Source organism: Spiribacter roseus, assembly GCF_002813635.1.
In the GTDB taxonomy this organism is placed as follows: domain Bacteria; phylum Pseudomonadota; class Gammaproteobacteria; order Nitrococcales; family Nitrococcaceae; genus Spiribacter; species Spiribacter roseus.
The window spans coordinates 336431-449104 of the sequence record NZ_CP016382.1 but is presented as its reverse complement, the minus strand read 5'-3'; the positions used below and the strand labels follow the sequence as shown (position 1 = coordinate 449104).

Here is a 112674-nt window from a genome sequence, read left to right as displayed (position 1 = left end):
TCTCGTTGCGCAGCTCATCCAGCGAGTAGCCCACCGCAAGCTTGGCCGCCACCTTGGCGATGGGGAAGCCCGTCGCCTTGGAGGCGAGCGCCGAGGAGCGCGATACCCGGGGGTTCATTTCGATGACCACGAGACGCCCGTCGTCGGGGTTGACCGCGAACTGCACGTTGGAGCCGCCGGTCTCGACACCGATCTCGCGCAGCACCGCCAGCGAGGCGTCGCGCATGATCTGGTATTCCTTGTCGGTCAGCGTCTGCGCCGGCGCCACGGTGATCGAGTCACCGGTGTGCACGCCCATCGGGTCGAGGTTTTCGATGGCACAGATGATGATGGCGTTGTCGCTGTGATCGCGCACCACCTCCATTTCAAATTCTTTCCAGCCCAGCACCGACTCCTCGATGAGCAGTTCATTGGTGGGCGACAGATCCAGCCCGCGCTCGCAGATCTCGGCGAATTCCTCGGCGTTGTAGGCGATGCCGCCGCCACTGCCGCCGAGGGTGAAGGACGGCCGGATGATGGTGGGAAACCCGATGGCACGCTGCGCCTCGTGGGCTTCGTCCATGGACTGGGCGATGCGCGCGGTCGGTGTCTCGAGATTGATCCGCGCCATGGCCTGACGGAACGCCTCGCGGTCTTCGGCCTTGTCGATCGCGGACTTGGTGGCGCCGATCATCTCGACCCCGTATTCCTCAAGCACACCGCGACGGTCCAGCTCGAGCGCGCAGTTCAATGCCGTCTGCCCGCCCATGGTGGGCAGCACCGCATCCGGGCGTTCACGCCGGATGATGCTCGCCACCACCTGGGGCTGAATGGGCTCGATGTACACGGCATCGGCCATTTCCGGATCGGTCATGATGGTCGCCGGATTCGAGTTGACCAGAATGACGCGATAGCCCTCCTCGCGCAGGGCCTTGCAGGCTTGGGCGCCGGAGTAATCGAATTCGCAGGCCTGGCCGATGACGATCGGCCCGGCCCCGATGATCAGAATGCTTTGGAGGTCGGTACGCTTGGGCATAGGGGGATGTCTACCTGGTGGTACGGGCCGCCTGCCGGGCGGCCATCAAATCGACGAAGCGGGCAAAGAGCGGGGACACGTCATGGGGGCCGGGGCTGGCTTCGGGATGGCCCTGGAAGCTGAAGGCGGGCGTATCGGTCAGCTCGATGCCCTGCAGCGTGCCGTCAAACAGCGAGCGGTTGATCACCCGCACGTTGTCCGGCAGCGAGTCAGCGTCCACGGCAAACCCGTGGTTCTGGCTGGAGATCATGACGCGCTGCGTGTCGGCATCCACCACCGGATGGTTGGCGCCGTGATGGCCGAACTTCATCTTCACGCTGCCGGCGCCGGCGGCCAGGCCCAGCAGCTGATGACCCAGACAGATACCGAACACCGGCATGCCGGCGGCAAGGAACTGGCGGGTTGCCTCGATGGCGTAATCGAGCGGCTCGGGATCCCCCGGCCCGTTGGACAGGAAAACGCCGTCCGGGGCATCGGCCAGTACCGTCTCGGCCGGCGTATCGGCGGGCACCACCGTGACCCGGCAGCCGCTGTCCACCAGCCGCCGCAGGATGTTGCGCTTGATGCCGAAATCATAGGCCACGACGTGCCAGGGCAGATCGGCGTCGGCCACCGCATCGCCCTCGCGCTCGCCCCGCGCCAGCGACCAGCTGCCCAGCCGCCACGAATAGGCTTCGGTCGTGGTCACCGAGCGCACCAGATCGCGGCCGGTCAGTGGCGGGTGGGCCCGGGCCGCGGCGACGGCGGCGGCTGGATCAGCGGCGTCACCGGCAATGATGCAGCCGTTCTGGGCGCCCTTTTCGCGCAGCAGCCGGGTCAGCCGCCGGGTGTCGATGTCACAGATCCCGACAACGCCGTGTTCGGCGAGGTAGTCCGGCAGTGGCATGCGCGAGCGCCAGTTGCTCAGGCGCACCGGCGCGTCACGGATGATCAGCCCCGAGAGCTGCGGGCCCACGGACTCTTCATCCAGCGGCGTGGCGCCGGTGTTGCCGATGTGGGGATAGGTCAGCGTCACCATCTGCCCGTAGTAGGACGGATCGGTGCAGATTTCCTGGTAACCGGTCATTGCCGTGTTGAAGCAGACCTCGCCGGCCGTCTGGCCGCTGGCACCCAGTGCCGTCCCCCTGAAAATCGAGCCGTCTTCCAGCCCCAGAATCGCCAATTGAGTCACGCCTGTACCCCGTCTGCTCGCAAAAACGGGAGGGTTCCGCGGAAGCCCTCCCGTCCACTGTTTCAGCGCTTGAGTTTACGCCGTCGGCGGCTTGACTGTCCAATCACGGCACCGTCCCAATTGCTTGCACCGGCGGCGCGAAAGGGGCTAGCCTTGGCGTCTTTCCACCGCGATTCCGCGGTCCACCAATCCGGTCCAATTCAGCATGAACGCGCTCTCTCTTCGTCAGTTGAACAAGACGTATCCTGGCGGCGTCACGGCCCTTCGCGACATCAGCCTCGAGGTCCGTCCCGGCGACTTCTATGGCCTGCTCGGGCCGAATGGCGCCGGCAAGACCACGATCATCGGTACCGTGGCCTCACTGGTGCGCCCCACCTCGGGCAGCGTCGAGGTGTTCGGACACGACATCCTCAAGGATCCATGGGAGGCCAAATCCAACATCGGCCTGGTGCCCCAGGAATTCAACTTCAATCAGTTCGAGACCGTCGCCCAGATCGTCACCAACCAGGCGGGCTTCTACGGCATCGACCGGACGACCGCCCGGGAGCGGGCGGAGAAGTATCTGCGCGAGCTCGACCTGTGGGGCAAGCGTGACGCCCCGTCGCGGCAGCTGTCCGGGGGCATGAAACGCCGCCTGATGATTGCCCGCGCCCTGGTGCATGAACCGCGGCTGCTGATTCTCGACGAACCCACGGCCGGCGTGGACATCGAGCTGCGACGCTCGATGTGGGACTTCCTGCGGCGTATGAACGAGCGCGGCACCACCATCATCCTGACCACGCATTACCTCGAGGAAGCGGAATCCCTCTGCCGGGGCATCGGGATCATTGATGGCGGGCGGATCGTCGAGGACACCGACGTGCGATCGCTGCTGACGAAACTCAAATCCCAGAGTTTTGTCCTTGATGTGACGACACCCGTCAACTCGCTTCCCGCACTCCCGGATTTCGGCGTGCTGCCGCTCGATGAGCGCACCATCGAGGTCGAAGTGCGTGGCGAGCAGACGCTCACGGAACTGTTCAGCGCGCTCAACGCCGCCGGGGTTGAAGTGACCAGCATGAAAAACAAGTCCAACCGGCTCGAAGAGCTGTTCGTTCGCATGCTCGGCACCGGCAACGCTGAACCCCAGTCGGAGACTGCTTGATCATGGCCGGATTCTATCCCGCGTATCCCCGCCAGACACTGACGGCGCTGCAGACCCTGGCCGGCAAGGAAACCCAACGCTACATGCGGATCTGGGTGCAGACCCTGGTGCCGCCGGCCATCACCATGACGCTGTATTTCGTGATTTTTGGCGGCCTGATCGGCTCGCGGGTCGGCCCCATGGAGGGGTACAGCTTCATGGAGTTCATCGCCCCCGGGATCATCATGATGGCGGTGATCACCAACTCCTACAGCAATGTGGCCACATCGTTTTTCGGCGCCAAGTTCCAGCGGCATATCGAAGAGCTGCTGGTCTCGCCCACCCCCAATTACGTCATCCTGGCCGGCTATGTCGCCGGCGGCGTCGGACGTGGGTTATGCACGGGGCTGATCGTCACGATCATCGCCAGCTTCTTTGCCGATCTGAATATCCATAACCTCCCGGTGACGATCTCGGTGGTTTTCCTCACCGCCGTGCTTTTCTCGCTGGGCGGGTTCATCAATGGCGTCTTCGCGAAGAAATTCGACGATATCTCGATCGTGCCCACGTTCGTCCTCACGCCGCTGACCTACCTGGGCGGCGTGTTCTATTCGATCTCGCTGCTGCCGGATTTCTGGCAGCATGTATCCCTGATCAACCCGATCTTCTTCATGGTCAATGCGTTCCGCTACGGCGTCCTGGGCAGCTCCGACGTACCCATCGTGATCGCCTACGCCCTCATCCTCGGATTCATCACCGCGGGGACGGCACTCAGCCTCTGGCTGCTCAACCGCGGCACGGGCCTGCGCACCTGATGGCGGGCCCGACCCTGGATCTGGAGCGCACGCCGCTTCTCACCGATCTCTACGAACTGACCATGCTGCAGACCTACTATGCGCATGGAATGACCGAGGAAGCGGTGTTCGAGCTGTTCATGCGGCGGTCAAGCCACCGCGGCTTTTTCGTGGCGGCCGGGCTTGACCAGGGACTGGAGTGGCTCGAGACCCTGGCCTTCGGCGACGCGGAGCTCGAATGGATGCGCAGCTCGGGGCTTTTCTCCGACGCCTTCATCGAGACCATGGCGGGGTTCCGGTTCAGCGGCCGGGTCAACGCCCTGCCCGAGGGGACCGTGTTCTTTGCCGAAGAGCCGCTGCTGCAGATCGTCGCCCCCCTGCCGGAGGCGCAGCTGATCGAGTCGCGGCTGATGAATATCCTCCACTACCAGACACTGATCGCCTCCAAGGCGGCGCGCTGTCGGCTGGTGGCGGGGGACACGCCGGTGATCGACTTCGGCATGCGTCGCGCCCATGGCGGCGAGGCCGGTACCTGGGCGTCGCGGGCCTGCTATATGGCGGGATTCGAGGCAACGGCCACCTGCCTCGGCAGTGCGCGCTACGGCATCCCGCCCACCGGCACCATGGCGCACGCCTTCGTCCTTGCCCACGACAGCGAGGTCGAGGCGTTCGAGCGCTTTGCGCGCAATCACCCGGACAACGTCGTCCTGCTGATCGACACCCACGATGTCCGCCGCGGCGCCGAGCGGGTGGTGGAAGTGGCCCACCGCCTGGCGCAGGACTCGATCCCGGTCAAGGGCGTGCGCATCGACAGTGGTGACCTTGCCGCCAACGCCCGCATGACCCGGGAGATCCTCGATGAAGGCGGCCTGCAGGACACCCGGATTCTGGTGAGCGGCGGGCTCGACGAATACCGCCTCGAAACCCTGCTCGCGGACGGCGCGCCGATTGACGGGGTGGGCGTGGGCTCCAACGTCAACACCTCGGCCGATCAGCCCTTCCTGGATTCGGCGTACAAGCTCCACTACTTTCGGGGCAAGCCGCGCAGCAAGCACTCCTCGGGCAAGACCGATCTACCCGGGCGCAAACAGATCCACCGGCACTATGACGGCGCCGGCATGATGCAGGGCGATACCCTCGGTCTGATGGAAAGCACCGACGCCGGCAAGGGCCTGCTCGAGACGGTGATGGAAGACGGCCGGCGGCTGCCGGCCGGCGATGGCTCGCTGGCCGATGCCCGCGAACGCTGTCAGACCCAGCTCCATGCCCTGCCTGAGGGCGTCCGGGCGCTGCGCGAGCCCGCTGAGTATCCCGTGACGCTGTCAGCGGAGCTTGAGCAGCTGCTCACGCAGACCGCCCCCGAGCGCTAGGGCTCGAGGGCGCTCGCCGATCAGTCGACGCGCAGTTCGTCGAGCGAGCGGCCTTCGGCCTCCCACTCCTTGATCCAGACCGGCTTGCGGCCGCGACCCGACCAGGTCTTGCCGGCGTCGGACGGATGCTGGAACCGCACCTTGCCCTTGGCACGGGTCTTGGCCGGCTGGCCACTGACCAGATCATTAAGCGTAAAGCCGTAGCGCTCGGCGACCTGCTTCATTTCCTGCTGGGCCTTTTTCGCGTCTTCCTTGCGCCGGCTCTGGATTTCGACGTCGATATCCTTTTTCAGCTGGTTCAACTGCTCGGTGGTGTAGTTTGAAAGATCCATGTATTCCCCATCTGGATTGGTTGGATGTTGATAGCACCGCACAATATAATCCATTGCGGATTTGAAAACAGCCCCGTCAATGCATCGATTCTGCCCAGCGAATGATAGACTTGCAGTTTTCACATTAAAGAGAGGCAGGAATGCCGTCCGCCCTTTCCGCGACCCCCGCTGTTCTCACCGTTGAACTCGATCCCGAACAGATCATGCGCCGGCGTCCGCCCGAAGCGCTGAGCCGCGATAACGCCGAAGTGCTGGCCGCCCCGATCGCCGATGATCTGCGGCGCATTGTCGGCGAAGATATTGCCGAGTCGGGTTTTGTCATGCCGGCCGCGCTCTACGACCTCACCGAGCTGCTGCGCCCGGGCCTCCCCATGGTCGAGGCGCTCCTCGACGTCTATCGCGGCAGCCTGCGCGGCGGGCCATTCATTCCGCAATTGCTGGCTCTGGGGAGCAATGCCGGACGTTTTCCCGAATCGGCGATCGCACCGCTACGCCGCCCGGGCTCGGGGCCGTTGCTGGCGATTCCCTTTGCCCTGGTTGCACCGGGTGAACAGCTCGATCCGTTACGCCGTAAACTCGAAAACGTGCTACTGGAAAAAGGCCGCGCGGGACTGGCCACGGATCGGGCCGTTCGTCAGCTGATGGGCGTTGACCCCGTCAATCTGAGTTATGCCACCTTTCACGATCTTTCGGCGCTCATGAAAGTGCAGCTCGAGCATGCTCAATTCGGTGATCTATGGCGATTGATCGAGGCCGCCCTGTATCGCCCGGACAGCATCGAGGACTGCCAATTGGAAAGTGGCAATCGCTTTCTGGGTACGGGCGGCGATGTCTGGACACCGTGGCAGAGCCTTGATGCCTGGGCGGCGCATCACGAAGCGAGCGCTGAGGAGGCGATCCGCGGCTACGGTGATTGGGTGCGCCAGCAACGCCAGTATCTATCCGGCCTTGAAAGCCACGGAATCGCCGTGCATGCCGTGGCCCCCAGCAAAGGGGTGGCCTCGGCGGACCCCGAGGTCGCCCTGTCGGTGGCCCAGGCGCATGTCATCGACCCACAGCAACCCTGGTATCGCGAGATCATCACCGAGGACCCGACGGCGGAACGGGCGGCGATCGTGACCCTCACCGAGCAGGCCGACCCACAGCTGGGGCCCATCGCCTATACCGCGCTGGTCCAGGCGGCCGACGGCGAGCTGCTCAGCCTGGTCCATGACTACCCGGTCATGCCCGCGGGGATGCAGGCGGTGATCGGTCACTGGCAGGCCCGTGCCGAGGCGCTGGGAGCCCAATGGCGGCTGGAGCGGCCCGGGCATATCGTCGCCGCCGGGCATCCAGCCGCGCTCCAGCCGTGGCTCGAGACCCGGGGCAATGCCTAGGGGTTGAGCAGGGTCCAGGTCCACTCCCCGTCGTCACCGCGAGTGTAGCGCTCGCGGTCATGGAGCCGGCCGTCGCGGCCCTGCCAGAACTCGAGCATGGCGGGACGGACGCGGTAGCCGGTCCAGTGCGGGGGGCGCGTCACCGGCGCGTCGGCAAACCGCGCCTCGACCTCCGCGAGGCGGGCCTCGAACTCATCACGGTCGGTGAGCACCTGTGACTGATGCGACGCCCAGGCCCCCAGCTGGCTCAGCCGCGGACGGCTGGCGAAATAGGCATCGGCCTCAGCATCGCTCACAAACTCCACACGGCCCTCGACGATGACCTGCCGCGCGAGGGGCGCCCAGAAGAAATTCAGCGCCACCTGCGGGTTCTCCGCCAGCTGAGTGCCCTTTTTGCTGAGGGTGTTGGTGTAGAACACGAACCCATCGCCATCGAAATGCTTGAGCAGCACCGTGCGCACACCGGGCTGGCCATCGGCGCGGGCCGTCGCCAGCGTCATCGCCGTGGGCTCGATCACGCCCTCGGCCTCACGGGCGGTTTCCAGCCATTCGCCGAAGCGCTCGATGGCGGTCTCGTAGAGTGTCATTGCGTCCCCCTCCCGGGTATCTGTTCCGTGGGCTCGACCGTGACGGTAAGCCCGTTCACCGCTTTCACGCGGACCCTATCACCGACTGCGAGCGGTTGGTCGCAGACGGCCCGCCAGCGCTCACCCTCAACCCAGACCCGCAGCTGCGGCTGAGTGGCGGTCACCGTGCCCGTCAGGCCCTGCATATGCGCCCGACCCGCCACGCCACGCCGCCGGAACGCCCGCAGCGCCAGCCAGCCGGTGCCCATGAAGATGACCAGACTGGCGGCGGTGACACCGGCGACCAGCAGCAGCGAGAGCTCATAGCCGGGGCCCTGCATGTCGAACAACAGCACCGACCCCAGCCCGAAGGCCAGCACACCACCCACACCCAGGGCGCCGAACGACGGCACAAGCGCCTCGCCCACCATGAAGGCGACGCCCAGCACGATCAGGGCGAGACCGGCGTAGTTCACCGGCAGCAGCTGAATCGCGAACAGCCCCAGCAGCAGCGAGGTCCCGCCAATCACCCCGGGCACAATGGCCCCTGGGTTGGCGAGTTCGAAGATCAGCCCGTAGAGCCCGACCAGCAACAGGATGTAGGCCACATTAGGGTGCGTGATCACGGCGAGGAACTCATCCGACCACTCCGGCGGGCGTTCCTCGATGCGGCGCTCGGCGACCTCCAGGGGCGCGGCGTCGGCGCTGTCCATCAAGCGCCGCCCATCCACGGCGGCCAGGACGGCGCGTGGCTCGGCGGCGACCTGGTTGATGACGTTGTCCGCCAATGCGCGGCGTGCCGACAGGCTGACGGATTCGCGCACCGCCCGCTCCGCCCAGTCGGCGTTGCGCCCCCGCAGCTCCGCCAGCGAGCGGATGTACGCCACCGCATCGTTGATGCGTTTGCGCTCCATGATTGAGGCATCGTCTTCCGCACTGTCCCCGGATCCACCGCCGGGGCCCACCTGCACGGGGGTCGCGGCGCCAAGGTTGGTGCCCGGGGCCATGGCCGCCCAATGCGTTGCATAGAGGATATACGTGCCGGCACTCGCGGCGCGGGCCCCCGAGGGGGCGACATAGCCGAGGACCGGGACCGGCGAGTCGAGAATGGCCTGGACAATGTCGCGCATCGCGGAGTCAAGGCCGCCCGGAGTGTCGATGCTCAGCAGTACGGCGACGGCGGAATCGTCGCGGGCGTCCTCGATGCCATCGGCCACATACTGCGCCGTGGCGGGTCCGATGCTGCCCTCAATGCTGAGACGGTGGACGGACTCCCCCGCCGCCGAATTGGCGAGGGTCAATAGCAGGGCAAGGAGCAGCGCACGCATCATGCATGGTCAGAACGCATGATGCGCGCACCGGTTCCCGGCTCAGTCCGCGAGGGCGTCGATGATCCGCTGGCGCACGGCATCGATGTCGCCCTCGCCCTCAACGCAGACGTAGCGCGGCGCGGCCGCATCGCCGGATTGCGCCCAGGACTGGTAGTAGTCCACCAGCGGGCGGGTCTGCTCGTGATAGACCGCCAGGCGCTGACGCACGGTCGCGGGCTGATCATCCTCGCGCTGCACCAGCGGTTCACCGGTCACATCATCCTGGCCCGCCGTGGCCGGGGGCGCATTGTCGACGTGATAGACGCGGCCTGATCCGGGATGACACCGACGGCCGACCATGCGCGAGACGATGGACTCGTCATCGACCCGGATTTCGACCACGGCATCGATGGCGATACCGGCATCGCTCAGGGCATCGGCCTGGGCAATGGTGCGGGGAAAGCCGTCAAACAGAAACCCGTTGGCACAGTCCGGCTCGGCGATCCGCTCGCGGACCAGCCCGATGATGATGTCGTCGGAAACCAGCTCGCCGGCATCCATGACCGCCTTGGCCTGTACACCCAGCTCGGTGCCCGCCTTGACGGCGGCCCGCAGCATATCGCCGGTGGAAATCTGCGGAATCCCGTAGGCTTCGCACAGCCCCGCCGCCTGCGTGCCCTTACCGGCCCCGGGGGGGCCGAGCAGAATCATCCTCATGGTGCTCTCCTCGCCTTATTGTTGATTGACGCTGATCGAGCGGAGCTGACCCCGGCGATCCAGCACGACAATCCGCTCGCCATCCACCCGGGGCGCCACGGAAAGCCGCGAATTATCGAAGGCATAACGTGCTTCAAGGGCGCCATCCCGGAGCCCGATCCAGTTCAGGTAACCGTCACTGCCGGCCACGATCAGGCCATCCCGATACCGACGCGGCGCGGTGAGGGAGAGCCCCTCGAGGGCGTCAAGACGCCACACCGAAGCGCCATTGCGGCGGTCGAATGCCCACAGCCGACCGCGCTCGTCGGTCACGTAGACGTTGCTGTCATCAACACTGATGCCACCGAGCACCGAGACCTCCCGGGTCCAGGCAATCTGTCCGTTGGCGAGCGCGATCCCGGCCACACGCCCCTGGTAAGCGCCCGCGAACACGTCACCGCCGGCCACCGCCGGATCGGCGTCCAGATCGACCATGCGCTCGAGATCGCTGCGCCCCTCCGGCACCGCGACACTGGCCTCCCAGGCGACGTCGCCGTTGCCCAGCTCCAGCGCTGCGAGGCGGCCGTTATCGAAACCGACCACAACGCCGCCATTCACCAGTACCGGCGAGCCGTGACCGCGCAGACTGAGCGCCGGGACGCCGCTGCGATAGAGCCATCGCTGCTCACCCGTATCGGCCTCAAGCGCGAACACCCCTCCATCGCCGGTGCGAACGACCACACTGCCCTGCCCCACCGCCGGGGGCGCGAGCACTTCGCTGCTGACCCGCTGACGCCACTTGACAGCGCCACTGTCGGGATCCAGCAGGACCACCTCGGCATTGGCCGTGCCCAACGCGACACCGGTCTCGCCCACGCCGACGGCGCCGGTGATGGCGACGTCCAGGTCCTGCCGCCAGCGCCGTTCGCCACTCGCCGCGTCGTAGGCCGCCACCGTGCCGTCGGCGCCCGCGGCAAAGACCCGTTCATCCATCAGCGCCGGCCCAAGCCGGTAACCCGGCGGCGTGGCAGCGCCCAGTGAGGCCGACCAGTGTTCGGTAACGGCGGGCTCGCCCGGCGGCGTCTCGAGCGCCGGCGGATCCTCCGCCTTGATCAGTGACGGCCCGCCGCAGCCAGCCAGCATGCCGGCGACCATCAGCGCGAACAGGATCCTGAGGTTGCCGGCCTTCATGATGCGGGGGCTCCACCCAGATCAAAGAGCTTGATCTCCACCAGCGAGCGGCGCTGCCCGGCGATCGCCTGCAGTGCCTGCTGATAGGCCTCGATGGCGGCATCGGTGTTGCCCTGCGCCACCTCGAGGTCACCCTGCAGTTCGAGGAACCGGCCGCGCAGCGGGCCATCGGGTAGCGGCTCGAGCACCCCCAGCGCGGCGCTCCGGTCACCTTCGACCCGCAGCGCCTCGGCCTGACGCAGGCGCGCCACCGCCGCCAGCGGGCTGTCGGCCTGCTGGTCGGTCACCCAACCCAGGGCATCGGCCGCGCGACCGGGATTGCCGGCGTCCATCGCCGCGGTCGCCACCGCAAAGGTGGCCATCGCCACATAGGGGCTGTCGGCGTGCGCTTCACGCAGTGTGCGCAGGCGATTGCCCGCCGCCTCGCGATCATCGCTGTTGAGTGCCTGCAGGATGGCGGCATAGTCCGCCGAGGCATTCGCCGCCTGACGTTCCTGCCAGGCCGTCCACTGCTGCCAGCCCAGTACGGCCGCCAGTACGGCGATGGCGGCAATGATCACCAGGCGTCCATAGCGGTGCCACCAGTCGCGGATTGCCTCGAGTTGTTCTTCGTCGTCGTATGCCACGGCTTTTTAATGTCCTTTCACTGAGTCTGCAGCGCGGAGAGTATCTCCGGGAGCTGCCCGATGGCCACCGTGATCTGGTCGAGGTCATCGCGCAGATACTTCACGGTGAGGGTGTCGGCGGCCGCCTCCTCGGCGCCGCGGATCAGCGCCACCGCTGCGCCGCTGCGATCGGCACGGCGCAGCTGGCTTTTCATGGAACCCCCGCCCGGCTGCATCTGCAGATGCAGCCACGGGAGCGCGTCACGCAGGCGCTCGGCCAGCGCCAGGGTGTCGCCCTGCAGCTCGGGGTCGCCCACCACCAGCGCGGCATGCGGGGTCGGCGCGGGCGGCGCCGTACCGGCCGCCTCCACCAGCGAGACCAGCCGCTCGAGACCGGCCGCGAAACCGATGGCGGGCGTCGGCCGGCCACCGATCATCTCCACCAGCACGTCGTAGCGTCCGCCGGCCAGCACCGTACCCTGGGCGCCGAGATCGGCACTGATCCACTCGAACACGGTCCCACCGTAGTAATCGAGCCCACGCACCAGCCGCGGGTTGATCTGATAGGGCTGTCCGGCCTGATCGAGCATGCGGCACAGGGAATCGAAATGCGCCCGTGACTCGTCGTCCAGGTAATCAGAGAGTACCGGCGCCGCGGCAATGACCGGGGCCATGGCCGGGTTCTTGCTGTCGAGCACCCGCAGCGGATTGCTGTAAAGCCGCCGGCGCGCATCGTCATCGAGGGCCTCGGCATGCGCCTCGAAGTGTTCGATCAGCGCCGCCCGGTAGCGGCCACGGTCGGCGGATGAGCCCAGACTGTTGAGCTCGAGACGAAGATCACTGATGCCCAATGCGCGCAGGATGCGCCCCGAGAGCAGGATCAGCTCGGCATCGATGTCCGGCCCGGAGACGCCGAAGGCCTCGGCGCCCACCTGATGGAACTGTCGATAGCGCCCTTTCTGCGGGCGCTCGTGGCGGAACATCGGCCCGCTGTACCAGAGCCGCGGCTGGGCATTGTGAAGCAGCCCACGCTGCAGCGCGGCGCGGACGCAGCCGGCGGTGCCCTCGGGCCGCAGGGTCAGACTATCGCCATTGCGGTCGGTGAAGGTGTACATCTCTTTCTCGACGATGTCCGTCACCTCACCGATGGTGCGCGAGAAAAGCTCGGTCTTCTCGACGATGGGCAGGCGGATCCCGGCGTAGCCATAGCGCTCGAGCTCGCGGCGGAACGTCGCCTCAACAAACTGCCAGGCCGGCCCTTCCGCCGGCAGCACATCACCAAAACCACGGACGTTCTGGATGGCCTTACTCACCATTGTCCCCCAGGGTCAGGCGGGCCACGCTCCCCCGCGCATAGTCGGCCAGATTCACCGGCTCGCCCTCGTATTCAATCTCGACATTACTGGTATCACCCACGACGATGTCGTACGGCGCCTCGCCGTCGAGCCGCTCCTCGCCGGACTCGGCGATCCCGAACAGAAGCCGCTCACCGCCTGCATCGGTCACCTCCATCCACGACTCGCCGCTGAAGCGCAGCACCAGCGCCGCTGAATCGGTGTCTACGGATTCATCGTCCGCCGCGGTTTCCTCGCCGTCGTCGGCGCCGCCGATGACTGCATCGGCGATCGCCTCGCGGTCGAGCTCGGGCGTCGGGGCGGCGGTATCGGGGTCAGCGGGCTGCGCCCCGGGCTCGGGCTCGGTCTCGGGCTCCGGTGTCGGCGCGGGCGTCGGCTCAGGTGCTGGTTCCGGTTCTGGTTCCGGCGCCGGTTCCGGCTCGGGTTCCGGCTCCGTTGGCGTGACGGATGACTCATCCGCATCCGCGACACGCGTCTCGCCGGCCGGTTCATCCTCCGCCGTCAGCGTGGCCAGAAAAGGCAGACTCAAGTCCGAGCGCGACAGCCACCAGCCGCCGGCGACCAGGGCACCGATAATCACCGCCAGACCCAGCGCGACACCCACAAACCCGGTACCACGGCCCGTCACCGGTCGCGCCCGACGCTTGCGCGTCTCTTCGCCGACATGCGGGTTCAGCGTCTGCGGCTCACCGGTGCCACCGGCCTCCGCCAGCTGCCGGATCAGCGGCTCAGGGTCCAGATCGAGCAGCTGCGAGTAACTGCGCACATAGCCGCGCACATAGGCCAGCGGCGGCAGTCTGTCGAGATCATCCGCCTCGAGGGCCTCGATGGTGCGCCGATTGAGGTGCAGCGCGTCGGCCACCATTGCGGTGTCCTTGTCCTGGCGCAGGCGCTCATCGCGCAGTGTGCGGCCCGGACCGGACCGGGGCCGCTCGGTTCGGGTTGTCTCACCCGATTCGTCGTTTTGCGTCATCAACCCGTTACTCCGTCAGTCGTGCGGCCTGCTCGGACGCGGGAAACCGTTCCCTGAGCCTCGCCGTCAGCGCCCGCTGACGCGCCGCCTCATCACCGGCTCCGGCAATCCTGATCCCCAGCCAGAGCCCCGCAGGATTCTCCTCGACGGACGCAGTGTAGCGTGAATACCAGGCGCCTGCGGCATTCAGCTCGCCCCGCGCCAGGCTCCACTCGGCCAGACCGCGCAGGGCTGGCGCATAATCCGGCTCGATCCGCAGGGCGCGGCGCCAATAGCGGTCCGCGCGCGGCACCGGGCCGGAGGCGTTGGCCTGAACGAGGCATTGCGCGGCATTGCTGAGTGCCATGGCGCGACCGTCGTAGCGGCGCAGCGCGGCGGCCTGACGCCAGTGCTCGACGGCGGCGACCGTCTGCCCGGCACGGCACAGGAAACCCGCGTAATTATTCAGCGCCGCCCCGCTGCGGCCACTGAGCGACAGCGCGCGGCGATAGTGGCGCTCGGCCCGGACGGGCTCCGCCAGCCGGTCGCGGATCTCGGCGGCCACCAGATGGGCATCCACTCGATCATCGTCCTGGGCCAGGGCCTGACTGACCTTGGCCAGCGCGGTCTCAAGCGCCCCGTTGCGCAGATGATAACTGGCGATTTCAGTGTTGGCGCGGGCGGCCATGGATGCCTGCTCACGGCTGGCCGGCCCGGTCTGCTGGATCGTGCACCCGACGATCCCCAGCAGCAGCAGGACCGACACCAGGCTACGCATCAGGCGTTGGCCGAGGGGGATCCGCGCTTGCCCTGGTTGCGGCGGTTGATCACCTGCCCCACCAGCTGCCCGCAGGCCCCGTCAATGTCCTGCCCCCGGGTGCGCCGGGTGGTGGTGATGAAGCCCGCGTTCTGGAGAATCTCCGAGAAACGCTGGATCCGCGACCGCGGCGAGGCCTCGTAACGCGTACCGGGAAAGGGGTTGAACGGGATCAGGTTGATCTTGGAGGGGATGTGCCGGAGCAGCTGGGCCAGCTCCCGTGCCTGGGCGTCGCTGTCGTTGACGCCGTCGAGCATGACGTATTCCCAGTAGATGCAGTGATGCGGGGTGTTGCCCAGATAGTGCTCACAGGCGGGCAGCAGCTCGCGCAGCGGATACTTGCGGTTGATCGGCACGATCTCGTCGCGCAGCGCGTCGTTGGGCGCATGCAGCGAGACCGCCAGGCTGATGTTGCTGACATCCGCCAGCCGGTAGAGCGCTGGCACCAGCCCCACGGTGGACAGCGTGACGCGGCGCCGCGACAACCCCCAGGCGTAGGGGTCGACCATCAGGTTGGTGGCGGCGATGACGTTGCGGAAGTTGGCGAGCGGCTCGCCCATGCCCATCATCACCACATTGGTGACCCGGCGCCCGCGCCCCTCGTCCTCAAGGGCCTGGGTGGCATAATGCAGCTGGCCGATGATTTCCGCGGCGGACAGGTTGCGGTTGAAGCCCTGCTTGCCGGTGGAGCAGAACCCGCAGTCAAGCGCACAGCCCACCTGCGATGAAACGCACAGCGTGCCGCGCCCGCGCTCGGGGATATAGACCGTTTCCACCGCCTGCCCGCTTTCCAGGGCCAGCAGCCACTTGCGCGTGCCGTCCTCGGACTCGCGGTCGAAAATGGCGCGCGGGACCTGCAGCTCAGCCACGTCGACGAGTTTGCGCCGAAACCCCTTGGCCAGGTCCGTCATTGCGTCAAAGTCGAACACCCGGCGCTGGTGCAGCCATTGCCGCAGCTGCTTGCCGCGGAATGGCTTTTCATCGAGCTCACGCAGCAACCCGTCCAGCCCGGCCGCATCCAGGCCGAGCAGGTTGAGCCGTCCGGACTCGGTGCGGGGCTGACCGTCAGCCGCGGCTGTGGAGGTCATCTTCACCAAAGAAAAAGGCGATCTCTTCGCGCGCCGTCTCGGGCGAATCCGAACCATGGGCGGCGTTCGCATCAACCGTTTCCGCCAGGTCGTGACGGATCGTGCCGGCAGCGGCCTCGGCCGGGTTGGTGGCGCCCATCACTTCGCGGTTCTTGCGGATGGCATCATGGCCCTCGAGCACCTGGACCATCACCGGCCCCGACATCATGAAATTGACCAGCGCGGTGAAGAACGGGCGATCGCGATGCACGGCGTAGAACGACTCGGCCTGCGCCTTGGAAAGGTGGGTCATGCGCGCGGCGATGATCTGCAGGCCGGCCATCTCGAAGCGGCGATAGATCTCGCCGATGTTGTTCTGGGCGACGGCGTCGGGCTTGACGATGGAAAGGGTGCGTTCAACGGCCATGCAATGAGCTCCTGTGTGTGTTGATCAAGACAAGCCGGTCAGTCTACCCAGCGGCTCGCCCAGCGACAATCACTCGACGGCAAAGCTCTCGCCACAGCCGCAGGCAGCCGAGACATTGGGGTTGCGAAAGCTGAACCGCTCATTGAGGCCTTCGCGCACGAAGTCGACCTCCATGCCCTCCAGGAACGGGAGGCTCTTCCGATCAATGACCACCGCAACGCCGTGCTGCTCGACCACCAGATCGTTGTCGCCCGGCGCCTCGGCGTAATCCACGGTGTACATGAAACCCGAGCAGCCCGAAGTGCGTACACCCAGCCGCAGTCCCATGCCCTTCTGGTGGCGAACCAGCGAATCGCGGATGTGGTCCGCCGCCCGTTCGGTCAGTTCAATGCTCATCGCTCGCTCCATTTTCCTGCGGCCACCCGGTCAATGCCGACCGCATGGCGTCTTCAATACACAGCGCCCCGGCGCGCGCTTCATCCGGCAGGCCGGCGGCCTCCGCCAGCCAGCGCCCGGTCACCGTCCGCGCCACCGCCGGTGTCCGGCCCTCGAGCCAAGCGGCGACCCAGGCCGCCGCGCGAATGATCTCGACCTCGCCGAACACCTCGAACCGGGCCCCGCGGATGACCGTCGCATCACCACAGAGCCAGCAGTCCACCCGGCAGCCCTCGTCGATCCGGCCCGCGCTGCCGTGCTGCCAGCCAAGGCGCACAGCCGGTGCACCCAGATGCCGATAATCCCACCATCCCCGATCCGCCGGCATGGATTCAAGCCATTTCCAGCGCGGTTGTGACGCCGTAGGCAGAATCCACCGTCCGACGGCCTTCCTCGATCTCGCGCCAGAGGGGCGATATCCCGCGCAGCGCCGCCACAGCGGCCACCACTTGGGCGCCCGCCGCGTCGATGTCGGCCATTTCTGTGAACCGGCCGATGCTGATGCGCACCGAGGCATGGGCCAGCGCGTCCGGTCGCCCCATGGCGCGCAGTACATGCGAGGGACCATCGCGCCCGCTGCACGCCGAGCCGAACCCCACCGCCAGGTCACCGAGGGCGTCCCGGAGCGCGCCGCCATGCACCCCCGGAAACGAGGCGTTGAGAATCGCCGGCGCCCCGTCGGCCCGGCCGTTGATCACGACGCCGCCCGCGGCCCGCAGGGCATCGACGAGGCGCCCGCGCAGTGCGCGCTGACGCGCCTGTTCGGCGGCATCGTCGCGGTAACCCAGGGCATCGCCCATGCCCGCGATCAGACCCACCGGCAGCGTCCCCGAGCGCCGCCCCGACTGCTGGCCACCACCGTGCATCAGGGGCGCCAGGCGCACGTCGGGGCGCACGCAGAGTGCCCCGATGCCCTTGGGCCCGCAGCACTTGTGGGCCGACAGCGAGACCAGATCGGCATGCCGGTAGGGACCCGGCTCAGGCACTCGACCCACGGCCTGGGCCGCATCCAGATGCAGTCGTGCACCCACCGCCCTGACCAGCGGGGCCAGGCGTTCGATGGGCTGGATGACGCCGGTTTCATTATTGACCGGTGCCAGCGAGACCAGCGCCACGTCGGGGGCGAGTGCCGCTTCGAGGGTGGCCGGTGTCAATTGCCCGTCCGCCGCCACGGGCAGCCGCTCGACCTGCATTCCCGCCTCGCGGGCGGCTGCGTCGGCGGCGGCGAGAACGGCGGAATGCTCAGTGGCGGTGACCAGGATCCGGCGCCGTCCGCCACCGCGCCGGGCAACCGCCCGCGCCAGGCCGAGGATCGCCAGGTTGTCCGCCTCCGTCGCCCCACTGGTCCAGATGACCTGAAAGTCGCGATCGCCGAGGGTTTCCAGCACCTTTTCCTGTGCGGACTCGACCACCGCCGCCGCCCGGCGGCCATAGGGATGACCGCTCGCGGGGTTGGCAAAGACCCCGTCGGGCCCCTCGAGCGCCGCCATTCCGGCCGCCACCCGCGGGTCAACCGGCGTGGTGGCCGCGTAGTCCAGATACGCGTGGGTCATGAGCCCTCGTTTTTCGAGCGATCCTGCATGCCACAGTCTTTGATATCGGGGATGTCGCTGTCGTTGACCTCGCCACCCAGCGCCCGCAGCGCATGGCACATCTCCTGCAGACGCTCGTCGGTGTGATGGACATGATCAAGGATGGCGTTGATCGCATTGGCGACCGGATCGGGCATGTCCTGGGTGGCGCCGTAGGCATCAAACCCGATCCGGCGGGCGGTCTCCTCACGCCGCTGCTCCGCCTCGGAGCGTGGCGGTGCCTCGCTACCGATCCGCGCGACCCGCGCGGGGATGCCGACCATCGTCGCCTGCGCCGGCACGTCCTTGACCACCACCGCGTTGGAGCCGATCCGCGCGCCCTCGCCGACATCCAGCGGCCCAAGCACCTTGGCGCCCGCGCCCACCACCACGTCGTTACCCAGGGTCGGATGACGCTTGCCGGCCCGCCACGAAGTGCCGCCCAGGGTCACCCCCTGATAGAGCGTGCAGTCATCGCCCACCTCGGCCGTTTCGCCGATCACGACGCCCAGGCCGTGGTCGATGAAAAAGCGCCGCCCGATCCGCGCCCCGGGATGGATCTCAATCCCGGTGAGAAGCCGCGCGATCAGCGCCAGAAAACGCGCCATGCCGCCCAGGCGGTGTCGCCACAGCCAGTGGTTCATCCGATGCAGGATCAGGGCATGGACACCCGGATAGCTGATCAGGACCTCGAAGTGATTGCGGGCCGCGGGGTCGCGGTCGAAGACGCAGTTGATGTCTTCACGAAGCCGTTTAAACATGGCGCCAGTATACTCGGGTGGCGTCACCGCCAGCCAGCCGGATTGTCATGGCCGCAGCCGCTTGAGCAGGCCCCGGAGCAGATCCACTTCGTCGACGCTCGGCCGCGCGCGATTGATGAAATGGCGCAGCCGCCGGAGCATGACGGCGCGCGGGCCGCGGCGGGTATAACCCGTGGCATCGGCAAGGGCCTCGAGCTGGCCGTGCAGGCCCTCCAGATGCGCGCCGGTGGCGTACGGCGTCGCCGGCTCGGGACTGGGCACCGATCCACCGGCAACCGCGTCGCGGGCGACAAAGATCTCATACGCCATCAACTGCACCGCGGCGGCCAGATTGAGCGCCGGGTAGTCGGGGTTGGCGGGGATATGAACCAGCCGATGGCAGCAGGCGAGCTCTTCGTTGGTCAGCCCGGTGCGCTCGCGCCCGAACAGCACCGCCACCGGTCCGGGTTCGGCGGCGATGGTGGCGGCCGCCTCTCGTGGTGTGAGGGCCGGGACGCCATCGCGCCGCGGCCGTGCCGTCAGCCCCAGACACAGCCCGGTATCGGCCACCGCCGGGGCGAGGGTCGCGTGCTGATCCGCCCCCGTGAGCACCGGTGCCGCGTGGGCGGCCATCGCGATGGCCTGCTCGTCGACCGCGCACTGCGCATCCACCAGCACCAGCCGGTCCAGCGCCATGGTCAGCATCGCCCGCGCCGTGGCGCCAAGGTTGCCGGAATGCGAGGTCCCCACCAGCACGAAGCGGCAGTCTGGGGTATTCGGATTGTTCAAGACACGGACTCCCCGGTTTGCTGTTATCATTGTCGATTACGCAGCGTTTCACGGCGTCGCACGTCGTCACCAGCCCGATTTCAGGACCGATTCATGCAACCGATGATCAACGTTGCGGTGCGCGCCGCACGCAGCGCCGGCAACATCATTGTCCACCATATCAACCGGCTTGACCGCATCAATGTCGAGGCCAAGGGCGAAAACGATTTCGTCAGCGACGTCGATCGCATGGCCGAGGACGAGATCCGTGCCAGCCTCAAGCAGGCGTATCCCGATCATGCCGTTGTGGGGGAAGAGCGCGGCGGGGCCGAGGACGCCGACTATTGCTGGGTGGTGGACCCCCTCGATGGCACCCTCAACTACCTGCGTGGCGTTCCGCATTTTGCCGTCTCCATCGCCCTGAAACACCGCGGCGCCCTGGAAGCCGGTGTGATCTACGACCCGGTCCGCCAGGAGCTGTGGACGGCGAAGCGCGGTGGCGGCTGCACCTTTGAGGGACGGCGGATGCGCATCCAGCCACGCCCGTCCATCGACAACGCCTTGCTGGGGACGGGCTTCCCGCTACGCCTGCACGCCTACCACGATGCCTATCTGGGGATGTTTGGCGACGTCTTCCGCCGCGCCGGCGATCTACGCCGCGGCGGCTCGGCCGCGCTGGATCTGGCCTATGTGGCCTGCGGGCGGCTTGACGGGTTCTGGGAGATCGGCCTCAAGCCCTGGGACATGGCGGCCGGGGCGCTGATGATCCGGGAGGCGGGCGGCATCGTCGGGGACTTTGCCGGTGGCGACGGCTATCTGGACACCGGCAACATCATCGCCGGCAGCCCCAAGCTGTTCGCCGACCTGGTGCGCACCATCGCCCCGCACCGCATCGAAGGGATCCGCGCCTGATCGCGGATCAGGCCACGTGCTGCTGCCGGGCCGGTGCCTGACCGGTGGACTTGAGGGTTTCGCGCACTTCACTCCAGCGCAGCAGTGACAGCTCGCCGGCGTGGGATTCCACCAGCGCGGTGCAGCTCTCCACCCAGTCGCCGTCATTGCAGTACAGCACCCCCTGCTGGTCGAGAATCTCGGCGTGGTGGATGTGCCCGCAGACCAGACCGTCAACCCCCGCCTCGCGCGCCTCGTGCAGGAGCGCCTCCTCGTAGCTGGCGATGTAGCGCATGACATTCTTGGTGCGCTGCTTGAGATGCGCGGCCAGCGACCAGTAGGGCCGGTTGAGCGCCTGGCGGACGCGGTTGACCCAGTGATTCGCCCGAATCAGCCAGGCGTACATCCGGCTGCCGAGTACCGCGACCAGGCGGCTGTACTGCACCACCGTGTCGAATTCATCGCCGTGGAGCACGAGAAGGCGCCGGCCGTCCGCACACTCATGGGTGTCGCGCAGTTTGATGCTGATGCCCTCGATGGACATCCCGGCATAGTCGCGCATCATCTCGTCATGGTTACCGGGGATGTAGACCACGCGGGTCCCCTGGCGGGCGCGCTCGAGGATGGTCTGGACGACGGCGTTGTGGCTGTCCGGCCAGTTGAAGCGTCGCCGGCGCATTTCCCAGATATCGAGGATATCGCCGACCAGATAGAGGGTGTCGCATTCGATGGACTGGAGAAAATCCAGCAGGAATTCGGCCTGCGCCCCGCTGAATCCGAGATGCGTGTCGGAGATGAACACGCTCCGGTAGCGCAGCGGCCTGAGCATTTCGACGTCCGGCATGATCGTGTCCCCGTTGCCCATCTGAGGCGCATCGTAGCCGGGGTTTGTGACCGTCTCGTGACGTTGCTGCGGTTCGGGCTCAGGGCTGCTCGTCATCGGCATCCTCGCCTTCCTTCGGCGGCGGGACCAGATCCTCTTTACTGACGCCCAGCGCCAGCGCCGCCGCACTCGCGACATAAATGGATGAATAGGTTCCCACCAGCACGCCGACGATCAGCGTGACGGCAAAGCCGCGGATCAGCTCGCCGCCGAAGAGCGCCAGCGCGAACAGCACCAGCAGCGTGGTCAGACTGGTCACCAGGGTGCGCGGCAGCATCTGATTGATGGAGCGGTTGGCGATGGACTCGGCCGTGCCCTTGCGGATCCGCAGGAAGTTCTCGCGGATACGGTCGAACACCACGATGGTGTCGTTGAGGGAGTAGCCGATCACCGCCAGCAGCGCCGCCAGCACGGTCAGGTCAAAGGTCATGCCAATGGCGGCGAAGATGCCCAGGGTAACCACCACATCATGCACCACGGCGGCCACCGCCCCGATCGCGAAGCGGTATTCGAAGCGGAACGCCACATACAGCAGGATCCCGCCCAGGGCGTAGAGCAGGGCCAGTCCGCCCTTTTCGGCCAGCTCGTCGCCCACCTGCGGGCCGACGAACTCGACCCGCCGCAGCTCGGCCGCCGGATTGTCGGTGCGCAGGGTCTCGAGGACCGCGTTGCTCAGCGCATCCCCCTGCCCCGCATCCGGTGCCAGCCGGATGAGGATGTCACGGGCGGTGCCGAAGGTCTGGACCACGGCGTCATCATAGCCGTCCTCGGCCAGCACCTCGCGCACCTCGGCGAGCTCCACGGCCTCGGGATAACCCACTTCCACCAGCGTGCCGCCGGTGAAGTCGAGCCCCAGATTGAGGCCGCGCACGCCCAGAAAGCCGATGGCGGCCACGATCAGCACTGCCGTCAAAAGCGCCAGCGGGCGGCGATAGGCCATGAACGCAATGTCGGGCTCGCGCTTGAAGAAATCCACAAGCGTCTCCTCAGATAGCCAGGCGCGCGCCGCGACGCCCGCCGTAAATCAGATTGACGACCGCGCGCGTGCCAAGGATCGCCGTGAACATCGAGCTGACGATGCCGATCGACAGGGTCACCGCGAACCCTTTCACCGGTCCACTGCCGAACGCGAACAGCACCACCGCCGCGATCAAGGTCGTCACATTGGCGTCGGCAATGGTCGAAAAGGCCTTGCCATAACCGGCCTCAATGGCCTGCTGGGTGCTGCTGCCGCCACGCAGTTCCTCGCGGATGCGTTCGTAGATGAGCACGTTGGCGTCCACCGCCATGCCCACGGTCAGCACGATCCCGGCGATGCCAGGCAGGGTGAGCGTCGCCTGCAGCAGTGAGAGCACCGCCACGATGAGGATCAGGTTGGCCAGCAGCGCGCCGTTGGCGATGATGCCGAACACCTTGTAGTAGACGGCCATGAAGACCACCACGAGCAGAAAACCGGCTACAACCGCGGCGAGCCCCTGATTGATGTTCTCCTGCCCAAGGCTGGGCCCGATGGTTCGCTCCTCGACGATCTGCATGGGCGCGGCCAGCGAGCCGGCGCGCAGCAGCAGGGCCAGATTGCGCGCCTCGCGCGAGCTCTCCAGCCCGGAAATGCGGAAGCGGCTGCCGAGCTGCTCCTGAATGCGCGCGATGTTGATGACCTCTTCGGTCTCGATCTGCCGGCGCACCACTTCGCCGTCGACGCGACGCGGTTCGATCTGGGTCTCCTTGAACAGCACCGCCATGTGATCGCCGACCCGGTCGGCGGTTGTCCGGTTCATGACGCTGCCGCCGCTACCGCTCAGGCGGATGTTCACCTGAGGCTGCCCGTTCTGGGTGTCGATACCGGAAGAGGCGTCGGTGATCGCCTCGCCGGTGATGATGACCTCGCGCTCGAGCAGGACATAGCCGCCGCCACGCTCGGGATAGCGCTCACTGCCGGGCGGGACCGGATCATCCTCATCACCGCGGTAGGGGAAGTTCGCCGAGTCCACCATCCGAAACTCGAGGGTGGCGGTGGCACCGATGATCTCCTTGGCCCGGGCCGTGTCCTGAACGCCGGGCAGCTGCACGACGATGCGGCTCAGGCCCTGGCGCTGGATCACCGGCTCGGCCACGCCCAGCTCGTTGACTCGATTGCGCAGCGTGGTCATGTTCTGCTCGACCGCCGCATTGCGCACCTCACGCTGCTTTTCCTCGCTCAGCGTCGCGGTCAGCAGCGGCCGGTCGTCGTCGCTCGACCCGGCATCAAAGCCGAGATCGAGATAGTCGGGGCTCAGCGTCGAGCGCGCCGCATCGCGGGCCTGTTCGTCGGCAAAGGCGAGTCGTACCGTGGTGCCCTCAACACTGGCATCCCGGTAGCGGATGTCGGCCTCGCGCAGCTGACGGCGAAACTCGTCGCGGTACCCGGTCATGGTCTGATCGAGCACCGCTTCAACGTCGACGTCCATAAGAAAGTGCACGCCGCCGCGCAGATCAAGGCCCAGATACATGGGCTGGCCGCCCACGCCCTGAAGCCAGTCGGGGGTGGCCGGCGCCAGGTTGAGGGCAACGGTGTAGTCACCGCCCAGCGCGAGTGCCAGCTCGTCCGCCGCCCGCACCTGTGCCTCGGCGCTGCCAAGGCGCAGCAGCAGGTGATCGTCGGTCAGCTCCTGCCCCTGTACCCGGATACCATCCGCGCTCAGCTGTTCGCTGATCCGCTCCCGTACGTCTGCCGTCGGGGCACCCCCCGACGCGCTGCTGATCTGCAGGGCCGGGTCCTGGCCGAAGAGATTGGGCAGGGCGTAGAGGCAGCCAGCCGCAATAACGGCCACCACCAGCACATACTTCCAGAGCGGATAGCGATTCATCATGCCTACTTCGACGCGTCGCCCTTGCCGGTGTCGTCCTTGCCACCCGCGTCGGCCTTATCGAGGCCCGCCTTCATGGCACCCTTGGGCAGCACCTGGGCCACCGCGCTTTTCTGCAGCCGCACCTCGACGCCTTCGGCGAGGCTCACGTTGGCATAGGTATCACCGACGTCGCTGATGCGACCGACGAGCCCACCATTGGTCAGGACTTCATCGCCCTTGGACAGGTTCTGGACGAGCTTCTTGTGCTCTTTGGCGCGCTTCTGCTGCGGGCGGATGAGCAGAAAGTAGAAGATCACGATCAGTGCAATGGGAAAGATCAGACCGGTCAGACCGGCACCGGGCTGGCCACCGGACTGGGCCAGGGCATCGTTGATAAAGAAATCCATGGAAGTCTCCCTCGAATGAAAGGTCGGGATTATGTCATATCCGCTCGTCGGGCATGGAATGCCCGGGCGAATTCGTTGAAAGCCTGCGCCTCGATGGCCTCACGGATGGCCTGCATCAGGCGCTGGAAGTAGCGCAGGTTGTGAATGGTGTTGAGTCGGCCACCGAGCATCTCACCACAGCGGTCGAGATGGCGCAGATAGGCGCGACTGTAATGCCGGCAGGTATAGCAGTCACAGTCCGCCTCGATCGGCCGGGTGTCATGGGCGAACCGGGCGTTGCGCAGTCGCAGGGTCCCGGTATCGGTGAACAGATACCCGTTGCGCGCATTGCGGGTGGGCAGCACGCAGTCGAACATGTCGATGCCGCGCGCCACACAGTCCACCAGATCCTCCGGCCGACCGACACCCATCAGATAACGGGGCTTGTCCGTGGGCAGCTGCGGGGCCAGCGCATCGAGCACCCGCAGACGCTCAGCCGGCGGCTCCCCCACCGATAGACCGCCCACGGCCATGCCATCAAAGCCGATGGACTCGAGCCCTGCCAGCGAGGCGGCTCGCAAGTCATCGTACATCCCGCCCTGGACGATCCCGAACAGCGCGGCCTCACTGTCGCCATGGGCCTCACGGCTACGCTCGGCCCAGCGCAGGGAGCGCTCCATGGAGCGCTTCGCCTCGGACCATTCCGCCGGCCAGGCCGTACACTCATCAAAGATCATGACGATGTCGCTGCCAAGGGCCCGCTGGACGGCCATGGACCGCTCGGCATCAAGGAATACGCGGGATCCGTCCACTGGCGAGCGGAATTCGACACCGGCCTCGGTCAGCCGCCGGCCTTCGGCAAGACTGAACACCTGGAATCCGCCTGAATCGGTGAGAATGGGAGCCGGCCAGTGCATGAAATCGTGCAGATCACCGTGCTCGGCAATGATCGATGTCCCCGGCCGCAGCATCAGATGGAAGGTGTTGCCCAGCAGGATCTGAGCGCCGGTGCCGGCCACCTCCTCGGGTGTCATCCCCTTGACCGTCCCGTAGGTGCCCACGGGCATGAAGGCGGGCGTATCGATGGTGCCCCGAGCAAACTCGAGCCGGCCGCGGCGGGCCCAGCCATCGGTCGCCGACAGTGTCAATCGCAGGCTCATGACCGCACCCCACCGGCACCGGACAGGATCAACATGGCATCGCCATAACTGAAGAACCGATACTCCGCCTCCACCGCATGCCGATAGGCGGCCAGGATCGATTCGCGCCCCGCCAGCGCACTGACCAGCATCACGAGTGTCGAGCCGGGGAGATGGAAATTGGTGATCAGCCCATCAATGACCTGAAATTGGAAGCCCGGGTAGATGAAGATCTCGGTCTCGCCCTCGAAGGGCTGGAGCTCGCCGGTCTGGGCCGCCGACTCGAGTGCGCGCACGACCGTGGTACCGACCGCCACCACGCGCCCGCCACGGGCTCGGGTGCGCGCCACGGCCTCGCAGACACTGGCGGGCACCGAGAGCCATTCGGCATGCATGCGGTGGTCCTCGAGACTGTCGGTGCGGATGGGCTGAAAGGTCCCGGCGCCGACATGCAATGTCAGCGTGGCCGTCTCGATTCCATCCGAGCGCAGCGCCTCGAGCAATGGCTCATCAAAGTGCAGGCCCGCCGTGGGTGCGGCGACGGCACCGGGGCGTTCGGCAAACACGGTCTGGTAGCGCTGGCGATCATCCGGGCGGTCGGCACGCTTGATGTACGGCGGCAGCGGCATATGCCCGTGGCGCTCGAGCAGCACCGGCAGCGGCTCATCACCGGCGAAGCGCAGGCGGAAGAAATCGCCCTCGCGCGCCACCACCTCCACTGACAGATCACCCTCAAGGGTCAATGTCGAAGGAATCGACGGCGTTTTATTGGCACGCAGCTGAGCCAGCGCCTCGCCCTCGCCGGTCAGCCGCTCGAGGAGGATCTCGACCTGCCCGCCCGAGGCCTTATGCCCATAGAGCCGCGCCGGCAGCACGCGGGTGTCATTGACCACCAGCAGATCCCCCGGCTGCAGATAGTCACGGATCGCCGGGAACTGCCGATCGGTGACCTCACCGGTGGCGGGATCGAGGACCAACAGGCGGCTGTCGGTGCGGTTGGGAAGCGGCTCCGAGGCGATCAGATGCGTCGGTAGCTCGTAATTGAAATCGCTGACTTGCATGCAGTGCTGTTATACTTGTGGTTAATGCCGGGGTGGCGGAACTGGTAGACGCGCCGGACTCAAAATCCGGTTCTCGCAAGAGAGTGCGGGTTCGAGCCCCGCCCCCGGCACCAGAAACCTGATGGCGGGTATCTGTTGTCGCAACAACCCTTGCGCTATCATAACAAGGCGTCTGACGCCTGTGGCATCCTTTACGTCAGCAATGATAAGCTTTCAGCCATCAATGGGGCCGTAGCTCAGCCGGGAGAGCGTCGCGTTCGCAACGCGAAGGTCAGGGGTTCGATCCCCCTCGGCTCCACCATCCTCCCGATGCACTCACCTGAACGGCCGTGAATGCCGGCGGAATCTCCCCGTTGGTCAGGTTCACCCGAACGATCTGCGAGCGCTGTCGGGGTTGAAAAGCCCGCTGGAACTCCTCGGGCAGTCGCACCGAAACGGGTCGAATGGACTCGACCGTGCCGTCGAGGCGCTCAAAACCATAACTGACCCGGACTCTGTCCCCTTCGCTCACTGAGTAGAGCGCCCCGGGCGGGATATAGGCCAGCACATAGGGTTCGCCGACGACCATTGTCATGAGTTCGCCTGCCTGGCCGGTATGGCCACCCGCTTTGACGTGTACATCGGTGATGATGCCGTCGTGTCGGGCATAGACCTCGCCGCCGTCAAAGCGCGCGCGTAGACCGTCAAGACTGCGCTCGAACCGGGTGACGATGTCATCAAGGGTGTCGATCTCGCGCGCTATCCCCTGCTCCCGGGCCTCGAGTTCGGTCGCCTGCAGGGTGCTCCGGTAATCCGCCGTCACCAGTTCGTGCAGGGTGAGATGCGTACTGAGTCCTTCTTCGTAGGCCTTTTCACGCAGGCCGAGCAACTCGGCGATGGTGCTCGCCTGCTCGCGGGCGACCGGCAGCATGCGGCGGATCGTATAGCGCTCGGCAGCCAACGCCGCGCGTCGACGTCGCCATTCCGCCCATTGTGCCGAGAGATTGGCGATATCGCGCTGCACCGGCAGCGATTCAAGCGAGGCGAGCCGCTGACCGGCCTCAACGCGATCGCCTTCGCGGACATGCAGCGCGGTCACCCGCCCCGAGTAACTGACACTGACCGCGACCTGATCGCGGGTCACCATCCCGGGTGCGGATAGGTACACCCGGTCCCCGAAGAAGATATTCAGCAGCCACACGATCAGGGCCAACAAAAGCAACAGGTAAATCCACCGCCCAATGCGCGCTCGATGGCGGCGCTGCTCGGTCTGCAGACGATCCACGCGCGGTGGTCGGCGCAGGCGCTGCATCAGAAACGCTCCGCCGCGTCGCGGACTTTTGACGGCACATACGGATCCGCATACGAGCGACGGAAGATCCACTCATCCAGATAGGCGATCATGCGAATTCCTCGCTGCACGAAAGTCGAGAACAGGATCTGGCCGGGGACGTACAGCGCATAGGCAAGCGGCGCACGGGGACCGCTCATGATCCACGCCACACAGTAGACCAGCAGGCCCTGGAGGATATAGATGAGCATCGTCGCACCCAGCACGGTGAGGGCGCCGTGCGGGCCCAGCGTCGCGAAAAGCCAGACAATATAGACGTAGAAACTGATCGACAGGACGACCTGATAGAACAGGATATTCGCCATCGCGAGGGCATTCTCCGCGCGAAAACCCCGCCAGAACGGGTTAAAGGCGGCGCCGTACTTGCGCAGCCGAAAGCGGATGACGCTGCGGTTCCAGCGCAGCCGCTGGTGAGTGAAGCCGCTCAGGGTCTCGGGTACATCGGTCATCGACCAGGCATGCGGCGCGAACTCGATCGCCCAGCCGGCCCGGCGTAGTTTGTCGGTGATGTCAGCATCCTCGCCGGGCCCCACGTCCCAGCCCCCGATCTGCCTGAGTGCCTGTCTGCGGAATACGCCAAACGCCCCTGAGACGATCGACAGGATCCCCAGCGCCGCGGTGAAGCGGCGGCCCAGGGCGATACTGGTGATGTATTCAATGGCCTGGAAGCGGGCCATCAGGGTGGTATCGGCATTGCGCACCGCCAGGTTACCGGCGACCGCCCCGACCTGCGGATCGGCCATCCCCGCCACCAGCTGCTCGAAGGCGTCGCGATCGAAGGTGGTATCAATATCGACGATGCTCACCAGATCATGGCGGGCGTACTCCAGGCCCATATTGATGGCACTGGACTTGCCACCGCGGATGCCGGTGGATACCACCCGATCAAGCTCGCCACGACGTCGCAGCGACCCGCCGATCTCACGCATGCGATCAATCGATCCGTCATCCACGAGAATCAGTTCCAGATTCTGATGCGTCTGCTCGCCGAGCGATCGCACCGTACGCCGCAGTGCCTTGGCCTCGTTGAAACCGACCAACAGCACGCTTACCGCGGGGCGATGGGAGGGATCCGGTGATGACCGCTCCCATGGCGCCGCCAGCAGAATGGCGATCACGCTCAGGCCGTAGCGCGACAGATCAAAGATGACGTAATGCCAGAACAGGTAAACAAAACCCTGCAGATCCAGTTGGGCGAGCAGCGCGATGGAGCTTTCCATCAGTCCGTCAGCGCCTCGAGCACTGTGGAGAGGCCATCCACTCCCCCACTGCGCTCAACCGTGATCTGCATCGGCGATGCGACCACTGTCTCAACGATCTCGCGCAGGCGCTGGGCAATGACCTCGGTTTGGGCCATTGGGGTTTCGGGCAGGAGGACGTAGACGACGTGGTCGCGGGCGGTCACGGCATCGGTCTCGCGCAGGCACTCCGAGAGCACATCCACCAGATGCGCAAAGACCTGTGAGAGACCGCGGCCACCCCACGCGTCGCTCACCGCCTCGATGTTGTGCACACGCAGAATGAGGACTGACAGGGGACGCTGGTAACGACGGGCCTGAGCCTGCTCGAACCGCAGCAGCGTCATGAAGTCCCTGACCCAGTAGCCCATCGGACCACGGGCCATGCTCGCCTCGAGGCTCAGATGCGGCAGAACACCGCGGTGCAGCGCCGTGACCCCACCCGACGTAATGGCGTAATGCCACCAGGTACGGGTGTCCATCAGCTCGCTGTCGGTGTGCCGACCGCAGTCCGTGCAGAGAAAGCCCACCGCCGGATCACTGTTTTCGGCACCACAATGACCGCAGACGAAGACCACGCCGGGTTTATCGTAATCCACCCCATAATGGCGAAGGGCCCGCCGACACTTGGGGCACTCCAGCGAACGCCCCCGCAGGAACTCGGATTCCCGGGCCTGATAGGCACAGCGATAGTGGTGGACCAGAGGCTCGGACTCCAGGTCACTGCTGCGGCATTCGGTGCACTCCTCGCGGACGTTCAGCCGCGAGCCGTCGCAGGCCGGGCAGTAGTGGATGCAGTCGAATCGCTCCCGGACCAGCAATTCGGCCGCGGCCAGCTCTTCGAGCAGCTCCCTGGGATTTTCGATGCCCCGCAGAGCCGCGTAGCGGACGGCGGCCGGCCGGGTAAAGTCCCAGGTGGCCTGAATCGGTGTCTGCCACGAATGGGCCATGGCGAGCACCATCAATGCGTCTGTATCGGCCAGTGCATCAATCTCGGGCAGCTGCGCGAGTCGCTCAACCACCGGCCGCGCGACGCCAAGCGCCTCATCCAGTAGCGCCGGCTGCAGGCTGGCGACATCACACAGTGCCCCGGGCATCGACTGACCCGAGGCGTTGATCACGGGCATCAACGCGGCGTGCGCGGAGGCGCGGCGGTCGTCGAGGGCCTCGACCGGCGTGCCGGGCATGAGCACGGCAACGTCCGCATGCTCCGGCCCGTCGGCCAGGGTGTAGGCGTCGCTGAGCCAGATCGGGCGGGCCGATTCGCCCACCAGCCATAAACGAGGACGCGCGGTTGCGGAATCCATTCGCATGATCGCCTTTTAATGCGTCTCGGCAGGGCGCCTCGACTGCCTGTAGACTCTATCTATACGCCCCGATAGCTCAGCTGGATAGAGCAATCGCCTCCTAAGCGATAGGTCGCAGGTTCGAATCCTGCTCGGGGCGCCACCCCAACGCCTACCGGTCCGCCGTTATCCAGCCGATCGATGCGTCAAGCGACCAGCCCGCCTTCTCGGCATGCGCATGCATCAGTCGCAGCACCTCGTGGGCATGCGCGCGGATCAGCGACAGTCCGGCGATGGGCATCGGGTCGAGTCGCTCGTCGGGGGTTCCCGGCAGCGGTTGGCCCATCAGGGCGATGACGATCTCCTCATGCTGGCTTTCAACCCGCGCCTCGGTCACCAGCCAGTGGGTCCATGCCTCGGGGCCGGGTGGTGTCGTGGTCTCGCCGGCCTCATCCTGGTGGCGCTGCGCGGCCACCTGCGAGCGGGCACCGATATGCTCCAGCGCCATCACCGCATCGTGGGCGGCTTCGCCCTCGGCGGCCGGATGCGATTGCTTGAGCGTGTCATTGATGGGCTGCATGAGCCGATGCAGGGCCCGGCGGGACAGCCAGGCGATGCGCCCTTCCCCGGAGGCCATCGTCAGCCTCAGCGCAAGACGATCCTCCAGGGGCGAGTAGACCATTCGGATGCGGTTGGCCCGCGGCAGCGATATATTCGTCATTGTGCCGCCCTAGCGTCGGTTCCGACGCACCACCCGGTCGCGTTTTTTCTGCTGTCGCGGCGTGAGCTTGTTGCGGCGGCCGGCATAAGGGTTTTCGCCGGTGCGCAGCTCCAGCCGAATGGGCGTGCCATGGAGCTGGAACGCCTTGCGGAACCGGTTGATCAGAAACCGCCGGTAGGCATCCGGCAGGTCGCGGGTCTGGTTGCCATGGACCACGATGGTGGGCGGGTTGCGGCCGCCCTGATGCGCGTAGCGCAACTTGATGCGCCGGCCGCGGACGAGCGGCGGCTGGTGGGCACTGATGGCGTCTTCAAGCACCCGGTTGAGCGCGGGTGTGGGCAATTCGCGGCGCGCCGCTGCATGCACATGCGCCACCTCCTCGAGCAGCCGGCCGACTCCGGTCCCGTGCAGCGCGGAGATGAATCGTGGCCGGGTAAAGTCGAGGAATCCCAGCTTGACGTCGAGTTCACGACGGATGCGCTCGCGGTTTTCAGCGATCAACCCGTCCCATTTGTTGACCGCCAGGACCAGCCCGCGCCCCGCGTTGATGGCATGACCGATGAGGTGGGCGTCCTGTTCGGAGATCTCCTGCTGCGCATCGAGCACCATGATCACCACCTGCGCCGCCTCGATCGCCTGCAGGGTCTTGATGACACTGAATTTCTCGACCCCATCGCTGACCCGGCTCCGGCGTCGCACGCCCGCGGTATCGATCAGCGTGAAGGCCCGGCCGTCCCGCTCGAACGGCACCCGGATGGAATCCCGCGTGGTCCCGGGCATGTCATACACCAGCACCCGCTCCTCGCCGATCAGGCGGTTCACCAGCGTGGACTTGCCCACGTTGGGCCGGCCGATGATGGCCACATCAATGGGCGCATCCGGCTCGTCGGGCGCCTCGGCGTCGGCGGGATCGGCGGATGCCGGGGCGGCCCAGGCGGCCCCCAGGCAGTCCTCCAGCACCGCACCCATGAGCTGAGTGACGCCGCGCCCCTGCACCGCCGCGATCGGCCAGGGCGAATCCATGCCCAGCGAGTGGAATTCGGCGCCGGCAACGTCCGCATCGACCCCGTCGATCTTGTTCATGACCAGCCAGACGCGTTTACCGCGGCGGCGCAGATCGCGGGTAAGGGCCTCGTCGCCGGGGGTGACGCCGACCCGCGCGTCGACCAGAAACAGGATGACATCGGCCTCGTCCAGCGCGCGCAGGGCCTGACGCTGCATGTGATGATAAGTGACGTCATCGGGCTCGCCGAGCCCGCCGGTGTCCACCACCACATAGGGCGCCGGCCCCAGGCGGCCAACGCCATACTGCCGGTCGCGGGTCAGCCCCGGGAAATCCGCCACCAGGGCATCCCGCGTCCGCGTAAGTCGGTTGAACAGGGTGGATTTGCCCACATTGGGCCGCCCCACCAGGGCGATTACCGGTTGCTCCATCCAGTCATGATAGCAGCCGGCAGCCCCGGTCGGGGTGGCAATCCACGCTCACAATGCCGCCGCCAGCAACCGTTGGGTGTACGCCGCCTGCGGGTCGGTGAAAATCCGCTCCGCCGGCCCTGATTCCACCACCTGACCGGACTGCATGACGAGCATACGGTGGCTCATGGCCCGCACGATCTTCAGGTCGTGGCTGATGAACACGTACGCCAGCCCGTGCCGCGCCTGGAGTGATCGCAGCAACTCGACGAGCTGGGTCTGAACGCTTCGGTCGAGGGCCGAGGTGGGTTCATCCAGCACCACCACCGCGGGCTTGAGCACGATGGCGCGCGCCACCGCCACGCGCTGACGCTGGCCGCCCGAGAGTTCGTGGGGAAACCGCTCAGCCAGCGCCGGGTCGAGGCCGACCTCGGCGAGCGCCTCGCGGGCCAGGGCGCCGCGCTCGGCCGCATCGGCACCGATGCGGTGCACCGCCAGCCCCTCGCCGATGATCTGCTCGACGGAAAGCCGCGGGCTGAGACTGCCATAGGGGTCCTGGAAGACCACCTGCAGTCGCCGCCGCAGCGGCCGAAGCGCCCCCTTGCCCAGGCGACTGATATCACGACCCTCGAAGCGGATCTGACCGGTGGCGGCCTGCAGCCGCAGCAGCGCCATGCCCAGCGTGGTCTTGCCGGATCCGCTCTCGCCCACGACCCCCAGGGTTTCCCCGGCGCCCACCGCCAGATCAATGCCGTCCACCGCCTTGAGGTGGCCCACCACGCGTTTCAGCAGACCACCGCGGCGCGGAAACCACACCCGCAGATCCCGGGCCTCGAGCACCGTCTGCGGATTGGCGACGGGCCGCGGTCGGCCACTGGGCTCGGCGGCGATCAGCGCCCGGGTATAGTCACTGCGGGGCTGTTCGAACACGCTGGCGGCCTCACCCTGCTCAACTACGCGTCCCTGCTGCATGACCGCTACGCGATCCGCCACCCGGCGGACCACATTCAGGTCATGGCTGATCAGCAGCATGGCCATGTCGAGTCGTTGCTTGAGATCAGCCAGCAGCTCGAGGATCTCGGCCTGAATGGTCACATCCAGCGCCGTGGTGGGCTCATCGGCGATCAGCAGCCGGGGGCTGTTGGCGATCGCCATCGCGATCATCACACGCTGGCGCTGCCCGCCGGAGAGCTGATGCGGGAATGCCCCCAGACGGGCCGAGGCCTCGGGCAGCCGGACCATCTCGAGCAGTTCGACGATGCGATCCCGGGCCGCGGCGGCGCTCAGGCCCTGGTGGATGCGCAGGGTCTCACCGATCTGCTTTTCCAGCGTATGGACGGGGTTGAGCGAGGTCATGGGCTCCTGGAAGACCATGCCCAACGCACCCCCCCGGAACCGCCGCAGGGTCGCCGTGCTGGCACCGATCAGTGATTCGCCCTCCACCAGGATGCGGCCGGTGGGGTGACTGGCCAACGGATAGGGCAGCAGCTGGGGCACCGACAGCGCCGTAATGGACTTGCCCGAGCCACTCTCGCCCACCAGCGCCAGCGTTTCCCGTGCATTCAGGGTCAGATTGACCCCCTGCACGACCGGGGTCTGGCGCCCGCCCCGGCCGAAGGCGATGGACAGATCCTCAATCTGCAGCAGGGCGCTCATCCCGGGTCTCCGCCGCCAAAGGTCTTGCGCGGGTCGAACGCATCCCGCGCGGCCTCGCCGATGAACACCAGCAGCGAGAGCATGATGGCCAGTGTGAAAAACGCCGTCAGCCCCAGCCAGGGGGCCTGGAGATTGTTCTTGCCCTGCGCCAGCAGCTCGCCCAGCGACGGCGACCCCGGCGGCAGGCCGAAGCCCAGAAAATCCAGCGAGGTCAGAGTGGTGATCGAGCCGGTAAGAATGAACGGCATGAAGGTCACCGTGGCCACCATGGCGTTGGGCAGCGCATGGCGGACGATGATCACCCGATCGGCGACGCCCAGCGCCCGGGCCGCCTTGACGTAGTCGAAATTGCGCACCCGCAGGAACTCCGCGCGCACCACGCCCACCAGCTGTGTCCAGCTGAACAGCAGCATGATCCCCAGCAGCCACCAGAAGTTGGGCTGCACGAACCCGGCCATGATGATCAGTAGATAGAGCACCGGCAGGCCGGCCCAGATCTCGATGAAGCGCTGCCCCAGCAGGTCCACCCGACCGCCGAAATAGCCCTGGACCGCGCCCACCGCCACACCGATCACCGAGCTGGCCAGCGTCAGGGCCAGCCCAAACAGGACCGACAGGCGAAAGCCGTAGATCAGCCGCGCCAGCACGTCGCGCGCCTGATCGTCGGTGCCCAGCCAGTTGGCGGCGGACGGCGGCGCCGGGGCCGCCGATTCGCTGGCGTAGTTGATGGTGTCGTAGTGATAGGGAATCGGTGGCCAGAGCATCCAGCCCCGGGCGTTGATCAGCTCGGCGACGTAGGGATCGCGATAGGCCGCCTCGGTAGGAAAATCCCCACCGAAGGTGGTCTCGGGATAGCTCACCAGCACCGGGAAATACCAGTCGCCGTCGTAATGCACGAGCAGCGGACGGTCATTGGCGATGAACTCCGCACCCAGCGACAGACCGAACAGCACCAGGAACAGCCACAGCGACCACCAGCCCCGGCGATTGGCCCGGAACTGGGCCCAGCGGCGCTGATTGATGGGGTTCAGGCGCAGTCGGTCCATCACCCGTCCCGAGCCTCGAAATCGATCCGGGGGTCCACCAGCACATACATCAGATCGCCCAGCAGATTGAGCACCAGGCCGATCAGCGTGAAGACGAAAAGACTGCCGAAGACCACCGGATAATCCCGGTTGACCACCGACTCGAAGCCCAGCAGCCCGAGCCCATCCAGCGAAAAGATCACCTCGATCAGCAGCGCGCCGGTGAACAGCACCCCCACGAAGGCGGCCGGGAAACCGGCGATCACGATGAGCATGGCGTTGCGGAAGACATGCCCGTAGAGGACACGGCGCTCGCTGACGCCCTTCGCCCGGGCGGTCATGACGTACTGCTTGTTGATTTCCTCGAGAAACGAGTTCTTGGTGAGCATGGTCAGGCCGGCGAAACCGCCGATCACCATTGCCAGCACCGGCAGCACCAGATGCCACAGGTAATCGAGAATGCGGGCCGGCCAGGCGAGCTGCTCCCAATTATCGGAGACCAGCCCGCGCAGCGGAAACCAGTCCAGATAGCTGCCACCGGCAAAGACCACGATCAGCAGAATCGCGAACAGGAACCCCGGGATCGCGTAGCCGACGATGACCACGGCGCTGGTCCAGACATCGAACCCCGAGCCGTCGCGGACCGCCTTGCGGATGCCCAGCGGGATCGAGATGAGATAGGTGAGCAGCAGCGTCCACACCCCCAGCGACACCGACACCGGCAGTTTATCGACGATCAGCGAGAGCACCGTCTGGTCACGATAGAAACTCTCGCCCAGATCGAACTGCGCATAGTCCACCAGCATTTTCGCAAACCGCTCGTGGGCCGGCCGGTCAAAGCCGAACTGCGCCTCGAGCTCGGCGATATAGGCCGGATCCAGCCCGCGACCGCCGCGACTCTCGCCGGAGACCTCATCCGCGGCGACCCCCGAGAAACGGCTGGTGGACAGGTCCGCCGTGCCCTGGACCTGGGCCATCACCTGCTCGATGGGCCCACCCGGGGCAAACTGGACGATGACGAAGTTGATCAGCAGCACGCCGATCAACGTCGGGATCATCAACAGCAACCGGCGCGCGATATAGGCGTACACGCTCAGCGACTCCGCGGTCCGCGACTAGCGGTCATCCACCCGGGCCGCCCGTTCGGGGTCCACCCACCAGCTGTCCAGCGCCAGGCCATAGGGCGGGTTGTCCGCCGGCCGCCCGAAGCGATCCCAGTACGCCAGGCGAAAGCGATCGATATACCAGTTGGGGATGGCGTAGAAATGCCACTGCAGCACGCGGTCCAGGGCCCGGGTGCGGGTCACCAGTGCCTCACGATCGGGCGCGTCGATCACCGCGGTCACAAGCTCGTCGATCACCGGATCGCAGACGCCGGCCACATTGCGGCTGCCACTGATCTCCGCGGCCTCACAGCTCCAGAAGTCGCGCTGCTCGTTGCCCGGCGACAGCGACTGCGGCGCCACGTGCACGGTCATGTCAAAGTCGAACGCCTCCATGCGGTTCTGATACTGGGTGGGATCCACGGTGCGCACGCTCACCTCGGCCCCGAGCCGCTCGAGATTGCGCTTGAACGGCAGCACCACCCGTTCGAACGACGGCGAGACCAGCAGGATCTCGAAGGCCATCGGCTGACCCGACTCGGTGTGCGTCAGCGTGCCATCGCGGACCGCCCAGCCGGCGTCGCGCAGCAGCGCAAGCGCCCGGCGCAGGTTGGCCCGGCGTGACCCGTCGGTGGTATCCGGCGGTGCGTAGGCCTCGGTGAACACCCGCTCGGGGAGCTGGTCGCGGTAGGGCTCGAGGAGCTCGAGTTCCGCCTCGGAAGGCAGCCCCGTGGCCGCCAGCTCGGAGTTCTGGAAATAGCTGCGGGTGCGGTCATAGGCGCCGTAGAAGAGATTCTCGTTGGTCCACTCAAAGTCGAAGGCGTACGCCAGGGCCTCGCGCACGGCCGGGTCGGCGAACACCGCCCGGCGCGTGTTGAAGAAAAATCCCTGCATCCCCGCCGGGCGATCGTGGGGGATCTCGACGCGTTTGAGCAGGCCCGCTTCCACGGCGGGCGTGTCGTAGGCGGTGGCCCAGTTGCGCGCCACGTTCTCGCGGCGCAGGTGATACTCCCCGGCCTTCAGCGCCTGCAGCGCGACGGTGCCATCACGGTAGTAGTCGTAGCTGATGCGATCGAAGTTGTAGCGCCCGCGATTGACCGGCAGATCCGCCGCCCAGTAGTCATCGACGCGCTCGTAGACGATGCGCCGTCCCTGCTCCACCGAGGCCACGCGATACGGCCCGCTGCCGAGCGGCGGCGTCAGTGTGGTGGCGGTGAAGTCGCGCTCCGCCCAGTCGTGGGCGGGCAGCACCGGCAACTGACCGAGTATCAGCGGCAGCTCGGCATTGTCCGTGGTGGCAAAATGAAACTCCACGGTCAGCGGGTCGATCACCTCGACACGATCGACGTCCGCATAGTAGGCCCGGTAACGGGGGTGGCCGTCCTCACGCAGCCGGCGGAACGTCCAGGCGACGTCGTCGGCGGTGATCGGTTCGCCATCATGAAAGCGCGCCGTATCGCGCAGGTTGAAGCGGACGCTGGAGTGATCGTCGGCCACCTCGATGGAGCGGGCGATCAGTCCGTACTGCGTAAACGGCTCGTCCAGCGACTGCACGGTGAGTGTATCGAAGACCCGGCCCATGCCCTCGGCGGCGGTGCCGCGCAGAATGAACGGGTGCAGGCTGTCGAAGGTCGATGCCGCCACATTGGCGAGCTTGAGCGTACCGCCCTTGGGCGCCTGCGGGTTGACGTAATCGAAATGCTCGAACCCGGGCCCGTAGCGGGGCTCGCCATGCAGCGCCAGGGCATGCTCGGCCTCGGCCGCCAGCGCCTGGCCCATCCCGATCAGCGATCCCAGCGCGATGGCCCGCAAGGTCGGTCGGACGGCATCGAATGACAGCATTGAAACGCTCCTTATGGCATTCATCCCCGGCGCCGCTTGGCCGCGCCAGCGCTTTTGAGTAACGTACCGAGGATTATGACAGGGGCAAAGGGGTTCCCATGGGTTTTCTTGACAATCGCAAGGCACTGATCACGGGTGTCGCCAGCAACCGCTCCATCGCCTGGGGCATCGCCGAGGCCATGCACCGCGAGGGCGCCGAGGTCGCGCTCACCTACCAGAACGAAAAGCTCAAGCGCCGCGTGGAGCAGTGCTCCGAGGCCTGTGGCGGCGGGCCCGTGCTGCCCCTCGACGTGGCCGATGATGCCCAGATCGATGCCGTCTTTGAGTCGCTGGCTGACACCTGGGGCCATCTCGACATTGTCGTCCATGCCGTGGGTTTCGCGCCGCGCGATGAGCTCGAGGGCTCGTTTGTCGAGAACACGACCCGCGCCGGTTTCGGCATGGCCCACGACATCAGCGCCTACAGCTTCATCGCCCTGGCCCGAGGTGCCCGGCCGCTGATGCAGGGACGCAACGGCAGCCTGCTGACCCTCACCTACCTGGGGGGCGAGCGGGCGCTGCCCAATTACAATGTCATGGGCGCCGCCAAGGCGAGCCTGGAATCATCGGTGCGCTACATGGCGAGTGATCTGGGCGCCGAGGGTATCCGCGTGAATGCCGTCTCAGCCGGTCCGATCCGGACGCTGGCCGCCTCCGGCATCGGCGACTTCCGCCGCATGCTCGACTTCAATGCCGCCGCCGCGCCCATGCGGCGCAACGTCAGCATCGAGGAAGTGGGCAACACCAGCGCCTTTCTGTGCTCAGACCTTGCCTCGGGCATCACCGGCGAGATCGTGCACGTCGATGGGGGCTTCCATTCGGTGGCACTGGCCGGCACCGCGATGGATGGCGAGGGCTGACCCGCCCTCGCCCGGCAGCGACGATCAGAGATTGCTTTTGCGAATCTCCACATCCGCCCGGTCGCGGAGTGCCGCGACCACGGCCTGCACACTCGCCTCGCCGTCCAGCTCACTCAGCGTCTGCCTGAGCTGACCGCGACGTTCCGCACCGACCTCGGACGGGTCGCCGGGCTCCACCGCCTCCACCGCCACGGCGGCCCAGCCGTTGGCCAGGCGACCGACGCCGGCCCGGTCACCGCTGCCCGCCGGGCCGCTCAGCCGAAAGCCCCGCTCGCGAACGCCGGCCGGCAGTGACCGGTCATTGCGCCCACCAAGGGTGGGGGCGGTGTACTGCGCCGATTCGATGCCATCGGCCACACTCTGTAACGAGTCACCGGCGTTGACCGCGTCGGCGATCCGCTGGGCGTCCGCCCGCGCGGCGGCGGCGGCTTTCTCGTCCAGATAGGCGGTGCGGGCCTGCTCGCGGACCTCGTCCAGCGGCCGGACCCGTGCGGATCGGTAATCGGTCACCCGGACCACGGCGTAACCGCCGTCTTCGCGTTCGATCAGATCGCTGTTCTCACGATTATCCAGCATGGCGTCGCTGAAGGCGGTCTCAAGCACCGCCGGATCGCCGGCAACGCCACTGCCATCGGCGGCGGCATCGATCCACTCCGTGGATTCGACGGGGATGCCCACCGCGTCGGCCGCCGGCTCCAGCGTGGTCGGGTTCTCGAAGGCAAGCGTCTCAACGGTGTTGATCTGCTCGGTCACGCGCCGCTCGGCACGCTCCATGGCGATGTCCTCGCGGATGGAATCGCGCATCTGCTCGAAAGGCGGCAACTCCGCCACCTGCACATCGGTCACCTCGATCAGGTGCCAGCCAAACGGCGTGCGGACCGGCTCGCTCAGCTCACCGGGCTGCAACGACCAGGCGGCCTCGGCAAACGCATCGGCCACATCCGCCTGCTCGATCACGCCCAGCGAACCGCCCTGCGCCGCCGACCCCGAATCATCCGAGACCGCCTCGGCCACCGCGGCGAAGGACTCGCCCCCGCGAATCCGCTCGCGGGCCGCCTCGACGGTCTGACGCGCCGAACTCACCGCCGCCTCATCGGCGTCCTCGGGGACCGCCGCGAGGATATGCCGAACCGTACGCGCCGCGTCCTCGCCACTGCCGCTGGCCCGCTCGTCATAGCGCTCGCGCACCGCCGACGCCGAGACCTCGATGCTCGGGGCAATGGCCTCCGCCGACAGGCTCAGATAACGCAGCTGGACCTGTTCGGGTTCGCGGAACCGTTCACGGTTCGCCTCATACCATTCCTGCAGATCGGCATCGGTCACCTCGATGGTGTCGCGGTAGTCCGCGGTCTCGAGGGTGGCCCAGCTGAGCCGGCGCTGCTGCGCCTGGAGGGCGATCAGGCGGTCCACCGTCTGCTCCGGGGTAAAGGTCGTGGACTGTACCGCGCGCTGGAGCAGTGAAATCGACAGGTCGCGGCGGATCTGGGACTCGTAGGCCTCCGCGGTCAGGTTGTTCTGCTGCAGAAGGCTCTGATAGCGCTCGGTGGAAAAGCTTCCATCCACCTGGAACATGGACTGGCTGCGCACCGCCTGCGAGACATCGGCGTCGCTGGCCCGCAACCGCTTGTCACGGGCGTAGTTGATCAGCGCCTGGCGATCGATGAGCTGCTCGAGGACCTGCCGGCGCAGATTGTCCGTGCTGAACACGGCGGGATCGTACTGATCGCCCAGCATGCGGCGCAGTTCCGACTGGCGCTGCTGATAGGCCTGATCAAGCTGGGTGCGGGTAATCTCGGCATCCCCGACGGTCGCCACCACCTGGGGGCCGCCATTGCCGACATAGTTATACAGCCCGAACAGGGCGAAGGGGATCACCAGCAGGCCCACGATGACGTAGGCGATCCAGCCGCTGGTTCGATCTCTGATGGAGAGCAGCATGGTTGGATTCCGTATAACAAAAAGGCGCCTTGGGGCGCCTTCCTGAGGGTGGGATTGTATGGCGGAGCGGACGGGATTCGAACCCGCGACCTCCGGCGTGACAGGCCGGCATTCTAACCTGCTGAACTACCGCTCCGTTTTTCACCTTGGTGGGTGGTGAGGGGTTCGAACCCCCGACATTCGCCTTGTAAGGGCGACGCTCTCCCAACTGAGCTAACCACCCCGATAAAGCGGCGCTTAGTTTACCGCATCCTTGAGTGCCTTGCCAGCCTTGAAGCCGGGCACTTTCGAGGCCGCGATGTTGATGGACTCGCCGGTCCGCGGGTTGCGACCGGTCCGCGCCGCGCGCTCGCGCACGGTGAAGGTCCCGAAGCCGACCAGCGTGACCTGGTCACCCTGATTGAGCGCATCCGTCACGGTGGAGGCAAAGGCATCAACCGCCTTGGTGGCGTCGGCCTTGGACAGGTCGGCCGATTCGGCGACGGCGTCGATGAGTTCAGACTTGTTCATGGATGAATCCCCTTCGAAATTATTCTATCAATGATCGCCCGTTGGTCGGCTGACTCGCATGCTATCGCTACGCCCTCCCAACGACAATCGCATAGCGCCAGATCATTAAGCATTGTGAGGTTGGTCGCTGTCAAACGACAAAGCCTTTCAGTGCGGGCGTTGGCTGGTCGTGGGGGCCTCCTGGCCACTGCCGGTCTCGGCCACCGGCTCACCCGCCCCGGCAAGCGCGACCGGTTGCGAGACCAGCGCGGCGGCCAGCACTTCATCCATCCAGCGCACGGTGCGGATATCCAGCTTCGACTGGATGTCGCGTGGGATATCGGCCAGATCCTTGCGGTTGTCCGCCGGGATCAACACCGTGCGGATCCCCCCGCGCAGCGCCGCCAGGAGCTTTTCCTTGAGCCCGCCGATGGGCAGCACCTCGCCCCGCAGGGTGATCTCGCCGGTCATCGCCACTGCCGCGGACACCGGTATCCCGGTGGCCGCGGAGATCAGCGCCGTACACATGCCGATGCCCGCACTGGGTCCATCCTTGGGGATGGCGCCCTCGGGGACGTGGATATGGATGTCGTGACCGGCGTGGAAGTCGGCGGGAATGCCGAGTGACGCCGAGCGGCTGCGCATCACGGTCTGCGCCGCGTGAATCGACTCCTTCATGACATCGCCCAGCTGACCGGTATTCTGTAACCGGCCCTTGCCCGGCACCACGGCACTCTCGATGGTGAGCAGCTCGCCGCCGACCTCGGTCCAGGCCAGCCCGGTGACCCGACCCACCTGATCGCTGGTCTCGGCGACGCCATAGCGATGACGCCGCACGCCCAAATACTTATCGAGGTTCTGCGTGTTGACCTGGACCGCCTTGTCGCGCGGCTTGATCAGCACCTCCTTGACCACCCGCCGGGCGATCTTGGCCACCTCGCGCTCGAAGTTGCGGACACCGGCCTCGCGCGTGTAGTAGCGGGCGATGTCGCGCAGCGCGTTGTCGCTGACTTCCAGCTCGCCGGGCTTGAGGCCGTTGGCCTTGATCTGCTTGGGCAGCAGGTAGTGCCGGGCGATGTTGACCTTCTCCTCCTCGGTATAACCGGACAGGCGGATGACCTCCATGCGATCGAGCAGCGGCCCGGGAATATCCAGGGTGTTCGCCGTACACACGAACATGACGTCGGAGAGGTCGAAGTCCACTTCCAGATAGTGATCGTTGAAGGTGGCGTTCTGCTCGGGGTCGAGCACCTCGAGCAGTGCCGAGGCCGGATCGCCCCGAAAATCCATCGCCATCTTGTCGACTTCGTCGAGCAGGAACAGCGGATTGCGCTTGCCCACCTTGGTGAGCTTCTGGACGATCTTACCCGGCAGCGAGCCGATGTAGGTCCGCCGATGACCGCGGATTTCGGCCTCGTCACGGACACCGCCCAGCGACATACGCACAAAGCGGCGGTTGATCGAGCGCGCGATGGACTCGCCCAGCGAGGTCTTACCGACACCCGGTGGCCCCACCAGGCACAGGATGGGGCCTTTGAGTTTGCGCACCCGCTGCTGGACGGCCAGATACTCGAGAATCCGTTCCTTGACCTTCTCAAGCCCGTAGTGGTCCGCATCGAGAATCGCTTCGGCCCGGCCCAGGTCGTGGCGCACGCGGGTGCGCTTTTTCCAGGGCAGCGCCACCATCCACTCGAGGTAGCTGCGCACCACCGTCGCCTCGGCGGACATGGGCGACATCATCCTGAGCTTGTTGAGCTCCTGATCGGCTTTCTCGCGCGCCTCGCTGGACATGCCCGCGGCCTCGATCTTCTGCTCGAGATCCTCCACCTCGTTGGGGGCGTCGTCCATCTCGCCGAGCTCTTTCTGAATGGCCTTCATCTGCTCATTCAGGTAGTACTCGCGCTGCGACTTCTCCATCTGCTGCTTGACGCGGCCACGGATGCGCTTTTCGACCTGCAGCACGTCCAGCTCGCCCTCGATCAGCCCCATCAGGTGCTCAAGCCGTCGGGCCGGGTTCTCCATTTCGAGGATGGCCTGCTTTTCGTCGATCTTCAGGCTCATGTGCGCCGCGATGGTGTCGGCAAGCCGTCCCGGGGCTTCAATGCCCTGCAGCGAGGACAGCACCTCGGGCGGGACCTTCTTGTTGAGCTTGACGTACTGCTCGAACAGCGACATCAGCGAGCGGATCATGACCTCGACTTCGTCGTTGCCCTCCACCGACTCATCCGGCAGCGATACGGCGCTGGCGGCGAAATGGCCGTGCGCGTCGTCAAGATCGGCGACCTGGGCACGCTCGACCCCCTCCACCAGCACTTTGACGGTGCCATCGGGGAGCTTGAGCATCTGCAGGATATTGGCGATGGTGCCCACGGTGTAGAGATGACCCGCCGCCGGGTCGTCCACCTCGGCGCTGTGCTGGGCGACCAGCAGTATCCGCTTGTCCTCGGTCATCGCCCGCTCGAGGGCCTCGATGGACTTCTCCCGACCGACGAACAGCGGAATGACCATGTGCGGGTAGACGACGACATCGCGCAGCGGCAGCACCGCCATGGCGGTGCCGCTCGCCGGCGTCAGTTCCTGAGTCATAGGAATCCTCTTGGGGCCGGGCTGCCCGGCCGCGGGTCAGTCCGACGCCGCGGCAGGCTGCTGCTCCGAGCCATCATAGATGAGATAGGGGGCCGTCTCGCCGCGGATGACCGCGTCATCCACCACGACCTTGCTGACATTGTCGAGCGAGGGGAGCTCGTACATGGTATCCAGCAGGACATGCTCGACCAGCGTCCGCAGTCCCCGCGCCCCGGTGTTGCGGGCGATGGCCTTGCGTGCGACTTCGTAGAGCGCCTCGTCGCGGAACTCGAGTTCGACGTTTTCCATCTCGAAGAGGCGATGGAACTGCTTGACCAGCGCGTTCTTGGGCTCACGGAGGATCTGCACCAGCGCATCCTCATCGAGCTCGTTGAGCGTAGCCACCACGGGCAGCCGTCCCACGAACTCGGGGATCAGCCCGTAGCGCATCAGATCCTCGGGCTCGACATCCCGAAGCGTCTCGCCCACGGCCTTCTGCTGCGAGGCGTCCTTGATTTCGGCGGAGAAACCGATGCCGCCCTTCTCGGAGCGCTGCTCGATGACCTTCTCCAGGCCGGCGAACGCACCACCACAGATGAACAGGATATTGCTGGTGTCGACCTGCAGGAACTCCTGCTGCGGGTGCTTGCGCCCGCCCTGGGGCGGCACCGACGCGGTGGTGCCCTCGATGAGCTTGAGCAGCGCCTGCTGGACACCTTCGCCCGAGACATCACGGGTGATCGAGGGGTTGTCCGCCTTGCGCGAGACCTTGTCGATCTCGTCGATGTAGACAATCCCGCGCTGCGCCTTCTCAACGTCGTAATCACACCGCTGCAGGAGCTTCTGAATGATGTTCTCGACGTCCTCGCCGACATACCCCGCCTCGGTCAGCGTGGTGGCATCGGCAATGGTGAAGGGCACGTCCAGCAGACGGGCCAGCGTCTCGGCGAGCAGCGTCTTACCCGAACCGGTGGGGCCGATGAGCAGGATGTTGCTCTTGTTGAGCTCGACGTCATCGCGGCCCTGGGGGGCCTGCATGCGCTTGTAGTGATTGTAGACCGCCACTGACAGGACCTTTTTGGCGTGGTCCTGCCCGATGACGTGTCCGTCAAGCTCGGCGTTGATCTCATGGGGCTTGGGCAGGCTCGCGCTCTTCTCGGCGCTCGCCTCCTCCATTTCCTCGCGGATGATGTCGTTGCAGAGCTCGACACACTCATCGCAGACAAACACAGAGGGCCCCGCAATGAGCTTGCGTACCTCGTGCTGGCTCTTGCCGCAGAATGAGCAGTGGAGCGGCTTGCCGTTGTCGTCGCCGCGACCGCCATCATTTTTGTCAGTCATGGGCTACCTTTGTGCATGCCAGAAACAGTCAATTTCGACGATGCCCGCTTTTCCACGGGCACGCAAGGCGCCGCTACTCGAGCGGCAGCTTGCTGCGATCGGTCAGGACCTGGTCCACCAGGCCATAGTCGCGCGCCGCCTCGGGATCCATGAAGTTGTCACGCTCGGTATCCTGGGCGATCGTCTCGATGGGCTGACCGGTGTGATGGGCCAGAATGCCGTTGAGACGCTCGCGGGTGTTGAGGATCTCACGGGCATGGATGTCGATATCCGTTGCCTGACCCTGGAAGCCGCCCAGCGGCTGATGGATCATGACCCGCGAGTTGGGCAGCGCGAAGCGCTTGCCCGCCGCACCCGCCGCCAGCAGCAGCGAGCCCATGCTGGCCGCCTGACCAATGCACACGGTGCTGATGTCGGGCTTGATGAACTGCATGGTGTCGTAGATCGCGAGCCCCGCCGTGACCATGCCACCGGGGCTGTTGATGTAGAAGTGGATATCCTTATCGGGGTTTTCCGACTCCAGGAACAGCAGCTGGGCGATCAGCAGATTGGCCTGATGATCCTCCACCGGCCCCACCAGGAATATCACCCGCTCCTTGAGCAGCCGCGAATAGATATCAAATGCACGCTCGCCACGTGCCGTCTGCTCGACCACCATCGGCACGAGGCCGGTGGCCATCGGGCCGTTATCGGGGCGCTCTTCGCTCATGTTCACTCTGACTCCTGACCGTTTTTGGTCTCGGTGCTGTCTTCATCCTCGACGCCACTGGTAAGCGCGTCGAGACTCATCGGTTTTTCCACGACACTGGCCCGCTCGAGCACCCAGTCGACCACCTGATCCTCCATCACCTGGAGCTGCAGGCTCTGCATGGCCTCCTGGTTCTGCAGGTAGTGCTGCATGACCTGCTGCGGCTGTTCGTAGCCGGCGGCGATCCGCTGCAGCGCCGACTGCATACGCTCGGGATCGATCTCGATGCTGTTCGCCCGGACCACTTCGTTGACCAGCAGCCCCAGCTTGACCCGCCGCTGGGCCTCTTCTTCGAAACGATCCGCCGGCAGATCGGGATCGTCTCCCGCGGCGCCGGCCTGACGCATCTGCTCGAGCGTCTGCTCACGGACCTGCTCGATCTCCTGATCCACCAGCGTGCGTGGCAGCGTCACCTCGTGGCGTTCGACCAGCGCATTCATCACCTGGTTCTTGATCCGACTACGAACCGCCTGGTCGCGTTCCCGTTCGAGGCTCTCGGCGATGCGCGTGCGCAGTGCCTCGACGCCGCCTTCAATGCCCAGGGTCTCGGCAAAGGCCTCGTCCGCTTCCGGCAGCTCCGGGGCTTCGACCTTTTTCATGGTCACGGCGAACTCAGCCTCACGCCCGGCGATCGTGGTATCCGGAAAGCCATCGGGGAAGGTATAGCGGATGGTCTTCTGATCACCGGCCTGCATGCCGGTCAGCGCCTCTTCGAAGGGGCCGGGCATCTGCCCGTCGCCCAAGGTGACTTCAACGTCTTCGCCCTGGTTGCCCTCGAACTCCTCGCCATCGACCCGGCCGTCGAAATCGATGGTCACGCGATCACCCTCCGCGGCCGCGCGCTCGACCTCGGTGTACTCGGCGTGCTGACGCCGCAGCCGGTCGAGGATGCGATCCACGTCGGCGGCCTCGATATCCACCGCCGGGCGCTCAAGCTCAATGGACTCGATACCCTCGACCTCGATATCGGGGATCACCTCGAAGCGCGCTTCGTACTCCAGATCCTTACCGGGCTCCACCGTCAGCGGCTGGATATCGGGCGTGCCGGCGGGCCGGAGCGACTCCTGCTCGAGCGCCTCGGAATAAGTGGTCCGCACCACTTCGTCGAGCACCTCGCTGCGCACCTGCGGCCCATAGCGCTTTTCCACGACTTTCATGGGCACCTTGCCGGGCCGGAACCCCTGCAGGCGGACCTGGCCACGCATCTCGCGCAGCTTTTCATCGACCTTGCCGTCCACCTGTTCGGAGGGCACCTGGACCTTCAACGTACGCTGCAGGCCGTCGCCCGACTCCACCGATACTTGCATTACCTACCTCTGGATTTTTGGTGCGAAAGGCGAGACTCGAACTCGCACGGGGGGATGCCCCACTGGGACCTAAACCCAGCGCGTCTACCAGTTCCGCCACTTTCGCGCAGTAAAACGTCATCACGCAGTATACCGGCATGCCGCATCCGGCAAAAGCTAACCCCGATGGACGCGCCCGTCCTGCGCCGGGCGGCGCCGCTGCCAAGCCTTATGGCCCTCGACCACCGCCACCACCGGCAGACTGACGAGCACCGCGACCAGCCAGTCCCGCAGACCCAGCGCGCGGGTGTCGAACAGCAGCTGCAGGGGCGGCGCATAGGTGAACAGCAGCTGGGCGAGCACGATCACGGCGATGGCGCCCAGCACGTAGCGGTTTCCCAGCAGCCCACCGCGATTGAGGGTGCCGGCATGCAGGCGGCGGGCCGAGAACAGATACCAGACCTCGAACAGCACCAGGGTATTGATGGTCAGCGTGCGCACCTCGGCCAGATCGCGCCCCGCGGCCTGCTCACTGAGGAACACCGCCAGCGTTCCGCCCAGCATCACCAGAGCCACCAGCCCCAGCCGCATGCTCATGCCCGGGGGGATCAGCGCCGCATCGACGGGGCGTGGCGGTCGCTCCATGACGGCCTCTTCGGCGGGCTCGAAGGCCAGCGCCAGCGCCAGTGTCACCGCGGTGATCATGTTCACCCAGAGGATCTGGACCGGCGTCACCGGCAGGACCAGGCCCGCCATCACGGCCACCACCAACAGCAGGGCCTGGGCGGCATTGGTGGGCAGGATGAACAGGATCGACTTGACGATATTGTCGTAGACGACGCGCCCTTCGTGGACGGCCGCCTCGATGGTCGCGAAGTTGTCGTCGGCGAGAACGATCTCCGAGGACTCGCGGGCGGCATCGGTGCCCCCCCGCCCCATGGACACGCCGACATCCGCGCGCTTCAGCGCCGGGGCATCATTGACGCCGTCGCCGGTCATCGCCACCACCTGCCCATCGGCCTGCAGGGCCTCCACCAGGCGCAGTTTGTGAGCCGGTGACACCCGCGCGAACACCGAACGCCCGGCGGCGGTGCGCTGGAACTCATCGTCGTCCATGGCCTCGAGGGCGGCGCCGGTCACCCCGCGGGTTTCGTCTCCCAGCCCCAGCTGACGGCCGATCGCCGCGGCGGTCACCGCGTGGTCGCCGGTGATCATCTTAATGCGGATGCCCGCCCGCTGGGCCGCCGCCACCGCATCGATCGCCTCGCGCCGGGGCGGGTCGATGATGCCGACCAGGCCGATCAGTACAAGCGAACCGGGGCCCGCCTCCTGGTGCAGGTCCACCGCCGCGTCATCGCCGCGCTGCTCCGCCACCGCCAGCAGGCGCAGCCCGCGGCCGGCCAGCTCCTCGGCGCGACCATGCCACGCCGCTTCATCCAGTGCCGCGGTACCGGCGCCGGTGAGCACCCGGTCGCAGCGCGGCACGATGGCTTCCGGCGCGCCCTTGACCACCAGCCGCCGGGCCTCGCCCTCACCATGTTGCGTGGCCATGTAGCGATGCCCGGCATCAAACGGAATGCTGTCGACCCGCGGGTGCTGCGACCGCCAGGCCTCGACATCGACATCACTGGCCGCCGCCAGATGCAGCAGCGCAACCTCCATGGGATCGCCACTGACCTGCGTCTCGCCGGTGCTGTCCGGCGTAATGGTCGCATCGCTGCAGAGCGTGACCGCCTCGGCCAGCACCCGGGCGGTGTCGCCGTGTGGCGGGTCGTGCTGCGGATCGACGGTCTGCAGCCCATCGGCCAGCAGCAACGCCTGGACGGTCATTTCGTTGCGCGTGAGCGTGCCGGTCTTATCCGAGCAGATCACCGTGACCGCGCCCAGCGTTTCCACCGCCGGCAGACGTCGCACAATGGCATTGCGGCTCGCCAGCCGGCGCACCCCGAGAGCGAGGGTGATGGTGACGATCGCGGGCAGGCCCTCCGGGATCGCGGCCACCGCCAGGCCGACCGCCGCCATGAACATCGCCACCGGCGAGAACCCGTGCAGCAGCACCCCGGCCACGGCGGTCGCCGCCCCGGCCGCGACGATGATCACCGCCAGCTGGCGTCCCAGCTGATCGAGATGACGCAGCAGCGGCGTGGTCAGTGTCTCGACCCGCGAGAGCATTTCGGTGACCTGGCCGAGCTCGGTCCGGTCCCCGGTCTCCACCACGAGACCTTCGCCCTCGCCGGCGGTCACCAGCGTGCCGGCGAACGCCATCGAGCGCCGGTCCCCCAGACTGGCCCCGGCTTCGACCGGCTCGTGGGTCTTGTCCACGGGCACCGACTCGCCGGTCAGTGCCGACTCGTCGACGGCGAGGCCGCTCGTGCGGATCAGGCGCACATCGGCGCTGACCTTGGCGCCGGGTTCAAGGATCAGCACATCCCCCGGCACCACCCGGGCGGCATCCACCGTCTGGCGCCGGCCGTCGCGCCGCACCGTGGCTTCCGGGGCGAGCATTCCGCGGATGGCGGCCATGGCGCTCTCGGCCTTGCCCTCCTGGATGTAGCCGATCACCGCGTTGATCAGCACCACCGCCACGATGACCCCGGAGTCGATCCAATGTCCCAGCGCCGCGGTGATGACCGCGGCCGCCAGCAACAGATAGATCAGCAGGTTGCGGAACTGGCTGATCAGGCGCTGGAACGCGCTGCGGCGCGCCGGGGGACGTTGGCGGTTGGCACCGTAGCGCTCGAGCCGCTGGGCCACCTCGGATTCATCGAGCCCGCCGCGCTTGGTGTCGAGCTGGTCGACGGTGGTCTCGACGCTGCGTGCGTGCCAGTCCATCGGCGCTACCAGTGACCGGTGCCGGCCTCACCCTTCCACGGGCCAACCAGCTCATCGGTCACCCAGCCGCCGTAGTAGCGGCCCGACTGGGCCTTGACCGGCTCGTCGCCGACGTAACAGGTGAGTTGCTCCGGATACAGCGAGTACCAGCCGGCGATGGACTCCGCCCCCGGCAATGGGGCCGGATAGCGCCAGACGGCCGCCTCGGCCACCGCCGTGGGCGTGACCACGTCAAAGTACTCCGCCTCGCCCTTCCATTCGCAGAAGGTGCGCTGTGATGACGGCCGCAGCCAGCGGGACTCCACCGCCTCGGGCGGCAGGTAGAAGGCCGGCGGGCTGCCGGTCTCCTTGACGCGGATGGCGTGATCGCTGCGGGCCACCGGGTGACCGTCCAGGCTGACGCTGACCCCACGCGGGTCCGGTTCGTAGGCCGGCGGGCGGGGATAGTCCCAGACCGACTCCTGCCCGGGCCCGGGCTCAACCGCAAAATCCGGCCGATCACCCCCTTTGTAGCGCCAGGCCTCGCGGCGCGCGCTGATGTCCGTGGGATCCGTCATGGCGCCCTCCTCGTCCAAATCGCGTTTGGTGCATTGCAACACGGGACCGAAGATTGTGCCAGTCGCCGCGGGCGTGACGCGGATCCTGAAGGGCTCGATGCAGACAGGGGCTTCGCGTACCGTGGAGCATTGTTCATTCACCTATCAGGAGACACCCCGATGGTCGACCATCGCATCACCCGCCCCGTGCTGGGCAGTCTGATCCTTGCCGGGGCATGGCTGAGCGCCCCGGCCATGGCGGCGGACTATGTCATTGACACCGAAGGCGCCCATGCCTCCATCAACTTCCGCATCAGCCACCTCGGCTACAGCTGGCTGACGGGACGCTTCAACGACTTCAGTGGCCAGTTCAGCTACGACGCCGACAACCCCGAGGCGGCGAGCATCTCGGTGGATATTGATCCGGCCAGCGTTGATTCCAATCACGCCGAACGCGATGAGCATCTGCGCAGCGACGACTTTCTGGCGGTCGAGTCCCATCCGGAGGCCGGTTTCGTCAGCACCGACTACATCCCCCACGGCGACGGCACGGCCACGCTCGAGGGCGAGTTCACGCTGCGCGGTGTGACCCGACCGATCAGTATTGATGTGGAGAAGATCGGCGAAGGCGAGGATCCATGGGGCGGCTATCGCGCGGGCTTCACCGGCGAGACCTCGTTCCAGCTCGCCGACTATGGCATCGACTACAATCTGGGCCCGGCCAGCGAGACCGTCTACATCCAGCTTGAGGTCGAGGGCATCCGTCAGTAGGTCATCAGCATGTCGCCGGGGTCGATCCACCCCAGCGACAGGCCGACGGTATAGAAGCTGGTCACCGAAAACTCATGGACCGTGGAGTCGGTATGGGCGACGGTGATCGCCCCGCAGACCTGCCGACAGGCGGCCTTGGTGACCTCCTGGAGCAGGGCGAAATCGCGGAAATAGGCCTTCAGGGGCGGCTGCCCCTGCGCCCTGCGCCGGGCGTTCTTGGTGGCAATGGCCTCGTCCACCGCCGTTTCCAGGCGGGTGATGGCCCCGGGGCTGGCGGCTTCCAGACAGGCTTCAAGCTGCGAATAGCGGAACTCGGTGATCACCCCCTGCCGATCGGCATCGCGGGCGTGGTAGGGGGCAATCGCCTCATCCAGGCAGACCAGTCCACGATCCAGTGACAGCCGCTCTGCGACCCGTGGCGTGATCGCCGCGATGCCCCGCGCCTCGCGCGGATCGCCCTGGGTGATCAACAAGGGGGTCCGGGAATCGGGTCGGGACTGCCAGTGCACCTGCAGGCGCTCGCCAAGCCGCTCGGCCACGACGGCCGGGTCACGATCGTCGCGCCCGCCGGCGCCTTCAATCACGACCGGGTGATAGCGGCTGAGGCGGCTCAGCGGGTCGCCGGACAAGGCATTGCTCCGTGAATGAGGTTGCCGGGTGGTCGGGATCGGATGGTGGGCCGTGAAGGACTCGAACCTTCAACCAACTGATTAAGAGTCAGCTGCTCTACCAATTGAGCTAACGGCCCATCGAAAAAGGTGGGGTGAGCGATGGGACTTGAACCCACGACCACCGGAGCCACAATCCGGAGCTCTACCTAACTGAGCTACGCCCACCACCGATTGTTTTCCTGCGGTATGGCTGGTCGGGGTGGAGGGATTTGAACCCCCGACATCCTGCTCCCAAAGCAGGCGCGCTACCAGGCTGCGCTACACCCCGCTTCGTCCGCAGGATTCCCGCCGCATTCGTCAGGAATCCCGAAATAATACTGAGCCCCCTACTGGCGGTCAATGCGCGTATAGTGGTGCTGATCACAAGGAGTAACCATTCGATGACATTTGATGATTTCGGTCTCCAGACCGAACTGCTCGACGCCGTGAAGGCATCGGGCTACACCACCCCGACGTCCATTCAAGAGCAGGCCATCCCTCAGGTCCTTGACGGCAAAGACCTCCTCGGCGCCGCCCAGACCGGCACCGGCAAGACCGCCGCCTTCACTCTGCCGCTGCTCCAGCGGCTTGCCGCGGTCGAACCCCAGGGCAAGCGCCGCCCCGTGCGGCTGCTCATTATTGCCCCCACCCGCGAGCTGGCGGCCCAGATCCATGACAGTGTCAAGCAGTACGGCCGCAATCTGCCGCTGCGCTCGGCTGTCATATTCGGCGGCGTTGGCATGCAGCCCCAGATCGATCGTCTGCGCAAGGGGGTCGATATTGTCATCGCCACCCCGGGACGCCTGCTCGATCACCTCCAGCGCGACAACCTGCGCCTCGACCGCGTCGAGAGCGTGGTACTGGATGAAGCCGACCGCATGCTCGACATGGGCTTCATTCACGACATCCGCAAGGTCATGAAAAAGCTGCCCACCGAGCGGCAGACGCTGATGTTCTCGGCCACTTTCTCCCGCGAGATCCGCCAGCTTGCCGGGGGCATGCTGAAAAACCCTGTCGAAATCGACGTCGCCCCCAAGCACAGTGCCGCCGACACGGTGGAGCAGTCGGTCTATCGCCTGGACAAGGCTGAGAAGCGGCCGCTGCTAAGCCGCCTGATCCGCGAGGGCGACTGGCAGCAGGTGCTGGTGTTCACCCGCACCAAGCACGGCGCCAACAACCTGAGCAAACAGCTCGACAAGGATGGGCTGAGCACCGCCGCGATTCATGGCAACAAGAGCCAGACGGCGCGCACCAAGGCGCTGGATGGTTTTAAAAAGGGTCACGTGCGGGTTCTGGTGGCCACCGACATCGCCGCCCGCGGGCTCGACATCGACCAGCTGCCCCATGTGGTCAACTTTGACCTGCCGCATGTGGCCGAGGACTACGTCCATCGCATTGGTCGCACCGGTCGTGCCGGCAATTCCGGTGAGGCGATTTCGCTGGTGGCGCCGGATGAGGGCAAACTGCTGAAAGGCATCGAGCGCCTGCTCAAGCGCTCCCTGCGGCGCGCCGACGCCGCCGCCTGATAAAGACTGGCGCGCCCGGCAGGGCTTGAACCTGCAACCCTCGGCTTAGAAGGCCGATGCTCTATCCGATTGAGCTACGGGCGCACGGGGCGGGATTGTACAACCATTCCCGCCCCAGATCATGTCAATGGCTGGATCCGCCCGGGCTCGGGCGGTAAAGTCCGCGCAGCGTCGAATCCACACCGGTGAGGAGCCCGCCCATGGCCGCCCGAATCATCGACGGCAAGGCGATTGCCGCCGACATCCGTGATCAGATCCAGACCGCGGTCAGCGAGCGTCGCGAACACGGTCAATCCACACCCGGCCTGGCCGTTGTGCTGGTGGGTGACAATGCCGCCTCATCGGTCTATGTGCGCATGAAGCGCCGCGACTGCGAGCAGGTGGGCTTCGTCTCGCAGGATTACGACCTGCCCGCCACCACGACCCAGGCCGAGCTCATGGCGCTGATCGATGAGCTCAATGCCAATCCCGCCACCCATGGCATCCTCGTACAGCTGCCGCTGCCCGAATCCATTGATGCCCAGGCGGTCATCGAGCGCATCGATCCCGCCAAGGATGTGGATGGCTTTCACCCGCAGAACGTCGGTCGGCTGGTCCTGCGCCTCCCGGGGCTTCGCTCGTGCACGCCACACGGCGTCATGACCCTGCTGCAGCACACCGACGTCGACCCGGTCGGGGCCCACGCGGTGGTGGTCGGACAGTCGAATATCGTCGGACGGCCCATGGCGCTCGAGCTGCTGAACGCCCGCTGCACCGTCACGATCTGCCATAGCCGCACACGGGATCTACGCGATCAGGTGGCCCAGGCCGACATCCTGGTCGCCGCGGTGGGGCGGACGGGCTTTATCCCCGGCGAGTGGATCAAGCCCGGTGCCACGGTGATCGACGTGGGCATCAACCGCCAGCCAGACGGGCGTCTGTTGGGGGATGTGGCGCCGGAGACGGCCATGGCCCGCGCGGCATGGATGACACCGGTACCGGGCGGCGTGGGACCACTGACCCGCGCGACGCTGCTGGAGAATACCCTGGCGGCCACCCGCCAGCTTGACGGCTAATCCGCCTCGCGGATCCAGTCGAGGGCGGCATCGAGCCGCTCAACGCCGATGACCTCAAGCCCCTCGGGTGCCTCGCCCCGCGCCGGCGCGTTCTTGGCCGGCACCAGGGCGCGCCGGAAACCGTGCCGGGCCGCTTCCGCGAGACGGTCCGGGCCGTTCGGGACCGGCCGGATCTCGCCGGCCAGACCCACCTCACCAAATATCACCCAGTCCTGGGGGATCGGGCGATCACGCAGGCTTGAGATCACGGCCAGCAGCGCCGGCAGGTCGCTGGCCGTTTCGGCGATGCGCACCCCGCCGACGACATTGACGAAGACGTCCTCGCCGGCGGTGCTCACCCCGGCGTGACGCTGCAGCACCGCCAGCAGCATGCCCATGCGATTGCCGTCCATGCCCACGGCCAGCCGCCGCGGATTGGACAGCGGGCTTTCCGCCACCAGTGCCTGGAGTTCAAGCAGCAGGGGCCGGGTGCCCTCGCGGGTGACCAGAATGGCACTGCCGGGCACCGGCTGTTCGTGGCGTGACAGGAAGATCGCGGAGGGGTTTTTCACCTCCTTGAGGCCGGTCTCGAGCATGGCGAACACCCCCAGCTCGTTGGCCGCGCCGAAGCGGTTCTTGACCGCGCGCAGCAGTCGATAGCGACTGCCGGAGTCGCTCTCGAAGTAGAGCACCGTGTCGACCATGTGCTCCAGCACCCGCGGGCCGGCGAGCTGGCCTTCCTTAGTGACATGGCCGACCAGGAACAGCACCGTCCCGGTCTGCTTGGCAAACTGCACCAGCTGAGCGGCCGCCTCGCGCACCTGCGCAACGCCCCCCGGGGCCGAGCCTAGGGCATCGCTGTGAATGGTCTGAATGGAATCGACGACGAGCACCTCGGGGCGCTCGCGGGCAGCCAGCTCGATGATGGTCTCGACCCGGGTCTCGGCCAGCAGCTTGAGCCCGGCATCCCCCACGCCCAGCCGCTCGGCGCGCAGGCCGACCTGCTGGAGCGACTCCTCGCCGGTGACATACAGCGCCCCATGGCGGCTGGCAACTCGGGCCACCACCTCGAGCAGAAGGGTCGACTTGCCAATGCCCGGATCACCGCCCAGCAGGATGACGCCGCCGGCCACCAGACCGCCGCCCAGCACCCGATCAAACTCCCCGACCCCGGCCGAAAACCGTGTCTCGCGATCGCGCGGGACTTCGGCCAGTGTGCGGATGCCACTGTCGCCCGCATACTGCGCCCGCCCCTGGATGGATCCGCGGGTACCGGCGGCCGGCGTCGGCGCGCGCTGCTCTTCGAGGGTGTTCCACTCACCGCACTCCGGGCACTGGCCGGCCCACTGGGGGGATACCGCCGCGCAGGCGGTGCAGATGTAGCGGGTCTTGGTACTACCCTTGGCCATGCTCGTCTCCACGCCGGTACACCCGTTCAACACGCGGCGTCAGCCGGCAGAACAGCTCGTAACTGATGGTCCCGCAGGCCGTCGCCACCGTGGTGGCCAGCGGCGCCTCCCCCCACAGAACCACGCGGTCGCCCACCGCCGCCATCGGCGCATTGCGCAGATCCACCGCGATCATGTCCATGGAGACCTTGCCGATCAGCGGGCAGGGGCGGCCGGCCACCTGAACCGGGGTACCATCCGGCGCATGCCGCGGGTAACCGTCGCCATAGCCGATGGAGGCCACCCCCACCGGCATCGACTCGGGGCAGACAAACCGACTGCCGTACCCCACGCCATGCCCCGCCGGCAGCCATTTGACCGAGATCAGCGCGGCCTCGAGGCGCATGACCGGCTGCAGTGGCGGATGCCCATCGGCGTCGATCAGCGGCGATGCGCCATAGAGCATGATGCCGGGACGGATCCAGTCGGCGAACGGCTCGAGCCCGCGCAGGGTCGCCGCGGAATTGGGCAATGTCACCGGACGGGCGTCATTCACCACCTCGCCGAAACGCTGCATCTGCGTGGCCGTGCCCGCATGGTCGGGGGTGTCCGCGTGGGCCAGATGCGTCATCCAGCGCACTGATCCCACAGTGTCCAGTGCCAGGAGTTGCTCCAGCGCCGATGCGGCGTCTTCCGGCAGAAACCCGAGCCGCCCCATGCCGGTGTCCACCTTGAGCCAGCAGTCGATGGGCGTCGTAATATCCGCCTCGGCCAGTGCCTGGATCTGCCAGGGCTGGTGGATGACAGCGTCCAGCCGGCGCGCCGAGAGCACGGGGATCTCGCCGGCATCGAAAAATCCTTCCAGCAGGATGATGCGGTGCATCAGCCCGGCCGTGCGCAGCGGCAGCGCCTCCTCGAGGCAGCTTACCGCGTAGCCATCAGTGAGTGCCGCCAGCTCGTGGGCCACCGGCAGCAGACCATGACCATAAGCATCGGCCTTGAGCACCGCCATGACATTGGCGGTGGGTATCTGTGCGCGAGCCACACCCAGATTGTGTCGCAGGGCGTCGAGCCGAATCGTTGCCCGGGCCGTGCGGCTCACTGCCAGCCACCGCCTCCGTAGCCGGCATCGGCGATGAAGTTCTCAAAGCGCGTGTACTGTCCCAGAAACGTCAGTCGGACGTTGCCGATGGGCCCGTTGCGCTGCTTGCCGATGATGATCTCGGCCGTCCCCGCGTCGGGGCTTTCCTCGTTGTAGACCTCATCGCGGTAGATGAACACGATGACGTCGGCATCCTGCTCGATCGCTCCCGATTCGCGTAGATCCGACATGATCGGGCGCTTGTTGGGGCGCTGCTCGAGGCTGCGGTTGAGCTGCGAAAGCACCATGACCGGAACGCCCAGCTCCTTGGCCATGCCCTTGAGGGCCCGGGAGATCTGGGAGATTTCGGCGGCGCGGTTCTCCTTGAATCCCGGCAGCTGCATAAGCTGCAGATAGTCCACCAGCACCAGGCCCAGGCCGTGTTCCCGCTTCAGGCGCCGACAGCGGGCCCGCATTTCGGTGGGGGTCAGGCCCGGCGTGTCGTCAATGAACAGGTTCGCCTGCGAGAGCAGGTTCATGGTGCTGGTCAGTCGTGGCCAGTCATCGTCATTGAGCCGGCCGGATCGGATCTTCTGCAGCTCGACCCGCCCCAGGGACGAGAGCATGCGCATGGCGAGCGCGTCGGCGGGCATCTCCATGCTGAACACCGCCGTTGGCGGGCCGCTCTGCAGCGCCGCCGCCTCGGCGATGTTCATGGCAAAAGTAGTCTTGCCCATGGAGGGCCGCCCGGCGACGATCACCAGATCGCCGTCCTGCAGGCCCGAGGTCATGCGGTCGAGGTCGGTGAACCCGGTCGGCAGGCCGGTGACGTCACTGTCCTGGTGATAGAGCGTGTCGATGCGGTCGACGACATCCGGCAGCACATCGCGGACGCCGACAAAACCGCGCCGGTTGCGCCCGGACTGTTCGGCGATCTGAAAGATCTGCCGCTCGGCGTTGTCGAGCAGATCAGCGGAGTTCTGGCCCTCGGGGTTGAACCCGGCATTGGCCACTTCGGTGCCCGCTTCGATGAGCTGGCGCAGCACCGACTGCTCGCGCACGATGTCGGCATAGGCGCGGATGTTGGCGGCACTGGGCGTGTCCCGCGCCAGCAGGCCCAGATAACCAAGCCCGCCCGCGCTCTCGAGGAGGTCGTTGGACTTGAGCCACTCCGAGAGCGTGACGGCGTCCATGGGCTGGCCGGATTCCGCCAGACCGTCCAGGGCGCGGAAGATCAGGCGATGATCGCGACGGTAGAAGTCCGCCTCGCTGACGCGATCGGCGATCTGATCCCAGGCATTGTTATCGAGCATGAGTCCGCCAAGCACCGCCTGCTCCGCCTCGATGGAGTGCGGTGGCACCTTGAGTGCCTCGGCGCTGACGGCATTGCCGGACTCAACCATCCCGGGTGCGGGTCCTTCAGGCGTCGCCGCTGACGTTCACATAGGCCGTGGCATTGACGTCGGCATGCAGATGAACCTCGACGCTGTACTCACCCACGGCGCGGATCGGGCCATCGGGCATGCGCACTTCGTGGCGGCCGACCTCGACGCCGGCGGCGGTCAGGGCCTCGGCGATGTCCTGCGGGCCGATCGAGCCGAACAGCTTGCCCTCTTCGCCGACATTGGCGGCGATGGTGACGGGCTGGGCGTTGACCTGCTCGGCACGCTGGCGTGCCGCGGCCAGCTCTTCGGCGGCCTTGCGCTCAAGCTCGGCGCGCTGGGCCTCGAAATAGGCCACGTTCTCGGCCGTCGCAGGCCGGGCCTTGCCCTGCGGGATGAGATAGTTCCGACCATACCCGGCGCGGACGCGGACCGTGTCACCCAGCCCCCCCAGGTTGGCCACTTTTTCCATCAGAATGACTTCCATTTTTCGTACCCCGACTTCAAGTCTGTTCGTTTGTCAGCTCTCGGGCGCAAGCCGCGCCCGAAAATTCATGATTGGATCGGCCAGGCCGATCAGTACCGCCGGTCGCAGCAGCAGCGGCAGGACCAGGTAAAACCCGACCAGCCAACCGGTGTGCCAACCGCGGCGGGCGACAATCGCATGCGCCACCGCCACCGCCTGCAGGATGAACACCGCGCCCAGAATGGTGCCCAGGTCCGCCAGCAGCCCCGGCGCGTTGAACGCCCCGGCCAGTACCGCCGCCGCGGCCAGCGCGGCAAACCAGCGGCTCAGGTGCAGGTCATGAAACTCGCTGCGGAATCCTCCGGGATTGTACAGCATCGCCTGCCACCAACGACCCAGCAGCAGACACAGCAGCGCCACGCCGAGGACGTTCGTCACCCACAGACCGGTCAGTCGCGGCGCGAGCTGCTCCACCGTCCGATCCCAGCCCTCACCGGGCGGCGCGGCGAGCAGCTGTTGCGAGAGCACCTCGAGGACCTGGCGCCAGAACACCGACGGATCCCCGTAGAGCCCGTAAAACGCCACGACGGCACCCGCCGCCACCAGCGCACCGGCCTGGATGGCGGTCGCCAGCGATACCCGGACCCGCAGGACCTGGGCCATGCCCATGACCGGCAGCCAGATCAGCGCCAGCGGCTGGAGCACCGCCAGCGGTGTCCCCAGCATCACCGCGTAGATGGGCACCAGCGCCGCGGTGGCCCCCGCCAGGATGAGACCGCCCTCGGCCAGCCCCCGGCGCAGCGTAATCAATGCGAGCAGCCCGGCACTCAGCCAGAACAGCAGCGGCATCAGCGCGCCGAGCGCGACCATGCCCACCGCGGCAAGGCGGCTGCGCATGGCGAACTCGAGCAGGGCACGCATCAGCGGGGGCCGGGCGCGGTCACGCGCTCAGTGGCTGTCCGTGTACGGCAGCAGCGCCAGATAGCGGGCACGCTTGACCGCGGTGGACAGCTGGCGCTGATACTTGGCGCGGGTGCCGGTGATCCGGCTGGGCACGATCTTGCCAGTCTCGGTGATGTACTGGCGCAGCGTGTTCAGGTCCTTGTAGTCAATTTCCTTCACCCCTTCAGCGGTGAAGCGGCAATACTTACGGCGACGGAAAAAACGGGCCATGTCTGAATCCTCTATTCGGTCGGGGTCATCCGCTCGAGGCGGCTGACGCTGATGATGATCGGGTCGGTATCGGGCGTGCGCTGACGGGAGCGGCGCATGTAACCACTGACGCGGACCGGGCTGCCGGCGGGCAGCTCATTGAGCTGCTCCGCCAGCGGCGTGCCGGCGGCGCTGACCCCCACCCGGAATCGGATGGGGCGCGAGGCGCCGGCCTCGGTCTGCTGCGATTCATGCTCGATCAGCCCGCGGGCGATCGGGACGCCGGCCGGCGAATGACGAAGCCCCGCGGCCTCGACCAGCCAACCGGTCAGCTCGACGTGATTGCTCACGCGCCGGTGTCGGTGTCCGCCTCGTCGGCGGTATCACGCTCGCCGCCATCGGTGTCGGCGTCGGCGTCATCACGCTCGCGCCGCGGGGGCCGCTCACGCTCTTCCTCCTGTCCCTTGGCAAGGGGCGACGGGTCGGTCACCGCCTCGCTGCGCGCCAGAACCATGTTCCGGATGACGGCGTCGTTGAAGCGGAACATCGATTCCAGCTCTTCGATATCCGAGGGCTCGCACTCGATGTTCATCAGAACGTAGTGCGCCTTGATGAGCTTGTTGATCGGGTAGGCAAGCTGGCGCCGCCCCCAGTCTTCAAGCCGGTGGATACTGCCGCCGTTGCCCTCGATGAGCCCGCGATAGCGCTCGATCATGGCAGGGACCTGGTCACTCTGGTCGGGATGGACCAGAAAGACGATTTCATAGTGCCGCATTGTGGCTCCTTTCGGTTGATCCGGCCTGTGCCGGGAAAGCCGCCCGCCATAACGGGCAGCAAGGAGAAATCAGCGTCGGCTGATTAATCCATCAGTATAGTCGAGCGGGGTGTCAGGATAAAGCGCTGCGCTGCCGGACCGCCTCGAACAGCACGACGCCCGTGGCGACGGAGACATTCAGGCTCTCCACGCGGCCGGCCATCGGAATGGCCACGAGGGCATCACAATGCTCGCGGGTGAGCCGCCGCAGCCCGGTACCCTCGGCGCCCATGACCACCGCGACCGCCCCGCCCAGGTCACTGTCATGCAGGCCGATGGCCCCCGTATCGGCCAGACCGAACAGCCAGATCCCCCGATCACGCAGATCCCGCAGGCAGCGCACCAGGTTGGTGACCTGATACAGCGGCACCGCCTCCGCGGCCCCGGCAGCCACGCGGTGGACCACCGGCGTCAGGCCGGCGGCGCGGTCGCGGGGCGTAATCACCGCATCCACACCCGCCGCATCGGCGCTGCGCAGACAGGCGCCCAGATTATGGGGATCCTGCACCTGATCGAGGACCAGGATCAGCGGCTCGTGCGCGAGCCCGTCCAGATGCTGCGCCAGACCGCCCTCATCCAGCGGCGGCCGGCCCTGCCAGGCGACGATGACACCCTGGTGATTGAAATCCGGCAGCTTCTCATCAAGGGCGCGCGGGTGGCTGACATGCACCGGGCACTCCAGCGCCTCGAGCTGCCGGCGCAGCTTCTGGTGGCGGCCGTCACGACGGCGGCTGTCCAGCCATACCTCGCGCACCCGTGACGGGTCGTAGCGCAGGGCCGCCTGCACTGAGTGGAGGCCACCGATCAGCGTTGTCTGGCTCATCCGCGCCGGCGGCGGTTGCGCGACTCCGAGCGACGGCCGTTGCGGGACTTGCCCCCCGACTTACTCCGATCCTTGCCCTTGTCCCTGCCCTTGCCGTTGCCTTTCGACCGGCTGCCGGCGCTGTCACCCAGCGGCTCGCCATCCGGCCCCAGGGGATGGGCAATGGGGTCGAAGTCGATCTTGCCGTCGTCGACGTTCACCTGGGCCAGCCGGACCCGGATGCGGTCGGTGAGCCGGTACTCCTTGCCGGTGCGCTCGCCCACCAGGCGATGGCCGATGGCGTCGAAGTGGAAGAAGTCCTGCTCGAGGTTGGTGATATGAATGAGCCCGTCGACGTACAGGCCATCCAGTTCGACGAACAGCCCGAACGAGGTCACGCCGCTGATCACGCCGGTGAACTCCTCGCCAATGCGGCTCGCCATGAACCGGCACTTGAGGGTCATCAACGCCTCGCGGGTGGCTTCCTCGGCGCGGCGGTCGGTCATCGAGCAGTGCTCGCCCACGGTCACCAACTGGTCTTCGGTGTACTCGAACGCCTCGATCGGCTGCTTGGACAGCACATGCTTGATGCCGCGATGAACGATCAGGTCGGGATAGCGACGGATCGGCGAAGTGAAATGCGCGTAGGCATCCAGCGCCAGTCCGAAATGGCCGGCGTTGTCCGGGCGATACTCCGCCGCCATCATCGAGCGCAGCATGATCGACTCGATGAAGTGGCGGTCGGGGCGCTGCTTGACGGTTTCCATCAACGCCGAGAAGTCCTGGGCGGTGGGCTCGTCGCCACCCCCCAGGGTGAGACCGGTCTGGGCCAGGAACTCGCGCAGATTCTTCAGGCGCTGCTCCGCCGGCGGCTCATGCACCCGGTACAGCGACGGAATGCGATGCCGGCGCAGGAAGCGTGCGGTGGCGACATTCGCCTTGACCATGCACTCCTCGATCAGGCGATGGGCATTGGTCCGCTCCGCGGGATGAACGTCGGCGACCTGGCCCTGGTGATCAAACTCGATCACCGACTCGCTGGTATTGAAATCGATGGCGCCGCGCTTCTGGCGATCGATCCGCAGCGCATCGAACACCGCATAGAGATCGCCGATGTGCTTGAGCAGCGGCTCATGCTCGCGCAGCAGCGAAGGGTCGCGCTCGTTATGGATCGCGTCCACGTCCTCGTAGGTCAGGCGCGCCGCCGACTTCATCAGCCCCTCATAGAACCGCGAGCGCTTGAGCTGACCCTCGCGGTCGATCTGCATTTCGCAGACCATGCACAGCCGGTCGACGCCGGGATTGAGCGAACACAGTCCGTTGGAGAGATTCTCCGGCAGCATGGGCACGACATTGCGCGGGAAATAGCAGGAATTGCCACGTTCTGCCGCCTCCGTGTCCAGCGCTGAGCCGGGCGTGACGTAGGCGCCCACATCGGCGATCGCCACGATCAGTTTCCAGCCGCTGGCGGTGGGCTCGCAGTAGACCGCGTCGTCAAAGTCACGCGCATCGGCACCGTCGATGGTCACCAGCGGGAGCTGGCGCAGATCCTTGCGCCCCGCCTTGCTCGACTCGGGCACCTCGTCGCCAAAGCCGGCGGCTTCGGCCAGCACCTCGTCGGGCCATTCCACTGGTATGCCGTGGGTGCGCGCCGCCACCGCCACCTCGTCGCCCGGGGCGATGCGGGTACCGAACACCTCGATGATGCGGCCAATGGGCTGACGGCGCTGCGAGGGCTGACTGACCACTTCGGCGGTCACCAGCTCGCCGTTGGCAGCGCCATTGGCGTCCGCGCCGGGGATGATCAGATCCTGATGCAGGCGCTTGTTGTTGGGGACCACAAAGCCGATCCCGCTTTCCTCGTAATAACGCCCGGCGATTTCCTGATTGGCATGCTCGATGATCTCGACCAGTTCGCCGGTGGGCCGGCCATCGTCATCGTCGCCGGTCAGTCGCACCACCACCCGGTCGCGGTTGAGCAGCCGGTGCATCTCGCGGGGGGCGAGATAGACATTCGGCCCCGGACGGTCGGGATGGACGACCCCCGAGCCGTCCGGCGATGAGCGGATGCGCCCGCGGACCAGCTCCTGGTTATCGACCACCACATAGCCGTTGCGCCGGTTACGCACCAGCTGGCCGTCACGCTCCATGGCCTTGAGGCGCCGCCGCAGGCCCTCGAGCGCATCCTCGTCGGTCAGCCCGAACAGTTCGGCCAGGTCCTTGCGGGACAGGGGGCGGGCCTGGGCCTCGAGTTGCTGGGTGATGTATTCCCGGCTGGGAACCGGGGATTCGTACTTGCCTTTCTCGCGATCGAGATACGGATCGCGGGAGGGATCCGCGCTTTCGGTGTCTTTTTCTGTCATGGCCGACAGGATACGGCATGCGCGTCACGGTGCCTACGCGAATGCTCGATTTCGTTGACAGATTCGGGGCCCGTCGGTACCCTTCGCTGCGTTGTTGAGGACGGCCTCATCAATGCCGAGGTGGCGGAATTGGTAGACGCGCTAGCTTCAGGTGCTAGTGGGGGAGACCCCGTGGAGGTTCAAGTCCTCTCCTCGGCACCACATCTGACTTCGATTCGCATTTGAATCCCTCCCCTGCCTGATCAATACTTGCCCATTGAACGCTTGACGATTCAATGGAAAGGAATTGATTCCATGTCAGACCGTGCCGACCGCTCCGATGACGAGCTCTATGCTTCGCACACACTCGCCATGGGGCTCGAGAAATCGCGATTCCCTGAGGCCACCGCCGATCCCCGCGCCGTCAGCTCCGCGATCCGCGACGAGCTGCTGCTGGACGGCAACTCGAGACAGAACCTCGCCACCTTCTGCCAGACCTGGGAAGAACCCGAGGTCCACGCCCTCATGGACGTGTGCATCGACAAGAACATGGTCGACAAGGACGAATATCCCCAGACCGCGGAGATCGAGGCCCGCTGCGTGCGGATGCTCGCCGAACTCTGGCATGCCCCGGACGGGCCGGCCACCGGCTGTTCAACGACCGGCTCGAGTGAGGCCGCCATGCTCGGTGGCCTGGCGATGAAACGCCGCTGGGAAGCCGGGCGGAAGGCGAAGGGACTGAGTACCGAGCGGCCCAACCTCGTCACCGGTCCGGTGCAGGTGTGCTGGCACAAGTTCGCCCGCTACTGGGACATCGAGCTTCGCGAAGTCCCCATGGCGCCCGGCCGCCGGCTCCTCACCGCCGAGGAGGTGCGCCGGCACTGCGACGAAAACACCATCGGCGTGGTCCCGACGCTGGGGGTCACCTTCACCGGCGAGTTCGAACCGGTGAAGGCGATCAGCGATGCGCTCGACGCGCTCGAGCGCGACACCGGGCTGGATATTCCGATTCATGTCGATGGCGCCAGTGGCGGCTTCCTCGCCCCCTTCTGCGCGCCGGATCTGGTCTGGGACTTTTCCCTCCCGCGGGTGCGCTCGATCAATGCCTCGGGCCATAAATTCGGTCTCGCCCCCCTCGGCGTCGGCTGGGTACTGTGGCGCGAGCAGAGCGACCTGCCGGAGAACATGATCTTCTGGGTGAACTACCTGGGCGGCGACATGAAGGACATCGCGCTCAACTTCTCCCGCCCCGGCGGTCAGATCGTGTGTCAGTACTACAACTTCGTGCGCCTGGGCCGCGAGGGCTACGCGCGGGTGCATGGCGCCTGTTACGACACCGCGGCCTATCTCGCCGGCGAGATTGCGGCGATGGGCCCCTTCGAGATCATCTACGACGGCGATCGATCGCGCGGCATCCCGGCCGTTTCATGGAAACTCAGGGACGGGACGGATCCGGGGTTCACGCTGTTCGATCTGGCCGACCGGCTGCGGGCACGCGGCTGGCAGGTGCCGGCCTACACGCTGCCGCCGGCCTGCGATGATCAGGCGATCCAGCGTATTCTGGTGCGTAACGGCGTGAGCCGCGATCTCTGCGAGCTGCTGGTTGCCGACATGCAGTCCGCCCTCGCCCATCTGGAGGCGCATCCGGCTCAGGTGCCGCTCGGCGAGGCCGAGGCCTCGGGGTTTCACCACTAGGGGGTTCCCGTTGGCGCTGCGGTTCTGGCAATCGCCCGGCTACGACGCCGGGACCGCCGGCTTTTTTGCCGTCGGTTCGCTGCTGTTCATGCTGGGGGCGGCCCTCTCGCTGGTCACCAATCCGCTCACCGGCACGCAGATCGCCATCGTGTTTTTCCTCGGCTCGATCCCCTTCACGATCGGCGGCTTTCTGCAGAATTTCCAGGCCGCGAATGCATCCGATCCCTCGCCCGCCAGCGAACATCGCCCGGCCAGGCGGGTGCGGCTCGTCGGCTGGCGCCCCCGAAGCCTGACCTGGCTCAGCTCGGTGACCCAGTTCGCGGGCACCGTCGCCTTCAACGTCAATACGTTTGATGCCATCTACCCCGGCATCGGCTGGTACGACCGGGACGTCACGATCTGGGTGCCGGGGATGATCGGATCGGTGCTGTTCCTGATCTCGGGTTATACCGCCTTTGTGGCGACAAGCCACGGCGCCTGGTCATGGCGGCCGGCGTCTCGGGACTGGTGGAGCGTGGCGGTCAACCTGCTCGGCTGCATTTTTTTCATGACCGCCGCGGTCACCGCCTTCGTACCGCCCGAGCGGGCACCGGCCTGGATCGCGGCCGTGGCCAATATCCATCTCTGGCTGGGTGGCGCCTGCTTTCTGATCGCCGCGTTACTGACGATCGTGGGCAGTCTCAGTGATCGAAGGGGTGGCGCCGGATGATCGTATCGCGCCGGTCGGCCCCAGTGGAGATGATGTCCACGGGCACGCCACACAGCCGCTCGATGGTCTCGAGATAATCCCGCGCCGCCGCGGGCAGATCCGCGTAGCGCTGGATCCCCAGCGTGGAGGTCTTCCAGCCCGGCATTTCCACATACTCGGGCTCGCATTCCGCCAGCGCTTCGGCACCGGCCGGCAGGACATCGCTGCGCTGGGCGCCACAGCGGTAGCCGGTACAGATGCGCAGTGTGTCCAGCTCGTCGAGCACATCGAGCTTGGTCATGCATAGCCCCGACAGGCTGGAGATCTGCGCCGCCCGGCGCATCGCCACGGCATCAAACCAGCCGCAGCGGCGTGGGCGCCCGGTGGTGGAACCGAACTCGTGGCCGCGCTCCGCCAGGTGGCGTCCCAGCTGATCCGAGAGCTCGGTGGGAAATGGCCCTGCCCCCACCCGGGTGGTATAGGCCTTGGTGATCCCCAGCACATAATCGAGCTCGAGCGGCCCCACGCCGGTGCCGGTAGAGGCCGCGCCGGCGGTGGTGTTGGATGAGGTGACGTAGGGATAAGTCCCCTGATCAATGTCCAGCAGTGTGCCCTGCGCGCCCTCAAACAGCAGGCTGTCACCCGCCGCCCGGTAGCGGTGCAGACGATGGGAGATATCGGCCACCATCGGCTCGAGCTCCGCGGCCATCGCCAGGCACTCTTCCTGAATCGCCTGGAAGTCCTGCCCGGCCTCGCCGTAATAGTGCTTGAGCACGAAATTATGATAATCCAGCAGCTCGCCCAGCTTGGCGGCCAGGCACTCGCGCTGGAACAGATCGCCGATGCGGATGCCGCGCCGCGCCACCTTGTCCTCGTAGGCGGGGCCGATGCCCCGCCCCGTGGTGCCGATGGCGGCCTTGCCGCGGGCCCGCTCGCGGGCCTGATCGAGGGCGATGTGCGAGGGGAGGATCACCGGGCAGGCCGGGCTGATGCGCAGGCGCTCGCGCGCCGGGACACCCGAGGCCTCGAGGGCGGTGAGCTCGTCCATGAGCGCCGCCGGCGAGATCACGACGCCATTGCCGATCAGACACTCCACGCCGTCGCGCAGGATGCCGGAGGGGATCAGATGCAGGACGGTCTTGTGGCCGTCGATCACCAGGGTATGGCCCGCGTTATGCCCGCCCTGGAAGCGCGCCACCGCCGATACCCGATCGGTGAGCAGGTCCACGATCTTGCCCTTTCCCTCGTCCCCCCACTGGGAGCCGATCACCACCACACTTTTTGTCATTCGTTCTCCGCTGATTCGATGGTCTCGATCTGCCAGTCGCCGCCGGCGGCCTGTACGAGCTGGCGATTGCAGCCTTGACCGGCCGCTGCCCCGGGATGTCCCGGCAGCGCCCAGATCACCGTTTCGCCGGCCTCGCGCAGTGCCGCCACGCGCCGGCGCAGCGCCTCGTCCGCTGACCACGGCGCGGCAATGGCGCCGCCGCCCGGCAGATCGTCGGTGGTCATTGCGGCGGCCCGCCGCAACGCCTTGAGATCGGCGCTGAATCCGGTGGCCGGCCGCCCACGCCCGAAGACCGCCCCGATGTCGTCATAGCGCCCGCCGCGGGCCAGCTCGCCGGACACCCCGGGCGTGTAGGCCGCGAAGACGATTCCGGTGTGGTAGCGATAGCCGCGCAGTTCGCCCAGATCGAAGTGCAGCGTCATATCCGGTCGTGCCGCGGCAAGGGCCTCGGCGGTTCGGGTCAACGCCTCGAGCGCGGCGTCCACGGGTTCGCCGGCCCCGGCCAGAGCCTCCGCCGCCGCCGTGAGGACCTCCGCGCCGCCACTCAGGCCCGCCAGTGCCGAGAGCCGGCGATGATCGGCCGGAGCGACGTCGAATTCCCCCAGCAGTGCCTCGATATCAGCGGTGGATTTGCGCTGCAGGGCATCCCACAGACGCGCTTCGGCGTCGCCCTCGAGGCCGGCGGCACTGCAGAGTCCACGAAAGATACCCACGTGACCGAGGTCGACATGCAATGGCTCAATGCCGGCGGCACTGAGGATCTCGGCCATCAGACCGATGACCTCGACATCACTCTCGATACCGCCGTGACCGTACAGCTCGGCGCCCATCTGCAACGGGTTGCGCGACCCTTCGCCCCCCTCGGCGCGGGTGCGCAGCACCGTACCGCTGTAGCACAGCCGCACCGGCCCCTCGCGGCGCAGCTGGTGGGCATCGATACGCGCCGCCTGCGGCGTAATATCAGCACGCACCCCCATCATTCGCCCGCTCATCTGATCGGTGAGCTTGAAGGTCTGCAGGTCAAGATCGTGGGCGACACCCGAGAGCAGTGCCTCGAGGTACTCGATGACCGGCGGCATCACCAGTTCATAGCCCCAGCGCGCGCAGCGCTCCAGACTCGACTGGCGCAGGTGCTCCAGCGCGGCCGCCGCCGGCGGGAGCAGTTCTTCAACCGAGTCGGGCAGCAACCAGGGGCTGTGCGGGCCCGGCGATCTGTCAGTCATGAAATCGTCCTTCAGCGAACCAGATAAAGGAGCAGGATACCGGCCAGCATTGATGCCACGCCGGTCAGCCGAAGGCTTTTATCATTTTGCTGGACGATAGAGAAGAGCGCCCGCCGCAGATTGCGGGGGCTGAGAAAGGGCAGGATCCCCTCGAAAATCAGAAGCAGCGCCACTGCGGTGAGAAGATCCTGCATGGTCGGGCGCGTCGATCAGGGCGAGGTCGTTAACGAGTCGAGCTGATCAAAGTACCGGAAGAACTCCGAATCAGGCGACAGCACCAGCATGTCGGTGTCGTCGTTGAAGGTGTTCTCGTAGGCGCGGAGGCTGCGGTAGAAGCGGTAGAACTCCTCGTCGGCCTCATAGGCGTCGGCGTAGATCCGCGTCGCATCGGCGTCCGCGGCACCGCGCACCTCCTCGGCCTCACGCCGTGCCTCGGCGAGGATTTCCTCGCGGCGACGGTCGGCCGCCGAACGGATCCGCTCGGCCTCTTCCTGGCCCTCGGCCCGGAACTGGCGCGCGACCTGTTCACGGGCGGCGACCATGCGGTTGAACACCGACTCGCTCACGCCCTCGGGCAGGTCCACACGCTGCAGCCGGACGTCAAGAACGCTCACGCCCAGTGAATTACCGGCCTGACTGGCCGCGTCGGTGAGCAGATTCATGATCTCGGCCCGGTCCCCGGAGATGACCTCCTGGACCGTGCGCTTGCCGAATTCGGCCCGCAGCCCGTCACGGACGATTTCCGACAGCCGCAGGTTGGCCTCACGCGGGCTGGCCCGCACCGTGATGTAGTACTGCTCGACGTCTTCCACCCGCCATTTCACGAACGTATCCACGATCAGGTTCTTCTGCTCGCTGGTCAGAAAGCGCTGCGGGCTTTCGTCCAGCGTCTGGACGCGGGCATCCACCTTGCGGACGTTGTTCACGAACGGAATCTGGAAGTACAGGCCAGGCTCGAAGTCGGTCCGAACGACCTCACCCAGTCGAAACTTCAGTGCCCGCTCGGTTTCCTTGACGGTGAACGTCCCGAAGGTGATTCCAATGACCAGCAGCAGGACTACCGCCGCCACGATTGCACTCAGGCGATTCATTAGCGTGTCTCCCGCATCCGCAGCGAACCGCTCGATGCGCTGCTGCTCTGTGAGCCGCTCGAGCTGCTATTGCTCGAGACGGTGTTGTTCATGGACGAACCGGCGGTGTCGCCTGAATTGCTCGCTGAGGGACCACCGGAGCGCATCATCCGGTCGAGCGGCAGATACATCAGCTGCTGGCTCGACTCATTGTCGATCAGCACCTTGCCGGTGTTACCCAGCACCCGCTCCATGGTGTCGATGTACAGGCGATCACGGGTGACCCGCGGTGCCTGGGCATAGGCCTGCTGCTGCTGGCTGAAGCGGCTCGCGTCACCGCGGGCATTCTGGACGATCCGGGCCGTGTAACCCTGGGCTTCCTCCGTCAGGCGGGCCGCCTGACCCTGCGCCCGGGGAATGACCTCGTTGCGGTAGGCCTCGGCCTGATTGATCAGCCGCTCGCGGTCCTCACGCGCCTTGATGGCATCCTCGAAGGCGGGCTGGACCTGCTCCGGCGGCTGCGCATCCTGAATCACCACCTCGACCACGTTGATGCCGGTGTTATAGCCCTCCATGGTCTCGACCACCAGCTCACGGGTCTGCTGGGCCACCTCGGTCCGTCCTTCAGTGATGACGAAGTCCATGTTGCGCTTGCCGACGATCTCGCGCAGGGCGCTCTCGGTCACGCTCTTGAGCGTCGCCTCGGGCTGCACGAAATTGAAGATGAAGTCCGCCGCATCCGAGATGGTGTACTGAACCGCCAGCTGCACGTTCACGATATTCTCATCTTCGGTGAGCATCAGGGCTTCAGAGAGCACGGGCCGCGTCTGCTGCGCCGCCACGGCCTGATAGCCGATGGTCACCCGCCGGCGCTGCGAGACATCCACGGTCTGCACCGCGCTGATCGGGTACGGCCAATGCCAGTGCGGCCCCGGACCCGCCGTTTCCTGATAGGCCCCGAAACGGGTCACGACGCCGCGGGTTCCCTGATCGACGATGTAGATTCCGGACAGGAGCCAGACACCCACGAGGACGGCCACGATGATGCCGATGCCCTTGGCACTTGGCAGACCGGGGCCACCGCTACCGCGGCCGCCATCACTGCCGCCGGAACCACGGCCCCCGCCGGTCTTTTTACCGAACAGTCCCTCGAGGCGCTGCTTGGCTTTGCGGATTGCCTCGTCGAGGTCGGGCGGTCCCTGATTGCCGCCGCGATTGCCCCCGCCACTGCTCCAGGGATCGCGGTTGTTACCGCCGGGTTCGTTCCAGGCCATGAATGTTCTCCAGTAATGATCGGCCGGCGCTGTGCGTCGCACCAGACCGGGGATTCTAATGAGCCACTGCGCCCGCGGGCAAGTTGGCATCGGTGAGCGGGACGAGTTCCGCCGTCAGGCCCTCATGTCGGTGGAGCCGTGCCAGCGCCCGCGCCGGCAGTTCCACCACTAGTTCGATGGCCCCCTGCTCGGTGATGCGCTCATCGAGCACGTCACCGAGCGCATAGAAGCGCGCCCGCAGGCGACCTTCCGCGGGGCTGAGCCGGATCAGGCCGCGGGCCTGCTCGGCGCTGACCCGCTCGGCGATGGCGGCGTGGAAAAGGTCCAGCCCGGCGCCGGTGGCCGCCGACAGCCAGACCGCCACCGGCCGACCGTCGTCATCGCGATCAATGCGTGGCGCCACGCCCCGCGCATCGATCTTGTTGTAGACCCGCAGCTGAGGCACTTCATCGGCGCCCAGCGCCTCGAGCACCGACTCGACTTCGCGGGCGTTTTCCTCGCGGATGGGATCAGCGGCATCAATGATGTGCACCAGCAGCTCGGCCTCGACCACCTCCTCGAGCGTGGACCGGAACGCCGCGACGAGCTGCGGCGGCAGATCGCGGATGAACCCCACTGTATCGGCGATGACCGCCGCCTCGCCACCGGGCAGCTCAATGCGCCGGAGGGTGGTGTCCAGCGTCGCGAACAACTGATCCGCGGCGTAGACGCCGGACGCGGCGACGCGGTTGAACAGCGTCGATTTACCGGCGTTGGTGTAGCCCACCAGCGAAACCGCGGGCAGATCCTGCTGGCGGCGCGCCTTGCGGCCCTGGTCGCGCTGCTGACGAACGCGCGCCAGACGCTTTTCAAGCTGTCGGATGCGGGTCCCCAGCATCCGCCGGTCGAGTTCGAGCTGCGTCTCACCCGGGCCCCGCAGGCCGATGCCGCCCTTCTGGCGCTCGAGATGCGACCAGCCGCGCACCAGCCGGCTGGCCAGGTGCCGCAACTGGGCGAGCTCGACCTGCAGCTTGCCCTCATGCGAGCGGGCGCGCTGCGCGAAGATGTCCAGGATCAACCCAGTCCGGTCCAGCACCCGGCACTGCAGGGCATGCTCAAGGTTGCGCTCCTGCACCGGTGACAGGGCGTGATTGATCAATACCAGATCGGCGCCATGCGCCTGCATGGCCTCGCGCAGTTCATCAACCTTGCCGCCGCCCAGATAGGTGCGCGGGTCGGGCCTGCGGCGCCGCCCGGTCTGTCGGGCCACCACAACGGCACCGGCGGAAGCGGCCAGGGCCTCGAACTCGCGCAGCGCCTCGTCGGCGTCGACCACGCCGTCGTCCACCTGCACGAGGATGGCGTTCTCACCGCCGCCGGGGCGATCGAACAGCTGCGCCGGGGCGGTCTCCAGCGTGGGCGAGGCTTCACTCCGGGTCGGTTTCGGGATCTCGCTCCTCCTGCAGAAGCTCGCGGACGTTGCGCGATGGCACGATCGTGGAAATGGCGTGTTTGTAGACCAGCTGACTGATCGAGTTGCGAAGCAGGATCACGAACTGGTCGAACGAGTCCACCTGACCCTGGAGCTTGATGCCATTGACCAGATAGATCGACACCGGGACCTTTTCCTTGCGAAGCGCGTTGAGGAAGGGTTCCTGCAGTGATTGTCCTTTCGACATGGTGCCGTGACTCCTTGCTTGTCCGCGGCGATTATTATTGTCCGTCTCGATCCCTACGCTACCACGCGATTGATGAGATCACTAAGCCTGTCACAGGGCCTGTGCGCCAGCGGATCGAGCCATTCCAGACGATCCTCACGCCGCAGCCAGGTCACCTGGCGCCGGGCGAACTGACGCGTCGCCACCGTGCCCCGAAACGCCAGGTCATCACGGGCGATGCGCCCGTCGAGATACTCGACGATCTGGCGATACCCCACCGCCCGCATGGCAGGCAGATCGGCGTGGATATCGGGACGCGCCCAGAGCCCGGCCACCTCGTCGATCACCCCTTCGGCCAGCATCGCGTGAAAGCGCTGCTCGATGCGCGTATGCAGCATCGAACGTGATGCGGGCATTACACCCACTTTGACGACAGGACCGGGCAACGGTTCCGGTGCCGCCGTTGATTGCAGGTGACTCAATGACTGACCGGTCAGCTCGTAGACCTCGAGCGCCCGCTGGATGCGCTGTGCGTCATTGCGATGCAGCCGCTGCGCGGTGCGCGGATCGACGCCCGCCAGCCGCGCGTGCAGGGCCGCCCAGCCCCGCACCCGGGCCTCCGCCTCGAGACGGGCCCGTACCCCGGCGTCCGCCGCCGGCAGGCGCGATAGCCCGTGCAGCAGCGAACGGAAATAGAGCATGGTTCCCCCCACGAGCACCGGCAGACGCCCGGCCTGCCGAGCCGCCGCGATATGCGCCCGGGCATCGGCGACGAACTCGGCCGCGGAGTACGCCTCGGCCGGGTCGCGGATGTCGATCAAGGCATGCGGGGCCCGTGCCTGGACCGCCGGTGAGGGCTTGGCGGTGCCAATGTCCATGCCCCGATAGACCATCGCCGAATCGACACTGATCAGATCCACGCCACCGCGCGCATGCAGGGCGAGGGCCAGATCGGTCTTGCCGGCCGCTGTCGGCCCCATCAGACAGACCACCGGGAGCGTATCCGCTGCCATGGGGACTAGCGGCCGCGCAGAAAAAGCCGATCAAGGTCCGCCATGCCCAGGGACACCCAGGTGGGACGGCCATGATTGCACTGATCGATGTTGGGGGTGCGCTCCATTTCGCGCAGCAGATTCTCCTGCTCGGCCGGCGTCAACCGCCGGTTGGCGCGCACCGATCCATGACAGCCCATGGTCGCCAGCAGATGCTGCTGGCGGGCCTCGATCGCGACCGCTCCCCGATCAACGCGCAGATCCGCCAGCACATCGCGCAACAGCGCCTCGCCATCCGCCCGCGCCAGCAGCGCTGGCAGACCCCGGAGGCGGAGCTGCTCGGGACCGACCCGATCCACATCCAGGCCCACCGCCTCGAGCAGCGGCTGACTGTCCTCCACCAGGTCGGCCTCGGCCGGCGTCACATTGACCGCCACTGGCATCAGCAGCGGCTGGCGCGCCACACCCTCGTCCCGGTACTGGCGCTTGAGGCGCTCGTAGACGATGCGCTCATGGGCCGCATGCATGTCCACAAGGACCAGACCGCTGGCCGATTCGGCAAGCACATAGACACCATGAATCTGCGCCACCGCATGCCCGAGCCGCGGCACCGGGTCGGTGGACGCCGGCGCTTCGGGCGCGGGCGTGCCCGCGTCGAGGGTATCGCCGTAGACCGCCCGGGCCTCGGCCACGGGCAGTGCCAGGGCACCGGTCTGCGGCGCCGGGGCCGCGGGTGGCGGACCGGGCGACGCTCCGCCGGACTCGGACGGCGCGGTCGCGGCACTCGCACCGCCTTGGGCGAGGGCGCGTTCCACCTGACGGTGGAGGAAATCGAAGATCAGCCGGCTGTCGCGGAACCGCACCTCATGCTTGGTCGGATGGACATTGACATCGACCCGGGCGGGATCCATCTGCAGGTGCAGCAGATACGCCGGATAGCGATCCTTGAACAGGACATCGCTGTAGGCCCGCCGCAGGGCCTGCATGACCAGTCGGTCGCGGATCATGCGCCCGTTGAGGTAGACATACTGCAGATCCGGCTGACCCCGTGAGGCCGTTGGCAGGCCGAGCCAGCCCTGTAGGCGCAGCCCCGCGGCCTCGGCATCGATGCGCAGCGCTGCATCGACGAAGCTGCCGCCCATCAGTTCGCCCACACGGCGTTCCGCCGCCTCAGGCCCCAGCGCCGGCAGATCCAGCAGCCGCCGGCCGTTGTGCGTCAGCGCGAATCCCACCTCGGGGCGCCCCAGCGCGATCCGACGGACCAGCTCCTGGATGTGGCGCAGCTCCGTGCGCTCGGTGCGCAGGAACTTGCGCCGGGCCGGGACGGCATGAAAAAGGTCCCGCACCGACACTGTGGTGCCCGGCGGATGCGGCGCCGGTGCGGGCGTATCCGAATGATTCGGGGTCAGGCAGTAGCCATGCGCCTCGGTGGCCGCCCGCGAGGTGATCTCCAGCTCCGCCACCGAGGCGATGCTGGGCAGTGCCTCACCGCGAAAGCCGAGGGTGGCGATATGCTCGAGATCATCCAGCGCACCGATCTTGCTGGTGGCGTGGGACTCCACCGCGAGGGGCAGATCGGCCGCGGTCATGCCGCGGCCGTCGTCGCGGACGCGGATCAGGGTCAGCCCGCCGCCCTCGAGATCGACCTGAATGCTCTGCGCCCCGGCGTCGAGGGCATTCTCGAGCAGTTCCTTGAGCACCGAGGCCGGCCGCTCGATGATCTCGCCGGCGGCGATCTGATTGACAAGCTCGGCGGCGAGACGCTGGATCGCCATGCCGCTCAGGGGATCCGCAGCGTATGACCGGCGACGATGGTGCTGCCCGCCAGCTCGTTGGCGCGGCGCAGCTCGCTCACACTCACCGCATGGCGCTGGGCGATGTCGGATAGCGTGTCGCCCGGCCGCACCCGATATTCCTCGTCGCCGCCCGACAGCGCCAGCGCCGGACGCGTCTGCTCAACATAGGCGCGGACCCCCTCGGTCAGGCCGCGCGCCAGCTGATGCTGATAGCTCGACGACTTCAACCGGCGCTCCTCCTCGGGATTAGAGATGAACGCCAGCTCCACCAGCACGGAAGGCATATCGAGCGACTTCAGCACCGCGAAGCCCGCCTGCTCGACACCGGTGCCGTGAACATCGCCCAGCGTATCGAGCTTATTGAACAGCACATCGGCCACATCCAGGCTTTCTTCAACCGTGTGCGCGCGGGACAGATCCACCAGCACCGAGGCCACCTGCTCGTCCTTGTCGGCCAGCGACACGCCGCCGATGCGATCGGCGCGGTTCTCGCGCCGGGCCAGCATGCGCGCCATTTCACTGGTCGCGCCGTTGCGCGAGAGCACGAACACCGACGAGCCGCGCACCCGCCGGTCATGGAAGGCATCGGCATGCAGCGAGACAAACAGATCCGCCCCCGCCGCCTGCGCCTTGCGGGTCCGCTCGCGCAGGCCGATGTAGTAGTCACCGTCGCGGATCAACACCGACTCGAGCCCCTGGATGGCGTCGATCCGGTCGGCAAGCTTGCGCGCCACCGAAAGGACAATGCCTTTCTCGTAGGTGCCCGCGGCCCCGATCGCGCCCGGGTCCTTGCCGCCATGCCCGGCATCAATGGCGACCACGAAGGGCTCAGCGGCCTGGTCCGGGGCCCGGCGGACGGCCGTGTTGGGCTGAGGATCGCTGAGGTCCACCACCAGCCGATGCCCGCCGGTGTCGTTGGGCGTCATCGCAAACGACTCCGCGGCGACGGCCCGGTTTAGATCAAGGACAATGCGCACGCCCTGGTCGCGGCGGCCGCTGCGAACCCGCCGGATCGGCCCCTCGTCGCGGATGCCCTCGACCTGGTCGGCGCTGATGCGCCCGCCGTGCAGGTCAATGACGGCTCGGTGCGGATCGGTCAGCGTAAAAAGGCGGTGATCCGGTGCCCGACTCAGGTCAAAGACTACCCGCGTATGACTGGGCCCGTCCCAGGTGCGGACATCCTCGACCAGCGTCGCGCCCAGCGCGGCGCCGGCCAGCGGCAGCATCGCCAGGGCGATGGCGATCGAAATGATCCAGACAGGTAATCGCATGATGTTTGAGAGTACGCCACAGGCCGATGATGATTTCAAGAAATGCCTGCATTCATAACAGGATAGCGCCATGTCCTATTCAATCGCCTGAATCAGCTGCATCGCCGTCGGCCAGTCGCGGGAGTGACTCTCGACGGTGACGTCCCGACCCGGGCCCGCGGCGGCCAGTGACACACTCAGACCGGGCGGGGGCAGCACGCCGGCGCCCCGCGCCGGCCACTCCACCAGCAGCAGACCCGCGTCCACCCAATCACGCAGGCCGATGAACTCGAGCTCCTCGGCATCCACCAGCCGGTAGAGATCGAGGTGGAAGATCGGTGGATCGATCAGGGCATAGGGCTCGACCAGGGTGTAGGTGGGACTGCGTACCGCCCCGGCATGACCCGCCGCCCGCAGCCAGCCCCGCACCAGCGTGGTCTTGCCGGCGCCAAGGTCGCCGATCAGGTGCACACAGCCGCTGGCCGGCTGGTGACGGTGCAGGGCCGCCCCCAGGGCCTCGGTGGCCGCCTCGTCGACAAGGTGCCCCCGGGCGCGGGTCATGGGTTGATGACGCCACGCAATTGCGCGAGCACGTCACCGGCCAACAGCCCCCGCTCGCCGCCACCGGCCGCCCGGTCACCGGCTCGGGCATGCGCCTGCACGCCCAGGCAGGCGGCCTCGAAGGGCGGCCAGCCTTGGGCCCGCAGGCCCGCGATCACGCCGGTCAGCACATCGCCCATGCCCCCGCTGGCCATCCCCGGATTGCCCTCGCCCGCCACGCGCCGGCGGTGCCGGTCGGCAATCAGCGTGCCGGCGCCCTTGAGCACCACCACACCGCCATAGCGCTCGACCAGTGCGTCCGCCGTTGCCCAGCGATCGTCGAGCACCGCCTGGATGTCGATGCCCAGCAACCGCGCCGCCTCGCCGGGATGCGGCGTCAGTATCCAGTCGTCGCGGTGACGGGGCTGTCCCGCCAGCAGGTTGAGGGCATCGGCGTCGACCACCAGCGCCCCGGCGTGTTGCATGCCGCGGTCAAAGGCGCATCGCCCCCATTCCGCCTGGCCCAGGCCGGGGCCGAGGGCAACGGTGTCAGACTCGGCGATGACGGCCTCGGCGAACCCGGCGGCGGCCATGCCCGCGACCATCAGCTCCGGCCGTGCCGCGAGCACGGCGCCGACATGGGCCGACCGCGTCAGCACCGACACGCGGCCCGCCCCGCTGCGCGCGGCGGCTTCGCCGGCCATGCGCACCGCACCGCCCATGCCATGATCGCCACCCAGCACCCGCACATGACCGAATGCCCCCTTGTGGGCCGTCCGCGGCCGCCGTCCCAGGGCGTCTGCCAGCGCCGCGGCCGGCAGACGCCAGGCGGCCGGCGTCATCCCAGCATGGACCGCATCCGGGACGCCCAGATCGTCAAACAGGATCTCGCCGACATGGTCGGCGGCATCGCCGGTAAAAAGGCCCTGCTTGAGCCCGATGAATGTCGCCGTGACCGCCGCCCGCACCGCCGTTCCCAGCACCCGGCCGCTCGCCGCATGCAGCCCCGACGGCACATCCACACTCAGCACCGGACACTCCGCTGCATTGACGGCATCGATCAACGCCGCCAGGCGGCCGGTCACCGGCCGGTCGAGACCGGTGCCGAGCAGGGCATCGACCACCCCATCCGCGGCCGCCAGGGCCTGCTGCGGGTCGTCAATCGGCGTGAGAATCGCCAGCGCCGCCTCCGCGGCCCGCCGGGCATCGCCCTCCAGCCGGGATGGATCGGTCAGCGCCCACAGATCAACCGACCAGCCGGCCTCGGCCGCCCGCCGGGCGATCACATAGCCGTCGCCGCCGTTGTTGCCGCCGCCACACAGCACCAGCAGACGGCCCGGTTGCGGCCAGCGCTGTTGCAGCGCCTGCCAGGCCGAGCGGCCGGCGCGCGCCATCAGCACGCGACCGGGAATGCCTTCGTGCTCGATGGCACGACGGTCGAGCTCGCGGACCTGTGCCGGGGTGTAGAGGGCATGGGGCAGTGTTTGCATGAGAGGGATTATAACGTGCTCACACCCGCCTCGTCCGAGGCGTTAAACTGCATGGATGGCGCAGCCGCTTGACAGCTCCCGACTCCTGCCGACGATCCGCCAATGGGCGGGCGAACTCGGCTTCGACGACGTGGGCGTGGCGCGACCGGCGCTTGCCGAAGACGAGCGCCATCTGCTGCGCTGGCTGCAGGATGGCCGCCACGGCACCATGACCTGGATGGCCCGCCACGGCATCAAGCGGGCCCGCCCCGAACGGCTTGTGCCGGGCACGGTGCGCATCCTGAGCGTGCGCATGGATTACCGACCGCCGGATCTCGAGGCCGACGACGCGCTCCTTGCCGACAATCGCCGGGCGTTCATCGCCCGCTATGCGCTGGGCCGGGATTACCACAAGCTCATGCGCAAGCGCCTGCAGGCACTGGCCAACCAGATCGATACCGCGGTGGGGGGATTCGGCTATCGGGTATTCGTCGACAGCGCCCCCGTGCTGGAGAAGGCCCTGGCGCGCAACGCCGGGCTGGGCTGGATTGGCAAGAACACGCTGGTCCTCAACCGCCACGCCGGGTCGTACTTTTTTCTCGGCGAGATATTCACGGATCTGCCCCTGCCCGAGAGCGAACCGGTGGATGATCTGTGCGGCAGTTGCCGGGCCTGCATCGATGTCTGCCCCACCGGCGCCATCACCGGCCCGCAGCAGCTCGACGCCCGGCGCTGTATTTCGTACCTGACCATTGAGCATGAGGGCAGCATCCCCGAAGACCTGCGCCCTGCCATCGGCAATCGCGTGTTCGGCTGCGACGACTGCCAGGCGGTCTGCCCCTGGAATCGTTACGCCCAGCCAACGGATGAGGCGGATTTCCATCCCCGCCACGGGCTGGAGGATGCCTCGCTGGTGGCGCTGTTTCGCTGGGACGAGGCGACATTCCTGAAGCGCACCGAGGGCTCGGCCATCCGCCGACTGGGTCACGAGCGCTGGCTGCGCAACCTCGCGGTGGCGCTTGGCAACGGGCCCGCAGACGCCGACGCCATCGAGGCGCTGCGCGAGCGCCTCGAACATCCCTCGGCCATGGTGCGCGAGCACGTCGCCTGGGCGCTGGAGCGGCTCAGTCGTCCCGGCGCCGCTGCAGCGGCTCACCCGTAGTCGGGTCGATGTCGGTCTCGATCACCATGCCCTGGCCATCGATCATCATGACCTCGTAAGCCCCGTCATCGATCTCGATCTCATAGGGGGTATAACCCTGGGATTCGAGCTGCTCGGCCACCTCGAGGAGGCTCATCCAGCCATCACGCGGCATGTCGTCGTCCCGATCATGGCGATCATCGCCATCGGCCATGGCAATGCCGGCACTGACGAGCACGGCAACGGCGAGACCACCTGCGAGGCCCGGGATCACTCGATTGCGATTCATCATTGATACTCCTTATGAATTTTGCGAATGCAGCCCCTTGCTGCGGGACCCAATCTGCCACCCGGCGACTGACCGCAGCCTGACGGGGGCTGTCAGGGATCTGTCAGGCGGCGGCGCGCTACACTGGCGGCATGAGAAATGCGATACCGGCCCTGCTCGTGGTCGCGCTGCTCGCCGCCACTGCGGTCTATGCCGATGACGACCACACACGCGCCCGCAAAGCGCTTGAGCGCGGCGAAGTGCTGCCGTTGACCGCCATCCTGGCGCGCGTCCGCGAGCAGTACCCCGGCAATGTCCTCGAGACAGAGTTCGAGATGGAGGACGACGGGTATCGCTACGAACTGGAGCTACTCGACGAGGATGGCTATCTGCTGGAGATCGAGCTGGATGCCGCCACCGGGGAGATCCTCGAAGTCGAGCGCGAGGACGACTGATGCGCGTACTGGTGGTCGAAGACGATCCGCTCATCCGCACTGATCTCGGCGACGCCCTGACCGCCGCTGGCTTTCTCACCGAATCCTCCGGCGATGGGAACGAGGCCCTATTCCTCGGCGATACGGAAGGCTATGACCTGATCGTGCTTGATCTCGGCCTGCCATCACTGGATGGCCTCAGCATCCTGCGCCAGTGGCGCGACAACGGCCGTGACATGCCCGTGCTCGTACTGACCGCGCGCGGCACCTGGAGCGAGCGGGTGGCGGGTATCGAGGCCGGCGCCGATGACTATCTGCCCAAACCCTTCCACATGGAGGAGCTTGTGGCCCGGGCGCGCGCCCTGGTGCGTCGGGCCGCCGGCCATGGCAGCGCGATCCAGACGCTCGGCGACCTGCGCCTCGACACCAATCAGATGCGCGTCACACAACGGGGCACGCCAGTGAGTCTGACCGCCCTCGAATACCGGCTGGTGGCCTACCTTTTCCACCACCGGAATCGAACCGTCCCTGTGACAGAGTTGCTCGAACATCTCTATGGCGATGATGAATCCCGCGACGTCAATGCCATCGAGGCGGTCATCACCCGCCTCCGTCGGAAGATGGGCGCGGGGGTCATCGGCAACCGTCGCGGCTTTGGCTACTACCTGCGCGGGAGCGCCGGGTGACCCGCGGCTCGCTGCGCCTGCGCCTGGCGCTGGCGGGTGCGGTTGCCATCTGCCTCAGCCTTGCACTCGCCGGATGGGGTCTGACCCTGCTGTTCGCCGCCCATGTCGAGCGGCGCGCTGTCGGCGAGCTGGAAACCCACCTGAACCAGGTGCTTGGCGCACTGGAGCAGACCCCAAACGGCGCGCTGACCCTCAGCAGCCAACCCGCCGACCCACGCTTTCGGCAGCCCTATGGCGGGCTTTACTGGCAGATCGATTCCGCCGAGGGGACGCTCCGCTCGCGGTCACTCTGGGACTGGCAGCTCACACTCCCCGCCATCTCGCCCACGGATGGACTCGCAGTGTTACGCGACCTGCGGGCACCCGATGGCCGCCGCCTCCTTGGCGTGGAGCGCAGCGTCGTGCTCTCTCCCTCACTGGGTGGTGACACCGTGACCCTCCTGCTGGCGATGGACCGGAAGGCGCTGAGCGCGGCGACCCGCGACTTTGCCGGGGATCTGCTGCCCTATCTCGGCCTGCTTGCACTCGCACTGATCGCCGCCGGCTGGCTGCAGCTTCGCGTCGGCCTGCGCCCGCTCGGCGAGCTTGGCCGGCGCCTCTCGGCGATCCGCACGGGCGATGCCGAGCGCCTGGGCGAGGATCTCCCGAACGAGGTGAGCCCGCTCGCCTCGGATTTTGACGCATTGCTCGCCGCCCGTGAGGCGGAAATGCAGGCCGCCCGGCAGCGGGCCGGTGATCTCGCCCACGGACTGAAAACACCGCTCCAGGCGTTGCTCGGAGAAAGCCAGCGGCTACGCCAGGCAGGTCAGGAACACACCGCCGGGAGCATCGAGCAGATCGTCGGCCGGATGCATGAGCATGTCGATCGCGAGCTCACCCGCACCCGGGTCGCGGCCCGCGCCGGCCGCGCCAGCAGCGATGTCCCCGCGGTCATTGCCTCGGTAGCCGATGTCATTATGCGCACGCCGGCGGGTGCCCGCCTGGACTGGGACACATCGGCGACGACCGCCACGTCGATGCCGGTGGCACTGGATCCGGCGGATCTTGCCGAAGCGCTGGGCGCACTGCTGGAGAACGCCGCCCGCCATGCGAGCCGACGTGTGGTGGTCCGCACCCGGATCAGGGACACCCGGTCGATCGAGGTCAGCGTGCGGGATGATGGTCCCGGCCTGCCCGAGTCGGCCCTCGCCGAGCTACTCGATCGAGGGGCGCGGCTTGACGAGCGCAGCGGGGACACGGGCCTCGGCCTCGCCATCTGCCGCGAGATCGTCGAAGGCGCGGGAGGCCGTGTCAGGCTGGAGAATGCCCACCCGGGGCTGCGTGCACGCCTGACCCTGCCGACGGCGCGCCAGGCCCGGCGCCGAACCTAACCCCGCCAGTCGCGGTAGCGGGCGATGAGCCCCGCGGTGGAGCCATCCACCCCCTCAGCGGCCTGACCGCCGGCGATCAGGGGCTTGAGCTCGTCGGCCAGCACCTTCCCCAGCTCAACACCGAACTGATCGAACGCGTTGATCCCCCAGACGGCCGCCTCGACGAAGGTACGATGCTCATAGAGCGCGATGAGCGCGCCGAGGGTGGCCGGCGTCAGTGCCTTGAGCAGGATGGTGTTGCTCGGCCGGTTGCCGGGGCACCGCCGCGCCGGGGGCATATCGGCGTCGCCGCGGCCCTGCATCAGCGCCTGGCTCTGCGCGAACAGGTTCGCGGTGAGGGCAAGGGGATCACCCCGCTCGCCGGCCACCGGACGGGCCACACCCACAAAATCCACCGGCACGACGTCGGTCCCCTGATGCAGCGCCTGGAAGAAAGCATGCTGCCCCGGGGTCCCGGTCTGCCCCCAGATGGCCGCCGCCGTGGGGACACTGACCGGATGGCCCGCGCGGTCCACCGACTTGCCATTGCTCTCCATGACAAGCTGCTGGAGATAGGCGGACAATCGCCCGAGGCGCTCGGTATAGGGCACCACCGCCTGGCTACGCCGACCCAGCAGCGTGCCATTGAATATCGAAACCAGGCCGAGCAGCACCGGCATATTCGACTCAAGCGGCGCTTCAGCGAAATGCCGGTCCATGGCATGCGCGCCGGCCAACAGCTCGTCAAACGCCGTCGGACCAATCCCCAGCATGATCGCAAAGCCCACCGCCGACCACAGCGAGTAACGCCCGCCGACCCAGTCCCACATGGGCAGCGCCAGCTCGGGATCCAGACCCAGTTCGCGCACCCGGTCCAGGTTGGCCGTGATCGCCAGGACCTGGCGCTCAAGGACGATCTCAGACGGCACGCTGCGCCGCAGCCAGGCCATCGCCTCGTGGGCGTTGGCCATGGTCTCGACGGTGCCGAAACTCTTCGAGACCACCAGCACCAGGGTGCGCTCGGGATCACACTGGCCCATGGCCTGCTGCCACTCGACGCCATCGACGTTGGCGACGAAATGCACCGTCGGGCCATCCGCCAGCGGCGCCAGCGCCTCCAGCACCAGCCGCGGCCCCAGATCCGAGCCGCCGATGCCGATATTGATGACATGCTCGATGGGCTGGCCCGTCGCCCCGGTCCGGCGGCCGTCACGGATGGCCGCCGCCAGTTCGGCCATGCGCGAGCGCGTGCTGGCCACCTCGCGGGCGATCGCCGGCGCCGCCCAGCCAGTCCCGCCGTCCGGGACCCGCAGCGCGGTATGCAACACCGCCCGTCCCTCGCTCTCGTTGATCGGCTCGCCGGCGAGCATGGCGTCACGCTGACCGGCCACATCCCGCGCCCGCGCGACCTCTAGCAGACGCTCACGAGTCTGCCGGTCGATGGGCTGCTTGCTGTAGTCAAGCAGGATGCCGGCGGCGGTCAGCGAGAAATGCTCGAATCGCCCGGCATCCGCGTCAAAAAGGCCATTGATGGACTGCTCGGCAAGCCGGTCGCGCGACGCCCACAGGGCCTGCCAGGCATCGATTGCCTCCAATGTCTGCATCCTCTGCCCCCTTATCCGGAAGACGGGCGAGTCACCCGCACATTGTCGATCAACCGCGCACGACCCAGGTAAGCCGCCACCGGAATCACCCACTCGCGATCGTGCGGCCCGGCCGGCGCCAGGTCTTCCGCCCGCCGGATTTCGAGATAATCCACCGTCAGGCCCGCCTCATGAATCCGCGCGCGGCCCTCGGCCAGGAGTCGCTCGAAGTCGGTCTCGCCCGCCTGCAGCCGGTCAGCCAGGGCGCAGAGGGTGCGGTAGAGCACCGGCGCCCGCTGCCGCTCGGCGGGTTGCAGATAGGCATTACGGCTGCTCATGGCGAGGCCGTCCGACTCACGCGCCACCGCACCGCCGACGATCTCCACCGGCAGGCTGAGGTCATCCACCAGGCGGCAGATGACCCGATACTGCTGATAATCCTTGAGGCCGAACACGGCCAGATCGGGCTGGACAATGTTGAGCAGTTTCGTCACCACCGTGGCCACGCCGGTGAAGTGCCCCGGCCGCGATGCCCCGCAGAGGATGTCGTTGAGCTCCGGGACCTCCACCCGCGTGCGAAGGCCCGGCCCGTCCGGGTAGATCGTCCCGACGTCGGGTGCGAACAGCCAGTCGGTCTCGTGCGCCCGCAGCGTCTCACAGTCCGCCGTCCACGTCCGCGGATAGCTCTGGTAATCCTCACCGGGCGCGAACTGCGTTGGGTTGACGAAAATGCTCGCCACCACCCGATCGCTGCGCCGGCGCGCTTCATCGATCAGGGTCAGATGGCCGCCATGGAGATTGCCCATGGTGGGCACAAAACCGATTCGCTCGGCGTTGCGGCGCCACTCCGCCACCTGCGCGCGCAAAGCGGCCGCATCGGAACTGATCTGCATGGGCTACTCGAACGTGTGCTGGAGCTGGGGAAACTGCCGCGTCCGCACCGCCTCGACATAGGCCTCGAGCGCCGTCTGGATGCGGCCGGTATCGGCCAGAAAATCGTGACTGAAGCGCGGCGGCTGCCCGGGGGTGATCCCCAGCATGTCCTGGAGCACCAGGATCTGGCCGTCGCAATCGGCGCCGGCGCCAATGCCGATCAGCGGTCGGTGGGTCTGCTCACGCACCCGGGCGGCGACCGCTGCCGACAGGCATTCAACCAGCAGCACATCCGCGCCGGCGGCTTCCAGCGCCCGCGCATCGTCAAGCACCTGCTGCGCGCCGGCCTCGTCGCGGCCCTGCACCCGGTAACCCCCGAGCTGACCGACCCGCTGCGGTCGCAGGCCGAAATGGGCGCAGACCGGCACACCCGCCCGGGACAGCGCCTCGACCACCGGCGCCTGGGCGGCATGCGCCTCGACCTTGACCATGTCCGCGCCCCCTTCTTTCATCAGCCGGGCGGCGCTTTCGAGGGCGGCGCGGTCATCGGTGTCGCTGAGAAACGGCAGGTCCACCATCAGATAGGCGCGCTCGAGCCCTCGGGCCACGCAGCGCGTGTGATACACCATGTCGGCCAGGGTGACCGGCACGGTGCTGGCGTGGCCCTGCATGACCATTCCCAGCGAATCGCCCACCAGCACCACATCGACGCCGGCGGCGTCCACCTGGCGGGCGAAGCTGTAGTCATAGGCCGTGAGGGCGACGATGGGCGCCTGCTCGGCTTTCATCCGACGCAGGGTTGCAAGCGTGACGGTCCGGCTCATGCTGTCAGTCCTCCTCCACCGTCAGTTCGGCGCCATCCAGCGCGGCGGCCAGCTCGCTCACCCGGCCCAGCCCCGGAATCCGCCAGTCCGGCGCGATCTCCGCCCAGGGCACCAGTACGAACGCGCGCTGCGCAATCCCCGGGTGCGGCACCGTCAGCGCCGGGGCACTGATCTGGCGGTCATCATAGACCAACAGATCCAGGTCGAGCGGCCGCGGCCCCCAGCGCCGCCCCGAGCGGTCCCGCCCGGCGGCCGCCTCCAGCGCCTGCAGCCGGGTCAGCAGCGCCTGCGGATCGAGCCCGGTCTCCAGCGCTGCCACCGCATTGACGTAATCGGGTTGATCGGCGGGCCCCATGGGGGGATTGCGGTGACGCCGTGACGCCGCCACACAGCGCGTCCCGGCAATGCCGTCGAGGGCCTCAATGGCGGCCCGCACCTGCGCCCCGGGACCATCGAGGTTGCTGCCGATGCCGACGAACGCCCGGCTCATCCGTCCCCCGCATCCGGCGCGGGACCCCGCCGGCGGCCACCGCGCCGACGACGCCGGGCCGGTGTGGGTGGCGGCGCGTCTTCGCTGCTTTCGGTATACCGCTGCCAGGCATCCGCCAGCTCCGGGTCCACCAGCCCCGCATCCCGGCGCAGCAGCAGAAAGTCGTACGCCGCCCGGTAGCGCGGGTGCGCGAACAGTCGACGGGCCTTTTTATCGGATGCCGAGTGAAAGCGTGGCTGCAGAGCCCAGATTTCGCGCATCGGCAGGGCAAACCGCTTGGGAATGGCCACCTGCCGGAGCTGTCGCTCCAGCGCCTCGGTGACTGACTGCTCGAACAGCTCCGGGTCGATGCCCGGCTCAAGCCGAGCGGCCGGCAGCTGCCCGAGGATGGCCGGCCACAGCAGCGCGGCAAACAGGAATGCGGGCGTCACCGGGCGATCATTGTTGACGCGCGCGTCGGTGCTCTCCAGCGCCCGGGCCACAAAGGTGATGAGCTGGCCGTGATCATCATCATCCAGGGCGGTATCGCTGGCCGGGAACAGATACCGGAACAGGCCGTGGTGGCGCAGCGCCTCGAAGGTTTCCACCCCCTGGCCGGCCATGAACAGCTTGAGCACTTCGTCGAACAGCCGCGCCGGCGGAATGTCGTCGAGCAGATCGGCCATGCGCGGGATCGGCGCGGCGGTGGCCGAATCGATGGTAAAGCCCAGCTTGGCGGCGAACCGTACCGCGCGCAGCATGCGCACCGGGTCTTCGCGATAACGCACCGCCGGATCGCCGATCAGTCGCAGGCGGCCGGCCTGCAGATCGGCCATACCGCCGGCGTAGTCCACCACCGAAAAGTCAGCGATATTGTAGTAAAGGGCATTGATGGTGAAGTCGCGCCTCAGGGCGTCCTCCTCAATGGTCCCGTAGACGTTGTCGCGGAGGACGAGCCCGTCTTCGACCACATGGTCCTTATCCCCCGAGTCGGCGTCCGGGGTCATCGCCCGGAAGGTCGCCACCTCGATGATCTCGGGCCCCCAGTGCACGTGGGCCAGACGAAACCGTCGGCCGATCAGTCGGCAGTTGCGGAACAGCGCCTTCACCTCGTCAGGCGTGGCGTCAGTGGCCACATCAAAGTCCTTGGGCTCGCGGCCCAGCGACAGATCGCGCACGCCGCCGCCCACCAGGTAGGCGCCATAACCGGCATTTTTCAGCCGATAGAGCACGCTCAGCGCCTTGTCACTGATCTGTGCCCGCGAGATCACATGCTGATCGCGGGTGATGATGGTGGGGTCGACCCCCTGGGCTTGCGTGACGGTCACGGTCTGAACTCAGCCTCTTGTGCGTGAACAACGAGGCCGTATAATAACAGGCTGTGCTGAGGACGCCGATCACGGCCACAGCATGGGCTTGAAACGACATTGCTCCCATCGTCTAGCGGTAAGGACGCCGCCCTCTCAAGGCGGAAACCGGGGTTCAAATCCCCGTGGGAGCACCACTCAATCAAGTGCTCGTAGCCCCGTCGCCAGAATCTCTCTACAGAAACTCAAGATTCGCAGTTAACCGATACCCGTGACTGCGGACCGCCCCGAGGGCCTCGCCGCGCAGGCCGACCGCGCGAAGCTTGCCACGAAGCCGGGTGATGCGGACCTCAAGTGTATTCTGGGCATCATGGTCCAGGTCCATGCCGAGCAGTTCCATGACTTCCCATCGCTCGAGCCCATCGGTGCCGGCCAGGCTGAGCTGGTACAGGAGACGGCATTCGGCTTCGGACAACCGGACCTCCTCACTGTTGCGCATGAGGATTCGCGTGGACAGGTAGACAATGGCGGCATCAGGGCGCTCCGGTGAGTGCAGTGTCCGTTTTTCGAGTCGTTTCACGGCAGCCAGCAGCAGATCGGGGTCGATTGGTTTGGTCAGATAGACGTCTGCGCCGATCTCGTAGCCCCGGGTGATGTCCTCAGTGCGCTCGCGCGCCGAGGTCACGATGATCCCTACGTTTGGCGCCGTCTGGCGGATCCGCGCAATGAGCTCATAGCCGCTGATGGTCGGGAGATTCAAATCGATCAAATAGAAATCCGGGGTCTCAGAGAGTTCGGCGAGTTCCTCGGCGGTTGCGACTCCCGCAACCTGATAGCCGTGGTGGCCCAGAAAGCGGACGGTCATTTCCTGAAGTTCGGCGTTATCTTCAACCAGTGCGATGGTGGTCATGGCCTGCCTCGGGTTCCTCGGTTCTCTCGCTTGCCGGTGATGGCAAGGTCAGGATGACAGTGACACATCCGTTGCCTGAGATGAGCTCTACTTCAATACTCATGCGCTCGCTGAGCTGTCGGACGATATAAAGGCCGAGCCCCGTCCCGGATCGCCCGCTTACATTCTCCGCCCGGTAGTATTTCTCAAACACCCTGCTCGAGTCCGGTTCCGTTCCGGGTTCAACGCGATTGGAGAGGCGCAGGGTCACCACCTCGGCGCTCTGCTCGATCGACACGACTACTGGATGCGGCGGCAGTCCATACTTTCCGGCATTGCTTATGAGGTTCGAGAGCACAACGCGGAGCAGCTCAGGATCGGCCTGAACGACGGCGGGCGCACCTTGGTGCTTGAGATCAACGCCGCGCTCCTCGGCGAGCGCATCAATAAGCGTACCAAGCTCAAGCGGTTGCGGGCGCACCTGCAACCGCCCCCGCTCGAGTTCTTCGACCCGATCCGCCTGGCGCAGCGCATGATCGATCGCCTGCGTGGCGCGTCTCACGGTTGCGTTATCGAGGGCATCCATGTGGTGGGCGAAGCGCAGCGTTGCCAAGGGAGTGCGGACCTCATGGGAGAGCATCTCGAGGAGCTCCCCCATTTCCTTGCGCCGAAGGCTCTGCTCGTTTGAACGCGCCTGCAGTAGCCGGGCGCGTTCGGCGAGGGTATTTCGTTGCCGGATGATCATTTGCTGGCGGCGAAAAAGAATCCAGGCAATGTAGGCGCCCGGCAGAACGGCATAGTTAATGAAAGAGAACTCCAGGAGTCGGGCAAACCAGGCACTCCCGATGAGCGTGCCGGCGAACAGCAGCCCCAGGGGTAGTGCCTGGAGTAGGAAATAGAGCGACAACGTGGCGCGGTTGATGACATAGACCGCTGTGCCCGACGGCCGACAAAAGGGCATCAGCACCAGCGCGAGCAGCAACGTCGCCAGTGCTGAACTGTTATTGATCTGCAGCGCCAGCGAGACATCGCCAAGCCCGAAGGCAAGCAGTTTCGAGAGCGCACTCACTGCGATCACACCAGCAAAAAGCCGTGTCGCCCATCGCCCGCCGATCTCACGGAGCAGCATGAAATCAAAGATCTGGGCCACCGTGATATAAGCAAGCGCGGTGGCGTTATGGGTGAGGTCCTGCGTGAGGATTGCCCCTTCGCCAAACAAGGGCCGTGTGAGCCCGGTATGAATGAAAAGGGTCAGCAGATAGAGCGATAGCCGTGCAATGAACGCCGCCACCAGCGGTGTAGGCGAGGCGATCATCGAAGTAGCAGCCCAGAGGAGATAGAACAATGTGGCAGCGATCGCAACGCTGACGAGTGAATAAAACCCCGCTCCTACCTCTTGTAGCGCCTGCTGCGAACGCACTTTAAGGTAAGGCTGCATGAGATTGCGAGATTCGAAACGGATCAGCAGGCCTTCCTCGATGTCCGCACGCACCAGCGCCATCGCGTAGGTGTCTGGCACGATTCCTCCAGCCGTCGGCTGACGGTCACCGGCTACGAAGCGCCGCGTAGGACTGGCCCCGCCGCGATAGACCTCGATGTGATCGAGATAAACCGGCCGGATGAGCAGCCAGGGGTTATCCGGCATTGCTTCGGGCGGCGCAAACCGCAGCTTCATCCAGACAGAGCCCTCGACAAACCCGAGTGTCTGACCAATATGGTAGGGCCGCCACCTCGCCTGCTCCCCGGGTGTCGAGGGCGCTTCGGTGATGAGGTATTCCGCCTGCTCGATGGCTGGATTACCCTCGAGCGCCGCCGCCGGCGTCAGCATGATCGCGAGCACCAGCGCGACCTCGATAAGGACGCCGTTGAGGCGACGGAATGGCGCGATCACCCCCGCGCTAACGTCGTTTTTTCGGCTTTCGGCTGTCATGCCGTTTCACGCTATCCACCGCTCCTGGCGCCCTGGCCATGCGCGCAGGCGCCCAGTCCCTCTTTACACGGCATATCAGCCTACATCCTCTGCGACCGTAAGGGGTTGTAAGGTTTCAGCGGCATTGTCCCTGCATCCTGCAACCGAAATGGCGTAATAGCTGGGTAAAGAGTGCCTGCCCAAAGGTTTGAGGAAATCATGATGGAATGGACCAAAATGAAACAACGCCGCCTTATCATCGCAGGGAGTGCTGCTGCATTCGTACTGGCTTCATCCAATGCATGGGCGGATACGCCTAGAGCCGACTTGGATGTGAAAGCGACGCTCACGGCTGCAATGACCATCGAGTGCAATAGGGCGCTGAACTTTGGAGAATTGATTGTGCCGGTGGGAGACCGTGGGTCCGTTGATGTCGTTCAAATTGAGGCTGGCGAGGATGCGAAAGCCGAGACGGTGGATGGTAGTGAGAATGTATCCCTCGCCGGAGATTCGCAATCGGGTAAGTGCACAATAAGCGGTGGTGACGACGGACAAAAGATTAAGATCGCCCTACCTGACGAAGTCAAGTTAAAAGAAGGAGAAAGTCCGCTCTCCGTTGCACCAGAGGATAGCAAGGAGGGAGAAAAGTTTGAACTTGATGGTTCCGGTGAGGGGTCTGTGCATATTGGTGGGGAACTAGAGATATCTAATGATCTTAGTTCCGGCGACTTCCAAGATTATGAGACGTCCCTGACAGTTGAGGTGAACGACGATCCATGACATGTCCAATTGGTATTACGGTATAGGTTAAGAATAACGCGAAGCGTCGGGGCCACGGCGATAGCTCGACAAGAGGCCGGCGTCAGTGAGTAAGTGGTGCTTGATATCCCGGACGAGATAGTGAGTGCGCGAATTAATATCGACAGCTATCAGCCCAAATGTAAAAGCATTTCCGCCAGGGTTTCCTCTTTAGCTCGGCGTCTATCGTTCATAGGGCTTTTGGCGCCAATGATGGCGCATGCCATTTCGGTGTCGATTACCGACAGCGTCGTCGTTCTCGATGAACGCTCTCGGTCGGGTCAAGTTGAGCTGCTCAGCATGACCCCCTCGCCAGTGGAGTTCGAGGTAGTGCCGGATGATCTCTCCGACGAGGTCAATGACGGCCGGGACTACCTGCGCTGGGCACCCGAGCGCACCGTCGTGCCCGCAAACCGATCCCGGCCGCTGCGGATGGTCTTCCGGCCGCCGGCGGATTTGCCGGCCGGGGAATACATTGTCCAGCTTGCCGTTCAGTCGCGTGAGGTGGACTATGAACCGAATTTCGGTGACGGCGAGTCAGAGGAAGGCGACCAGGGGCTCTCGGTGGGTGTTGCCCTGCAGCCTGTGTTGCCGGTGACGGTCTACATTCGGCACAACGTGAATTCGCCCACGTTGAGTGTCGGCGCATTCGCGCCATCGCCGGATGATGCGGATACTCACGGCTATTTCACCGTCAGCAAACCGCCCGAGGCCATCAGTTACATCGGAACAGTGGCGCTGGTGGGCGCATCAAGCGGCGAGCGCTACACAAGCGGCCGGTTGCGCATGGGTAACACGGTCGACGAGCAGCGTATCCGGGTACCCAGACTTGAGAATGATGCCCGGCTTGAGGAGGCGGTCTGTCTGCAGCTCTGGCCCGAATTCCCCGCCCGTGGCGAACCGGAGCAGACGGTGTGTCAGTGAGCGCAGGCTCGTCCGGCGTGCGCCGTTATGATCGCATCGACTCAAGATCGGGAGTCTCCGCGCCATGGGCCGGGGCGCTGCCGCTGTAGCGCTATTGCTGGGAGTGGTGACCGCCATAGCGGCAAAGGCGAGTGAGGAGGCTGAGTCAGCGGTTCCACCGCGGACGTCTTTGCTGGTCGAAATGACGCTCAATGGGCGGTCGATCCCCGACTTTCATGATGTCTATGAATCGCCCACCGGGGCGCTTTGGCTGCCGGTTGAGCCGATCGTCCGAGCCGGTGAAGGGCAGGTCGGCTCCACACGCCCGGGGCGCTATGCATTATCGCTGGGAGCGAACCGACCGTCGGTCGAGATCGATGTCAACACCCGCCAATTGCGGGTTGAGGACGCCGGTAAGCCCTGGCCTGCCGGGGTGATCGTTGAGCGCGATAGCCGGCTCTACATTCAGTCACAGCGATTCAAGCGCTGGTTTGGCATCGATGCAAGTCTGGGCGAAAACGGCCTTTTCGTCCGTCTGCGAAGCCAGCGACCACTACCCGTGGATCTACGCGTGCTACGCGAGCAACGCTGGCGTGATTTTGACCGCCCGGATGTGGCAACACCGGATCGCTACAGGCAGCTCGATGCCCCCTACCGCGCTTGGGGCACGCCCCGCGGCACGCTGCAGATGCGCACAAGCGCTGATGAGTCCACCTCGCGACTGGCTTTTAGCGCGAGCGGTTCATTCAATGTCGAGGCAGGCTACGTCTCCAACCAAATCTTCTACAGCGGTAATGACCGCGGGGGGCTGCAAACACTGCGCTGGCGGGCTGGTCGTGAATCGCCGTCTGGCAGGGCATTCGGCATCCACGGGCTTTATCGTCTGCACTTTGGCGATGTCAGTGGCCTGCGAATGCCGCTCGCGGGGGGTGGAGCGCAGGGCCGCGGCCTGCGCTTTAGTACGGCACCGCGCTCACGGCCTGAACTGTTCGATGTCATCCGCATTGAAGGGGATGCCCTGCCGGGTTGGGACGCCGAGCTCTATCGCGGCTCGGCGCTGATCGACTTCCAGACAATCGACGCCGATGGGCGCTATGAATTCGAGGATGTGCCGCTCGGGTATGGCGCCAACCGTCTACGTGTTGTGCTCTACGGACCCTCCGGTGAAGTTGAGGAGCGCCAGGTTGAGCGCACGATCCCTGCCAGTCAGCTCAGGGCCGGCGAGCGTCATTTCCGCGGCAGCGTCACGCAGACCGGGCGCTCGACCATCGACCTTAATGATGGGAACAGTGTAACCGGTGATCATGTCCGCCTGCGCGGCGACTTCGGTATCACCAATGGACTGACCGCAAGCGCACTGATGAGCCTCGACAAGGATCCACGGTCGCGGTTCAGCCCACGCTACGACGATGCGCCCGTGACGCTGGACGGTGAACCAACCGGCGATGTCGAGCGGGCTACCGGCGGTTTTGCCCTGCAACCTGACCTCGGAGTGGTGCGCACGGAACTGGTGAGTCTCCATCAGCGCGACGGTGCCAGTGCCCAACAACTCGACTTAAGGTTTCCGCTGTTAGCCGGCTTTGGCGTGTCCGCGGGCTACCGTCACTACACCGATGGGTTCCTGACCACTGGGCGTGAGTCGCGCAGCCGCCTCATTGATGATCGGCTGCGGCTGCGACTAGGCGGCAATCTGGTTGGGATCGGCGACCTCGATTTTGGGTCGCTGCGCCTTGAACACACCCTCAGCCGATTCGACTCCGGTGGCGATTTGAAAGAGTACGAGCTCGACTGGCGCCACTCGATCGCCGCCCTGCGGCTCTCCCATACACTCTCACAAACAAGGGCATCGGATCGGCGTCGTACCCGCTATCGACTTCTCGCCGCCTATCGGCACGGCAAGCTCTCGGCGAGAACCCGATTGACGGCTAATGGCGGATCGGTAGGCGATCTCTCCAATACCAACGTCAGTGGATCGCTGGATTATGCGTTCATGGAAGCCCCACGTCTTGCCGCAAAGATCAGCCACGGCACCGGCGATCGCGACGCCTCTGCTGGGCTTAACTTTAGCCATGAACCTGGCCCGGCACGCCTCACAGCCTCAGGAGGCGTCGATCAGTCGGGTGACTGGTCGGTGGGCCTTCGTATGACCATTGGGCTCGGCATGGAGCCGGCGACGGGGCCGATGCTCATGCCACCGTCAGCGGCCCATACCGGGGCGGTAGCGGTATCCGCGCGCGCCGGCGACCGGCCGATGAAGGGGATCGGCTTTCGCGTCAATGGCCGACCCCACCCGGTGCGCACGGACGATACGGGCCGTGCCGTCATCACCGGTCTCCCGGCCCATCGCAAGGCGCGTATCACACTTGATCGCGACACGATGGTCGACCCGTTCCTCACCACGGCCAGTCCACGACTGGAACTGGTGCCACGCCGCGGCTACACCCACCAGATCACCATGCCGTTCGCCGATGCGGCCAGCGTCACCGGCTATGCGCGACGTGCCGATGGCTCAGCGATCCAGGGCGTCGAGGTGATCGCCGAGCGGGTCGACGGGCAGGACCAGACCGCGACCCGCTCGCTCTCGGATGGCTATTTTTCGTTTGATGTCCTCAGTCCGGGGCGCTGGCGGGTGCGCATCAGTGCGGACGCACTTCCTGACGACTGGCAGAATCCACCGGTCAATCTGGCGCTTGACGCGGGGCAACAACGCTTTGATGTCGCCGTGACAGCCACGCCGCCGGAGTCATGACGGATGATCATCCGGGGCGGTCTTCATCCATGGACTCTCCTGTGGGGCATCGCGCTTGGGCTTTTGCTATCAGTCACAAGCCCGCCCGGGCACACGACGGGATGCGAGGGCGTTGAGGTAGAAAAGAAAACCGACCTATCCCTCGGCACGCTGCGCACACGGCCCGGCGCGCATGGGTTCCTGGAGCTGCATCCCCGCAATGGCGTTGCGGCAACCGGGAGTGGTCTGGTGCATCAGGGGCCCAGTGGCGTAGCGGTTGTCCGTGTTGCAGGCGTCCCCGGCAGCCGGGTGACGCTCGCCATCGATGTGGCCGCCCGGACCGATCATGATAAGCATTATCTGCGGCTCGTTGAGCTCATTATCAGAACACGGGAGGGGCAAACCCGTTTTCCCGCCGATCACGCAACCATCACGTTGACGCTACCGGATACGAAGAGCCCGCAGGGCCTTGCCGCATCTGAATTTCGCATTGGTGCGGTGGTGCGCTACCGCCATGTTTCGGGGGGAACGGCGCTGCGTTATCGCTTACGGACGCGCTGCATGGAAATTGACTGAAAGTGGCGGAATGACGACGGTCCTTCATAGCCCCACCAGTGTCGCCCACACCCCGCAAAACCCGTATCCTTTCAAGCATGATCTCCCCGGAAAACCGTCCCAGCCTCCTGCGCCGCCTGGCCGCCGTTCTCTACGACGGTATGCTGCTGATCGCGCTGTGGATGGGTGCAGGCGCTCTGTGGATCGCGTTTCAGGGGGGTGAAGCGGCACCCGCCGGCGACGCGCTGTTCCGCGTGTACCTGTTGGCGGTGGCGTACGCGTTTTTCATCGGCTTCTGGGTCTGGGGCGGCAACACGCTGGGGATGAAGGCCTGGCGGCTGCGACTGGTGGATGCCGACGGCGCGAGGGTGACGACCCGCGCCGCCACGCACCGATTCTTTACGGCAATGCTCTCGTGGCTGCCGGCCGGGCTCGGTTTTTTGTGGGCGATGATCGACCGACAGGGCCTGACCTGGCACGACCGGCTCTCGCAGACCTATCTGATGCTCGAGCCCAAAAAGCGCTGAACCCGCCCCGACCGGTGATCAGCGCACGCGCCGCAGCGACACCAGCGCAATCAGCAGGAACAGTCCGGTGGGCGCCAGGGCACTTGCCGCCGGCGGCAGGCCGTAGACCAGCCCGGCGTTGCCGAGAAACCGATTGAGCAGGAAAAACGCCAGACCGATCAGTACCCCCAGGAACACCTGCTGCCCCACCCCGGTGCTGCGCTGCGAACCAAACACCAGCGGCACCGCCAGCAGCAGCATCACCACCGTGGCCAGCGGTGTCGCAAGCTTGACCCACAGGGCGAGCTGATATTGATCACTGCGCAGTTCGTTGGCCTGCAGATACTTGATATAGCGAAACAGCTCGCGGGCCGGCAGCGCCTGGGCATCCTGCACCACCACCTCGAGGGTGGCCGGGCGCAGCTGCCCGCCAAGGGTGATGCGCTCGCGGGTCTCGACGCGGATCGGGAAGTCGCCCAGCGCGGTCACCCGGGCGTCGCGCAGCTGCCACTGCCCGTTGACGAACCGCGCCCGCGGCGCCGTCACGATGCGCATGAGTTGATTGCCGTCGATTTCATAGGCGCGCACCCCGGCGAGCAGGTCGGCGCGCACCACACGGTCGGCGCGCAGGCGATAGTCGCCATCCCGTGCCCACAGACCGCCGCCGACGGTGCCTATGCGACCGCCCGCGGCCTCCGCGCGAATGGTCTGGGCCAGCTGATTGGCCGGCGGCGCGACAAACTCCCCCAACAGCCCGGCCAGCACGGCGAGGCCGATGCCGGCCACCACCACGGCGCGGGCGATCTGGCCCACGGAGCGGCCCACCGCCCGCATCACGATCAGTTCGCTGCGGGCGGCCAGCGCCCCCAGGCTGACCAGCGCACCAATGAGTGTGGCCATGGGAAAGGCCTCGTAGGCGCGCTGCACCATCGAGAGGGACACCACCGCCATGGCGCCCGCCAGGTCATAGTCGCCGCGGCCGATGTCATCGGCCTCGTCGATGAACTCGAACACAAAGCTCAGACTGACGATGACCACCAGGCCCATCAACGCGCCCACAAGCACGGTTGAGGCGATGTAACGGTCGAGCCGGTTCATGCCGCCCGCCGCCGTCGCCACTGCCATCCCAGCATCCCCCGCAGTGCGGCCAGTACGATCAACAGCGCCAGGCCATGGACCCAGGCCACGCCCAGCCAGCGCGGCATCACTCCGCTCGCCAGCCAGTCGCTGGCGGTGTAGAGCAAGTTGAAATAGATCATGAACAGCAGCACGGCGGTCACGACCCGGCCGTACCGGCCGCTGCGCGGGTCGCTGCGCGCCAGGGGCAGACTGCCCAGCGCCAGCACCAGCACCATGACCGGGAATGACAGGCGGCGCTGGAGTTCGGCCCGCGCGCCCGGCACCTCGCTTGCCCAGAGCGCGGCGAGGGACTCGGCATCGCGGCCAACGCCGGGGGCCACGGGCTCCGGCTCGGCGATGCGCACGCCGTGCTCGGCGTATTCCATGACCCGCCAGGCGGCCTGACCGGCCCGTCCGTCGTAACGCCAGCCATCCTCCAGGACCAGGAACTCGCCCGGTGCCACGCCGTTGATCTGACGCTGCCCGCGCTCGGCCACCCAGATCTGGCGGGTACCCTCGACCCGGCGCTCGGCGAACACGCCGCGCAGGGTGCCGTCATCATCGATGCGCTCGACATAGACCGTGACGTTGTCGCCGGGGCTCAGAAACCGCCCCGGCTGGACCCCGCCAAAGCGGGCCTGTTGCTGGGCATTGGCCAGCACCTGATCGGCCTGACGTTCGGCGGCCGGCCCCAGCGACAGCGACAGTCCGCCCACCAGCACGGCGAGCGGTACCGCAAAAGCGAAAATCCCGGTATAGACCCGGCCGGGACCAATGCCGCAGCCCGCCATGGCGGTCATCTCAGAGTCGCGGTAGAGCCGTCCCAGCGCCATGACACAGCCCAGAAAGAAGCTGCCCGGCAGCACCACCCCCAGGTTGGCGACGGCCTTGAGCCCCAGCAGGGTGAAGATCACCTCAGGCGGGATGTCGCCACTGGCCGCATCGGCCATGAACTGGATCAGCCGGTTGGTCAGCAGCACCACCACCAGCACCACGGTGACGCCCAGCCAGGCCAGCAGCACTTCGCGGCCCACATAGCGGGTCAGGCGCCTCACGACCACGACAGTGACCCTGTGCCTGCGGTAATCTGTAGCGGTTTATGCAATGTGGTTGTATCCATGCCAGATCGCCGTGACCGGCTCATGGTACAGCGCCGGAGCGAATGATGCCGCGCGTCGATTTCTACATCCTGGATCAGGCCGACCCGGCCCAGCGCACGCACTTCTGCTGCCGGCTGGCCGCGCGCGCCTGGCGCGAGGGGCTGCGGGTCTGGATCCGCACCGCCGATGCGGCCATGACCGAGCGACTCGACACGGCATTGTGGACCTTTGATGAGGCAAGCTTCATCCCCCATGGCACCACGGCGCTCGACGGCGACAACCCGATCGTGATCAATGAAGCCGACAGCCCCGGCGCCCTGCTGATCAACCTGGGCGACTCGCTGGCCGCCGACTGGCAGCAGCGCGACCGCATTGCCGAAATCATCACCGCTGACGAGGCGACCCGCCAGGCCGGCCGCGCACGATACCGCGACTACCAGCAGGCCGGCGCCGCCCTGCAGACCCACCGCATCGACCACTAGGAGCGCTCACCGCCCATGGAAAAGACCTACACCCCCGCCCGCATCGAGTCCCACTGGTATGCGCAATGGGAGCAGGCGGGCTATTTCCGGCCCGGCGAGTCGGGGGATCCCTACTGCATCATGATCCCGCCGCCCAACGTCACCGGAACGCTGCACATGGGCCATGCGTTCCAGGACACGCTGATGGATGTGCTGGTGCGCTATCACCGCATGGCGGGCTACAACACACTCTGGCAGCCCGGCACCGATCACGCCGGCATTGCCACGCAGATGGTGGTCGAGCGCCAGCTCAATGCCGAGGGCCATGATCGGCACGCCCTGGGACGCGCGGCATTCGTCGAGAAGATCTGGGAGTGGAAGGCGCAGTCCGGCGGCACCATCCAGAACCAGATGCGGCGCCTGGGTGCGTCGGTGGACTGGTCCCGCGAGCGCTTCACCATGGACGAGGGCCTGTCCGAGGCGGTCGAAGCGGTGTTCGTGCAGCTCTACCGCGAAGGCCTGATCTATCGCGGCGAGCGGCTCGTGAACTGGGACCCGGTGCTGCAGACCGCGGTCTCCGATCTGGAAGTCGAGTCGGCCGAGGAGCAGAGCTCGATCTGGCGGCTGCGCTATCCGATCGTCGACAGCGACGAGTGGCTGGTGGTGGCCACCACCCGGCCCGAGACCATGCTGGGCGACACCGCGGTCGCGGTGAACCCGGACGACGAACGCTACCAGTCACTGATCGGGCGCCGGGTGCGCCTGCCGCTGGTGGACCGCGAGATCCCCATCGTCGGGGACGACTACGTCGACCCGGCGTTTGGCACCGGCTGTCTCAAGATCACCCCCGCGCACGACTTCAACGACTACGAGGTCGGTCTGCGCCATGGCTGCACGCCGATCAACATCCTCACCGAGGATGCCCGCATCAACGCCAATGCGCCGGCGGCCTACCAGGGGCTCGACCGCTACGCGGCCCGCGAGCGCATCGTCGCCGACTTCGAGGCCGCCGGGCTGCTCGACGGCATCGACCCGCACCGCCTGATGGTGCCGCGCTGTGATCGCACCGGCGTGGTGGTCGAGCCATTCCTGACCCGGCAGTGGTTTGTCGATCTGACCCGCGAGACCCAGTCGGACGGGCGGCCGGGCGGCTGGCGCGAGATCACCCGACCGGCGCTGGACGCCGTGCGCAACGGCGACATCCGCTTCGTGCCCGAGAACTGGACCAAGACCTACTACAACTGGCTTGAGGACATCCAGGACTGGTGCATCAGCCGCCAGCTGTGGTGGGGCCATCGCATCCCGGCCTGGTACGACGCCGAGGGCGCGGTCTATGTCGGCCGCGACGAGGCGGAAATCCGCGCCCGGCACGACTTGGGCTCCGAGGTGTCGCTGCGCCAGGACGAGGATGTGCTCGACACCTGGTTTTCCTCGGCGCTGTGGCCTTTCTCGACACTGGGCTGGCCCGAGGAGACCGTCGAGCTCAATCGCTTCTACCCCACCAGCGTGCTGGTCACCGGCTTCGACATCATCTTTTTCTGGGTGGCCCGGATGATCATGATGGGCCTCAAGTTCCGCGGCGAGGTACCGTTCCGCGAGATCTACATCCACGGACTGGTGCGCGACAGCAGTGGCGCGAAAATGTCCAAGTCCAAGGGCAATGTGCTCGACCCCCTCGACATCATCGACGGCATCGACCTGGAGTCGCTGGTCAAAAAGCGCACCACCGGGCTCATGCAGCCTCAGCGCGCGCCGGCCATCGAGGCACAGACCCGGGAAGCCTTCCCCGAGGGCATTGCCGAGCACGGCACGGATGCGCTGCGCTTCACCTTCGCGAGCCTTGCCACCACCGGTCGCGATGTGGTCTTTGACATGGGCCGCGTGGATGGCTATCGCAACTTCTGCAACAAGCTCTGGAACGCCGCGCGCTACGTGCTGATGAACACCGAAGACCGGCTCGAGGGGATCGATGCGGGCGAGATGAGCTACGGCACCGCCGAGCGCTGGATCGTCACCCGCCTGCAGCGCACCGAGCAGACCGTCAACGAGGCCATCCAGAGCTATCGGCTGGATCTGGCCGCGCAGGCGATCTACGAGTTCACCTGGGACGAGTACTGCGACTGGTACCTGGAGCTCAGCAAGCCGGCCCTCCAGGGCGATGCCGACACGCCACAGGCCCGCGGCACGCGCTACACCCTGGTGCGGGTGCTCGAGGGACTGCTGCGCCTGCTCCACCCGATCATGCCGTTCATCACCGAGGCGATCTGGCAGCGCGTGGCCCCGGTGGCGGGCCTGAGCGGCGAGACCATCATGACCCAGGCGTTCCCGATCGCTGATCCGGAGCGCATCGACACCGCCGCCGAGGCCGAAATCGACTGGCTGCAGCGCTTTATCCTGGGGATACGGCGCATCCGCGGGGAGATGGACATCGCTCCAGGCAAGCGCCTGCCAGTCATCCTGCAGAACGGCAGCGACGCCGATCGCCAACGCGTCGAGCACCATCGCGCCGCGCTGGACTTTCTCGGTCGGCTGGCCTCGATCGATTGGCTGGGCCCTGATGAAGCGGCCCCGGAATCAGCCCTGGCGCTCGTGGACGACCTGGAGATCCGCGTGCCGATGGCCGGTCTGATCGATCGCGACGCCGAGCGGGCCCGACTGGAAAAGGCCCGCGCCCGCCTGGCCGAGGATCTGGCCCGCACCCGCGGCAAGCTCGACAATGCCGCGTTTGTGGAAAAGGCACCGGCCGAGGTTGTGCAGCGCGAGCGCGACAAGCAGGCCGAGACCGAGTCGGCACTGGCCCGCATTGACGAGCAGATCCGTCGCGTCGAGCGCCTCTAGCCGCGGGCCGGCGGCGGGCTGACGGCCAGGGCCCTAGCCACCCGGGGCCCAGGCCGGTGTCTGGCCGTGGATACGCAGACGGCCCTCATCCACGGCCAGTGCCAGGCGCCAGTCGCCATCGCGGCGGCGCAGGAAGCCGAAGGCCCGGCCCAGGTCCAGCCACGCCCGGACCTCGCCGGGCAGCACGGCGACCAGCGCCTGGTCGATGACCAGCTCGGTGTCAAGGCGCAGCGCCTCCCACAGGACCATTCCGCTGGCACCGGCGTGCAATCGTTCGGCCATCGCCGGGCGGATCCGCAGACTGGCCTCGCCGCTCAGTCCCTGCCCCTGCGGGGTCTCGAGCCGTAACGCGGCGAGCGACAGACGGGGTGACTCGCTGGCCAGTGCGGCCAGGGACGGCCGCCACTGATCCGCGCTGAGCGTCAGCAGCGCCGCGGCGTCGATCCGCTCGAACTCCACCACGGCCCGGCCCTGCAGCGGCGCCACGTCGGGCAGCTCGAGCGCGTCGATGACGAGCCGTGCGTCACCACGCCAGACGCCCGCCGCCCCGGGCCGACCCGCCACCGGGCGCAGATCGGTGCTTGCCCGCAGCCCACCCAGTTCGAACAGTTCCGGCGCCCCCGCCAGCTGCTGGACGCGGACTGCGATTGACTGGGTATCAAAGCCTAGATGCCCCCGTACCGAAATGCTCTCCGCGTCGCCGCCAAGCCGCTCAAACGCCGGCGCCAGCGCGCCGGTGGGCTGCAGATGACCGTCAAAGGCCACACCCCGCCAGCCGTGCCGCAGGGTCTGCTCCAGCACCCAATGCACCGGCTGCGGGGCACTCAGTCCAAGGGTAGCGCGCCATGCCGGCGGCATCGTCGACGCCGGCAGCACCAGCTCGGTCCGCACGGACGCGCGGTAGAGACCGCGCTGGTAGTCGACGACCCGCGCCGTCGCACCGGCACCGACCGTCTCGCTGAGCGCGCGCTGCCACTGCTCGACCCGGTGCTGCCAGGTCTGCTCGGCCTGCCAGCCATTGAACACCGGCAGGCCCGCCATCACGGCGGCCAGCGCCACGGCCGGTATCCCGACCCACCATCGCCAATGCCTGCCCATGGATCATCCCGCTGCTGCCTTGATGGTCGTTCAGCCTGCCCCATTTGCATTTGCACGGCCACCGGCCGGTCGGCATACTCAGGCCTTCCAACAATCTGAACCCACGTCGCCAGGGGAGTCTCCGGACTGAGAGTGCGCCATCGCGCAGACCCTGGAACCTGAACCGGATCACACCGGCGGAGGAAGCGCGACATGCCCATCATCCCGCTCGCAGCGGTCAGTGCCGCCCTGATCGTATTCGTCCTGCTCGGGCTTCGGGCCCGGCACAGCCGCAACCTCGACGATTACCTCACCGCCCGACGCAGCCAGACCGGCACGACCCTGGGGCTGTCGTTTCTGGCCTCGGGCATGGGGGCCTGGATTCTGTTCGCGCCCCCCGAAATCGGCGCGTTCGTCGGACCGGTGGCGGTGGCCGGTTATGCCATCGGCTCGGCGCTGCCGTTCATCATCCTGGGAGTGATCGGCCCGGCCATCCGCCGGCGGCTGCCCAGCGGGCGCAGCCTGACGGAGTTCAGCGCCGGGCGTTTCGGCAACGGCTTCCGCGCCTGGGTGGCGATCCTCTCGGTGCTTTATATGCTCTGCTTTCTCGCCGCTGAGCTGACCGCTGTGGGCGCCATCACTGCCCTGCTCTCGAATGCCGACGGCCGCTATGCGATCACCGCGGTGGCCGTCGCGACGGTGATCTACACCGCGGCCGGTGGTCTGCGCGCAAGCCTTGTCACCGACCGCTGGCAGGCCGGGCTGCTGGCGGCGCTGATCGTGATCGTGGCGGCGGCGGTGCTGGGCCTCGCGCCCGATCGCCCGGCCGGCACCGGCGGCAGCCTGCCCACGCCCGCCCTCGGCGATGCGCTGGGGGTGGCGCTGACGCTGATCATGGCGGTCACCGCCGCGAACCTCTTTCATCAAGGCTACTGGCAGCGGGTGTGGGCGGCCCGGGATGACCACGCGCTGCGGCGCGGCGCGGTGATCGGCGGGCTGTCCACCATTGTCGTGGTGGCCATGCTGGGGGCGGCGGGACTGCTGGCAGCCAGCCGCGGACTGCCCCTCGGCACACCGCCGATCCCGCTGTTCGCGCTCATCACCGATGCCCCGGCCTGGCTGACGCTGCCGGCGCTGGTGCTGGGCATCACCCTGGTGGCCTCATCCGTCGATACCCTGCAGAACGCCCTGGTGTCGCTGGGGGTGACGGAGACCGGTTGGCTGCAGCGGCGCGGCGCCCGCTGGCTGTCGGCGCTTTTAATGATCCCGGTGGTGCTGATCGCCTGGCAGCAGATCTCGGTCCTGCGATTGTTTCTGATCGCCGATCTGCTCTGCGCCACCGCCGTGATTCCGCTTTTGAGCGGCCTGTCGGACCGGGTGTCCCCGCGTGCCGCGGTCCTGGGCGCGGGGGCCGGGCTGGTCGGCGCGGTGCTGCCCGGTGCCCTTGCCACTGGCAGTCTGATGGGCGGACTGCAGGTGGCGAGCTTTCCCGACAGCATCCCCACGCTGGGGCCGTTCCTGGGCGCCCTGAGCGCCTCGGGCCTGGTGGTCGCGGCGCTGGCGCTGCGCGGCGGGCGGGCTAACCGGCCTGACTCAGCACCAGGTTGACGATCACCAGCAGCACGACGACAAAGACCACGGTAAAGATCAGCCCGGCGATGATGAAATGCGCCGGGTTGCCGTGGCTGAAGTCGCGCTGCCGGGCGGCTTCGGTCTGCACGCCGAAGGCCGCGGCGGCTGTGCTCTTAAGGGCCTGCCACAGCGAGACGCGGGCGGGCCGGTCGCCGGAGGGTTGCGGGTCGGTCATCGGGTCGGATCCTCCTTGGGGTCGATGCGCGTGAGTATAAGCGCGCCCGCCAGAAACAGCGCAATGAGCGCGAGCATCGAGTAGCGGGCGTCGCCCAGCCATACGCCCAGCGCACCAAAAAGCGGTGGGCCGATGAGCGCAGCGGACTTGCCCAGCACATTATAGAAGCCGAAGAACTCGCCCGCACGCGCCGTGGGAATCAGCCCGGCATAGAACGACCGGCTGAGCGCCTGCACCCCGCCCTGGGCCACACCCACCAGGGCGGCAATGGCATAGAACTCCCACGCCGCCTGGATGAATGCGCCCCACAGGGCAATCCCGATATACAGGGTGAGGCCCATGAGGATGCCGCGGCGCGGCCCCAGTCGCGCCCCCACGACACCCATCAGCAGGGCGGCGGGAAAGCCGACAAACTGGGTGATGAGCAGCGCCAGCATCAGGTCGGTCTGGGCAAAGCCGAGCGAGCGGCCATAGGCCACCGCCATGCGGATGGTGGTGCCCACCCCGTCGATGTAGAGGAAGTAGGCCAGCAGGAACAGCCACACCGGGCGATAGGCCCGCAGGTGGGCGAAGGTGGCGCGCAGCTGACGCAGTCCGCCCGCCAGGCCGGCGGCCCCGGCGCGTTCGCGGGCCGGCTCGGGCACCAGAAAGGCCAGTGGCAGCGAGAACAGCGCCCACCAGACGCCGGTGACGATGAATGCCGCCAGCGCGGCGTCCGTCGCCGAGCCGAACCCCAGCATGGCGGGCTGCATGATGGCGACAATGCACAGCAGATAGACCAGTCCGCCGCCCAGGTAGCCGACACCGAACCCGAGTCCCGAGATGGCGTGCCAGCGTGCCGGCGGGGCGATGCCCACCAGCAATGCATCGTAGAACAGGTTGGCCGCCATGAAGCCGATCACCGCCAGGGTGAACAGCGTGGCCGCCGGCAGGCTGGCGCCGGCGGGCACCCAGGCGAGCGCCGCAGTCAGTGCCGCGGCGGGCAGGGCGAACCCCAGCAGTGCCTGTTTGCGACGCCCCGCGCGGTCGGCCATGGCCCCGGCGAGCGGCGCGATCAGCACGATCACCGCGCTCGCCAGGCCATTCGCCCAGCCCAGGCGCAGGTTGGCCTGGGCGGGGCTCGCATCGGCACTCCAGTAGTCCTGGAACAAGATGGGGAAGATCCCCGCCATCACCACCGTTGCGAAGGCCGAATTGGCCCAGTCGTAAAGCGCCCAGGCCACCACCACCCGGCGGCGTTCACCGCCCGGCTTCATCGCCGCCCGACCGGTGCGACCTCCCGCAGGTCATAGCGCATGACCAGGGCGTCCTCCCGGCCGTCGTCAGTCCGGTAGTAGCCTGGGCGCCGGCCGACCCGGCGAAAGCCGGCGCTTTTGTACAGGCGCACGGCCGGGGCATTGCTCGGTCGCACCTCCAGGAACACCGACTCCGCGCCCAGCTGCTCGGCGCGCTCAAGGGCCTGTTCGAGCAGTGCCCGACCAAACCCCTGCCCGTGCCAGTCGGGATGCACCGCCAGGTTGAGGACATGCGCCTCGCCGGGGCCCATCGCCAGCACCACATGGCCGACGATGCGATCGGTGGCCAACTGCACCCAGCATTCATAGCCCATGCGCAGGCAGTCGCGGAAGATGTTCTGCGCCCAGGGAAAGCCATAGGCATTGGCCTCGACGCCGTGCACGCTGGGCACATCGCGGCGCCGCATGGGCCGGATCACCGGCAGGAAGTCCACCGGCGCGGCGGTCATGCCGACGCCCCGCGAAGCGCGCGGCGCACCGCCACCAGATCGGTCCAGGCCCGGGCCTTGGCATCGGGCCGGCGCAGCAGATAGGCCGGATGATAGGTCGCCCGCAGCGGAATCCCGGTGTCACCAAGCCGGTGCCACTGATCCCGCAGCCGGCCCATGGCCTGCCGACTACCGGTGAGCGACTGCGCCGCGATCTTGCCCACGGCCAGAATCACCCCGGGCTGGATCAGCGCCAGCTGGGCGTCCAGCCAGGGGCGGCAGGCGGCGATTTCGTCGGCGGTGGGATCGCGGTTTTCCGGCGGCCGGGACTTGACCACGTTGGTGATGAACACGTCCTGCTGCCGATCGAGACCCATGGCGGCCAGCATGGCGTCGAGCAGCTGACCGGCACGGCCGACGAACGGCTCGCCACGGCGGTCCTCCTCGGCCCCCGGGGCCTCGCCGATGATCATCAGCCGCGCGGCGGGGTCACCCACCCCCGGCACCGCGCGCTGGCGGGTGGAATGCAGCGGGCAGCGCTGGCACCCCTTGATCGAGGCGATCAGGCTGGACCAGTCACCGCCCGGCTCGGCCGGCGCCGTCTCACTGACCGGTTGACCCGCCCGGTCGCGTGACCGCCACACCGTCAGGCCCATCTCGTCGAGCATCCGCCGGCGCCGCTGGTCGATCATGCCGCCCCGCGCTCCGCCGCGCTCAGACGCCGTCGGTCTGGGGGTGGGTCCGCCCGCCGGTGGTGCGCAGGCGATTGAGGGCGTTCAGATACGCATTCGCCGAGGCGATGACAATGTCGGTGTCCGAGCCCTGGCCATTGACCACCCGGCCGCCCCACTCAAGGCGCACCGTCACTTCGCCCTGGGCATCCGTGCCCGAGGTGATGTTGTTCACCGAGTAGAGCAGCAGCTCCGCCCGCACGTCGAGCAGCCCATCGATCGCCTTGAACGCCGCGTCCACGGGCCCGTCGCCGGCGGCCTGGTTATGCCGCTCCTCGCCGTCGATCTCGAGGGTGACATCCGCCACCGGTGTCTCGCCGGTCTCCGAACAGCAGCGGAACGCCACCAGTGTCACGCTCTGGTCTTCTTCCATGGCCGCCACCGCTTCGGTGGCCACGGCCTGAAGGTCTTCATCGAAGATCTCGTGTTTCTTGTCCGCCAGGTCCTTGAAGCGCTGGAACGCCTCGTTGAGCTGCGCCGCGGTCTCGAACCGGATGCCCAGCTCATCGCAGCGGCTGCGGAATGCGTTACGTCCCGAATGCTTGCCAAGCACCATCCGGTTGGTGCCCCAGCCGACGTCCTCGGCCCGCATGATCTCGTAGGTCTCGCGGTGCTTGAGCACGCCGTCCTGATGGATCCCCGACTCGTGGGCGAAGGCGTTGATGCCCACGATCGCCTTGTTGGGCTGGACCTGAAAGCCGGTGATATTGGCCACCAGCTTGGAGGTGGGCACGATCTCGCGGGTCTCGATGCGGGTATCGCAGGGCAGATCGTCCTGGCGCGTGCGCACCGCCATGACGATCTCCTCGAGCGCGGCGTTGCCGGCCCGCTCACCCAGCCCGTTGATGGTGCACTCGATCTGCCGGGCGCCCTCACGGACCGCCGCCAGCGAGTTGGCTACCGCCACACCCAGATCGTTGTGGCAGTGCACCGACCAGACCGCGCGGTCGGAATTGGGGACGCGCTCGCGCAGGTCACGGATCAGCCCGGCGAACTGCCTCGGCAGGTTGTAACCCACGGTATCGGGGATATTGATGGTCGTGGCACCGGCGGCAATGGCGCGCTCGATGATGCGGCACAGGAACTCCGGGTCGGAGCGGCCGGCGTCCTCGGGCGAAAACTCGACGTCGTCGCACAGGTTGCGGGCACGGCCGACCGCCGTCACCGCCCGCTCAATGACCTCGTCGGGCTGGAGCTGGAGCTTTTTTTCCATGTGCACCGGCGAGGTGGCGATGAACGTGTGAATACGCCCCGCCGGCGCCGGCGCCACCGCGGCACCGGCGCGGTCAATGTCCTGCTCGTTGGCCCGGGCCAGCCCACAGACGCGCGCCTCGGTGATGGTCTCGGCCACTGCCCGCACCGACTCGAAATCGCCCTGGCTGGCGGCGGGGAAACCCGCCTCGATCACGTCCACACGCAGTCGCTGCAGCGCCCGGGCGATGCGCACCTTCTCTTCGCGGGTCATGGAAGCGCCCGGCGATTGCTCGCCGTCGCGCAGCGTCGTATCAAAGATGATCAGCCGGTCGGCTTCACTCATCATTCTTTCCTCACGTGTGATCGTCCTGCCAGTCTAACCCGCGTGCCGGCGTCTGCGCCGCCGGCGTCGCCGGATGACTGTCAGAATCGGCCCCGAGCTGAGATACGTCAATGCAAGCCCGAACAGCACCAGCGGCGGGTGCACCGACATCAACGCCACGCCCATCACGCCCAGCACAATGGCGACGAAGGGGACGCGGTAGCGGAAGTCGATTTCCTTGAAGCTGTCGTAGCGCACGTTGCTGACCATGAGCACGCCCGCCACCACGGTCAGCACCAGCGCCGGGATCCCGGCCGGCCAGCCGCCGAACTCGAGCCGGTCGCCCGACCAGACCATGCCGGCCAGCGCGGCGGCGGCGGCAGGGCTGGGCAGTCCCTGGAAGTAGCGCTTGTCGGCGACGCCCACCTGGGTGTTGAAGCGCGCCAGCCGCAGCCCGGCGCAGGCGGTGTAGATGAACGCCCCCACCCAGCCCAGCTTGTCCCACATCGAACCCAGCGCCCCCAGGTCATCCAGGGCCCAGGCAAACACCACGAGCGCCGGCGCCATCCCGAACGAGACCATGTCGGCGATGCTGTCGTACTGCACGCCGAATTCGGTCTGGGTGTTGGTCAGGCGCGCCACCCGTCCGTCGAGGCCATCCATGACCATCGCCAGCAGAATGGCGACCGCGGCGGCCTCATAAGCACCCGACTGGGCGGCCACAACGGCGTAGAAGCCGAACAGCAGCGCCAGCGTGGTGATCAGATTGGGCAGCAGATAGATGCCGCGGCCCGAACGGCGCGGCATCTCCCGGGGGTCGGTCATAACGACCTCGGCATCGCGCGGATCCGCGCCTAGTTGCGGTCCCGGTCCACCAGCTGATTGGCCTGGATCCACGGCATCATGCCGCGCAGCTTGCTGCCGACGGCCTCGATGGGATGCTCGGCCGCCCGCCGGCGCATGGCCTTGAGCCGCGGCTCGCCGGCCTTGCTCTCGAGCACGAACTCCTTGGCGAACTCGCCGTTCTGGATCTCCTCGAGCAGCTCGCGCATGGCCTGGCGGGACTGCTCATTGATCACCCGCGGCCCGCGGGTGAAGTCACCGTACTCGGCGGTGTTCGAGATCGAGTAGCGCATGTTGGCGATGCCACCCTGGTAGAGCAGATCGACGATCAGCTTGGTCTCGTGGAGGACTTCGAAGTAGGCCATTTCCGGGGCATAACCCGCCTCAGTGAGGGTCTCGAAGCCGGCCTCGATCAGCGAGGTGATGCCGCCACACAGCACGGCCTGCTCGCCGAACAGGTCCGTTTCGGTCTCTTCCTGGAAGCTAGTCTCGATCACCCCGGAGCGGCCGCCGCCGTTGGCCGATGCATAGGCCAGCGCGATCTCACGCGCCCGACCACTGGCATCCTGCTCGACCGCGATCAGGCTGGGCACGCCATTGCCCTCGACATAGGTCGAGCGCACCAGATGACCGGGTCCCTTGGGGGCGACCATGACCACGTCCATATCGCCCCGCGGCTCGATCTGCTGGTAGTGGATATTGAAGCCGTGAGCGAAGGCGATGGCACCGCCGGTGCGCAGGTTCGGCGCCACGATCTGCTCGTAGACCGCGGGCTGGTGCTCGTCCGGCAGGGTCATCATGACCAGGTCGGCCGACGCCACGGCATCCGCCATCTCGGCGGTCTCCAGACCGGCGGCCTCGGCCTTGGCCGCACTCGCCGAGCCGGCCCGCAGGCCCACAACGACCGGGACACCCGATTCCTTGAGGTTGTTGGCATGGGCGTGGCCCTGCGAGCCGTAGCCGAGAATGGCCACCTTCATGCCCTGGATGATGGAAAGATCGGCGTCCTTATCGTAATAGACCTTCATGGCTCCCCCGATGGATGGTTTCAGACACGCATTTGTTTGTCGCCGCGCGCGATCCCGATGACCCCCGAGCGCACCACCTCCATCGGCGTCTGGTCGCTGAGCAGCTCGAGGAACGCATCCAGTTTGCTGCCGCGGCCGATGACCTCGATGGTGTAGGTCTTGTCGGTGACATCGACGACGCAGGCGTCGAAGATATCCGCCAGTCGCTTGAACTCCTCGCGGGACTCGCTGGCCGTGGCCTGGACCTTGACCAGCATGAGCTCGCGCTCGATGTGGCGGGCCTCGGTGATGTCCAGCACCTTGACCACGTCGAGGAGCTTGTTGAGCTGTTTGCGGATCTGCTCGACGGTCTGCTCGTCCCCCTGGGTGACCAGGGTCATACGCGACAGGGTCGAGTCATCGGTGGGCGCGACCGTGAGCGAGTCGATGTTGTAGCCCCGGGCGGTGAACAGCCCGGCGATGCGCCCCAGCGCACCGAACTCGTTCTCGACCAGAATGGAGATGATGTGTCGCATACCCTGTCGACCAGCGCCGTGTGATCCGCAATTGACGTAATGTAAGCCGTGCAAGTTACGGCGCGCGCATGGGGGCGTCAAGGACAGGGGTGGGCGACCCGGCGGCGGTCGGCTAACCTGTGGGTTTTCGACCGATGACAGGACAGGCCAGCATGCGCACCAGCCGTTTTCCACTTTTCACCAGCAAGGAGACACCGGCCGATGCCGAGATCGTCAGCCACCAGCTGATGCTGCGGGCCGGCCTGATCAAGCGCCTGGGCGCCGGACTCTATACCTGGCAGCCGCTGGGCCTGCGTGTGATGCGGCGGGTCGAGCGCATCGTGCGCGAGGAGATGGACCGCATCAATGGGCTCGAGGTGCTGATGCCGGCGGTGCAGCCTGCCGAGCTGTGGCGCGAGTCGGGTCGCTGGTCGCTGTACGGCCCGGAACTGCTGCGCCTCGAGGATCGCCACGAACGCGACTACTGCATCGGCCCGACCCACGAAGAGGTGATCACCGATTATCTGCGCCAGGAGCTGCGCAGCTATCGCCAGCTGCCGGTGACCTACTATCAGATCCAGACCAAGTTCCGCGACGAGATCCGCCCGCGCTTCGGGGTGATGCGCGCCCGCGAGTTCGTGATGAAGGATGCCTATTCGTTCCATCTCGATCAGGACTCGCTCGAGACCACCTATCGGGACATGCACGCCGCCTACAGCGCCATATTCTCACGGCTCGGCCTGCGCTTCCGCTCGGTCGGCGCCGACAGTGGCGCCATCGGTGGCAGCGTCTCGGAGGAGTTCATGGTGCTCGCCGACTCCGGCGAGGACGAGATCGCGAGCTGCGATCAGTGTGATTACGCCGCCAACACCGAACTGGCACGCAGTCGCCCGGCAGCGCCGGCGGCCACCGATCCACTGCCCGCCGAGCGGCGTTCGACGCCGGGCATCGAGAGCGTGGCGGAACAATGCACGCTGCTGGGGCTCACCCCCGGACAGGTCATCAAAAGCGTGGTGGTCATGGCCGACGAGGCGCCGGCGGTGCTGTTCGTCGCCGGCGATGACGAACTCAACGAGGTCAAGGCCGCCCATGCCCTGGGCGCTGAGACGGTGCGCCTGGCCGAACCCGCCGAGGCGCTGGCCGCCACCGGGGTCCCGCGCGGGTTCATCGGCCCGCGCGACCTACCCGCCGGCCTGACCCAGCTTGTCGACCACCGCGCCGCCACCCGGGTCAACTTCTCGAGCGGTGCCAATCAGGCCGACGGCCAC

General features: G+C 66.7%; 107 protein-coding genes, 12 tRNA genes and 1 riboswitch (2 of these 120 only partly in view). Of the genes, 29 read left to right on the top strand and 90 right to left on the bottom strand.

The window, feature by feature from the left end:
• Positions 1-1015, bottom strand: partial view of a carbamoyl-phosphate synthase large subunit gene (gene carB / locus BBH56_RS02300; protein WP_110883107.1) — the start only. It extends 2204 nt beyond the left edge of the window; 1015 of the gene's 3219 nt are visible here — the first part of the coding sequence; its start codon is at positions 1013-1015; its stop codon lies beyond the left edge, outside the window.
• Between the two features lie 10 nt (positions 1016-1025).
• On the bottom strand, positions 1026-2186 hold the full coding sequence (gene carA, locus BBH56_RS02295; RefSeq protein ID WP_148121791.1) for a glutamine-hydrolyzing carbamoyl-phosphate synthase small subunit: 1161 nt from the start codon (positions 2184-2186) through the stop codon (positions 1026-1028).
• A gap of 205 nt (positions 2187-2391) precedes the next feature.
• Between carA and BBH56_RS02290 the strand changes: the two genes are divergently transcribed.
• The 3 genes from BBH56_RS02290 to BBH56_RS02280 are packed head-to-tail and all read left to right on the top strand — an operon-like array spanning position 2392 to position 5473.
• Positions 2392-3330 (top strand): ABC transporter ATP-binding protein, encoded by a 939-nt coding sequence (locus BBH56_RS02290; RefSeq protein WP_148121790.1) that lies wholly within the window; start codon positions 2392-2394, stop codon positions 3328-3330.
• A gap of 2 nt (positions 3331-3332) precedes the next feature.
• Positions 3333-4124 carry an ABC transporter permease gene (locus tag BBH56_RS02285; protein WP_148121789.1) on the top strand — a complete coding sequence of 264 codons (792 nt, stop codon included), beginning with the start codon at positions 3333-3335 and terminating at the stop codon, positions 4122-4124.
• Positions 4124-5473 carry a nicotinate phosphoribosyltransferase gene (locus tag BBH56_RS02280; RefSeq protein WP_318262579.1) on the top strand — a complete coding sequence of 450 codons (1350 nt, stop codon included), beginning with the start codon at positions 4124-4126 and terminating at the stop codon, positions 5471-5473. The genes BBH56_RS02285 and BBH56_RS02280 overlap by 1 nt, the downstream gene beginning before the upstream one ends.
• A 20-nt stretch (positions 5474-5493) precedes the next feature.
• Here the strand turns inward: BBH56_RS02280 and BBH56_RS02275 are convergent, their stop codons facing one another.
• On the bottom strand, positions 5494-5805 hold the full coding sequence (locus tag BBH56_RS02275; RefSeq protein ID WP_110883111.1) for an H-NS histone family protein: 312 nt from the start codon (positions 5803-5805) through the stop codon (positions 5494-5496).
• Positions 5806-5945: 140 nt separating this feature from the next.
• Here BBH56_RS02275 and BBH56_RS02270 point away from each other — a divergent pair, with 140 nt between their 5' ends.
• Positions 5946-7181 carry a hypothetical protein gene (locus BBH56_RS02270; protein ID WP_110883112.1) on the top strand — a complete coding sequence of 412 codons (1236 nt, stop codon included), beginning with the start codon at positions 5946-5948 and terminating at the stop codon, positions 7179-7181.
• Here BBH56_RS02270 and pdxH read toward each other — a convergent pair.
• The 15 genes from pdxH to BBH56_RS02195 all read right to left on the bottom strand — a co-directional run bounded on the left by pdxH (position 7178) and on the right by BBH56_RS02195 (position 19702).
• Positions 7178-7768: a pyridoxamine 5'-phosphate oxidase gene (pdxH, locus tag BBH56_RS02265; RefSeq protein WP_110883113.1), complete on the bottom strand. Its 591-nt coding sequence runs from the start codon at positions 7766-7768 to the stop codon at positions 7178-7180. The two genes, BBH56_RS02270 and pdxH, sit on opposite strands and share 4 nt — an antisense overlap.
• On the bottom strand, positions 7765-9078 hold the full coding sequence (locus BBH56_RS02260; protein ID WP_318262578.1) for an NfeD family protein: 1314 nt from the start codon (positions 9076-9078) through the stop codon (positions 7765-7767). The genes pdxH and BBH56_RS02260 overlap by 4 nt, the downstream gene beginning before the upstream one ends.
• Positions 9079-9117: 39 nt before the next feature.
• Positions 9118-9774, bottom strand: coding sequence for an adenylate kinase (gene adk, locus BBH56_RS02255; RefSeq protein ID WP_110883114.1), 657 nt, complete (start codon positions 9772-9774; stop codon positions 9118-9120).
• Positions 9775-9789: 15 nt separating this feature from the next.
• Entirely contained in the window at positions 9790-10944 is a 1155-nt protein-coding gene (bamB, locus tag BBH56_RS02250; RefSeq protein WP_198515238.1) for an outer membrane protein assembly factor BamB, read from the bottom strand.
• Complete coding sequence (locus tag BBH56_RS02245; RefSeq protein ID WP_148121788.1) at positions 10941-11570, bottom strand: YfgM family protein; 630 nt, start codon at positions 11568-11570, stop codon at positions 10941-10943. The genes bamB and BBH56_RS02245 overlap by 4 nt, the downstream gene beginning before the upstream one ends.
• A gap of 17 nt (positions 11571-11587) precedes the next feature.
• Positions 11588-12862: a histidine--tRNA ligase gene (gene hisS, locus BBH56_RS02240; protein ID WP_148122711.1), complete on the bottom strand. Its 1275-nt coding sequence runs from the start codon at positions 12860-12862 to the stop codon at positions 11588-11590.
• Complete coding sequence (locus BBH56_RS02235) at positions 12855-13877, bottom strand: RodZ domain-containing protein (RefSeq protein ID WP_148121787.1); 1023 nt, start codon at positions 13875-13877, stop codon at positions 12855-12857. Before BBH56_RS02235 ends, hisS begins: the two co-directional genes overlap by 8 nt.
• A 7-nt stretch (positions 13878-13884) precedes the next feature.
• Positions 13885-14634 carry a type IV pilus biogenesis/stability protein PilW gene (gene pilW, locus BBH56_RS02230; RefSeq protein ID WP_148121786.1) on the bottom strand — a complete coding sequence of 250 codons (750 nt, stop codon included), beginning with the start codon at positions 14632-14634 and terminating at the stop codon, positions 13885-13887.
• Positions 14634-15761: a 23S rRNA (adenine(2503)-C(2))-methyltransferase RlmN gene (gene rlmN / locus BBH56_RS02225; protein ID WP_148121785.1), complete on the bottom strand. Its 1128-nt coding sequence runs from the start codon at positions 15759-15761 to the stop codon at positions 14634-14636. The genes pilW and rlmN overlap by 1 nt, the downstream gene beginning before the upstream one ends.
• Positions 15739-16167 (bottom strand): nucleoside-diphosphate kinase, encoded by a 429-nt coding sequence (gene ndk, locus BBH56_RS02220; RefSeq protein WP_110883119.1) that lies wholly within the window; start codon positions 16165-16167, stop codon positions 15739-15741. Before ndk ends, rlmN begins: the two co-directional genes overlap by 23 nt.
• A 69-nt stretch (positions 16168-16236) precedes the next feature.
• Positions 16237-16563: a HesB/IscA family protein gene (locus tag BBH56_RS02215; protein ID WP_110883120.1), complete on the bottom strand. Its 327-nt coding sequence runs from the start codon at positions 16561-16563 to the stop codon at positions 16237-16239.
• Positions 16553-16930: a hypothetical protein gene (locus BBH56_RS02210; RefSeq protein WP_148121784.1), complete on the bottom strand. Its 378-nt coding sequence runs from the start codon at positions 16928-16930 to the stop codon at positions 16553-16555. The genes BBH56_RS02215 and BBH56_RS02210 overlap by 11 nt, the downstream gene beginning before the upstream one ends.
• 4 nt (positions 16931-16934) lie before the next feature.
• Positions 16935-18155 (bottom strand): cysteine desulfurase family protein, encoded by a 1221-nt coding sequence (locus BBH56_RS02205; RefSeq protein WP_148121783.1) that lies wholly within the window; start codon positions 18153-18155, stop codon positions 16935-16937.
• Positions 18152-18934, bottom strand: coding sequence for a serine O-acetyltransferase (gene cysE / locus BBH56_RS02200; RefSeq protein ID WP_148121782.1), 783 nt, complete (start codon positions 18932-18934; stop codon positions 18152-18154). Before cysE ends, BBH56_RS02205 begins: the two co-directional genes overlap by 4 nt.
• Before the next feature lie 45 nt (positions 18935-18979).
• Positions 18980-19702 (bottom strand): RNA methyltransferase, encoded by a 723-nt coding sequence (locus BBH56_RS02195; protein WP_198515237.1) that lies wholly within the window; start codon positions 19700-19702, stop codon positions 18980-18982.
• 93 nt (positions 19703-19795) lie between these two features.
• Here BBH56_RS02195 and BBH56_RS02190 point away from each other — a divergent pair, with 93 nt between their 5' ends.
• Positions 19796-20593: an inositol monophosphatase family protein gene (locus tag BBH56_RS02190; protein ID WP_144347705.1), complete on the top strand. Its 798-nt coding sequence runs from the start codon at positions 19796-19798 to the stop codon at positions 20591-20593.
• A gap of 7 nt (positions 20594-20600) precedes the next feature.
• Here the strand turns inward: BBH56_RS02190 and BBH56_RS02185 are convergent, their stop codons facing one another.
• The 6 genes from BBH56_RS02185 to queA are packed head-to-tail and all read right to left on the bottom strand — an operon-like array spanning position 20601 to position 26869.
• Positions 20601-21512 (bottom strand): UDP-2,3-diacylglucosamine diphosphatase, encoded by a 912-nt coding sequence (locus BBH56_RS02185; protein ID WP_318262577.1) that lies wholly within the window; start codon positions 21510-21512, stop codon positions 20601-20603.
• Complete coding sequence (gene secF, locus BBH56_RS02180; RefSeq protein ID WP_148121781.1) at positions 21496-22431, bottom strand: protein translocase subunit SecF; 936 nt, start codon at positions 22429-22431, stop codon at positions 21496-21498. Before secF ends, BBH56_RS02185 begins: the two co-directional genes overlap by 17 nt.
• Before the next feature lie 10 nt (positions 22432-22441).
• Positions 22442-24304, bottom strand: a complete 1863-nt coding sequence (gene secD / locus BBH56_RS02175) for a protein translocase subunit SecD (RefSeq protein WP_198515236.1) — start codon at positions 24302-24304, stop codon at positions 22442-22444.
• 2 nt (positions 24305-24306) lie between these two features.
• A complete protein-coding gene (gene yajC / locus BBH56_RS02170) occupies positions 24307-24690 on the bottom strand; it encodes a preprotein translocase subunit YajC (RefSeq protein ID WP_110883126.1) in 384 nt (127 codons plus the stop codon).
• A gap of 29 nt (positions 24691-24719) precedes the next feature.
• Positions 24720-25829 carry a tRNA guanosine(34) transglycosylase Tgt gene (gene tgt, locus BBH56_RS02165; RefSeq protein WP_148121780.1) on the bottom strand — a complete coding sequence of 370 codons (1110 nt, stop codon included), beginning with the start codon at positions 25827-25829 and terminating at the stop codon, positions 24720-24722.
• Positions 25826-26869, bottom strand: a complete 1044-nt coding sequence (queA, locus tag BBH56_RS02160; protein WP_148121779.1) for a tRNA preQ1(34) S-adenosylmethionine ribosyltransferase-isomerase QueA — start codon at positions 26867-26869, stop codon at positions 25826-25828. Before queA ends, tgt begins: the two co-directional genes overlap by 4 nt.
• 26 nt (positions 26870-26895) lie before the next feature.
• On the opposite strand from queA, the gene BBH56_RS02155 reads away from it, so the two are divergent.
• A tRNA-Leu gene (locus BBH56_RS02155) sits at positions 26896-26982 on the top strand.
• Positions 26983-27094: 112 nt separating this feature from the next.
• Positions 27095-27170, top strand: a tRNA-Ala gene (locus tag BBH56_RS02150).
• Here the strand turns inward: BBH56_RS02150 and BBH56_RS02145 are convergent.
• Genes BBH56_RS02145 through BBH56_RS02135 form a run of 3 tightly spaced genes read right to left on the bottom strand, consistent with a single transcriptional unit; the run spans position 27141 to position 30744 of the window.
• The gene (locus BBH56_RS02145) at positions 27141-28160 is read right to left on the bottom strand and encodes an HlyD family secretion protein (RefSeq protein WP_148121778.1); all 1020 of its coding nucleotides are present in this window, start codon (positions 28158-28160) and stop codon (positions 27141-27143) included. The two genes, BBH56_RS02150 and BBH56_RS02145, sit on opposite strands and share 30 nt — an antisense overlap.
• A complete protein-coding gene (locus BBH56_RS02140; protein WP_148121777.1) occupies positions 28160-29419 on the bottom strand; it encodes a glycosyltransferase family 2 protein in 1260 nt (419 codons plus the stop codon). Before BBH56_RS02140 ends, BBH56_RS02145 begins: the two co-directional genes overlap by 1 nt.
• Positions 29419-30744 carry a TackOD1 domain-containing metal-binding protein gene (locus tag BBH56_RS02135; protein ID WP_157809054.1) on the bottom strand — a complete coding sequence of 442 codons (1326 nt, stop codon included), beginning with the start codon at positions 30742-30744 and terminating at the stop codon, positions 29419-29421. The genes BBH56_RS02140 and BBH56_RS02135 overlap by 1 nt, the downstream gene beginning before the upstream one ends.
• A gap of 65 nt (positions 30745-30809) precedes the next feature.
• Here BBH56_RS02135 and BBH56_RS02130 point away from each other — a divergent pair.
• A tRNA-Arg gene (locus BBH56_RS02130) sits at positions 30810-30886 on the top strand.
• A 9-nt stretch (positions 30887-30895) separates the two neighbouring features.
• On the opposite strand, the gene BBH56_RS02125 is transcribed toward BBH56_RS02130, so the two are convergent.
• The 6 genes from BBH56_RS02125 to BBH56_RS02100 are packed head-to-tail and all read right to left on the bottom strand — an operon-like array spanning position 30896 to position 38483.
• Entirely contained in the window at positions 30896-31444 is a 549-nt protein-coding gene (locus tag BBH56_RS02125) for a hypothetical protein (RefSeq protein ID WP_157809053.1), read from the bottom strand.
• Positions 31445-31453: 9 nt separating this feature from the next.
• Complete coding sequence (gene der / locus BBH56_RS02120; RefSeq protein ID WP_148121774.1) at positions 31454-32878, bottom strand: ribosome biogenesis GTPase Der; 1425 nt, start codon at positions 32876-32878, stop codon at positions 31454-31456.
• 48 nt (positions 32879-32926) lie between these two features.
• Entirely contained in the window at positions 32927-34513 is a 1587-nt protein-coding gene (locus BBH56_RS02115; protein WP_144347715.1) for an ABC transporter ATP-binding protein, read from the bottom strand.
• Positions 34510-35559 carry an ABC transporter permease gene (locus BBH56_RS02110; protein WP_198515235.1) on the bottom strand — a complete coding sequence of 350 codons (1050 nt, stop codon included), beginning with the start codon at positions 35557-35559 and terminating at the stop codon, positions 34510-34512. The genes BBH56_RS02115 and BBH56_RS02110 overlap by 4 nt, the downstream gene beginning before the upstream one ends.
• Positions 35559-36629, bottom strand: a complete 1071-nt coding sequence (locus tag BBH56_RS02105) for a microcin C ABC transporter permease YejB (protein ID WP_144347716.1) — start codon at positions 36627-36629, stop codon at positions 35559-35561. The genes BBH56_RS02110 and BBH56_RS02105 overlap by 1 nt, the downstream gene beginning before the upstream one ends.
• Positions 36630-36653: 24 nt before the next feature.
• A complete protein-coding gene (locus tag BBH56_RS02100; RefSeq protein ID WP_148121773.1) occupies positions 36654-38483 on the bottom strand; it encodes an extracellular solute-binding protein in 1830 nt (609 codons plus the stop codon).
• A 98-nt stretch (positions 38484-38581) separates the two neighbouring features.
• On the opposite strand from BBH56_RS02100, the gene BBH56_RS02095 reads away from it, so the two are divergent.
• Positions 38582-39382 carry an enoyl-ACP reductase FabI gene (locus tag BBH56_RS02095; protein WP_148121772.1) on the top strand — a complete coding sequence of 267 codons (801 nt, stop codon included), beginning with the start codon at positions 38582-38584 and terminating at the stop codon, positions 39380-39382.
• A 24-nt stretch (positions 39383-39406) separates the two neighbouring features.
• On the opposite strand, the gene BBH56_RS02090 is transcribed toward BBH56_RS02095, so the two are convergent.
• The 11 genes from BBH56_RS02090 to BBH56_RS02040 form a co-directional block, all read right to left on the bottom strand.
• Positions 39407-41320, bottom strand: a complete 1914-nt coding sequence (locus tag BBH56_RS02090) for a SurA N-terminal domain-containing protein (protein WP_148121771.1) — start codon at positions 41318-41320, stop codon at positions 39407-39409.
• A 59-nt stretch (positions 41321-41379) separates the two neighbouring features.
• Positions 41380-41456: transfer RNA gene (locus BBH56_RS02085), tRNA-Asp, on the bottom strand.
• 11 nt (positions 41457-41467) lie between these two features.
• Positions 41468-41543, bottom strand: a tRNA-Val gene (locus tag BBH56_RS02080).
• 14 nt (positions 41544-41557) lie between these two features.
• Positions 41558-41830, bottom strand: coding sequence for an HU family DNA-binding protein (locus BBH56_RS02075; protein ID WP_110883137.1), 273 nt, complete (start codon positions 41828-41830; stop codon positions 41558-41560).
• 147 nt (positions 41831-41977) lie between these two features.
• Positions 41978-44395, bottom strand: coding sequence for an endopeptidase La (gene lon, locus BBH56_RS02070; protein ID WP_148121770.1), 2418 nt, complete (start codon positions 44393-44395; stop codon positions 41978-41980).
• A gap of 36 nt (positions 44396-44431) precedes the next feature.
• The gene (gene clpX, locus BBH56_RS02065; RefSeq protein ID WP_110883139.1) at positions 44432-45715 is read right to left on the bottom strand and encodes an ATP-dependent Clp protease ATP-binding subunit ClpX; all 1284 of its coding nucleotides are present in this window, start codon (positions 45713-45715) and stop codon (positions 44432-44434) included.
• A gap of 73 nt (positions 45716-45788) precedes the next feature.
• Positions 45789-46424, bottom strand: coding sequence for an ATP-dependent Clp endopeptidase proteolytic subunit ClpP (clpP, locus tag BBH56_RS02060; protein ID WP_110883140.1), 636 nt, complete (start codon positions 46422-46424; stop codon positions 45789-45791).
• Positions 46425-46426: 2 nt separating this feature from the next.
• Positions 46427-47770, bottom strand: coding sequence for a trigger factor (gene tig, locus BBH56_RS02055; RefSeq protein ID WP_148121769.1), 1344 nt, complete (start codon positions 47768-47770; stop codon positions 46427-46429).
• Between the two features lie 18 nt (positions 47771-47788).
• A tRNA-Leu gene (locus BBH56_RS02050) sits at positions 47789-47876 on the bottom strand.
• Positions 47877-47926: 50 nt separating this feature from the next.
• Positions 47927-50581 carry a cation-translocating P-type ATPase gene (locus BBH56_RS02045; RefSeq protein WP_148121768.1) on the bottom strand — a complete coding sequence of 885 codons (2655 nt, stop codon included), beginning with the start codon at positions 50579-50581 and terminating at the stop codon, positions 47927-47929.
• 5 nt (positions 50582-50586) lie between these two features.
• On the bottom strand, positions 50587-51138 hold the full coding sequence (locus tag BBH56_RS02040) for a DUF427 domain-containing protein (protein ID WP_148122709.1): 552 nt from the start codon (positions 51136-51138) through the stop codon (positions 50587-50589).
• A gap of 159 nt (positions 51139-51297) precedes the next feature.
• Between BBH56_RS02040 and BBH56_RS02035 the strand changes: the two genes are divergently transcribed.
• The gene (locus tag BBH56_RS02035; RefSeq protein ID WP_186295100.1) at positions 51298-51888 is read left to right on the top strand and encodes a YceI family protein; all 591 of its coding nucleotides are present in this window, start codon (positions 51298-51300) and stop codon (positions 51886-51888) included.
• On the opposite strand, the gene BBH56_RS02030 is transcribed toward BBH56_RS02035, so the two are convergent.
• From BBH56_RS02030 to BBH56_RS02015, 4 genes are all read right to left on the bottom strand, one after another.
• Entirely contained in the window at positions 51882-52517 is a 636-nt protein-coding gene (locus tag BBH56_RS02030; RefSeq protein WP_148121767.1) for a shikimate kinase, read from the bottom strand. The genes BBH56_RS02035 and BBH56_RS02030 overlap by 7 nt on opposite strands.
• A 43-nt stretch (positions 52518-52560) precedes the next feature.
• Positions 52561-52636 (bottom strand) — tRNA-Lys (locus BBH56_RS02025).
• Positions 52637-52647: 11 nt separating this feature from the next.
• Positions 52648-52724: transfer RNA gene (locus tag BBH56_RS02020), tRNA-His, on the bottom strand.
• 26 nt (positions 52725-52750) lie between these two features.
• Positions 52751-52827, bottom strand: a tRNA-Pro gene (locus BBH56_RS02015).
• 112 nt (positions 52828-52939) lie between these two features.
• Here BBH56_RS02015 and BBH56_RS02010 point away from each other — a divergent pair.
• Positions 52940-54064 (top strand): DEAD/DEAH box helicase, encoded by a 1125-nt coding sequence (locus BBH56_RS02010; protein WP_144347725.1) that lies wholly within the window; start codon positions 52940-52942, stop codon positions 54062-54064.
• Positions 54065-54071: 7 nt separating this feature from the next.
• On the opposite strand, the gene BBH56_RS02005 is transcribed toward BBH56_RS02010, so the two are convergent.
• Positions 54072-54148 (bottom strand) — tRNA-Arg (locus tag BBH56_RS02005).
• A gap of 116 nt (positions 54149-54264) precedes the next feature.
• On the opposite strand from BBH56_RS02005, the gene folD reads away from it, so the two are divergent.
• A complete protein-coding gene (gene folD / locus BBH56_RS02000) occupies positions 54265-55119 on the top strand; it encodes a bifunctional methylenetetrahydrofolate dehydrogenase/methenyltetrahydrofolate cyclohydrolase FolD (RefSeq protein ID WP_110883146.1) in 855 nt (284 codons plus the stop codon).
• Here the strand turns inward: folD and radA are convergent.
• From radA to rnr, 10 genes are all read right to left on the bottom strand, one after another.
• The gene (gene radA / locus BBH56_RS01995) at positions 55116-56507 is read right to left on the bottom strand and encodes a DNA repair protein RadA (protein ID WP_148121766.1); all 1392 of its coding nucleotides are present in this window, start codon (positions 56505-56507) and stop codon (positions 55116-55118) included. The two genes, folD and radA, sit on opposite strands and share 4 nt — an antisense overlap.
• Positions 56494-57588 carry an alanine racemase gene (alr, locus tag BBH56_RS01990; RefSeq protein WP_144347728.1) on the bottom strand — a complete coding sequence of 365 codons (1095 nt, stop codon included), beginning with the start codon at positions 57586-57588 and terminating at the stop codon, positions 56494-56496. The genes radA and alr overlap by 14 nt, the downstream gene beginning before the upstream one ends.
• Entirely contained in the window at positions 57585-58970 is a 1386-nt protein-coding gene (gene dnaB / locus BBH56_RS01985) for a replicative DNA helicase (RefSeq protein ID WP_144347729.1), read from the bottom strand. Before dnaB ends, alr begins: the two co-directional genes overlap by 4 nt.
• A gap of 16 nt (positions 58971-58986) precedes the next feature.
• A complete protein-coding gene (rplI, locus tag BBH56_RS01980) occupies positions 58987-59436 on the bottom strand; it encodes a 50S ribosomal protein L9 (RefSeq protein ID WP_110883150.1) in 450 nt (149 codons plus the stop codon).
• A gap of 33 nt (positions 59437-59469) precedes the next feature.
• Complete coding sequence (locus tag BBH56_RS01975) at positions 59470-60336, bottom strand: hypothetical protein (RefSeq protein WP_110883151.1); 867 nt, start codon at positions 60334-60336, stop codon at positions 59470-59472.
• 27 nt (positions 60337-60363) lie between these two features.
• Positions 60364-60588 carry a 30S ribosomal protein S18 gene (rpsR, locus tag BBH56_RS01970; RefSeq protein ID WP_110883152.1) on the bottom strand — a complete coding sequence of 75 codons (225 nt, stop codon included), beginning with the start codon at positions 60586-60588 and terminating at the stop codon, positions 60364-60366.
• A gap of 11 nt (positions 60589-60599) precedes the next feature.
• Positions 60600-60917 (bottom strand): primosomal replication protein N, encoded by a 318-nt coding sequence (gene priB, locus BBH56_RS01965; protein WP_110883153.1) that lies wholly within the window; start codon positions 60915-60917, stop codon positions 60600-60602.
• On the bottom strand, positions 60914-61342 hold the full coding sequence (rpsF, locus tag BBH56_RS01960) for a 30S ribosomal protein S6 (protein WP_144347730.1): 429 nt from the start codon (positions 61340-61342) through the stop codon (positions 60914-60916). Before rpsF ends, priB begins: the two co-directional genes overlap by 4 nt.
• Before the next feature lie 112 nt (positions 61343-61454).
• Complete coding sequence (gene rlmB, locus BBH56_RS01955) at positions 61455-62204, bottom strand: 23S rRNA (guanosine(2251)-2'-O)-methyltransferase RlmB (RefSeq protein ID WP_148121765.1); 750 nt, start codon at positions 62202-62204, stop codon at positions 61455-61457.
• A complete protein-coding gene (gene rnr / locus BBH56_RS01950) occupies positions 62201-64546 on the bottom strand; it encodes a ribonuclease R (RefSeq protein ID WP_148121764.1) in 2346 nt (781 codons plus the stop codon). Before rnr ends, rlmB begins: the two co-directional genes overlap by 4 nt.
• Before the next feature lie 114 nt (positions 64547-64660).
• On the opposite strand from rnr, the gene BBH56_RS01945 reads away from it, so the two are divergent.
• From BBH56_RS01945 to BBH56_RS01935, 3 genes are all read left to right on the top strand, one after another.
• A tRNA-Leu gene (locus BBH56_RS01945) sits at positions 64661-64747 on the top strand.
• A gap of 93 nt (positions 64748-64840) precedes the next feature.
• Positions 64841-66220 (top strand): glutamate decarboxylase, encoded by a 1380-nt coding sequence (locus BBH56_RS01940; RefSeq protein ID WP_148121763.1) that lies wholly within the window; start codon positions 64841-64843, stop codon positions 66218-66220.
• Between the two features lie 10 nt (positions 66221-66230).
• Complete coding sequence (locus tag BBH56_RS01935) at positions 66231-66929, top strand: hypothetical protein (protein ID WP_148121762.1); 699 nt, start codon at positions 66231-66233, stop codon at positions 66927-66929.
• Here BBH56_RS01935 and BBH56_RS01930 read toward each other — a convergent pair.
• The 12 genes from BBH56_RS01930 to BBH56_RS01875 all read right to left on the bottom strand — a co-directional run bounded on the left by BBH56_RS01930 (position 66901) and on the right by BBH56_RS01875 (position 79468).
• Positions 66901-68196 carry an adenylosuccinate synthase gene (locus BBH56_RS01930; protein WP_148121761.1) on the bottom strand — a complete coding sequence of 432 codons (1296 nt, stop codon included), beginning with the start codon at positions 68194-68196 and terminating at the stop codon, positions 66901-66903. The genes BBH56_RS01935 and BBH56_RS01930 overlap by 29 nt on opposite strands.
• Positions 68193-69419: an ATP phosphoribosyltransferase regulatory subunit gene (locus tag BBH56_RS01925; protein WP_148121760.1), complete on the bottom strand. Its 1227-nt coding sequence runs from the start codon at positions 69417-69419 to the stop codon at positions 68193-68195. The genes BBH56_RS01930 and BBH56_RS01925 overlap by 4 nt, the downstream gene beginning before the upstream one ends.
• An 11-nt stretch (positions 69420-69430) precedes the next feature.
• Complete coding sequence (locus tag BBH56_RS01920) at positions 69431-69592, bottom strand: DUF2065 domain-containing protein (protein WP_318262575.1); 162 nt, start codon at positions 69590-69592, stop codon at positions 69431-69433.
• A 36-nt stretch (positions 69593-69628) separates the two neighbouring features.
• A complete protein-coding gene (gene hflC / locus BBH56_RS01915) occupies positions 69629-70510 on the bottom strand; it encodes a protease modulator HflC (protein WP_148121759.1) in 882 nt (293 codons plus the stop codon).
• Entirely contained in the window at positions 70510-71763 is a 1254-nt protein-coding gene (hflK, locus tag BBH56_RS01910) for an FtsH protease activity modulator HflK (protein WP_148121758.1), read from the bottom strand. Before hflK ends, hflC begins: the two co-directional genes overlap by 1 nt.
• 55 nt (positions 71764-71818) lie before the next feature.
• Positions 71819-73135, bottom strand: a complete 1317-nt coding sequence (gene hflX / locus BBH56_RS01905) for a ribosome rescue GTPase HflX (protein WP_148121757.1) — start codon at positions 73133-73135, stop codon at positions 71819-71821.
• Positions 73136-73169: 34 nt separating this feature from the next.
• Positions 73170-73421 carry an RNA chaperone Hfq gene (gene hfq, locus BBH56_RS01900; protein ID WP_110883165.1) on the bottom strand — a complete coding sequence of 84 codons (252 nt, stop codon included), beginning with the start codon at positions 73419-73421 and terminating at the stop codon, positions 73170-73172.
• Positions 73422-73474: 53 nt separating this feature from the next.
• Complete coding sequence (miaA, locus tag BBH56_RS01895; RefSeq protein WP_148121756.1) at positions 73475-74413, bottom strand: tRNA (adenosine(37)-N6)-dimethylallyltransferase MiaA; 939 nt, start codon at positions 74411-74413, stop codon at positions 73475-73477.
• 5 nt (positions 74414-74418) lie between these two features.
• On the bottom strand, positions 74419-76167 hold the full coding sequence (gene mutL / locus BBH56_RS01890; protein ID WP_148121755.1) for a DNA mismatch repair endonuclease MutL: 1749 nt from the start codon (positions 76165-76167) through the stop codon (positions 74419-74421).
• 5 nt (positions 76168-76172) lie between these two features.
• Positions 76173-77459, bottom strand: coding sequence for an N-acetylmuramoyl-L-alanine amidase (locus tag BBH56_RS01885; protein WP_318262574.1), 1287 nt, complete (start codon positions 77457-77459; stop codon positions 76173-76175).
• 75 nt (positions 77460-77534) lie between these two features.
• On the bottom strand, positions 77535-77999 hold the full coding sequence (gene tsaE, locus BBH56_RS01880) for a tRNA (adenosine(37)-N6)-threonylcarbamoyltransferase complex ATPase subunit type 1 TsaE (protein WP_148121754.1): 465 nt from the start codon (positions 77997-77999) through the stop codon (positions 77535-77537).
• Positions 77996-79468, bottom strand: coding sequence for an NAD(P)H-hydrate dehydratase (locus BBH56_RS01875; RefSeq protein WP_148121753.1), 1473 nt, complete (start codon positions 79466-79468; stop codon positions 77996-77998). Before BBH56_RS01875 ends, tsaE begins: the two co-directional genes overlap by 4 nt.
• A 55-nt stretch (positions 79469-79523) precedes the next feature.
• Between BBH56_RS01875 and queG the strand changes: the two genes are divergently transcribed.
• Positions 79524-80609, top strand: a complete 1086-nt coding sequence (gene queG / locus BBH56_RS01870) for a tRNA epoxyqueuosine(34) reductase QueG (RefSeq protein ID WP_148121752.1) — start codon at positions 79524-79526, stop codon at positions 80607-80609.
• On the opposite strand, the gene BBH56_RS01865 is transcribed toward queG, so the two are convergent.
• Positions 80572-80880, bottom strand: a complete 309-nt coding sequence (locus BBH56_RS01865; protein ID WP_198515234.1) for a PepSY domain-containing protein — start codon at positions 80878-80880, stop codon at positions 80572-80574. The two genes, queG and BBH56_RS01865, sit on opposite strands and share 38 nt — an antisense overlap.
• Before the next feature lie 128 nt (positions 80881-81008).
• Between BBH56_RS01865 and BBH56_RS01860 the strand changes: the two genes are divergently transcribed.
• The 3 genes from BBH56_RS01860 to BBH56_RS01850 are packed head-to-tail and all read left to right on the top strand — an operon-like array spanning position 81009 to position 83346.
• Entirely contained in the window at positions 81009-81311 is a 303-nt protein-coding gene (locus tag BBH56_RS01860; RefSeq protein ID WP_144347746.1) for a PepSY domain-containing protein, read from the top strand.
• Complete coding sequence (locus BBH56_RS01855; protein WP_148121751.1) at positions 81311-81976, top strand: response regulator transcription factor; 666 nt, start codon at positions 81311-81313, stop codon at positions 81974-81976. The genes BBH56_RS01860 and BBH56_RS01855 overlap by 1 nt, the downstream gene beginning before the upstream one ends.
• Positions 81973-83346, top strand: a complete 1374-nt coding sequence (locus tag BBH56_RS01850) for a sensor histidine kinase (protein WP_148121750.1) — start codon at positions 81973-81975, stop codon at positions 83344-83346. The genes BBH56_RS01855 and BBH56_RS01850 overlap by 4 nt, the downstream gene beginning before the upstream one ends.
• Here the strand turns inward: BBH56_RS01850 and pgi are convergent.
• Genes pgi through pcnB form a run of 5 tightly spaced genes read right to left on the bottom strand, consistent with a single transcriptional unit; the run spans position 83343 to position 88402 of the window.
• Positions 83343-84929: a glucose-6-phosphate isomerase gene (pgi, locus tag BBH56_RS01845; protein WP_148121749.1), complete on the bottom strand. Its 1587-nt coding sequence runs from the start codon at positions 84927-84929 to the stop codon at positions 83343-83345. The two genes, BBH56_RS01850 and pgi, sit on opposite strands and share 4 nt — an antisense overlap.
• An 11-nt stretch (positions 84930-84940) precedes the next feature.
• Positions 84941-85801 (bottom strand): pantoate--beta-alanine ligase, encoded by an 861-nt coding sequence (gene panC, locus BBH56_RS01840; RefSeq protein WP_148121748.1) that lies wholly within the window; start codon positions 85799-85801, stop codon positions 84941-84943.
• Positions 85802-85804: 3 nt separating this feature from the next.
• Positions 85805-86605 carry a 3-methyl-2-oxobutanoate hydroxymethyltransferase gene (panB, locus tag BBH56_RS01835; RefSeq protein WP_148121747.1) on the bottom strand — a complete coding sequence of 267 codons (801 nt, stop codon included), beginning with the start codon at positions 86603-86605 and terminating at the stop codon, positions 85805-85807.
• Between the two features lie 4 nt (positions 86606-86609).
• Entirely contained in the window at positions 86610-87095 is a 486-nt protein-coding gene (gene folK, locus BBH56_RS01830) for a 2-amino-4-hydroxy-6-hydroxymethyldihydropteridine diphosphokinase (protein ID WP_110883178.1), read from the bottom strand.
• A complete protein-coding gene (gene pcnB, locus BBH56_RS01825; RefSeq protein ID WP_148121746.1) occupies positions 87092-88402 on the bottom strand; it encodes a polynucleotide adenylyltransferase PcnB in 1311 nt (436 codons plus the stop codon). Before pcnB ends, folK begins: the two co-directional genes overlap by 4 nt.
• Positions 88403-88503: 101 nt before the next feature.
• Between pcnB and BBH56_RS01820 the strand changes: the two genes are divergently transcribed.
• Positions 88504-88578, top strand: a tRNA-Glu gene (locus BBH56_RS01820).
• 38 nt (positions 88579-88616) lie between these two features.
• Here the strand turns inward: BBH56_RS01820 and BBH56_RS01815 are convergent.
• Positions 88617-89291 (bottom strand): response regulator transcription factor, encoded by a 675-nt coding sequence (locus BBH56_RS01815; protein WP_148121745.1) that lies wholly within the window; start codon positions 89289-89291, stop codon positions 88617-88619.
• On the bottom strand, positions 89269-91200 hold the full coding sequence (locus BBH56_RS01810; protein WP_148121744.1) for a sensor histidine kinase: 1932 nt from the start codon (positions 91198-91200) through the stop codon (positions 89269-89271). The genes BBH56_RS01815 and BBH56_RS01810 overlap by 23 nt, the downstream gene beginning before the upstream one ends.
• Before the next feature lie 198 nt (positions 91201-91398).
• On the opposite strand from BBH56_RS01810, the gene BBH56_RS01805 reads away from it, so the two are divergent.
• The 5 genes from BBH56_RS01805 (at position 91399) to BBH56_RS01785 (ending at position 96690) form a co-directional block, all read left to right on the top strand.
• On the top strand, positions 91399-91959 hold the full coding sequence (locus BBH56_RS01805; protein ID WP_148121743.1) for a DUF4402 domain-containing protein: 561 nt from the start codon (positions 91399-91401) through the stop codon (positions 91957-91959).
• Between the two features lie 318 nt (positions 91960-92277).
• Entirely contained in the window at positions 92278-92901 is a 624-nt protein-coding gene (locus BBH56_RS01800; RefSeq protein WP_157809052.1) for a hypothetical protein, read from the top strand.
• Positions 92902-93082: 181 nt separating this feature from the next.
• A complete protein-coding gene (locus BBH56_RS01795; RefSeq protein WP_157809051.1) occupies positions 93083-95629 on the top strand; it encodes a carboxypeptidase regulatory-like domain-containing protein in 2547 nt (848 codons plus the stop codon).
• 3 nt (positions 95630-95632) lie between these two features.
• Positions 95633-96184, top strand: coding sequence for a hypothetical protein (locus BBH56_RS09545; protein ID WP_157809050.1), 552 nt, complete (start codon positions 95633-95635; stop codon positions 96182-96184).
• A 77-nt stretch (positions 96185-96261) separates the two neighbouring features.
• Positions 96262-96690 (top strand): RDD family protein, encoded by a 429-nt coding sequence (locus BBH56_RS01785; RefSeq protein WP_144347769.1) that lies wholly within the window; start codon positions 96262-96264, stop codon positions 96688-96690.
• 18 nt (positions 96691-96708) lie between these two features.
• Here BBH56_RS01785 and lptG read toward each other — a convergent pair whose 3' ends face one another.
• Both lptG and lptF read right to left on the bottom strand, forming a co-directional pair.
• Positions 96709-97794: an LPS export ABC transporter permease LptG gene (lptG, locus tag BBH56_RS01780; protein WP_318262572.1), complete on the bottom strand. Its 1086-nt coding sequence runs from the start codon at positions 97792-97794 to the stop codon at positions 96709-96711.
• Positions 97764-98843, bottom strand: coding sequence for an LPS export ABC transporter permease LptF (gene lptF, locus BBH56_RS01775; protein WP_157809049.1), 1080 nt, complete (start codon positions 98841-98843; stop codon positions 97764-97766). The genes lptG and lptF overlap by 31 nt, the downstream gene beginning before the upstream one ends.
• 107 nt (positions 98844-98950) lie before the next feature.
• On the opposite strand from lptF, the gene BBH56_RS01770 reads away from it, so the two are divergent.
• Together BBH56_RS01770 and BBH56_RS01765 are read left to right on the top strand one after the other, a co-directional pair.
• Positions 98951-99370 carry a DNA polymerase III subunit chi gene (locus BBH56_RS01770; protein WP_144347771.1) on the top strand — a complete coding sequence of 140 codons (420 nt, stop codon included), beginning with the start codon at positions 98951-98953 and terminating at the stop codon, positions 99368-99370.
• Between the two features lie 15 nt (positions 99371-99385).
• Positions 99386-102187, top strand: a complete 2802-nt coding sequence (locus BBH56_RS01765) for a valine--tRNA ligase (RefSeq protein ID WP_148121738.1) — start codon at positions 99386-99388, stop codon at positions 102185-102187.
• Positions 102188-102220: 33 nt separating this feature from the next.
• Here BBH56_RS01765 and BBH56_RS01760 read toward each other — a convergent pair whose 3' ends face one another.
• On the bottom strand, positions 102221-103246 hold the full coding sequence (locus BBH56_RS01760; RefSeq protein ID WP_157809048.1) for a DUF945 family protein: 1026 nt from the start codon (positions 103244-103246) through the stop codon (positions 102221-102223).
• Between the two features lie 140 nt (positions 103247-103386).
• Positions 103387-103488, top strand: a riboswitch (TPP riboswitch).
• Between BBH56_RS01760 and BBH56_RS01755 the strand changes: the two genes are divergently transcribed.
• Positions 103478-104872: a sodium:solute symporter family transporter gene (locus tag BBH56_RS01755; RefSeq protein WP_148121736.1), complete on the top strand. Its 1395-nt coding sequence runs from the start codon at positions 103478-103480 to the stop codon at positions 104870-104872. Its footprint overlaps the riboswitch before it by 11 nt.
• Here the strand turns inward: BBH56_RS01755 and BBH56_RS01750 are convergent.
• From BBH56_RS01750 to ilvN, 8 genes are read right to left on the bottom strand one after another with little or no spacing between them, the layout of a single operon-like run.
• Positions 104844-105071, bottom strand: a complete 228-nt coding sequence (locus tag BBH56_RS01750; RefSeq protein WP_110883188.1) for a DUF2970 domain-containing protein — start codon at positions 105069-105071, stop codon at positions 104844-104846. The genes BBH56_RS01755 and BBH56_RS01750 overlap by 29 nt on opposite strands.
• The gene (locus tag BBH56_RS01745; protein WP_148121735.1) at positions 105068-106327 is read right to left on the bottom strand and encodes an MFS transporter; all 1260 of its coding nucleotides are present in this window, start codon (positions 106325-106327) and stop codon (positions 105068-105070) included. Before BBH56_RS01745 ends, BBH56_RS01750 begins: the two co-directional genes overlap by 4 nt.
• The gene (rimI, locus tag BBH56_RS01740; RefSeq protein WP_144347776.1) at positions 106324-106815 is read right to left on the bottom strand and encodes a ribosomal protein S18-alanine N-acetyltransferase; all 492 of its coding nucleotides are present in this window, start codon (positions 106813-106815) and stop codon (positions 106324-106326) included. The genes BBH56_RS01745 and rimI overlap by 4 nt, the downstream gene beginning before the upstream one ends.
• Entirely contained in the window at positions 106812-107486 is a 675-nt protein-coding gene (locus tag BBH56_RS01735) for a uracil-DNA glycosylase (RefSeq protein ID WP_148121734.1), read from the bottom strand. The genes rimI and BBH56_RS01735 overlap by 4 nt, the downstream gene beginning before the upstream one ends.
• Before the next feature lie 22 nt (positions 107487-107508).
• On the bottom strand, positions 107509-109062 hold the full coding sequence (locus tag BBH56_RS01730; protein ID WP_148122705.1) for a 2-isopropylmalate synthase: 1554 nt from the start codon (positions 109060-109062) through the stop codon (positions 107509-107511).
• Positions 109063-109095: 33 nt separating this feature from the next.
• Positions 109096-109866 (bottom strand): CDP-diacylglycerol--serine O-phosphatidyltransferase, encoded by a 771-nt coding sequence (gene pssA, locus BBH56_RS01725; RefSeq protein ID WP_144347779.1) that lies wholly within the window; start codon positions 109864-109866, stop codon positions 109096-109098.
• Positions 109867-109895: 29 nt separating this feature from the next.
• Positions 109896-110912: a ketol-acid reductoisomerase gene (gene ilvC, locus BBH56_RS01720; RefSeq protein WP_144347780.1), complete on the bottom strand. Its 1017-nt coding sequence runs from the start codon at positions 110910-110912 to the stop codon at positions 109896-109898.
• A 20-nt stretch (positions 110913-110932) separates the two neighbouring features.
• A complete protein-coding gene (ilvN, locus tag BBH56_RS01715; RefSeq protein ID WP_110883194.1) occupies positions 110933-111427 on the bottom strand; it encodes an acetolactate synthase small subunit in 495 nt (164 codons plus the stop codon).
• 152 nt (positions 111428-111579) lie between these two features.
• Here ilvN and BBH56_RS01710 point away from each other — a divergent pair, with 152 nt between their 5' ends.
• Positions 111580-112674: the 5' portion of a proline--tRNA ligase gene (locus tag BBH56_RS01710; protein ID WP_148121733.1), read on the top strand. The gene runs 621 nt beyond the window's last position; 1095 of the gene's 1716 nt are visible here — the first part of the coding sequence; the start codon lies at positions 111580-111582; the stop codon falls past the right edge of the window.

What these genes read in the sequence shown, in the direction of transcription:
- miaA (WP_148121756.1), bottom strand. Translation starts at nt 74,413, where the DNA reads ATGGCAGCGGATACGCTCCCGGTGGTCTGTCTGATGGGGCCGACAGCG.
- BBH56_RS01800 (WP_157809052.1), top strand. Translation starts at nt 92,278, where the DNA reads ATGACCCCCTCGCCAGTGGAGTTCGAGGTAGTGCCGGATGATCTCTCC.
- BBH56_RS01865 (WP_198515234.1), bottom strand. Translation starts at nt 80,880, where the DNA reads ATGATGAATCGCAATCGAGTGATCCCGGGCCTCGCAGGTGGTCTCGCC.
- BBH56_RS02285 (WP_148121789.1), top strand. Translation starts at nt 3,333, where the DNA reads ATGGCCGGATTCTATCCCGCGTATCCCCGCCAGACACTGACGGCGCTG.
- mutL (WP_148121755.1), bottom strand. Translation starts at nt 76,167, where the DNA reads ATGGCGATCCAGCGTCTCGCCGCCGAGCTTGTCAATCAGATCGCCGCC.
- BBH56_RS02270 (WP_110883112.1), top strand. Translation starts at nt 5,946, where the DNA reads ATGCCGTCCGCCCTTTCCGCGACCCCCGCTGTTCTCACCGTTGAACTC.
- folK (WP_110883178.1), bottom strand. Translation starts at nt 87,095, where the DNA reads ATGAGCCGGGCGTTCGTCGGCATCGGCAGCAACCTCGATGGTCCCGGG.
- cysE (WP_148121782.1), bottom strand. Translation starts at nt 18,934, where the DNA reads ATGTTTAAACGGCTTCGTGAAGACATCAACTGCGTCTTCGACCGCGAC.
- BBH56_RS01750 (WP_110883188.1), bottom strand. Translation starts at nt 105,071, where the DNA reads ATGACCGACCCGCAACCCTCCGGCGACCGGCCCGCCCGCGTCTCGCTG.
- secD (WP_198515236.1), bottom strand. Translation starts at nt 24,304, where the DNA reads ATGATGAATCGCTATCCGCTCTGGAAGTATGTGCTGGTGGTGGCCGTT.
- ilvN (WP_110883194.1), bottom strand. Translation starts at nt 111,427, where the DNA reads ATGCGACACATCATCTCCATTCTGGTCGAGAACGAGTTCGGTGCGCTG.
- BBH56_RS02185 (WP_318262577.1), bottom strand. Translation starts at nt 21,512, where the DNA reads ATGACGAGCAGCCCTGAGCCCGAACCGCAGCAACGTCACGAGACGGTC.
- BBH56_RS02045 (WP_148121768.1), bottom strand. Translation starts at nt 50,581, where the DNA reads ATGGACTGGCACGCACGCAGCGTCGAGACCACCGTCGACCAGCTCGAC.
- BBH56_RS01855 (WP_148121751.1), top strand. Translation starts at nt 81,311, where the DNA reads ATGCGCGTACTGGTGGTCGAAGACGATCCGCTCATCCGCACTGATCTC.
- der (WP_148121774.1), bottom strand. Translation starts at nt 32,878, where the DNA reads ATGGAGCAACCGGTAATCGCCCTGGTGGGGCGGCCCAATGTGGGCAAA.
- folD (WP_110883146.1), top strand. Translation starts at nt 54,265, where the DNA reads ATGGCCGCCCGAATCATCGACGGCAAGGCGATTGCCGCCGACATCCGT.
- hfq (WP_110883165.1), bottom strand. Translation starts at nt 73,421, where the DNA reads ATGTCGAAAGGACAATCACTGCAGGAACCCTTCCTCAACGCGCTTCGC.
- BBH56_RS01925 (WP_148121760.1), bottom strand. Translation starts at nt 69,419, where the DNA reads ATGACTGACAGATCGCCGGGCCCGCACAGCCCCTGGTTGCTGCCCGAC.
- pilW (WP_148121786.1), bottom strand. Translation starts at nt 14,634, where the DNA reads ATGCGTAGCCTGGTGTCGGTCCTGCTGCTGCTGGGGATCGTCGGGTGC.
- yajC (WP_110883126.1), bottom strand. Translation starts at nt 24,690, where the DNA reads ATGGATTTCTTTATCAACGATGCCCTGGCCCAGTCCGGTGGCCAGCCC.
- BBH56_RS01730 (WP_148122705.1), bottom strand. Translation starts at nt 109,062, where the DNA reads ATGAGTGAAGCCGACCGGCTGATCATCTTTGATACGACGCTGCGCGAC.
- rpsR (WP_110883152.1), bottom strand. Translation starts at nt 60,588, where the DNA reads ATGGCCCGTTTTTTCCGTCGCCGTAAGTATTGCCGCTTCACCGCTGAA.
- pgi (WP_148121749.1), bottom strand. Translation starts at nt 84,929, where the DNA reads ATGCAGACATTGGAGGCAATCGATGCCTGGCAGGCCCTGTGGGCGTCG.
- rimI (WP_144347776.1), bottom strand. Translation starts at nt 106,815, where the DNA reads ATGACCGCCGCGCCGGTGGACTTCCTGCCGGTGATCCGGCCCATGCGG.
- BBH56_RS02190 (WP_144347705.1), top strand. Translation starts at nt 19,796, where the DNA reads ATGCAACCGATGATCAACGTTGCGGTGCGCGCCGCACGCAGCGCCGGC.
- BBH56_RS02235 (WP_148121787.1), bottom strand. Translation starts at nt 13,877, where the DNA reads ATGACGCAAAACGACGAATCGGGTGAGACAACCCGAACCGAGCGGCCC.
- BBH56_RS02100 (WP_148121773.1), bottom strand. Translation starts at nt 38,483, where the DNA reads ATGCTGTCATTCGATGCCGTCCGACCGACCTTGCGGGCCATCGCGCTG.
- lon (WP_148121770.1), bottom strand. Translation starts at nt 44,395, where the DNA reads ATGACTCAGGAACTGACGCCGGCGAGCGGCACCGCCATGGCGGTGCTG.
- clpP (WP_110883140.1), bottom strand. Translation starts at nt 46,424, where the DNA reads ATGAGCGAAGAGCGCCCCGATAACGGCCCGATGGCCACCGGCCTCGTG.
- BBH56_RS02090 (WP_148121771.1), bottom strand. Translation starts at nt 41,320, where the DNA reads ATGCTGCTCTCCATCAGAGATCGAACCAGCGGCTGGATCGCCTACGTC.
- ilvC (WP_144347780.1), bottom strand. Translation starts at nt 110,912, where the DNA reads ATGAAGGTCTATTACGATAAGGACGCCGATCTTTCCATCATCCAGGGC.
- BBH56_RS01885 (WP_318262574.1), bottom strand. Translation starts at nt 77,459, where the DNA reads ATGCGATTACCTGTCTGGATCATTTCGATCGCCATCGCCCTGGCGATG.
- rnr (WP_148121764.1), bottom strand. Translation starts at nt 64,546, where the DNA reads ATGACAGAAAAAGACACCGAAAGCGCGGATCCCTCCCGCGATCCGTAT.
- pssA (WP_144347779.1), bottom strand. Translation starts at nt 109,866, where the DNA reads ATGACCGACCCCCGGGAGATGCCGCGCCGTTCGGGCCGCGGCATCTAT.
- BBH56_RS02135 (WP_157809054.1), bottom strand. Translation starts at nt 30,744, where the DNA reads ATGGATTCCGCAACCGCGCGTCCTCGTTTATGGCTGGTGGGCGAATCG.
- tig (WP_148121769.1), bottom strand. Translation starts at nt 47,770, where the DNA reads ATGCAAGTATCGGTGGAGTCGGGCGACGGCCTGCAGCGTACGTTGAAG.
- BBH56_RS02095 (WP_148121772.1), top strand. Translation starts at nt 38,582, where the DNA reads ATGGGTTTTCTTGACAATCGCAAGGCACTGATCACGGGTGTCGCCAGC.
- BBH56_RS01785 (WP_144347769.1), top strand. Translation starts at nt 96,262, where the DNA reads ATGATCTCCCCGGAAAACCGTCCCAGCCTCCTGCGCCGCCTGGCCGCC.
- BBH56_RS01805 (WP_148121743.1), top strand. Translation starts at nt 91,399, where the DNA reads ATGATGGAATGGACCAAAATGAAACAACGCCGCCTTATCATCGCAGGG.
- BBH56_RS01815 (WP_148121745.1), bottom strand. Translation starts at nt 89,291, where the DNA reads ATGACCACCATCGCACTGGTTGAAGATAACGCCGAACTTCAGGAAATG.
- panB (WP_148121747.1), bottom strand. Translation starts at nt 86,605, where the DNA reads ATGAGCCGGACCGTCACGCTTGCAACCCTGCGTCGGATGAAAGCCGAG.
- BBH56_RS01745 (WP_148121735.1), bottom strand. Translation starts at nt 106,327, where the DNA reads ATGAAGCCGGGCGGTGAACGCCGCCGGGTGGTGGTGGCCTGGGCGCTT.
- bamB (WP_198515238.1), bottom strand. Translation starts at nt 10,944, where the DNA reads ATGAAGGCCGGCAACCTCAGGATCCTGTTCGCGCTGATGGTCGCCGGC.
- BBH56_RS01930 (WP_148121761.1), bottom strand. Translation starts at nt 68,196, where the DNA reads ATGACAAAAAGTGTGGTGGTGATCGGCTCCCAGTGGGGGGACGAGGGA.
- tgt (WP_148121780.1), bottom strand. Translation starts at nt 25,829, where the DNA reads ATGAGCCTGCGATTGACACTGTCGGCGACCGATGGCTGGGCCCGCCGC.
- tsaE (WP_148121754.1), bottom strand. Translation starts at nt 77,999, where the DNA reads ATGACCCGCGCCCGGGGGCACCTTGTCGACGAGGCGGCCACCGAGGCC.
- BBH56_RS02275 (WP_110883111.1), bottom strand. Translation starts at nt 5,805, where the DNA reads ATGGATCTTTCAAACTACACCACCGAGCAGTTGAACCAGCTGAAAAAG.
- radA (WP_148121766.1), bottom strand. Translation starts at nt 56,507, where the DNA reads ATGGCCAAGGGTAGTACCAAGACCCGCTACATCTGCACCGCCTGCGCG.
- hflK (WP_148121758.1), bottom strand. Translation starts at nt 71,763, where the DNA reads ATGGCCTGGAACGAACCCGGCGGTAACAACCGCGATCCCTGGAGCAGT.
- BBH56_RS01795 (WP_157809051.1), top strand. Translation starts at nt 93,083, where the DNA reads ATGACGCTCAATGGGCGGTCGATCCCCGACTTTCATGATGTCTATGAA.
- BBH56_RS02205 (WP_148121783.1), bottom strand. Translation starts at nt 18,155, where the DNA reads ATGACCCACGCGTATCTGGACTACGCGGCCACCACGCCGGTTGACCCG.
- rlmB (WP_148121765.1), bottom strand. Translation starts at nt 62,204, where the DNA reads ATGAGCCAGACAACGCTGATCGGTGGCCTCCACTCAGTGCAGGCGGCC.
- BBH56_RS02035 (WP_186295100.1), top strand. Translation starts at nt 51,298, where the DNA reads ATGGTCGACCATCGCATCACCCGCCCCGTGCTGGGCAGTCTGATCCTT.
- panC (WP_148121748.1), bottom strand. Translation starts at nt 85,801, where the DNA reads ATGCAGATCAGTTCCGATGCGGCCGCTTTGCGCGCGCAGGTGGCGGAG.
- BBH56_RS02115 (WP_144347715.1), bottom strand. Translation starts at nt 34,513, where the DNA reads ATGAGCGCCCTGCTGCAGATTGAGGATCTGTCCATCGCCTTCGGCCGG.
- ndk (WP_110883119.1), bottom strand. Translation starts at nt 16,167, where the DNA reads ATGGCCGTTGAACGCACCCTTTCCATCGTCAAGCCCGACGCCGTCGCC.
- pdxH (WP_110883113.1), bottom strand. Translation starts at nt 7,768, where the DNA reads ATGACACTCTACGAGACCGCCATCGAGCGCTTCGGCGAATGGCTGGAA.
- BBH56_RS01975 (WP_110883151.1), bottom strand. Translation starts at nt 60,336, where the DNA reads ATGCGTGCCCTGCTCGAGTTCGCCATGCGCAGCCGCCTTGCCGCGGTG.
- rpsF (WP_144347730.1), bottom strand. Translation starts at nt 61,342, where the DNA reads ATGCGGCACTATGAAATCGTCTTTCTGGTCCATCCCGACCAGAGTGAC.
- BBH56_RS02290 (WP_148121790.1), top strand. Translation starts at nt 2,392, where the DNA reads ATGAACGCGCTCTCTCTTCGTCAGTTGAACAAGACGTATCCTGGCGGC.
- BBH56_RS02010 (WP_144347725.1), top strand. Translation starts at nt 52,940, where the DNA reads ATGACATTTGATGATTTCGGTCTCCAGACCGAACTGCTCGACGCCGTG.
- clpX (WP_110883139.1), bottom strand. Translation starts at nt 45,715, where the DNA reads ATGACTGACAAAAATGATGGCGGTCGCGGCGACGACAACGGCAAGCCG.
- BBH56_RS01940 (WP_148121763.1), top strand. Translation starts at nt 64,841, where the DNA reads ATGTCAGACCGTGCCGACCGCTCCGATGACGAGCTCTATGCTTCGCAC.
- BBH56_RS01735 (WP_148121734.1), bottom strand. Translation starts at nt 107,486, where the DNA reads ATGATCGACCAGCGGCGCCGGCGGATGCTCGACGAGATGGGCCTGACG.
- BBH56_RS09545 (WP_157809050.1), top strand. Translation starts at nt 95,633, where the DNA reads ATGATCATCCGGGGCGGTCTTCATCCATGGACTCTCCTGTGGGGCATC.
- BBH56_RS01860 (WP_144347746.1), top strand. Translation starts at nt 81,009, where the DNA reads ATGAGAAATGCGATACCGGCCCTGCTCGTGGTCGCGCTGCTCGCCGCC.
- queG (WP_148121752.1), top strand. Translation starts at nt 79,524, where the DNA reads ATGGCGCAGCCGCTTGACAGCTCCCGACTCCTGCCGACGATCCGCCAA.
- BBH56_RS02075 (WP_110883137.1), bottom strand. Translation starts at nt 41,830, where the DNA reads ATGAACAAGTCTGAACTCATCGACGCCGTCGCCGAATCGGCCGACCTG.
- BBH56_RS02215 (WP_110883120.1), bottom strand. Translation starts at nt 16,563, where the DNA reads ATGAGCATTGAACTGACCGAACGGGCGGCGGACCACATCCGCGATTCG.
- BBH56_RS01765 (WP_148121738.1), top strand. Translation starts at nt 99,386, where the DNA reads ATGGAAAAGACCTACACCCCCGCCCGCATCGAGTCCCACTGGTATGCG.
- BBH56_RS02110 (WP_198515235.1), bottom strand. Translation starts at nt 35,559, where the DNA reads ATGGACCGACTGCGCCTGAACCCCATCAATCAGCGCCGCTGGGCCCAG.
- BBH56_RS02280 (WP_318262579.1), top strand. Translation starts at nt 4,124, where the DNA reads ATGGCGGGCCCGACCCTGGATCTGGAGCGCACGCCGCTTCTCACCGAT.
- adk (WP_110883114.1), bottom strand. Translation starts at nt 9,774, where the DNA reads ATGAGGATGATTCTGCTCGGCCCCCCCGGGGCCGGTAAGGGCACGCAG.
- dnaB (WP_144347729.1), bottom strand. Translation starts at nt 58,970, where the DNA reads ATGGTTGAGTCCGGCAATGCCGTCAGCGCCGAGGCACTCAAGGTGCCA.
- BBH56_RS01875 (WP_148121753.1), bottom strand. Translation starts at nt 79,468, where the DNA reads ATGCAAACACTGCCCCATGCCCTCTACACCCCGGCACAGGTCCGCGAG.
- BBH56_RS02140 (WP_148121777.1), bottom strand. Translation starts at nt 29,419, where the DNA reads ATGGAAAGCTCCATCGCGCTGCTCGCCCAACTGGATCTGCAGGGTTTT.
- BBH56_RS02145 (WP_148121778.1), bottom strand. Translation starts at nt 28,160, where the DNA reads ATGCAGCGCCTGCGCCGACCACCGCGCGTGGATCGTCTGCAGACCGAG.
- BBH56_RS01770 (WP_144347771.1), top strand. Translation starts at nt 98,951, where the DNA reads ATGATGCCGCGCGTCGATTTCTACATCCTGGATCAGGCCGACCCGGCC.
- BBH56_RS02260 (WP_318262578.1), bottom strand. Translation starts at nt 9,078, where the DNA reads ATGATGCGTGCGCTGCTCCTTGCCCTGCTATTGACCCTCGCCAATTCG.
- rplI (WP_110883150.1), bottom strand. Translation starts at nt 59,436, where the DNA reads ATGGAAGTCATTCTGATGGAAAAAGTGGCCAACCTGGGGGGGCTGGGT.
- BBH56_RS01810 (WP_148121744.1), bottom strand. Translation starts at nt 91,200, where the DNA reads ATGACAGCCGAAAGCCGAAAAAACGACGTTAGCGCGGGGGTGATCGCG.
- hflC (WP_148121759.1), bottom strand. Translation starts at nt 70,510, where the DNA reads ATGAATCGCCTGAGTGCAATCGTGGCGGCGGTAGTCCTGCTGCTGGTC.
- BBH56_RS01755 (WP_148121736.1), top strand. Translation starts at nt 103,478, where the DNA reads ATGCCCATCATCCCGCTCGCAGCGGTCAGTGCCGCCCTGATCGTATTC.
- BBH56_RS02210 (WP_148121784.1), bottom strand. Translation starts at nt 16,930, where the DNA reads ATGCCGGCGGATCGGGGATGGTGGGATTATCGGCATCTGGGTGCACCG.
- lptG (WP_318262572.1), bottom strand. Translation starts at nt 97,794, where the DNA reads ATGGCAGTGGCGACGGCGGCGGGCGGCATGAACCGGCTCGACCGTTAC.
- BBH56_RS02040 (WP_148122709.1), bottom strand. Translation starts at nt 51,138, where the DNA reads ATGACGGATCCCACGGACATCAGCGCGCGCCGCGAGGCCTGGCGCTAC.
- queA (WP_148121779.1), bottom strand. Translation starts at nt 26,869, where the DNA reads ATGCAAGTCAGCGATTTCAATTACGAGCTACCGACGCATCTGATCGCC.
- BBH56_RS02125 (WP_157809053.1), bottom strand. Translation starts at nt 31,444, where the DNA reads ATGACGAATATATCGCTGCCGCGGGCCAACCGCATCCGAATGGTCTAC.
- rlmN (WP_148121785.1), bottom strand. Translation starts at nt 15,761, where the DNA reads ATGACCTCCACAGCCGCGGCTGACGGTCAGCCCCGCACCGAGTCCGGA.